This is a genomic window from Streptomyces sp. NPDC058092, assembly GCF_042884935.1.
Lineage (GTDB): Bacteria > Actinomycetota > Actinomycetes > Streptomycetales > Streptomycetaceae > Streptomyces.
This window is the reverse complement of sequence record NZ_JBHVSY010000010.1, coordinates 115,344-230,686: the sequence shown is the minus strand read 5'-3', so window position 1 is coordinate 230,686 and position 115,343 is coordinate 115,344. Positions and strand designations below refer to the sequence as shown.

Here is a 115,343-nt window from a genome sequence, read left to right as displayed (position 1 = left end):
TGCTCGCGGTCGACCGGCATCCCGTACCGCCCGCATATCGCCGCCGTCAGCCGCGCCGACGCCCCGTACATCGCCGCCGTGAAGTCCTGCGGGCGGTCCACGAACCCCTCGTGCTCGATGCCGACACTGCGCTCGTTGTACGACCTGTTCCCCGCGTGGAACGCCACATCCAGCTCACGGATCATCTGCGTCACATGGCCGTCCTTGCGCACCACGTAGTGCGCCGCCGCCCCGTGCCCCGGGTTCTGGAAGACCTTCACCGCGCTTTGGAAGCTGCCCTGGGTGACATGGATGACGACCCGGTCGACCGGATAGTCGGCGGGACGGTCGGCCCGCCGCCAGTTCGCCGCGGAGGCCGATATCCACTCGGCCCGTGCGTAGTCCACCTCGCCCGGCGTGCGGGGCTTGTCCACCCCGGGCAATCGCCACCAGGCGCGCTCCAGCTTCTCCCGCGCCAGCGCGGCCGCGCCCACCGCCGTGACGGCAGTGCCGATCAGCAGCCCGCGCCGGCTGATGCCGTGCCCGGACTTCGCCCCCGCGGAGCCCTTGGCGCCCGCCGTCCCCTTGGTCCCCATGCGATCCACAACGCATATCCGCGAGCGTTCGGTTCCCGGCGCCCCGTACTCTGGTGGAGCTATGACTCAGACTTCCCAGCGCCCCCTCCGCGTACTCGCCGCCATGTCGGGCGGTGTCGACTCCGCCGTCGCCGCGGCCCGCGCCGCCGAGGCGGGGCACGACGTGACCGGTGTGCACCTCGCCCTCTCCGCGAACCCGCAGTCCTTCCGTACCGGAGCGCGCGGCTGTTGCACGATCGAGGACTCCCGCGACGCGCGCCGCGCCGCGGACGTCATCGGCATCCCGTTCTACGTCTGGGACCTGGCGGAACGCTTCCGCGAGGACGTCGTGGACGACTTCATCGCCGAGTACGAGGCGGGGCGCACCCCCAACCCGTGCCTGCGCTGCAACGAGAAGATCAAGTTCGCCGCGCTGCTCGACAAGGCCCTCGCGCTGGGCTTCGACGCCGTGTGCACCGGCCACTACGCCACCGTCGTACTGCGTGAGGACGGCAGCCGCGAGCTGCACCGTGCCTCCGACATGGCCAAGGACCAGTCGTACGTCCTCGGTGTCCTGGACGAGAAGCAGCTCGCCCACGCGATGTTCCCGCTCGGCGACACCCTCACCACCAAGGACGAGATCCGAGCCGAGGCCGAGCGCCGGGGCCTCGCCGTCGCCAAGAAGCCCGACAGCCACGACATCTGCTTCATCGCCGACGGCGACACCCAGGGCTTCCTGGCGAGCCGCCTCGGCGGCAAGGCGGAGGGCGACATCCTCGACGAGTCGGGTACGAAGGTCGGCACCCACGAGGGCGCCTTCGGCTTCACCATCGGCCAGCGCAAGGGCCTGCGCATCGGCCACCCCGCCCCCGACGGCAAGCCGCGCTACGTCCTGGACATCTCCCCGGTGAACAACACGGTGACGGTCGGCCCGGTCGAGTCCCTCGACGTCACCGCGCTCACCGCCATCAGGCCCCGCTGGTGCGGCACGGCCCCGTCCGGCCCCGGCACCTACACCGCCCAGCTCCGCGCCCACGGCGGCGAGACCGAGGTGACGGCCGAACTGGTCGACGGCACCCTCAACGTCACCTTCACCGAGCCGGTACGCGGCGTGGCCCCCGGCCAGGCGGTCGTCCTGTACGACGGCTCCCGCGTGGTCGGCTCGGCGACGATCGCGACGACGGTACGGCGGGAGACGGCGGCGGCCGGCTGATCGCCCCGGCTGAACGGCCTCGGCTGACCGCCGGGGCCGACACTGCCGGGGCGGCCGTCATAGGCCGCTGCTGCGGACCGTCCGCATGTGATGTACGTACGACGGGGTCCGCCTCCCCGTTCCGCCGGAGGCCGACAGATGATCGACGCTGTCCGCTACCTGGTCGACAACGGCATCAAGTGGCGGGTGATGCCTGCGGGCTTCCCCGCCTGGTACCGCGCAGTTCACTGCCCTGCGCGAAATGGGGCTGCTGCGCCACTCAGCTGCCGGGACCCTGCGGATAGGTGTGAACGATGTACGCCCAGCGTGCTGCGCCCACTGCCAGAAAGATCAGTGACGGCGCCAGCCACCAGCGGCTGAGCGTCCGCTGCCGCACGGGGAGCAGGGCGAGCAGGGAGGTGATGACGCCGAGTGTGATCAGCAGCGCTGACGCGAACTCGATACCCGTCAGCGCCTGTTCGTCCCAGGCCGCTTGCGGCTGAGTCGCAAGTGCGCCGTAGGCAACGTAGGCGTTGAGCAAGGTTCGCGAGGATGAGGATCACTCCCCAAGGCCCTCGCAGCAGGCCGGTCACTTCAGGGCGCTCCTCGCATCGTCCAGATTCTTGTCGAAGCCACGGCCGTAGGCCTGGGCGTTGTCATCCTGCCAATAAGGGCCACTGTTATAGCGGGCGGCGAGTTCCTGGCGCTGCTGAGCCAGAAATGCCGTAGTGACCGGTAAGCGCTGGTCAGCGGGTGGCCGAGCTTGGACTGACCAGATCCTCCGTCACGGGCAGGCACTCGGCGAGCAGGTCGACGACGTCGCGCCAGGCTCGCTGCGCGTGCCGTGGGTGGTAGCCGACGCCGGGACGCACGGTGTGGTCGACCGGCGGGTGGTGGAAGGCGTGCAAGGCGCCGCCGTAGACCGCGAGGCGCCAGTCGACGCCCGCGGCCTGCATCTCTGCGGTGAACGCGTCCCGTTGCGCGGGCGGCATGATCGGGTCTTCCGACCCGACCCCGGCCCACACCGGGCAGCGAATGCGCGCCGCCTCGCCCGGTCGGCCCGTGGTCAGTGCGTTGACTGTCCCGATCGCGCGCAGGTTGACGCCGTCGCGCCCGAGTTCCAGCCCGACGGCGCCCCCGGTGCCGTAGCCGATGGCGGCGATCCGGTCGGGGTCGGTCCGCGGTTCGGCGCGCAACACGTCGAGCGCCGCATAGCCGATGCCCCGCATCCGGTCGGGGTCGGCGAGCAGAGGCATGCAACGGGCCAGCATCTCCTCGGGGTCACCCAAATAGCGCCCGCCGTGAAGGTCGAAGGCCAGCGCTACGTATCCCAGCTCGGCGAGAGCATCGGCCCGGCGGCGCTCGACGTTGCTGAGCCCCGTGCCCTCTGGTCCGAGCAGCACCGCGGGCCGGCGGTCGACGCCGGCTGGGAGTGCGAGGTGCCCGATCATCGTCAGACCGTCGGCCGGGTACTTGACCGTGCGCGTTGTAATCGTCGTCATGAGACTGGACTGTAGTGATCGTCGAGCCCGGTCGGGCCGGGGTTCACCGCTGGCAGAACAGCGCGGGTGTCGCGGATCTGGCGGACCTTCGGCCTCAAACCGCACCTGGTGGACACCTTCAAACTGTCCAAGGACCCGCAGTTCATCGAGAAGGTCCGCGACGTCGTCGGCCTGTACCTGGACCCGCCGGAGCGGGCGATCGTGCTGTGCGTGGACGAGAAGTCCCAGATACAGGCAGACTTCTTTGCTTGCTGGCGGAACATCCCCGCGCGGGCGTCCCACGGCAGTGGCTGTCTCTCGTTCAGCCGAAGCCCACCTTGCTGGACTTCAGTCCGAGTACAAGCGCACGGAGTGTGGCCCGGTCCGTCGTGACGATGCGTTCCGGGCTCTCGCTCTCGCGGATCGCGACATCTTCGCCCTCTAGTGCAGCAACTTCGATGCAGTTGTTCCCTCCTGCGTCGGAGAACGATGACTTCAACCAATGCAGGCCGGGCACGTGAGACACCTCTTACAGTTCTCTGACTACTGAGCGGATGAAATCCCTGGACTTCACGGGAGTCAACGCCACCTTCTCGACCATGTCCAGCCTGGTGCGAAAGTTCGCCAGTTGCGTGGGTGAGTCGATGAAGACTGCTCCCGTGGGTGAGTCCAACTGCACTGTGTCCAGATGCTGATTGGGAGCCTCCGCGTACAGGACGGATGAGTCGCCGAGGAGCGGGAAGCCGCCGGCTGCGAACGGGATGACGTGCAGCGTGACATTGGGGCGTTCACTCGCATCCAGCAGGTGCAGCAGCTGAGCGCGCGTGACGCCGAAGCCTCCGATCTGCATCCTGATCGCGGCTTCGTGGATCACGCCGGTGTACGGGATCGAGTGCTCTCCGGTGACCACGGCCTGGCGGGCCAAGCGGTGTGCCACGCGTAGTTCGATTTCGAGGCGCGGCATGGGTGGGACGAAGAGTTCGAAAATTGCGCGTGCGTGGTCCTCGGTATGAAACAGGCCGGGAAGGTGTGCGATCTGGACAGTTCGTAAGCGCACGGCGTAGTGCTCAAGTGCTGATACATCCAGAAAGCCCGGCGGGATCTTGCCCCGGTACTCCTCCCACCAGCCGGACTTCCGCCCACCAGTCAGTCCAGCCAGTGCGTCGATCAGGGACGAATCGTTGCATTCGTAGATGCTGGCGAGTCGGCGCAGGCGCTCTTCGCTGATACCGAAGCGCCCGGCTTCCACATTGGAGATGACCGTGCGGTCAGTGCCCAGAAGGTCGGCCGCTGCAGGGGCGGTCATGCCTGCCCCTTCGCGTAGCCGCCGAAGTTCGATGCCGAATCGGCGTTGAAGGATGGTTGGAGTCTGTCGCGGTGCCATGTGGCCTCTCCTTGGTTCGCGCACAGTGTGCCTATCCAGAGCCCGACGTTCCACCGAGAACAGGAAGTTAACTCTTCGGAGTGACTTGGTAGCACGGTTATGAGTTTCTCTCCTACTCTGTGATGCGTGCCACTCGCGCAGTCGACGGCGGAAGCGCACCGATCCACCCCGCCCATCCGGGAAGGCGGGTCCCGGAGCGGCATTGCCACCGCCACCACGGCAGCAACCACCCATGGCGCACGTCCACTTGTCACCACTCGCACGCACCCCAGGAGGTGCCCGTGAGGGCTGAATCCACCCCCTACGCCCCGTACACCCACCACCCCGCCCCCATCCCGTTCGCCGAACCCTGGCAGTACGAGCTCGCCTTCCCCTGCGACCCGCGCAGCCCCCGCATCGCCCGTGCCACCCTCCGCGCCATCCTCGGTGCCCACGAACTGACCGAACTCAGCTACCGTGCCGAGCTGTTGACGTCTGAGCTGACCACCAATTCCGTGCGGCACACCAAAGGGCCCGCCGCCGTCCGGCTCCAGTGGCGGCACCCCGTGCTCCGGATCAGCGTCTGGGACATGAGCCCTGACCTGCCCAAGCCGTACGCCCCGCCCAGCGACCCTCACGCCGAAGCCGGGCGGGGCATGGCCATCCTCGAACTCGTCGCCGACCGTTGGGGCGGGTGCGCCATAGGGGAGGGGGCGTACGGGCCGGGTGGCAAGACCGTCTGGTTCGAGCTCGCGCTCGGCGTCTGAGCCTGCGGAGACGGCGCAGCCCCGCGCGGCCACGTCCGACCCCTGTACGGGCGTGGCCGAGCGGGGCGGGCTGGGGGCTCAGGAAGCCTGGCGCGCGTACATGTCCCTGCCGAAGAACTCCGCCAGGACCGGGGCCATCGCCTGCGGCGCCAGTTCGCGTGTCTGACCCGTCAGGGTGCGGTGGCGGGCGCGGGGGAGGGTCTCCGCGAGGGCGCGGGTGGACTGGCGGGCGGGGGTGGGGCTGGAGCCGCCGCAGATCACCAGGGTGCGGGCCGTGACGGAGGCGAACCGGGCGGCCGGGATTGCGCCGTTGCCGAGCAGCGCGTCGTCGTACGCGAGGGTGTGGGCCATCGCCACCAGGTCGCTCCACAGCGGGGCGCGGCGCATCCGGGCGATCATGTCGGCCGGTACGCCCGTCACGGAGAGGAACAGCTCGACGGCTCCCGCGCGGTCCCCGGTGGTCAGCAGCCGGTGCAGGCGGGAGGTGCAGCACGCCTTGTACTGCAGGCCCGAGGCGCTCGGCGTGTAGGGCGGTTCGTACACCGCCAGCAGGTCGACGGGAAGCCCCGCGGCCCGGGCTTCCAGGGCCAGTGCCCCGCCGGCCCCGACGCCGAACACCGAGGCCCGGCCGCCCACCGCGGTGACGAGCGCGGCCAGGTCCTCGATCTCGCGTTCCACCGCGTACGGTCCGCTGTCGCCGCTGGAGCCGCGGCCGCGCCTGTCGTACGTGACGACATCGAAGTGCGGCGCGAGGAGGCGCGCCAGGGGGGCCTCGGTCGCCGCCGTGCTCAATGCTCCGCCTACCAGGATCACCGGCGGTCCTTCGCCCCGGCGCCGATACGCGATCAAGGTGCCGTCGCGGGAGTGAGTCTTGTCCATGTGAGGGAGGACTGCGATTCCGTCAAAAAGTTATCGCTGCGGCCGTGAGTTTTTTTGTGGTTCTTCAACTCCGCAGGTCACAGGAGTGCTTGGTGATCAGTCGGAGATGGTCTCGGTGTCGTAGAAGCAGAAGTGGTCCTTGATCGCGGCGACTTCGGGCTTCGGATCGGGATAAGCCCAGACGAGATCGGCCGCGTCCGGCAGCGACCAATAGGAGGCATCGCCCTTGAACGGGCAGTGGGTATGGGTGTCCGAAGCCGTCAGGAGGTCCGTACGGACGTCCTCGGGCGGCAGGTAGTAGCGGGGCGGACAGCCCGTCTCGCGCAGTACGAGCGGGCGCCGGCTCTCGGCGAGCACCTGCCCGTCGCGCACCACACGTACATGCTCGGTGCCGGGTTCGACGGTGATGATGTGGCCTCGTGTGGAAGTCATGTCTGGTTCAGCAGCGTCGCGGGCCGGTTTCTTCCCTTTCCCGCGCCGGTGTCTGCCGGACTTCCACCCGGCCCCCTGGTGTGTCAGTGGTGGCCTTTACGGTGGCTGCATGAACATCTGCGTCTTCCTCTCCGCCGCCGACCTCGACGACCGCTACACCCAGCCCGCCCGCGAATTCGCCGAGCTGCTCGGCCGGGGCGGACACACGCTGGTCTGGGGAGGGTCGGAGAGCGGGCTGATGAAGGTCGTCGCCGACGGGGTGCAGGAAGCGGGCGGTCGGCTGGTCGGGGTGTCGGTCGACTTCCTGGCCGCGAAGGCACGTACCAACGCGGACGAGATGGTGATCGCGCGCGATCTCGCCGAGCGCAAGGCGCTGCTCCTGGAGAAGGCCGACGCGATCGTGATCATGGTGGGCGGTACGGGGACGCTGGACGAGGCGACCGAGATCCTGGAGCTGAAGAAGCACGGCAAGCACGACAAGCCGGTGGTCCTGCTCAACACGGCGGGCTTCTACGACGGGCTGCGCCAGCAGTTCCAGCGCATGGAGGACGAGGGCTTCCTGCCCCTCCCGCTGACCGACCTGGTGTTCTTCGCGAAGGACGGCGTGGGCGCCCTGGCCTACCTGGAGGAGGGGTCCGGTCTGCGGTGACGCGGCGGCGGGGCGCGATCGGCAGGGTGAGATCATGGGGCCATGTCCACTCATGTCATCACCGGCGCAGGCTCCGGCATCGGCGCAGCTGTCACCCGTCGTCTCCTGGAGCGCGGTGACGAGACCGTGCTGCTGGCCCGTGACGCGGGCCGCGCGAAGGAGCTGGCCGAGCTCCACCCCGGCGCCCGTACGCTCGTCGGTGACCTCTCGAACCCGGACCGGCTGTCCTGGGCGTTCGCCCAGCAGGCGATGCCGGAGCGGGTCGACTCGCTGCTGCACATCGCGGGCGTCGTCGAGCTCGGCAAGGTCGGTGACCTCACGCCCAAGGCGTGGCACTTCCAGCTCAACGCCAACCTGGTCGCGCCCGCCGAGCTGACCCGGCTCTTCCTGCCGCAACTGCGGGTCGCCCAGGGCCATGTGCTCTTCGTGAACTCGGGCGCCGGCCTCTCCGCGAGCGCCGAGTGGAGCGCGTACGCCGCGAGCAAGCACGGCCTGAAGGCGCTTGCCGACGCGCTGCGTCACGAGGAGCACGCGAACGGGATCCGCGTGACCTCCGTCTACCCGGGGCGCACCGCCAGTCCCATGCAGGCCAAGGTCCACCAGCAGGAGGGCAAGGAGTACGACGCCTCCCGCTGGATCGACCCGGAGTCGGTGGCCACCACGATCCTGATGGCCCTCGACCTGCCGCGCGACGCCGAGGTCAACGACCTCACGGTGCGACCCGGGCGCTGAGCCTCCCCGGCCCCCGACCGCCGCCGGTCGAAGGGGCCGGGCGCGGCCTTAGGCTTCCCGTGTGAGCGAGAAGAGCAAGTTCAGGGGTTGCCGGGCCACCGGAATCGGTTCCATGCCCGGGGGAGACGCACGGGAGGCGGCGAAGACCGTCACCGGGTCCTTCGGGGACGGCCAGGGCCTGCCGTACCTGGCCGAACTGCCGGCCCGCGGACCCGGCGCGGACATGATCGGGCGGACCATCGGACTGCTCGTCGACCTGTACGGCCATGTCGAGCCCAGCGGCTGGCGGATCAGCGACCGGCCCGGACGGGACACCCGCCGGGCCAGGTCCTGGCTCGGCGAGGACCTCGACGCGCTGGAGGAGTTCACCCAGGGGTACGAGGGACCGCTCAAGGTCCAGGCCGCGGGCCCCTGGACGCTGGCCGCCGCCCTGGAACGGCGCGGCGGCGAGGCCGCGCTCGGCGACCCGGGGGCCTGCCGCGACCTGGCGGGCTCACTGGTGGAGGGGCTCCGGGCCCACCTCGCGGAGGTACGGCGCAGGGTGCCGGGAGCCGAGGTGGTCCTCCAGCTCGACGAACCGTCGCTGACCGGCGTACTGCACGGCCGGATCAGGACGGCGAGCGGCTACCGCACCTACCGGGCCGTGGACCGCCAGATCGTCGAAGGCACCCTGCGCGACGTGCTGGCGGCGGGCGGGGACGGAGCGACGGTCGTTCACACCTGTGCACCCGAGGTGCCGTTCGCGCTGCTGCGCCGGGCCGGTGCCGACGGCATCTCGTTCGACTTCTCGCTGCTCACCGAGCGTGAGGAGGAGGCGATCGGGGAAGCGGTCGAGGGCGGCACCCAGCTCTTCCTCGGGGTGGTGCCGGGCACCGACCCGGCCTCGGGTGATTTGTCGGACCCGGGCGGTAGCGTCATGGGTGTCAGGACGCTGTGGCGCAGGCTGGGGCTGAATCCGGGGACTCTGACGGAGTCCGTGGTGATCACCCCGTCGTGCGGGCTCGCAGGTGCCTCGCCCGCGTATGCGCGCGCCGCGCTCGCCCACTGCGCCCGGGCCGCGAGATCGCTCGCAGACAACCCTGAGTAACGGGGCAACGGGTAACGGGAGGACGAGACGATGGCCGGCGAACAGCAGACGGCATTGCCCGCACAGGCACGGGAGCGGCACGCACTCCTTGCCGAGCAGGTCGAGGAGCACCGCTTCCGGTATTACGTGAAGGACCAGCCGGTCGTGAGCGACGCCGAGTTCGACCGGCTGATGCGTGAGCTGGAGGCCCTGGAGGCGACGTATCCCCAGCTGCGCACACCGGATTCGCCGACGCAGAAGGTCGCGGGGCCGTACCAGACGGAATTCACCTCTGTCGAGCACCGCGAGCGGATGCTCTCGCTGGACAACGCCTTCGACGACCTGGAGTTGGCGGCCTGGGGCGAGCGGATCGCCAAGGACGTCGGCACCACCGGCTACCACTTCCTGTGCGAGCTGAAGGTCGACGGTCTCGCGGTCAACCTCACCTATGAGCACGGACGGCTGACCCGGGCCGCGACCCGCGGCGACGGCCGCACCGGCGAGGACATCACCCCCAATGTCCGTACGATCTCCGAGATCCCGCACCGGCTGAAGGGGGACCGGATCCCGGCGCTGGTCGAGATCCGCGGCGAGGTCTTCTTCCCGATGGAGGCCTTCGAGGAGCTCAACGCCCGGCTCGTCGAGGCCGACGACAAACCGTTCGCCAACCCGCGCAACGCGGCGGCCGGTTCACTGCGGCAGAAGGACCCGAAGGTCACCGCCACCCGCCCGCTGCACATGGTGGTGCACGGCATCGGCGCCCGCGACGGCTTCGACATCGACCGCCTCTCGCACGCCTACGAGCTGCTGCACGAATGGGGCCTGCCCACCGCCAGGCACAACAAGGTGGTGGACTCCCTCGACGGGGTACGGGAGTTCATCGCGTACTTCGGCGAGAACCGGCACTCCGTGGAGCACGAGATCGACGGTGTCGTCGTCAAGCTCGACGAGGTCCCGCTCCAGGGCCGGCTGGGCTCCACCTCGCGCGCCCCGCGCTGGGCGATCGCCTGGAAGTACCCGCCGGAGGAGGTCAACACCACACTGGTGAACATCCGCGTCGGCGTCGGACGCACCGGCCGGGTCACCCCGTACGCCCAGGTCGAGCCGGTCGAGGTGGCGGGCTCCGAGGTCGAGTTCGCCACCCTGCACAACCAGAACGTGGTGAAGGCGAAGGGCGTCCTCATCGGGGACACGGTGGTGCTCCGCAAGGCGGGCGATGTGATCCCGGAGATCCTCGGCCCGGTCGTCGATCTGCGCGACGGCACCGAGCGGGCGTTCGTGATGCCGACGCACTGCCCCGAGTGCGGTACTGAGCTGAAGCCCATGAAGGAGGCCGACGTCGATGTCCGCTGTCCCAACGCGCGTTCCTGCCCCGCGCAGTTGAGGGAGCGCCTCGCCTACCTCGCGGGCCGCAAATGCCTCGACATCGACCACTTCGGCTATGTCGCGGCCGCGGCCCTGACCAAGCCACTGGAGCCCGCCGAGCCTCCGTTGCGCGACGAGGGCGATCTCTTCGGGCTGACCGCCGAGCAGCTGCTGCCGATCCGGGCCTATGTCCTGGACCCGGACAGCGGACTGCCCAAGCGCGATCCGAAGACCGGTGAGGAGAAGACCGCCTGGGTCTTCGCCAACCAGCAGGGCGAGCCGAAGAAGAACGCCCTCGCCATGCTCGACGCCGTCGCCGCGGCCAAGGAAGCCCCGCTCGCCCGGATCCTCACCGGGCTCTCCATCCGTCATGTGGGCCCGATCGCGGCCCAGGAGCTGGCCCGTCAGTTCCGCTCCATCGACCGGATCGACAAGGCGACCGAACAGGAACTGGCCGAGGCCGACGGGGTCGGTCCCGTCATCGCGGCTTCGGTGAAGCAATGGTTCGCCGAGGACTGGCACCTGGAGATCCTGCGCAAGTGGCGGGCGGCCGGGGTCCGGATGGAGGACCAGGGGGCGGGGGAGGAAGTGGGGCCGCGCCCGCTCGAAGGACTCACCGTCGTCGTCACCGGCACGCTGTCCGGCCACACCAGGGACGGCGCGAAAGAGGCGCTCCAGAGCCGGGGGGCCAAGGTGACGGGTTCCGTCTCGAAGAAGACCTCCTTCGTGGTCGTCGGCGACAACCCGGGCTCGAAGTACGACAAGGCGATGCAGCTGAAGGTGCCCGTGCTGGACGAGGACGGCTTCGCCGTGCTGCTCGAACAGGGGCAGGACGCCGCACGCGAGGCGGCCGTCCCGGTCGGAGAACCGGCGGAATAGGACAGATTCGCTTCGGAAAGGACAGGCCCCTTTCGGAGAACGGGCGGAATGGGCAGAACAGGATAGATCAACAGGCGGAACAGGGCAGATTATTGACCGGGAATCGATGGAACGGGACCGGTCGGTGGGTGAACGGTGAACGGGAAGGTGCAGAAAGGATGTAGAGGGACGGACGGGACCAAGGGGCGTCGTCCGGAGGTCGGATTCACCCGATCGGCGCATACCAGATGCTGACGGTCGGTCGGTTCGCATTCGGGCAAGAGCTGTAGAGCGCTGCCCGAAGAGGCCCTCTGCGGCCTACTGTTGAGATGTGCACCTGCCGTGCCGGCCACGGGGTGGGAAAACGGGTCGTGGTGGCATGGAGCCGAACCATCGGGTGACATCGGCACCGCCGGCTGTGAGAGGGACGGAATGAAACCGACCGAGAGCGCCGCACCGGTGTCGCGGCTGCAAGGTTTCGTCGGCCTCACGCCCGGAGTGGGTGCCGTTGTCATGGCGATCGCCGTTGTTCAGCTCGCGACCGGTTTCTACCGGACCGTGAACGAAGGACACGCACTCTTCCCCGACGGCAGGGCCGGCTGGTCCCTCGCCGTCCTCACCGGCATCGTCGTGGGCCATCTCGTCGCGCTCGGGCGCGACCGCTGGTGGGGCGGCACCGGTTCCGGGGCCGCCCTCACCCTTGCCGTGCTGCTGCTCTACGGCTGGGTGCCCGCAGGCCTGGTCAGCCTGGTCGTCGTCGTCCTCGTCGGCATCGCCCGCAGACACCGCTGGCGGCAGGGGCTGCTGCACGGCGCGGTGGACATCCTGGGGATAGGAGCGGCAGCCCTGGTACTCGCCGCGTTCGGCGACGTGCAGACCATCGAATCGCCCGGGCAGCCACTCGACTGGGGCATCGGCGCCGTCCCCGAAGTCCTGCTGGCCGCCTCCACGTATCTGCTGGTCACCCGGGTCCTGCTGTGGTACGCACGGGCACCCCAGGGCGGCGGCCTGCCGACCGTCGCCCGCACCGCCCTGCTGCGCCAGGGCCTCGTCGCGGTCGCCCTGCTCGGCATCGCACCGCTGATCTGCGTCGTCGCGACGACCATGCCCGTACTCCTGCCGCTCTTCGCGGTCCCGCTGATCGCCCTGGACTCCACCCTCTGGATCGCCAGTGCCCGGGCCGAGGAGCAGCTGCGCGACCCCCTGACCGGACTGCCCAACCGGCAGTGGCTGCTGGAACGCACCTGGGCGGCCCTGGAGGACGCCGAGTCCATCGGTGCCAGATCCGCTCTCGTCCTGATCGACCTCGACCGATTCCGTGCGGTCAATGACACTCTCGGTCATCTGGCGGGGGACCGGCTGCTGCTGCAGATAGCGGAACGCCTCAGGCTGGCGCTCCCCCGAGGAGCGGAGGCCGCGCGGCTCGGCGGTGACGAATTCGCCGTGCTCCTGCCGACCGCGGACTCCACCACCAGCGCCCAGCGGGTCGCCCGCCATCTGGTTGCCGAGCTGTCCTCCCCGCTGGACCTGGACGGTCTGACCCTGGTCCTGGAGGCGAGCGCCGGAGTCGCCGTCTACCCGGACCACGCGCTGGACGCCGAAGGGCTGCTCAGGCGCGCGGACGTGGCGATGTACCAGGCCAAGCGCGACCGTACGGGCGTGGAGGTGTACGAGTCGAAGCGCGACAGCAACACCCCGGACCGGCTCGGGCTCCTCGGAGATCTGCGGCGCGCGCTGGACGCCGGCGACGTGGAGCTCCACTACCAGCCGAAGGTCCGCTTCGACGGCCAGGTGGTCGGCCTCGAAGCGCTGGTGCGCTGGGTGCATCCGGAGCGCGGACGGGTCCCCCCGGACGAGTTCATCGCCATCGCCGAGTCGTCCGGCCTGATGCCGCACCTCACGGAGTACGTCCTGGAGACGGCGCTGGCCCAGGTCGCCCGGTGGCGGGCGCAGGGCCTGTTCGTCCCGGTCGCGGTCAACGTCTCCCCGCGCGATGTCCACACCCCCGGATTCGCGGGCGGCGTCGCGGCCCGGCTCGCCCGGCACGGCGTCCCTGCCGGGTCCCTGCAGCTGGAGATAACGGAACACGTACTGCTGGAGGACCCGCAGCGCGCCGCCGACACCCTCGCCGGGCTCACCGGGCACGGCGTGAAGATGTCCCTCGACGACTTCGGTACGGGGTACTCCTCGCTGGTCCACCTGCGCCGGCTGCCGGTCAGCGAGCTGAAGATCGACCGCTCGTTCGTGGCCCGGCTGGCCGTCGACAACGAGGACGCGGAGATCGTCCGCTGCACCATCGACCTGGCCCACTCCCTCGGACTGCTGGTCGTCGCGGAAGGCGTCGAGGACGACGAGACCTGGGAGCGGCTGCGGGATCTGCGGTGCGACGCGGTGCAGGGCTGGCTGGTCGCCGCGGCGATGCCGCCGCAGGAGACGACGGCCTGGCTGCGGGCGCGCGGTGAGCACGGGTGGCGGCGGCCCGCGGAACTGGCGGCAGCGGCGGCAGCGGCGGCCAGTGCGGCTGCTGGTGCGACCGGGGCCGCAGAGCTGGAGCACCGGCCGACGGGCCGCGCGGTGAAGCCGGGCCCGGCGACGGCCTGAGCGACCGGGTGGGGCGGGGCGGGAAGGGGCCGGAGACGCCCGGCGGTGGCTTCGTCCTCGATCTCCCCCATCGCCCGAAGGGCATGGGAGGGGCCCCTCGACGGGCATGAAATGCCCCGCAGGGGGCGCGAGTGAGGCGGGGCTGACCAGGGTGTTCGCCCGGGTGGCGGGAGGGGTCGCGGGCGACACCATAGGATTGGGCCAAAACCACACACCAACCCCTGAGGATCGCTGCATGCCTGGCATCACGCGCGAGGAGGTCGCCCACCTCGCCCGGCTGGCGCGTCTGGAGCTGAAGGGCGAAGAGCTCGATCACTTCGCCGGTCAGCTCGACGACATCATCGGCGCGGTCGCCCGCGTCTCCGAGGTCGCCGACCAAGACGTACCGCCGACCTCCCACCCGCTGCCGCTGACGAACGTCATGCGCGCGGACGAGATCCGTCCGTCGCTCACCCCCGAGCAGGCGCTCTCCGGCGCCCCGGCCCAGGAGCAGCAGCGTTTCAAGGTGCCGCAGATCCTGGGGGAGGACTAACAGCCATGACGGACAACAGCACCATCATCAAGCTCACCGCGGCCGAGATCGCCGCGAAGATCGCGTCGGGCGAGCTCACGGCCGTCGAGGTCACCGAGGCCCACCTGGCCCGGATCGACGCGGTCGACGAGAAGGTCCACGCCTTCCTGCACATCGACCGCGAGGGCGCGCTCGCGCAGGCCCGCGTCGTCGACGCGAAGAAGGCGGCCGGCGAGAAGCTGGGTCCGCTGGCCGGTGTCCCGCTCGCACTGAAGGACATCTTCACCACCGAGGGCATGCCGACCACCGTCGGCTCCAAGATCCTCGAAGGCTGGATCCCGCCGTACGACGCGACCCTCACCAAGAAGCTGAAGGCCGCCGACATCGTCATCCTCGGCAAGACCAACATGGACGAGTTCGCCATGGGGTCCTCCACCGAGAACAGCGCCTACGGCCCGACCGGCAACCCGTGGGACCTCACCCGCATCCCCGGCGGCTCCGGCGGCGGCTCCTCGGCCGCGCTCGCGTCGTACGAGGCCCCGCTCGCCATCGGCACGGACACCGGCGGTTCCATCCGCCAGCCCGCCGCCGTCACCGGCACCGTCGGCGTCAAGCCCACCTACGGCGGCGTCTCCCGCTACGGCATGGTGGCGTTCTCCAGCTCCCTGGACCAGGGCGGGCCCTGCGCCCGCACCGTCCTGGACGCGGCCCTGCTGCACGAGGCGATCGCCGGGCACGACCCGATGGACTCGACGTCCATCGACGCCCCGGTCCCGCCGGTCGTCGAGGCCGCCCGCAACGGCAGCGTCGACGGCATGCGCGTCGGCGTCGTCAAGCAGTTCGCCGGTGAGGGCTACCAGGCCGGGGTCGTCCAGCGCTTCAACGAGTCGGTCGAGCTGCTGAAGTCGCTCGGTGCCACGATCGTCGAACTGGACTGCCCGTCCTTCGACCTGGCCCTGTCGGCGTACTACCTGATCGCGCCGTCCGAGTGCTCCTCCAACCTGGCCCGCTTCGACGCCATGCGGTACGGCCTGCGCGTCGGCGACGACGGCACGAGGTCGGCCGAGGACGTCACCGCCCTCACCCGCGAGGCCGGCTTCGGCGACGAGGTCAAGCGCCGCGTCATCCTCGGTACGTACGCCCTCAGCTCCGGCTACTACGACGCGTACTACGGCTCGGCGCAGAAGGTCCGCACCCTCATCACCCAGGACTTCGAGAAGGCCTTCGAGCAGGTCGACGTCATCGTCTCCCCGACGACGCCCACCACCGCCTTCCCGATCGGCGAGCGCGCCGACGACCCGATGGCGATGTACCTCGCGGACCTGTGCACCATTCCGACCAACCTCGCCGGCAACTCCGCCATGTCGCTGCCCTGCGGCCTGGCCCCGGAGGACGGCCTGCCGGTCGGACTGCAGATCATCGCCCCCGCCATGAAGGACGACCGTCTGTACAAGGTCGGAGCTGCCGTCGAGGCCGCCTTCGTGGAAAAGTGGGGGCACCCGCTGCTGGAGGAGGCTCCGTCACTGTGAGCGCACTGACCAAGGCCAAGGGCTTCAAGAAGTCCAAGACCGGTACGTATCTGTCCATCGGCACCACCGCGTTCGGGGCGCTCGGCGTCATCAAGCAGGCCAGGAAGGCCCGCTACGAGCACGACACGCTCCGACTGATCGACGCCGTTGTCTCCGCCGCCGCCATCGCCACCGGTGTCGCCCTGCTGCTGCGCGAACTCAAGCGCCTCGGCGATGACGACGTACTGCTGGGCTGAGAGGGAAGTTTCACCGTGACTGTCACCGACCTGGTGTCGTACGAGGACGCGCTCGCGTCCTACGACCCCGTCATGGGCCTGGAGGTCCATGTTGAGCTCGGCACCAAGACCAAGATGTTCTGCGGCTGCTCGACCGAGCTCAAGCAGGACGCCAACTCCCAGACCTGCCCGGTCTGTCTCGGCCTGCCCGGCGCACTGCCGGTCGTCAACGAGATCGGCGTCGAGTCCGCCATCAAGATCGGTCTCGCGCTGAACTGCGAGATCGCCGAGTGGTGCCGCTTCGCCCGGAAGAACTACTTCTATCCGGACATGCCGAAGAACTTCCAGACCTCCCAGTACGACGAGCCGATCGCCTACAACGGCTATCTGGACGTCCAGCTGGAGGACGGGGAGATCTTCCGGGTTCAGATCGAGCGCGCCCACATGGAGGAGGACACCGGCAAGTCGACCCACGTCGGCGGCGCCACCGGCCGTATCCAAGGCGCGTCCCACTCCCTGCTCGACTACAACCGGGCCGGCATCCCGCTCATCGAGATCGTCACCAAGCCGATCGAGGGAGCGGGCGCCCGCGCCCCCGAGGTCGCCAAGGCGTACGTTGCCGAGCTCCGCGAGCTCATCAGGGCGCTCGGGGTGTCGGAGGCCCGGATGGAGATGGGCCAGATGCGCTGCGACGTCAACCTGTCGCTGCGCCCCAACGGCACCGAGACGTTCGGTACGCGCTCCGAGACGAAGAACGTGAACTCGCTGCGTTCCGTCGAGCGCGCCGCCCGCTTCGAGATCCAGCGCCACGCCGCGGTGCTGAGCTCGGGCGGCACGATCGTGCAGGAGACCCGGCACTTCCACGAGGAGGACGGCTCGACCACGGCCGGCCGCATCAAGGACAACGCCGAGGACTACCGCTACTTCCCGGAGCCGGACCTGGTTCCCGTCGCTCCGGCCCGTGACCGGGTCGAGGAGCTGCGCAAGGGACTTCCCGAGCTGCCGCGGCTGCGCCGCAAGCGGCTGAAGGAGGACTGGGGCGTCTCCGAGTTCGACATGCAGTCGATCCTCAACGCGGGCGCGGTCGACCTGATCGTCGCCACGACCGAGGCGGGCGCCCCGTCGGACCAGGCCCGCAAGTGGTGGATGGGCGAGCTGGCCCGTCACTCCAACGAGACCGGCACCGCCCTGGACGAGCTGGCGATCACCCCGGCGCAGGTCGCCCGGGTGACCGAGCTCGTCGCCTCCGGCGACCTCAACGACAAGCTGGCGCGCCAGGTCATCGAGGGCGTCCTCGCGGGCGAGGGCGACCCGGACACCGTCGTCGAGAAGCGCGGCCTGAAGGTCGTCTCCGACGAGGGCGCGCTGTCCACGGCCGTGGACGAGGCCATCGCCGCCAACGCGGCCGTCGCGGACAAGATCCGTGGCGGCAAGATTGCAGCGGCGGGTGCGCTCGTCGGCGCGGTCATGAAGGCCACCCGCGGCCAGGCGGACGCGGCCCGGGTCCGTGAGCTGATCCTGGAGAAGCTCGGCGTCGAGGGCTGACCCGCCCCCGTACACCGGGCGGTCGACGCATGTCTCCGAGGGGGCGGTGCACCCATGATGGGGCGCACCGCCCCTTCGCCCGTCCGGAGAGTCGAAGTCCGCTGAACACCGTCACTGCCCAGACCGTCTCCGTCGTGTTCCTGCTCGGCGTACCGGTTCCTGCTCGGCGTACCGGCCTTCGCCGCCGTACGGCCCCGGGGACTGCCGGAGGCGTACGCCGCCGTACCCGGCGGTGGCCGCAGTGGCGGCCGTGCTCGCCCACCTGATCAACAACCTGCCCGCGATCCTCGCCCTGCTCCCGATCGTCGCGACGGCCGGCCCCGGCCCGCTGCTCGCCGCCCTGATCGGCGTGAACGTCGGCCCGAACCTCACCTGCGTCGGCTCGCTCGCCACCCTGCTCAGGCGCCGCATCCTGCACACCCACGGCGCCGCGCCCGACCTCGGCCACTTCACCCGCCTCGGGCTGCTGACCGTACCGGCGACGCCGGTCGTGTCGACGGTGGCGCTGTGGGGTGCGCTGCAACTGATCGGCGTGTGACCCGGTGCGGGGCGCGGTTGGACTTTTCCGGCCGACCTGTTGGACGTTCACCACGGAGCCGTGCGAAATCCTTCCCGGCGCCACCTGACTTGATTAGTTTCCCGGCTGTACCACAGGACTCGGGAGGCTCACTTGACCACGGACATTTCACGGCGAAGGCTCTTCGCGCTCGGCGGCGGTGCGCTCGGCGCCGCAGCGGCGGGGTCGCTGCTGCCGCCGTCACTGCAGGCCGCGATCGCCGCGCAGCCGGCGCCCTCGGCGGGGTCCGGCGGCGGTGACGGGCTCGAAGCCATCAAGCATGTGGTGATCCTGATGCAGGAGAACCGTTCCTTCGATCACTACTTCGGCACACTGCGAGGAGTACGCGGCTTCGGCGACCGCAATGCCGTCGAGCTGCCCTCCGGCAAGCCGGTCTTCGAGCAGCCCGCTCCGCTGGGCACCTCCGTACTGCCGTTCCCGGTGCGGGACGCCGCCGCGACGCAGAAGAAGGACCTCCAGTACATCGGCGCGCTCGACCACTCCTGGAGCGGCGGCGGCAAGGCGTGGGCCGGCGGGTGGATGAACGGCTGGGTGACCGCGAAGACGGCCGCCACCATGGCGTACTACGACCGCCGCGACATCCCGCTGCACTACGAACTGGCCGACACCTTCACGGTCTGCGACGCCTACCACTCCTCCATCCACACCTCCACCAGCCCCAACCGCAACCACCTGTGGAGCGGGAAGACGGGCAACGAGGCGAACGGCAAGCGGGCCGTCGGGAACGACGCGTACAACGAGGGCACGCACCCCGGGTACGACTGGGGCACGTACGCGGAGCGGCTGGAGAAGGCAGGCCGCAGCTGGCGCACGTACACCGAGTGGGAGAACTTCACCGACAACCAGATCGAGTTCTTCGCCACCTTCAAGGCGATCGCCCGCAAGGCACTGGCGAAGACCGGCGGCCATACGTACATGGAGTCGTTCTACTCGGCGGTACGGGGCGCCGACGCCACCCAGCGGGAGCGGCTGTTCGGCCTGCTCGAAGAGGGTGTCGCCACCCTGGACAAGACCGAACGCAGTCTCTTCGAGCGCGCGCTGCGCCGGGTGGAGACCGGAACGCTGGCCGAGGAGTTCGCCAAGGACGTGGCGGCGGGCACGCTGCCCGAGGTCTCCTACCTGGTGCCGTCGGCCGTCGACTCCGAGCACCCGAGCGTCTCCTCGCCGATCCACAGCGCGACGATCGTCTACAAGGTCCTGGACGCGCTCGGCAAGCACCCCGACGTGTGGCGGCACACCGCCGTCCTCATCAATTACGACGAGAACGACGGCTTCTTCGACCACGTGCCGCCGCCGGTCGCGCCGCCCGAGGTGACCGAGGAGCGGTGGGAGGGCAAGCCCACCGGTCTCGGGATACGGGTACCGCTGCTCGTCGTGTCGCCGTGGACCGTGGGCGGCTACGTCTGCTCCGAGGTCTTCGACCACACCTCCGTGATCCGCTTCCTGGAGCGCTGGACCGGCGTGGAGGAACCGAACATCAGCGACTGGCGGCGCACCGTCACCGGCGATCTGACCTCGGCCTTCGACTTCAAGCGCGCGTGGCGCCGGCCCGACGTGGAGCAGCCCGGTACCATCCCGCCGTTCAGCGGACGCTGGGCGCCGAAGCCGCCGCTCGTGCAGCACATGCCCGTACAGGAGCCGGGGGCCCGGCCGGCCCGCGCGCTGCCGTACCAGCCGGACGCCCAGGCGAAGCTGGTGGACGGGGCGGTGCAGGTGGCCCTCACCAATACAGGGCGCTCGTCCGCGCACTTCGCGCTGTATCCGTACGCGGGCGAGTTCCCCGTACCGCAGCACCGGGACGTAAGGGGCACGGCGCAATGGACGGTGCCCCTTACCGGTACGGCGTACCGGTTCACCGTGACGGGGCCGAACGGCTTCCGGCGCGAGTTCGCCGGGCCCGCACAGGACGGCGCCTCGGCCGGGGCCGAGGTCGCCTCACGGGTCGACGCGCGTGAGCGGGATCTGCATCTCACGCTGCGCAACACGGGGCGCACGACGCTCACCTTCACCGTACGGCCGCTCGGATACGTCGAGGAGGCGGATCTGCGGGACTGGACCCGGACGGTCAAGGTCAAGCCGGGACGGAGCCGTACGGTCGTCCACTCGGCGGCAGACGCGCACGGCTGGTACGACCTGGCCGTCACCGTCGACGGGGACGACGTCTTCCGGCGCCGGCTGATGGGGCACATCGAGAACGGCCGGGTGAGCGTCTCCGGCTGATCCGGGTCCGAGCTGCGGGGCGCCGTACGCCGTGCAGAGCGGCACGGCGCCCCCGCCAGGAGCCGTGGTGAGTCCGTGACTCTTTGTGCGTCCAGGACTGGGCCGGGGACTCGGCCGGGGACTCTTTGTGAGCCCGGACCCTTGTGAGTATGGCCACGAAAGGGACAAACGATCACCATTGGCTGCCAGAGTGGCTGTTCTCAGGTCATGCGCTCTTTGCGGGTAATTCATGTGTTGTCCCGCCAAGGAACCACGAACCGGCAGGGAGCACGTCCATTGGCTGCAATTGCCCGCTGGTGCATCAAGCACCGTCTCATCGCCGTACTCATCTGGCTTGTCGCCCTCGGCGGCACGGTCACCGCGGCGGGATTCGCGGGCTCCGCGTACTCCAACAACTACGACGTGCCCGGCACGGAGGCCGGCCGGGCCACCGACCTCCTCAAGAGCGGTTTCACGAACCTGGGCGGTGACACCGACACCATCGTCTGGCACACCAGCGACTCCACCGTGCGGGCCGCCGACGTACGCCAGACGATGACCAGCACCCTGCACGCGGTCGAGGAGCTGCCCGGTGTCGGCGCCGTCACCGGCCCGTACGGGGCGTCCGGCACCGGACAGATCAGCGAGGACGGACACACCGCCTACGCCACGGTCACCTTCGACCAGCAGACCGAGGACATCCCGGCGCAGCAGGTCCAGGCCGTCGTCGACACCGCGAAGGCGGCCGCCGGCGACCACCTCCAGGTGGAACTGGGCGGCTCGGCCATAGCCGTCACCGAAGCGCCGTCCGCCCACTTCAGCGAGGCCATCGGGGTCGTCGTCGCCGCGGTCGTCCTCTTCCTCGCCTTCGGCTCGCTCGCCGCCAGCATGCTGCCCATCGCCACCGCCCTCGTCTCCGTCGGCACGGCCTACGCGGGCATCGTGCTGCTCGGCCATGCGATGACCGTCGCCGACTTCGCCCCCATGCTGGGCATGCTGATAGGGCTCGGCGTCGGCATCGACTACGCCCTGTTCATCGTCACCCGGCACCGCAGCGGACTACGCAGAGGCATGACGGTCACCGAGGCGGCGCAGAACGCCGTCGTGACGACCGGGCGGTCCGTCGTCTTCGCCGGAGCCACCGTCTGTATCGCGCTGCTCGGCATGCTGATCCTGCGGCTCGGATTCCTCAACGGCGTGGCGATCGCCGCCTCGCTCACCGTCGTGCTGACCGTGGCCGCGTCCGTGACCCTGCTGCCCGCCCTGCTGTCCTTCATCGGCATGCGGGCGCTGAGCCGGCGCGAGCGCAGAAGACTCGCCGAGCGCGGGCCGCAGCCCGAACTGCCCACCGGCTTCGCCGCCCGCTGGTCCGCCTTCGTCGAACGCCACCCCAAGCTGCTCGGCGCGTTCGCCGCCGTGGTGATGCTGGTGCTCGCGCTGCCCACGTTCTCCCTGCATCTGGGCACCTCCGACCAGGGCAACAACCCCTCCACGTCGACCACCCGGCAGGCGTACGACCTGCTGGCCGACGGATTCGGGCCCGGCATCAACGGACCGTTGACGATCGCCGCGCAGATCGACGGCGCCGACGACCGGCTCGCGATGGACGGCCTGCCGGCCACCCTGCGGGCCACCGACGGCGTGGCCTCGGCCGGCCCGGTCACGTACAGCAACAACGGCAGTACGGCCTTCGTCACCGTCGTACCGAAGTCGGCACCGCAGGCGCAGGAGACCAGCAAGCTCGTCGAGCGGCTGCGTACGGAAGTCCTCCCGCAGGCCGAGGCGAACACCTCGCTCCAGGCCCATGTGGGCGGGGTGACGGCCGGCTACGACGACTTCGCCCGGGTCATCATCGGCAAGCTCCCGCTCTTCATCGGCGTCGTCATAGGGCTCGGCTGTCTGCTCCTGCTGCTGGCGTTCCGGTCGATCGGCATTCCGCTGAAGGCCGCCGTGATGAATGTGGCCGCCGTCGCCTCCTCGTTCGGAGTCGTCGTCGCGATCTTCCAGTGGGGATGGGGGAGCGAACTGCTGGGGCTGGGCAGCTCCGGGCCCATCGAACCGTTCCTGCCGGTGATCATGGTGTCCGTGCTCTTCGGGCTCTCCATGGACTACCAGGTGTTCCTGGTGGGGCGGATGTACGAGGAGTGGCAGGAGACCGGGGACAACAGACGGGCGGTCCGGGTCGGCCTCGCAGAGACCAGCCGCGTGATCAACTCCGCGGCCGTGATCATGATTTCGGTCTTCCTCGCGTTCGTCCTCAGCGGGGACCGGGTCATCGCGATGTTCGGCATCGCCCTGGCCGCGGCCGTGGCCCTCGACGCGTTCGTCCTCCGTACGCTGCTGGTCCCCGCCCTCATGCACATGCTGGGCGGCGCGAACTGGTGGCTGCCGGACTGGCTGGACCGGCGGCTGCCGCGGATCAGCATCGAGGCTCCCGAGCGCGGGGCGCCGCATGCGAAGATCCCGCAGGCAGCACAACCGATGGAGCCGGTGGAAGGCGCGCGGACAGTGCACGCGGCGGAAGCGGTTCGAGAAGGAGCATGATGTTCGCGATATCCCTGGGTGACGACGGCGCGGAACTGCGTCCACTGGAGATCTGGCAGGCGGCGGAATTCCTCGCCCACGTGGACCGGGCCCGCGAGCTCGTCGACCCCTGGATCCCGTTCGCCTCCTTCGCCACCGACCTGGAGTCGGCGCGCGCCCTGCTCCGGCGGTACGCGGAGAAGCAGGCGGCGGACACGGGACGCCTCTACGGCATCTGGCTGGACGGCACGCTCGTCGGCGGCGTCTTGTTCCGGATCTTCGACGCGGAGTCGGGGAACTGCGAGGTCGGCTGCTGGCTGGAACCGGCGGCGGAGGGGCGCGGACTGATCACCCGGGCGGCGGAGAAGCTGATCGACTGGGCGGTCTACGAGCGCGGCATGCACCGCGTGGAGTGGGACGCCTCCGCCGCGAACACCCGCAGCGTCGCCGTGGCCAAGCGGCTCGGCATGACGCGCGACGGGGTGCTGCGCCAGAACTACCTGTACCGCGGTGAGCGGCACGACTCGGAGATCTGGTCCGTGCTGGCCCCGGAGTGGCGGGCGCGGAAGTCCTGAGGCCGGGGCGGGGGACGGGCCGGGACCGGCTGCGGGCACAGGCGGGGACCGGGCGTTAAGAGGGTTCTCATCTGCTCCGCCTAGCGTGCGGAGCATGAACCCCAGGACCCCCACAAACCCCACCACCCCCACCGACCCCGCCGCTCCGGCTGACAACGAGGGAACGGGCTCCGCCCCCGACGCCGGCGTGAAGGACGGCGGCTTGAAGGACGCCGGTGTGAAGGACGCCGGTGTGAAGGACGCCGGAATCACGGCCTCCGAATCCGAGGCCGCCGAGTCCGCGGACCCCGACTTCGACGACCTCGACTTCGAGGACTCCGGCAAGAAGCCGTCCGGTCTCGGTTCGGCCGCCGCGGCCGTCGCCGCCGCCGGTCTCGGCATCGTCGCGCTCACCGGGTCCTGGACCGGCAAGGTCGCCGCCGAGCGCGAGACCCTGATGGGACAGATCAAGACCTCGTCCGGTGGCACCGCGGCCCAGCAGATCTCCGAGATCTACGGCGACGCCTGGCACTCCACGGCACTGGTCAACGGCCTCTTCGCGCTGCTCGCCCTGCTGGTCGGCATCTTCGCCCTGGTCCGCCCGGCCTTCGGTACGCCTTCCCCGAACCCGCAGCCCGGCTGGGTGCGGGCCGTCGCGACCGCCGGCATCGCACTCGGTGTCCTCGGTGTGGTGCTCTCCGCCGCCATGTACTTCGACCTCATCGTGCCCCTGCCGACCGCGGTCGCCACTCAGTGAGTACGCACCACCCCCCAATTGCCGGTCGGTCTAAGGCATCCGCCGGTGCGGCTCCGACTCCGTATGCGGCGGTGTCCGCACCCGGCTAAGGCTCCTCACTCCGCGAAGATGCGGAACTCGCCCGATGTGACGGCACCCCCTGGGAGACGACAGTGGGGGCACGGCAGAAGCACTGCCGCCCCCCGGCCCCAACGGGCCGTCGTCCTCCGGGAGAAGCACATGTACACGCTCGAACTCCACAAGATGAACGCGACCGAACTGCGCCGCCGGGCCGACCGGGAGCGGCTCGCCCAGGAGATCCTTCGCGCCCGCCGGGCCGCTCGCCGGGCCGCCCGTGATTCCGGGCGAGCCGCCCGTCGTGATTCCGTGAGCAAGGAGGCCGAGGGGCCGGCGAGTACGGACCGGAACCGGTTCGTCCACGCCGCCTAGCAGCCACATGACGCGGCCGAGCGATGCCGGCGACCGGATTACGGGGCCCGCAGTGTCGGACCCGTGTGCGATGCTCGGCGACGTGGAGACCAGGTCCGTCAGTCCCGTATTCGTCGGCCGCGCAGGTGAATTCGCCTCGCTCATCGATGCGCTCACCCGCGCCACCGGCGAGGGCACCGGCCGGGCCGACGGCCCCGGCGGCGAGCCACAGGCGCTGCTCATCGGCGGCGAGGCGGGCGTCGGCAAGACCCGGCTGGTCGAGGAGTTCCTCACGGCGGCGGTGCGCCGCGAGGCCGTCGTCGCCGTCGGCGGCTGCGTCGAGATCGGTGCCGACGGCCTGCCCTACGCCCCGTTCTCCACCGCCCTGCGCGCCCTGCGCCGCACCCTGCCCGACGAGATGGCCGCCGCCTGCGCCGGACAGGAGGGCGAGCTGGCCCGGCTGCTCCCCGAACTCGGCGTGGCCGACCGGGACGCGACCGATGAGCACAGCACCGCCCGCCTCTTCGAACTCACCGCGAGACTCCTGGAGCGCATCTCCGCGCAGCGCACGGTCGTCCTCGTCCTGGAGGACCTGCACTGGGCCGACGCCTCAACCCGCCATCTCCTCGCCTATCTCTTCCGCACCGTGCGCAGCGGCCGCCTCGTCGTGATCGGCACCTACCGCTCCGACGACATCCACCGCCGGCACCCCCTGCGCCCCCTCCTCGCCGAGCTGGACCGGCTCCGTACCGTCCGCCGGATCGAACTCGCCCGCTTCAACCGCGCCGAGGTCCGCCGCCAGCTCACCGGCATCCTCGCCGCCACCCCCGAGGCCGCCCTCGTGGACGAGATCTTCGAACGGTCCGACGGCAACGCCTTCTTCGTCGAGGAACTCGCCTGCAGCCTGGAGAGCGGCGACCACTCCCGGCTCTCCGACTCGCTGCGCGACCTCCTGCTCGTCCGCGTCGAAGCGCTCCCGGAAGACGCCCAGAAGATCGCCCGGATCGTCGCCGAGGGCGGTTCCGCCGTCGAGTACGAGCTGCTGGCCGCGGTCGCCCGGCTCGCCGAGGACGACCTCATCGAGGCACTGCGGGCAGCCGTCGGCGCCAACCTGCTGCTCACCACCCCGGAGGGCAACGGCTACCGCTTTCGGCACTCCCTGGTCCGCGAGGCCGTCAGCGACGATCTGCTGTCCGGCGAGCGCTCCCGGCTCAACCGGCGCTACGCGGAAGCCCTGGAGACCGACCCCACCCTCGTCCGCGCCGGCGAACGCGCCACCCGGCTCGCCAGCTACTGGTACGGCGCACACGACGCCGCCAAGGCCCTGCCCGCCGTCCTGAAGGCCTCGGTCGAGGCTCGCCGCCGCTACGCCTTCTCCGAACAACTCCGCTTGCTGGAACGGGCGATGGAGCTGTGGGACGACGCCCCCGAAGACGTACGCAGCACCCTGCGCCCCATCGACTACGCCGAGAGCTACCCCATCTGCAGCTGCGACCCCGACGCCACCCCGCTGCGCTATCTCGACCTCATGGCCGAGGCCACCGTCGCCGCCCGGTTCGGTGGCGACCGCGAACGGGCCCTGGCCATCGCCAAGAAAGCCATGCGCGTCCTGGAGGGCGAGGACGACCCGCTGCGCGCCGCCTGGTTCTGGGTCCAGCGCTCCCGGCTCATGCAGGACCTCACCCGGGGCAACGGATGGCAGGAACTGGCCAACGCCCAGGAACTCGTCCGCGGACTGCCCCCGTCCGTCGTCCACGCCGACGTCCTGATGAGCGTGGCGGGATGGGGCGCCCTGCACCGCCCCGGCGCCGAGACCCTGCTCGCCGTCGACCGGGCCGTGGAGTACGCCCGGCTCGTCGACGACGAGTACACCGAACTGCACGCCCGGCTCACCCGCGGCTGGCTCACCGCCGACGCCGGGAGCGTCGACGAAGGCATCGCCGAGATGTATGCCGTCCGCGACCGCGCCGATGAGCTGCACCTGGTCGGCATCATGAGCCGGGCCGGTATCAACCTCCCCTCCACCCTCGAATCCATGGGCCGCTCCCTGGAGGCGGTGGCCGCCGCGGACCACGGCATCGAGATCAGCCGCAGCCATGGCATCGCCGACATGGAGGCATGGGTCCGCTGCAACCAGGCCACCTCGCTCTTCTCCCTCGGTCACTGGGACGAGTGCCGGGCGACGGTCGACGCGGCGGCCCGCGCCGCCCGGTCCAGCAAGGCGCAAGGGCTCGTCGCCTCATGCCGTACCGAACTGGCCCTCGCTCAGGGCGACCTGGCCGAGGCCGAAACCCAACTCTCCCTGAGCCGAAGCTGTTTCGGCACCCGGGACCCGCAGCCCCAGCACCTCATCCCCTCCGTACGGCATGCCATGACCCTCGCCGCGCAGCAGGGCAGGCTCGCCGAGGCGCGTGCCGCGTTCGAGGTCCAGTCGGAACAGGGCTTCCCGCCCGGCACCCAGCGGTATGCCCTGCCGCTGCTCCATGCCGCCGCCGCTGCCGAGGCCGACGCCCGGGGCCTGCCCGCCGCCGACGCCGGCCGGCCGGCGATCCTCGCCGCTGTCCGGACCCACCTGAAGCGGCTGCCGATGCTCGTCCCCATCTGGGCCGCCTACGGTCTCCTGGTCGACGCCGAACTGGCCCGGGCCGAAGGTCTCGACACCCCCGACCACTGGTCCCGCGCCGCCACCGCCTTCGCCCCGCTCCACCGCCCGTACGAGCTGGCGCAGATCCGCCACCGCTGGGCCGAGGCCCTCCTCATCGCCTCCGGCGACCGGCCCGCGGCCACCACCCTGCTGCGTGACGCCCACCGCACCGCCGGGCAGCTCGGCGCACGCCCGATGACCGAGACCATCGAGCTGCTGGCCGGCCGCGCCCGCATCACCCTCGCCGCCCCGGACCGGACCCCGGCCCACGGCACCGCCCACGAGATACCGGACGCCGTCACCCTCCCCGCCCAGGAACGCGCCGCCGACGAGGCAGCGGACCGGGAGCAGGCCGAGGACCACCTGCGCGAGGCGGCCGCGGCTGCGGTGGAGTCCTTCCGGCTCACGCGACGCGAACAGGATGTGCACCGACTGGTCGCCGCCGGTCACACCAACCGCCGGATCGCCGAGGAGCTCTACATCTCACCCAAGACCGCGAGCGTGCACGTCTCCAACATCCTCGCCAAGCTCGGCGTTTCCAGCCGCGGCGAGGCGGCCGCCCTGGCCCACCGGCTCCGCCTCTACCCCGCCACCGCCGCCCGGAAAACCTCCTGACAGGGCGGAGCCGCAGGCCTGACCGCCCCGGCGCCCCGTCGAGGCCACCGCCCGGTCAGGCCCGCGGCCCGCTCTCCGGAGCCTCCTCGGTGCCGGCGTCGGGTCCGGCCTGCGGACCGTCCGGCACATCCGGCCCGGGAGCCCTTTCGCGGCTGTCGGCACGAGCGCTGTCGGCACCAGCGCCGCCGGCACGAGCGCTGTCGGCACCAGCGCCGCCGGCACGAGCGCTGTCGGCACCAGCGCCGCCGGCACCGGTCCCGGCACCGCCGTCGCTGTCGGCACCGTCAGCGGGCGCCCTGATGATCACCTTCCCCGATGCCAGGTCCACCGGCCCGCGCCCCGGGTCGCCGACGCCGAGATCCACCCTGGTCAGCTCCAGCCGCTTCTGTTCCTCGGCGGCATGCTTGCGGCCCGGTGCGAAGAGTTCCTCGAAGAAGTTGAACACCGGCCGCACGCCCTTTCACCTGCTGTAGCCGCTACCGCACCTCCAGCACCAGGATCCTGTCGTCTCCCGGCTTCGGGGTGCCACGGGTGTCCGTATTGCTCGTGACGAGCCAGAGCCTGTTGCCGCCCGCGGCGAGCACGGTGCGCAGACGGCCGTACCTACCTTTCAGGAACGCTTGCGGGGCCGCCACCAGTTCCCCGTCGCCCCTGCCGGACAGCGGAATCCGCCAGAGCCGCTCACCGCGCAGGGCCGCCATCCAGACCGAACCCTCGGCAAAGGCGATCCCGCTCGGGGACGCCTCGGACGTCTTCCACTGGGCCACGGGATCGATGAAACCCTTCTTCCCGGCCTTGCCCTCCACCACCGGCCAGCCGTAATTCCCACCCGGCACGATCCGGTTCAGCTCGTCCCAGGTGTCCTGCCCGAATTCGGACGCCCACAGCTGCTTCTGCCCGTCCCAGGCCAGCCCCTGCACATTGCGGTGCCCGTACGAATACACCACGGAGTCGGCCGCCGGATTGCCGTGCAGCGGCTGACCGTCCGGGGTCATCCGCAGGATCTTGCCGGCCAGGGACTTCTTGTCCTGCGCGAGAGCGCCGTCCTCCGTATCCCCGGTGCCCGCGTACAGCATGTGGTCCGGGCCGAACGCGATCCGCCCGCCGTTGTGGATCGAGCCCTTCGGGATGCCCCGCAGAATCGTGTCCGGAGCGCCCAGCAGCCGGCCGGGCGTCGTGCCGTTCTCGTCGTACTGCATGCGCGCGATGCGGTTGTCGGACGCCGTCGTGAAATACGCGTACACCAGATGGTCCGAACCGTACGTGGGGGAGACCGCGATGCCCAGCAGCCCGCCCTCGCCACCGGGCGACACCCCGGGCACGGCGCCCAGCAGGGTCTTCTTCCCGCTCTTCCCGTCGATCCGGGTGATCGTTCCCTTGTCGCGCGAGGAGACCAGCAGATCGCCGCCGGGCAGCTCGGCCAGCCCCCACGGCGAGTCGAGGCCCTCGGTGAGAGTGGAGACCACCCTCACCGAGCCCTTCGCGGGCGGCGGGGAGACCGACGGGGACGGGGAGGCCGACGGACCCGAGGCGGCGGGGACGGGGCGGGACGGCAGGTCGCCGACGCCCGACGCGCTGCCGGAACCGTCCCCGGAGGAACAGCCCGCGGTCAGCAGCAGGCCCGCGGCCAGCGCGGCCACCGACCCGCGTCGTACGCCTCCGCGCCGACGCAGCCCCCGAAACCCCCCACGCCCCGCAGGGCCTCGTACAGATCCGAACCCAACACCGCGCACAGCATCGATCCCTTCGACGGCCACCTGACTACTGTCTCTTACACCGCCGCGCCGCCCCAGGGTTCCCTGTACCCGCCGATTCCCTCGATCGCCGATCCCGAAGCCGGGACCGTCGACCGGGTCGGTGTCAGTCCCACGACCCCCGCGCGGCGGGCAGCCGGGCGATCTCCAGCAGATCCTGCGCGGTCAGCGTCAGCCCGGCCGCTCCCGCGTTCTCCACCACCCACCGCTCCCGCTTGGTCCCCGGCACCGGCACCACATGCGGCCCCTGCCGCAGCACCCAGGCCAGCGCCACCTGCGCCGCGGTCGCCCCGTGCCGCTCGGCGATCCGCCGCAACCCGACGACCACCGGCTGGTTCGCCGCCATCATCTCGGCCGTGAACCGCGGATGCCTGGCCCGCAGGTCCTCCGGCTCGAAGCCCTGCCCCGGGGTCAGCGTGCCCGTCAGATAGCCGTTCCCCAGAGGCATCGCCGCCAGCAGCCCCACACCCCGCGCCGAGCACCACGGAAGCAACGACTGCAGCGCCTCCGGCGACCAGACCGAGAGTTCGGCCTGCACCGCGCTCACCGGGAAGACCTGCTGCACCCGGTCCAGCTGACGGATCGTTTCGTCATACATTCGGGCACCCGGCCTGCGCGAGGCCCGCGCCCCGACCGCACAGAGTCCGAGCGCCCGCACCTTTCCCGCGGTCACCAGCTCCGCCATCGCGCCCCAGGTCTCCTCGACCGGTACTTCGGGATCGGCCCGGTGCAACTGGTACAGATCGATCACATCGGTCTGCAGTCGCCGCAGCGAGGCGTCACAGGCCCGCCGCACATAGCCGGGGCGGCCATCGGCGACGATGTGCTGATCGCCGACCAGCAGCCCGCACTTGGTGGAGACGAAGGCATCGGACCGGCGGCCCTTCAGCGCCCGGCCCACCAGCAGCTCATTGGTGAAGGGGCCGTACATGTCGGCCGTGTCGAGCAGTTGGACGCCCGCGTCGAGCGCGGCGTGCACCGCACGCAACGCACGGTCACCGCGCCGCTGCGACGCGCTGTACGCCCAGCTCATCGGCATGCAGCCGAGACCGACCGCCCCCACGGCGAGCGCCGCCGCACCGAGACTCCTGCGCTCCAACTCCCCCAACCCTTCCGCCCCCGCCACGGGACCGCAACGCACCCCAAAGTAACCTCTGCCGATCACCCTCCCTCGCGCAGCCTCCCGGCGATTAGCCTCCTGACCATGACTTCGACGAAGACTCCCGACGTATGGCTGCCGATTCCCGCCGACGAGATCGATGGGCGCCCCGAAGGCCTCGCCTACCGCTTCTGGGACGGCGGACCGGACTACCCCGCCGATCCGGCCGACTGCGCCTTCTACGTCGTGCCGTACATGAAGGGTCCCGAGGTCTCGGTCCGTCCGCTCGCCGGCATGGCACAGGTCCAGGTCGTGCAGACGCTCTCCGCGGGCATCGACCATGTCGAGCCGGGCCTCGGCCTGTTGCCGGACGGAGTACGGCTGTGCAACGCCAAGGGGGTCCACGAGGCGTCGACGGCGGAACTCGCCCTCGCCCTGATCCTCGCCTCCCTGCGCGGCTTCCCCGGGTTCGTCCACGGGCAGGACAAGGAGGAGTGGCGGTCCGGTTTCTACCCCGCGCTCGCCGACAAGTCCGTGCTGATCGTGGGATACGGCTCGATCGGTGCCGCCATCGAGGACCGGCTCGCGCCCTTCGAGTGCGCGCGGGTGGCGCGCGTCGCGCGCTCTGCGCGGACAACCGCACGCGGCCCCGTACACACACTCGACGACCTGCCCGCACTTCTGCCCGAGGCCGATGTCGTCGTGCTGTCCACCCCGCTGAACCCGTCCACACAAGGGCTGGTGGGCGCGGAGTTCCTCGCCGCGATGCCGGACGGCGCGCTGCTCGTGAACGTCGCACGGGGCGGGGTCGTCGACACCAAGTCGCTGCTGCTCGAACTCGAGTCCGGCCGGCTGCGCGCCGCTCTCGACGTCACCGACCCGGAACCGCTGCCCGCCGGCCATCCCCTCTGGCATGCTCCGAACGTCCTGATCACCCCTCATGTGGGCGGCAGCACCTCGGCGTTCCTGCCGCGCGCCAAGCGTCTGGTGGCCGGGCAGCTGAGCCGGTTCGCCGCGGGGGAGCCGGTGCGGAACGTCGTACGCATAACCGGCTGACCACGCTACGGGGCCGCCCGACTGCGCACCGTACCGGCAACCGTCCTGATCGTCACGGAGAGTAGATAAGCTATGTCCCTCTGTGACTGGTCTGGTGTATCGTCCCGAAAGGGGCGCTGCGCCGAGGAAGGGACGGCGCCGGGGAGGACGCAACACGCGAGGGGGACGGGCGATGCACGGCCGATGGGCGAACGATCCGACACCGCGGGGCAGCCGACGGCGACTCGGGGCAGCTCGGGCTTTCCCGCTCCCCGCCCGCGGAGCGGGCGTCGCGGTCCATGGTGCGTGTGACCGCACGGCAAAGAGGCTTCTTCACACCGGGCGTACGCGGACGGGCCCGACCATGTGGCGAGCGTCGTGGGTGCCGGGCATCGCGGTGGATGCCCCGGCGGGGCGCCGGGTGCGTGCGCACCCGGCGCCGGGTGCGCCACGGTGAGCGCGCCGGCCGGCGCCCTCGGGGCGCTCCTCTCCCGGCGGGCGACCGCCGGCGGCGCGTCCTCGCTGGTGTCGCAGGTCCTGCTCGGCCTCGTCTGCGGGGGTTACGCGGTCGGGGCCGCCCTCGGCTGGGGTTCGAAGGAACTCGCCCTGTTCATGGGGGATTTCGGCCTCAGCGCCGCCGCGCTGGCCGCGGCCGTCTCCTGCTTCCTCTACGGGCGGGCCCGGGGCGACCGGTGCCGGCCCGCCTGGCTGCTGTTCTCGCTCTCCTCGCTCATGGCCGCCGGGGGCAATGCCGTCTGGGGGTGGTACGAGGTCCTGCTCGGGCTCCAGGTGCCCAGCCCCTCCCTCGCCGACGCCTTCTACCTCTGCTTCGCACCGCCCGCCATCGTCGGACTGCTCGTCCTCGCCAAACGCCCCGTTACCCGGGCCGGCTGGGTCTGTCTCGCGCTGGACTCCTGGCTGATCGGCGGATCGCTCCTCACGCTCTCCTGGAGCCTCGCCCTCGCCCACACCGCGCACCTCGTGGACGCGGAAGGCGCGAGCGTGGCCCGCGCGGCCCTCGCGCTGGCCTATCCGCTGCTCGACATCGTGCTGGTCTCCATGGTGCTGGCACTGCACTTCCGGCGGTCCAACGTCAACCGCTCCGCGGTAAACACCGCCATCGCCGCCCTCGCCCTGACGGTCCTGTCCGACGCCCTGTTCACCTCCCCGCTGCTGCGCCAGACCTACCACTCCGGCCAGTTGCTGGACGCGGGCTGGTTCGCCGGTTCCCTGCTCCTCGCGTACGCCCCCTGGGGCGCGACCAACGCACCGGAGCACGCCTTCCCGCCACGGGGCGAGCCACGGCCGACCAGCCGCCCCATCGCAGGATCGCTGGCCGCGCTGACGCCGTATCTCGCCGCCGCCGTCTGCACCCTCGGCATTCTCTACAACGTCATCGAAGGCCGCCGAGTGGACCGCGTCGTGGTCTTCACCGGCTGCACGGTGGTGCTCGCCCTGGTCGTCCGGCAGGGCATCATGCTCGTCGACAACATCGCCCTCACCCAGGAACTGGCGCAGAAGGAGAACCACTTCCGCTCCCTGGTGCAGGGCTCCAGCGACGTCATCATGATCGCCGCCCCCACCGGCGTCCTGCGCTATGTCAGCCCTGCCGCCGCAGGGGTGTACGGGCGCGACGCCGAAGACCTGGTCGGCGCCGAGCTCTCCTCGATCATCCACCCCGACGACCTGGGCCGGGTGGTCCACGAGGTGCGCCGGTTCCTCGCCGTCTCTCCGGCCGAGGAACCCACCACCCGGATCGAGTGCCGGTTCAGATCCGGTGCGGGCGACTGGCTCAATGTCGAATCCACCGTCAACCGCCACCAGGGCGGCCTGATCCTCAACAGCCGCGATGTGACCGAACGGGTGCGACTGCAGGCCCAGTTGCAGCACAACGCCGAGCACGACCCGCTCACCGACCTGCCCAACCGCGCCCTGTTCACCGAGCGGGTCCGCCAGGCCCTCGGCGGCCGCCGCTCCGGTGACCCGGGCACCGCCGTGCTCTTCATCGACCTCGACGGCTTCAAGGCGGTCAACGACCGCCTCGGCCACCAGGCGGGCGACGAGCTCCTCATCCAGGCCGCCCGCCGCCTCCACGAATCCGTACGGGCCGGTGACACCGCCGCCCGCCTCGGCGGTGACGAATTCGCGGCCATCATCCTCGGCGACGGCACCCGCGACCAGTCCGCCCGGGAATGCCAGGTCCACGAGATCGCCGACCGGCTGCGCCTCACGCTCTCCCAGCCGTACCCCATCGGCGCCGGTGAGGTCCGGGTCGCCGCGTCCATCGGGGTCGCCTTCGCCGAGCCCGGCATCACCCCCAGCGACCTCATGCGCAACGCGGACCTCGCCATGTACCGCGCCAAGGCCCGCGGCAAGGACCGCGTCGAGCTGTACGCCCCGCAGATGCAGGCCGAAGTCGTACGCCGCTCCGAGCTGGCGGCCCGGCTGCGCACCGCACTGCGCGACGGCGAGTTCGCCCTGCTCCACCAGCCCGTCGTGCATCTCGCCAGCGGCACCGTCGCCGCCGTCGCCGCCCAGGCCCGCTGGCGCTCCGCCCAGGGCATCCTGTTCACCCCGGCCGAATTCCTCCGCGTCACCGATGACAGCGACCGCACCGCGGAGCTCGGCCGCTGGCTCCTCGAAAAGGCCGTCGAGCAGGCCGCCGACCGGGCCAGGGCCGGCCACCCCGTCTCCGTCGCCGTACGGCTCTCCGCCCGCAGACTCCTCGACAAGGGCATGCCGTTCGGCTCCGTCGAGGCGCTGCTCACCCGCCACAGCCTGCCCTCCGGGGCCCTGATGATCGAGGTCTCCGACAGCGACCCCCGCATCTCCTTCGACGACCTCGAACAGCGTCTCGTAGCCCTGCGGCGGCTCGGCGTCCGCATCGCGCTCGACGGCTTCGGCAGCGGCTACGCCGCGATCAACGCCCTGCGCCGGCTCCCCATCGACGTGCTGAAACTGGACCGCGGTCTCGTCGAGGGCGTCGTGGAATCCGCCCGGCTGCACAAGATCACCAGCGGCCTCCTGCGTATCGCCTGCGACCTCGGCATGCAGTCCGTGGCCGACGGGGTCGACGTACCGGAGCAGGTCCTCGCGCTGCGCGCCATGGGCTGTACGCACGGCCAGGGGATGGCCTTCTCCGGGCCGCTCGACGAGTACCGGCTGCGCCGTGCCCTGGCCCGCGGCGACTTTCCGGTGCCCGACGGCACCGCCGCCCAGCCGGTTCTGACGGGCGGCTCGATCCCCCTCCTCAGCGGCTCACATGCTGAGACTCGCGTCCCGCCCACTTGACACCTCGTGTGCGTCGGAGGGATGGTCAATGCCATGCGCACCCGAATTCTCGTACTTGGAAAGCGCGTCGGCTGAAGCAGAGTCCCTCGTTGAGGCTCTGCAGACCACACCGACGTGCTCCCCTCGCTTGCCTCACGGCACGGGGGGTTTTTTGTTGCACCGGAACCAGGCAAAACGTCGCAAAGTACCCGCAAGACACCCGCAAAAACCCTCAGCTTCGAGAAGAGAATGCCGATGACCGAGCAGGCCACCGGGGCCCACCATCCCCAGCCGCGGGCCCGTAACGGCGGATCGTCCGCCGCCACCGTTGAGCACGTCACGGGCGCGCAGTCCCTCATCCGGTCTCTCGAGGAAGTGGGGGCCGACACGGTATTCGGCATTCCCGGCGGCGCCATCCTTCCGGCGTACGACCCGATGATGGACTCCACCCGGGTCCGACATGTACTGGTCCGGCACGAGCAGGGCGCCGGACACGCCGCCACCGGCTACGCGCAGGCCACCGGCAAGGTCGGCGTCTGCATGGCCACCTCGGGCCCCGGAGCCACCAACCTCGTCACGCCGATCGCCGACGCCCACATGGACTCCGTCCCGCTGGTCGCGATCACCGGCCAGGTCGCCTCCAAGGCGATCGGGACGGACGCATTCCAGGAAGCCGACATCTGCGGCATCACCATGCCGGTGACCAAGCACAACTTCCTGGTCACCAGGGCCGAGGACATCCCGCACACGATCGCCGAGGCCTTCCACATCGCCTCCTCCGGCCGTCCGGGACCCGTCCTCGTCGACATCGCCAAGGACGCCCTCCAGGCGCGGACCACGTTCAGCTGGCCGCCCGTCCTGGACCTGCCCGGCTACCGCCCGGTCACCAAGCCGCACGCCAAGCAGATCCGCGAAGCCGCCAAGCTCCTCATCCAGGCCAAGCGCCCGGTGCTGTATGTCGGCGGCGGCGTCATCAAGGCGGGGGCCACCGCCGAACTGAAGGTCCTCGCAGAGCTCACCGGAGCGCCCGTCACCACCACGCTGATGGCGCTCGGCGCATTCCCCGACAGTCACCCGCTGCACGTCGGAATGCCGGGCATGCACGGTGCGGTCACCGCCGTCACCGCGCTGCAGAAGGCCGACCTGATCGTGGCCCTCGGAGCCCGTTTCGACGACCGTGTCACCGGCAAGCTGGACAGCTTCGCCCCGTACGCCAAGATCGTCCACGCCGACATCGACCCGGCCGAGATCGGCAAGAACCGCGAGGCCGACGTGCCGATCGTGGGCGACGCCCGCGAGGTCCTGGCCGACCTGGTCCAGGCCGTCCAGGCCGAGCACACCGAAGGTCACGTCGGTGACTACGAAGCCTGGTGGAAGGACCTCAACCGCTGGCGCGAGACGTACCCGCTCGGCTACGACCTGCCCGAGGACGGCAGCCTCTCGCCGCAGCAGGTCATCCAGCGCATCGGCGAGCTCGCCCCCGAGGGCACGATCTTCGCGGCGGGCGTCGGCCAGCACCAGATGTGGGCCTCGCACTTCATCCAGTACGAGCAGCCCGCCACCTGGCTGAACTCCGGCGGCGCCGGAACGATGGGGTACGCGGTCCCGGCCGCGATGGGCGCCAAGGCCGGCATGCCGGACCGTACGGTCTGGGCCATCGACGGCGACGGCTGCTTCCAGATGACCAACCAGGAACTCACCACCTGCGCGCTCAACAACATCCCGATCAAGGTCGCCATCATCAACAACGGCGCGCTCGGGATGGTCCGCCAGTGGCAGACCCTGTTCTACAACCAGCGGTACTCCAACACCGTGCTGCACTCCGGTGCCGACACCGAGGGCATCCCGGCGAAGGGCACCCGCGTCCCGGACTTCGTCAAGCTGTCCGAGGCCATGGGCTGCTACGCGATCCGCTGCGAGGACCCGGCCGACCTGGACAAGGTCATCGCGGAGGCCAACTCCGTCAACGACCGCCCCGTCGTGATCGACTTCATCGTCCACGAGGATGCCATGGTGTGGCCGATGGTCGCCGCCGGCACCTCCAACGACGAGGTCATGGCCGCCCGCGGAGTCCGCCCCGACTTCGGCGACAACGAAGACGACTGAGAGACAGAGAGAGACCGACTCCATGTCCACCAAGCACACGCTCTCCGTCCTGGTCGAGAACAAGCCCGGTGTCCTCGCCCGGATCACCGCCCTGTTCTCCCGCCGCGGCTTCAACATCGACTCGCTCGCGGTCGGTACCACCGAACACCCCGACATCTCGCGCATCACCATCGTCGTCAATGTCGAGGACCTGCCTCTTGAGCAGGTGACCAAGCAGCTCAACAAGCTGGTGAACGTCCTGAAGATCGTCGAACTCGAGCCGTCCGCTGCGATCCAGCGCGAGCTCGTCCTGGTGAAGGTCCGCGCCGACAACGAGACCCGCTCCCAGATCGTCGAGATCGTCCAGCTGTTCCGCGCCAAGACCGTGGACGTCTCCCCGGAGGCCGTCACGATCGAGGCGACCGGCGGCGCCGACAAGCTGGAGGCCATGCTCAAGATGCTGGAGCAGTACGGCATCAAGGAGCTGGTCCAGTCCGGCACGATCGCCATAGGGCGCGGCGCGCGCTCGATCACCGACCGTTCGCTGCGCGCCCTCGACCGTACGGCCTAGGCGCCGCCGCCTCGCCGCTCGTATGGCGAGACCCGAAAACGTATCTGACGCACCCCGCCGTACGGTGGGAAGCAACACCTGCACACCAAGGAGAGACCCAGTGGCCGAGCTGTTCTACGACGACGATGCCGACCTGTCCATCATCCAGGGCCGCAAGGTCGCGGTCATCGGCTACGGCAGCCAGGGCCACGCCCACGCGCTGTCGCTGCGTGACTCGGGTGTCGACGTCCGTGTCGGTCTGCACGAGGGCTCCAAGTCCAAGGCGAAGGCCGAGGAGCAGGGCCTGCGCGTGGTGACGCCGTCCGAGGCCGCCGCCGAGGCCGACGTCATCATGATCCTGGTCCCGGACCCGATCCAGGCCCAGGTCTACGAGGAGTCCATCAAGGGCAACCTCAAGGACGGCGACGCGCTGTTCTTCGGTCACGGCCTGAACATCCGCTTCGACTTCATCAAGCCGCCGGCGGGCGTCGACGTCTGCATGGTCGCCCCCAAGGGCCCGGGCCACCTGGTCCGCCGCCAGTACGAGGAGGGCCGCGGCGTTCCGTGCATCGTGGCCGTCGAGCAGGACGCCTCGGGCAACGGCCTGGCGCTCGCCCTGTCGTACGCGAAGGGCATCGGCGGCACCCGCGCCGGCGTCATCAAGACGACCTTCACCGAGGAGACCGAGACCGACCTGTTCGGTGAGCAGGCCGTCCTCTGCGGTGGCACCGCCGCCCTGGTCAAGGCCGGTTTCGAGACCCTGACCGAGGCCGGCTACCAGCCGGAGATCGCGTACTTCGAGTGCCTGCACGAGCTGAAGCTCATCGTGGACCTCATGTACGAGGGCGGCCTGGAGAAGATGCGCTGGTCCATCTCGGAGACCGCCGAGTGGGGCGACTACGTCACCGGCCCGCGGATCATCACGGACGCCACCAAGGCCGAGATGAAGAAGGTCCTCGCGGAGATCCAGGACGGCACCTTCGCCAAGAACTGGATGGCCGAGTACCACAGCGGTCTGCCCAAGTACAACGAGTACAAGAAGGCGGACAGCGACCACCTCCTGGAGACCACCGGCCGTGAGCTGCGCAAGCTCATGAGCTGGGTCAACGACGAGGACGCGTAACACCGACGCCCCGGGGGCGGGTCGTCCGACCCGCCCCCGGGGCGTATCCGCTTCACCGCTGGAAGAGGCGGCGTCGTACGTGTGTACAAGTCGTCCACCCCCATGTGGGTGATCCTTCCATCGCGGCGCAGTATGCGTCCTGGCGCATGACTACACTTCTCCACACATACGCGTCAGGCCCACAGTGTCGTGCGTCTTCCACGCGGCAAGCCCCTCCACCGCCTGCGGCCGTCGGGACGGCCGTCCGCACTGGACCTGTGAGGACTCACGTGAGCTCGAAACCTGTCGTACTCATCGCTGAAGAGCTGTCGCCTGCCACGGTTGACGCCCTGGGCCCGGATTTCGACATCCGGCACTGCAACGGCGCGGACCGCGCCGAGCTCCTTCCCGCGATCGCCGATGTCGACGCCATCCTGGTGCGCTCCGCCACCAAGGTCGACGCCGAGGCCATCGCCGCCGCGAAGAAGCTGAGGGTCGTCGCCCGCGCGGGCGTCGGTCTGGACAATGTCGACGTCTCCGCCGCCACCAAGGCCGGCGTGATGGTCGTCAACGCGCCGACCTCCAACATCGTCACCGCCGCCGAGCTGGCCTGCGGTCTGCTGGTCGCCACCGCGCGCAACATCCCGCAGGCCAACACCGCCCTGAAGAACGGCGAGTGGAAGCGCTCCAAGTACACCGGCGTCGAGCTGAGCGAGAAGATCCTCGGCGTCGTCGGCCTCGGCCGCATCGGCGTCCTGGTCGCGCAGCGCATGTCGGCCTTCGGCATGAAGATCGTCGCGTACGACCCCTATGTGCAGCCCGCGCGCGCCGCCCAGATGGGCGTCAAGCTCCTGTCGCTGGACGAGCTGCTCCAAGTCGCCGACTTCATCACCGTGCACCTGCCCAAGACCCCCGAGACGCTCGGCCTGATCGGTGACGAGGCGCTGCACAAGGTGAAGCCCTCGGTGCGCATCGTCAACGCCGCGCGCGGCGGCATCGTCGACGAGGAGGCGCTCGCCTCCGCCCTCAAGGAGGGCCGGGTCGCCGGTGCCGGTCTCGACGTGTACGCGAAGGAGCCCTGCACGGACTCCCCGCTGTTCGAGTTCGACCAGGTCGTCTGCACCCCGCACCTCGGCGCCTCCACCGACGAGGCCCAGGAGAAGGCCGGCATCGCGGTCGCCAGGTCCGTCCGGCTGGCCCTCGCCGGTGAGCTCGTGCCGGACGCGGTCAACGTCCAGGGCGGTGTGATCGCCGAGGACGTGCGCCCGGGCCTGCCGCTTGCCGAGAAGCTCGGCCGGATCTTCACCGCGCTCGCGGGTGAGGTCGCGGTCCGCCTCGACGTCGAGGTGTACGGCGAGATCACCCAGCACGACGTCAAGGTGCTCGAACTCTCCGCGCTCAAGGGCGTCTTCGAGGACGTCGTCGACGAGACCGTGTCGTACGTGAACGCCCCGCTCTTCGCGCAGGAGCGCGGTGTCGAGGTCCGCCTCACGACCAGCTCCGAGTCGCCGGACCACCGCAACGTGGTCACCGTCCGCGGCACGCTCTCGGGCGGCGAGGAGGTCGCGGTCTCCGGCACACTGGCCGGACCCAAGCACCTCCAGAAGATCGTCGCCGTCGGCGAGTACGACGTGGACCTGGCGCTGGCCGACCACATGGTGGTGCTGCGCTACGAGGACCGCCCCGGTGTCGTCGGCACGGTCGGCCGGATCCTCGGCGAGGCCGGTCTGAACATCGCGGGCATGCAGGTCTCGAGGACGGACGCGGGCGGCGAGGCGCTGGTCGTGCTCACCGTCGACGACGACGTCCCGGCGTCGGTGCTCGCCGAGATCTCCTCGGAGATCGGGGCCGCGTCGGCCCGTACGGTGAACCTGACCGACTGACGGAGGCCCGAGGGCTCCGCGTACCCGGCATCTAGACGTGCGTCTTACACAAACGTCTGCATGCCGGGTACGCTGCTTTCATGGGACATCGTGAGGATCTGCTCGAAGGCGCCAAGCGCTGCCTGCTGGAGAAGGGGTACGCCCGGACGACGGCGCGCGACATCGTGGCCGCCTCCGGGACGAACCTCGCCTCCATCGGCTACCACTACGGCTCCAAGGAAGCCCTGCTCAACCTCGCCTTCCTCAAGGTGACGGAGGAGTGGGGCGATGTGCTCACCGAGCAGCCGGACCAGGCTGTGGACGGCGACGGCGACGGCGGGCCCCGGGCGCCGCTGGACCAGTTCCGCGACACCTGGGAGCGGGTGATCGACAGCTATGAGCAGACCCGGTCCGTCTGGCAGCTCCAGATGGAGGTCGTCTCCCGGATCGACCAGGACCCGGAGCTGCAGAAGGCTCTGGCGGGCCCACAGCGCGAGGGGCGTGACGGGCTCGCCGAGAACATGCTCGGCATCGATCCGGAGACGGACCCGGAGAAGGCGCGGGTGGCCGGGCTGTTCTGCCAGGCACTGCTCGCGGGCGTGATGGTGCAGTGGCTGATGGACAGCGAATCCGCGCCGTCCGCACAGGACCTGACGGACGGTCTGAAGGCGGTGCTGGAGGGGCGGGTGGGCCAGTAGGGCCGGTCGGCGGCGGGGCAGCGGTCGCGGGTGTCGCGGACGCCATGACGCGCTCTCGGTGACGGCACCTCATGGGGCCCACACGGGGCCGATGTTGGGCCCTGAGGCCCATGACGCGCGCAGGGGCCCGACCCTAGAGTGAGTGACTGTCATGGCACTCACCGACGCCGGGGGGCGGGGCGCGTATGTCTGCTACGGGTGGCATACCGGTTCCTGAAGGTCCGGCGCAGGGGGGTGCGGGGCGGCGGGAGCTTCCGCGCCCGCTCCACACGGTGCGAGTGCTGCTCCTCGTGCTGTTCGGCGCGACAGTCCTGGGCGCGCTCGGCTTCTTCGGTTCGGCGCTCGCGGTGGACGCGCTGGGCGCCGAAGTCATCGGCATCCTGCTGTACGCCGCCGCGCCGGGAGTCCTCGGCCTGCTGCTGGCGCGGCACGTACGGACCGGCGGCAAGCGGGTCTGGTGGGGACTGGTCGCCGTCCAGGTGTGGCTGGTCCTCGGCGGCGTGGCCAACATCGGGGACGGGTCGGCACACGGCTTCACCCAGCTGCTGCTCCCGGTCCTGATCCTGGTCTTCCTCACCCGGCGGCAGAGCCGGGCGTGGTTCCTGCTGCCGCCGGGAGAACGGGGCGAGCGGCCGAAGTTCTCGCTTCCGCACATGATCACCTGGCGCCGGGACCGGGGGCAGACGGCCCTGGAGTACCTGGGCCTGGTGCTGATCGTGGTCGCGCTGATCGCGGCCATGGCGCTGAGCGGCCTCGGCGGCCGGATCACCGCGGAGCTCCAGTCGGCGATCTGCTCGCTGAGCGGCTACTCGTGCCCCGCCTCCGGCGACGGCACGGGCCGGGTCGAGGCGGGCCGCGGCCAGGACGGCGGCGCCACGGGCGGGGGAGCCGCTGGCGGAGGCGCCGCGGGCGCGGACGGCGGCACGACGGTCACGGGCGGCACCGGCTCGACGGGCGGTGGTACGAACGGCGGCCCGGCCGGCAGCAGCGGCGGTGACGCGAGCGGCGGGAACACGACCGGCGGGAACGGCAGCGCGAGCGGCGAGAACGCGGCCGGGGGCTCCTCCGGCGGTACGAGCGTGAGCGGCGGCACCGGGGGCCCGGACGACGGCCGTCCGGGCAGCGGGGCCGACACCTACCCCGAGAACGGCGAGGAGCCCGAGGCCGACTACGACGTACCCGCGTCCGGCAAGGACGACAACGGGAACGGCGGCGGCGACAAGGCCCGCGAAGAGGACTGCGGAGGCTGGGGCTTCTTCGGCTGCGCCTGGGACCGTACGACCCAGGTCGTCAAGGGGCTCGCCGTCGACGGGTTCTGGGGCGATGTCACCGGGATCATCGACCTGTTCAAGCCCGAGACGTGGTCCGGCATCGCGGACTACGGCAAGCAACTCGGCGACCAGTGGATGCAGGACTCCCAGGACGCCGGCGACAAGTGGGGCGACGGCGACTACCTCGGCGCGGTCTGGGACTGGGGCAAGGCGTCGGTCAACACCGTGGTGAAGGTCGGCGACGACGTCTTCGTCGGCGACGAGGTCCGCGACCGCTGGAACAACGGCGAGAAGACCCGTGCCGTCACCGATGTCGTCTGGAACATCGGCTCCTTCTTCATCCCCGGCTACGACGTGGCGAAGGTCGTCGGCAAGGTCGGCAAACTCGGCAAGCTGGGCAAGGTCGCGGAGAAGGTGGCGGAGGCCGCCGGAGACGCGGGGGCCGCGGCCCGCCGCGCCCGCAAGGCCGCCGAGCTCGGAGACCTCGACGGAGTCCGCAAGGCCGCCAAGGAGGCCGACGACGCCGCTGACGCGGCGGAGGACGCGGCGCGCCGGACCGGCTGCGTCATCGCTTCCGGGCCGCCCCTGGTGCGTTACGGCGGCAGAACCACGGGAGTCGGCGGCTCCGGCACCGGAGTGCTGGCCTCCGGTGCCGCCGGCCGGGTCGTCCTCGCGGACGGCGGGTGCGACGAGGCGGCCAAGGCCAAGGCAGCGGAGGCGCGCGCCCAGGAACGGGCGGCCCACCTGGAGCAGAAGCGCCTGGAGGAGCCGGAGCGCGCCCGCAAGGCCGAGCTGGAGAAGAAGAAGTACCCGGAGCCGACGCGGAACGACACCTCCGACCCGCGCAACTACAACCCGCCGTCCTGGGGCAAGGACCTCAAGGACCACAAGCTCGGCGACGCGGACCTGGGCGACGGCTACTGGGCGAGCCGCGACCGCAACCCCGCACCCAACTGGAAGAACGAGTCCTGGCTGCGGTACCAGGAGCAGGTCACCGGTACCAACCGGGGCCAGGAGTACGTCGTACCGCACCCCAGGGAGGGCAAGCCGGCCGTGGAGTACGACGGCTGGGACTCGGGCAGGCAGACCTTCCTGGAGGCCAAGAACGGCTACCGCAGCTATCTGTCCCAGACGGAACAGGGCGCGCTCACCAAGTCCGGCAAGGACAAGTTCATCGCCGAGGCGCAGGCCCAGGTGGAGGCGGCCGGCGGCCGGGCGGTGGAGTGGCACTTCTCCGACCCGGACGTGGCCAAGGCGGCCCGCCAGGCGTTCCGGGACGAGCAGCTGCCGATCAAGGTCGTCTACAGCAAGCCGAAGCCGAACGACAGCACCAGGAAACCGGGTGCCTTCGACGAGTAGCGTGCACGCAGCGGCGCCCGGCGGTGCCGGGGCACGCGGACCCGGCAGGATCCGAACGAGAGGCCCTGGGGCCTGTGCGGCGGATCAGGCCCAGGCGCCACGCCCGACGGACGAAGCTCGACGGAGGAAAGTGCATGCGACGTGTAGTGCGGGGCTTCTGGGGCCCCCGTCCGGAGCCGGCCGAAGCGCTCGCCGGACGCTGGAAGCGGACGCTGGACGGGCTCACGGAACTGCTCCCCGAAGCGGCGTCGGCGAGCGGCGCGCCCGGAGCCGGCCCCTGGCGGCACGTCCACGGCTCCGGGCCCGGAACCGACCTGCCGGCGGACGAGGGAGCACTGCTCGGCGCCCTGCGCGTGGTGCAGGCGGCCGAGGACTGGTCCGACCTCACGGGTACCGCGCTGCGGTTGGTCCGCACGGGTGCGCCCGGCTGGCAGACCGAGATCAGCGGACTGGCCGGGGGCGCCCCGGAGTTCCTGCTCCAGTCGCTCGTGGTGAGGCTCCACGCGCCGGACGGGGCCGAGGTCCCGGAGGCCGAACTCCTCGCCGTCCTCGCCCGGGTGTGGGAGCCGGACTTCGGCGACGTGAGCGACGACGACGTGCTCGACGCGCTGGAGGACGACGCGGGGTTCTCCATCGGTGATCCCGTCGTGGGCCGGGTCGGATACCTCTCCCCGGGCCGGGCGGCCCTCGTCCCGGACAGCCTGAAGGCGGCCCGTGAGGAACTGCCCGGCGGCGGCGTGCTCCTGCGCATCGCCGGCCCCGGCGCGAGCGCGGAGGTGGTGACGGCCTACGAACGGCTCCGCGAGGCCGGGGCGCTCGATCCGCTGCCCCGCCCGATGGACCGGGCCGTCCTGTGAGTTCCCGCGCCGGGGAGACCTTCGCCGTGGCCCGCGCGCTGGCCGACATCGAGGAGCTGCTGGCCGGCCCCGTACCGGCGACCGGGCCCACCGCGGCCGAGGGAGATCCGGAGACGGGGGAGTGGACCGCGACCGGCGGCGAGGGCTTCCGCGTCATCCCGCTGTGGGAGGGCGACTCGCTGACCGGGGTGTACGCCCCCGAGTGGAACGACGCCGCGGACGCGGCCGAGGCCCATCTCGCCGCCCTCGTCGGGGAACTGGACCGCAGATGGGGCCCGCACCGTGCGGTGCCGCTGCACCTGCCGATGCTGCGCCGACAGGCGGGTTCCCCCGTCGAGCCGCTGTTCGACGCACTGTTCGGCAAGGATCTCTACGGCGATCTGTCCGTCTGGGGCCCGGTCGGCGGTACGGACCGCTGGGTCGGCGTAAGCGTGGGGCACAGCGACGGCGACGCGCCGCTGGTGCTGGCGGCCCTCGTCAGCACCCGGCCGGTCACCGCGCCGGACGAGCGCTGAGGGCCGCCCCGACGGACTCGGCGCGTGGTCAGAGCCGGGCGCCCTTGAGCGCCATGTGCAGCAGCAGCCGGTCCTCGCCGTCGTTCAGATCGAGGCCGGTGAGCTGCTGGACCCGGGAGAGCCGGTAGTAGAGCGTCTGACGGTGGACGCCGAGCGCGGCGGCCGTCCGGGACGCCTGGCCCGCGCAGTCGAGGAACATCTCGGCGGTGCGGGCCAGATCCTTGTGCGGCGGGGTGAGCAGGGCGCGCACCGCCGCGTCCGCGGCCGCCTCGGCGGGGAGCGCGGTCAGCAGCCGGTACGGGCCGATCGCCGACCACTCGGCGACCGGGCCGAAGCGGGCCTCGGCCGCCGCCGCGCGGGCTGCGGCCGAGGCCTCGTGCCAGGCCGCCGCCAGCTCCGCGAGACCCCGGCGGGGCACCGCGACCCCGGCCGTGGTGCCCCGGCCCGCCGCGGAACGCAGCCGGTCCGCGGCGGTCAGCGCCGGGTCGAGGACATCGGTGGAGCGCAGCCGGACCAGTGCGGCCAGCGAGGCGGCCCCGGCGGCCCCCGGGGCCGGTACCGAGGTCAGTGCCGCCGCCGAGGGCACCGTACGGACCGACGGCGGATCGTCGGTCCACGGGGTCACGCACACCAGCGTGTGCAGCCCCTCCGCGTCCCGGCCCAGCGCCTCGTGCAGCGCGGCCACCGCCATGTCGCGCTGCCAGCCCCGCCCGGCGGTGAGGACCGCACCGAACTCCCGGGACAGGTCCGTGCCGGCCCGTGCCTCGTCGGAGAGCAGCCCCCCGATCCGGGCCGCCACCTCCATCGCCGCGTTCAGCTGCTCGTCGGTCGGCCCGGGGTCCGCGTCGAGCAGCCACACGTAACCGAGCACGACACCTCGATGGCGTACGGGCAGACAGATCCGGCCCCGGAACACCCCGGCCTCCGGGGCGGCCGGAATGCGGACCGGGCCGGTGGCGCGGGCGATGCCGAAGTCCTCGAACCAGGCGCGGACCGCGGGCGTGGAGCGCCTGGTCAGGATCGAGCGGGTGCGGACCGGATCCATCGCCGTGTCGTCGTCGCTGTCGTGGGCGCCGAAGGCGACCAGGCCGAAATCCCGGTTCTCCAGCGTCGCGGGGGCGCCGAGCAGCCCCGAGATCTCGTCGACCAGCTCCTGGTAATCGCCCTTCACCCGGCCATTCTCGCACCGCTTCAGACATATGTCTGAGAACCCGGGAACGGATGCGTGACAGCTGTCGATGGCACACGATCGGAGGGATCCTTAGATTTCACGGTGGTTCTCCGTGCTGTACCGCTTTGTTCCCCCTCTGCCGGTACGGCCTTCGTTCGTACTTTCCGTGGAGGTGCCCCGTGCTGGGTCCCGTGATTCTCGCCGCGTCCCGCAGCGACAAGATGCGCCGTTTCATCTCGGCCGCACCTGGCACCAAGCAGGTCGTCGACCGGTTCATCGCCGGTGAGACCGTCGACCAGGTCGTCCCGATCATCGAGGACGCCGCCGACAAGGGCCTCGAAGTCACCCTCGACGTGGTGGGCGAGGACATCACCACCCCCGAGCAGGCCGCCGCCGCCCGCGACGCGTACCTCGAACTGGTCGACCGCCTCAAGGACCTCGGCCTGGGCACCAAGGCCGAGATGTCCATCAAGCTCTCCATGTTCGGCCAAGCGCTGGACGGCGGCCACGAGCTGGCCCTCGCCAACGTCCGCCCGGTCGTCGAGGCCGCCGCCGCGATCGGCACCACGGTCACGCTGGACGCCGAGGACCACACCACCCTCGACTCGATGTTCGCCATCCACGAGGAGCTGCGGAAGGACTTCCCGCAGACCGGCTGTGTGATCCAGGCGTACCTGTTCCGCACCGAGGACGACGCCCGTCGCCTGGCCGCCGCCGGCAGCCGCGTCCGCATCGTGAAGGGCGCCTACAAGGAGCCCGCCTCCGTCGCTTACCAGGACAAGGCCGAGATCGACAAGGCGTACGTCCGGATCCTGAAGACCCTGATGGAGGGCGAGGGCTACCCGATGATCGGGTCGCACGACCCGCGTCTGATCGCCATCGCCCAGGAACTGGCCCGCAAGGCGGGGCGCAAACTGGACGAGTACGAGTTCCAGATGCTGTACGGCATCCGCAGCGACGAGCACATCCGGCTCGCGGCCGAGGGCCACCGGATGCGCGTCTACACGGCGTACGGCACCGACTGGTACGGATACTTCATGCGCCGCCTCGCGGAGAAGCCGGCGAACCTGTTGTTCTTCGGCCGCTCCATCCTCACCAAGGGCTGACCTGCCCGGCTGACCCTCACCCCCTGACACAAGGAGACAAGGCACTCATGGACGCTGTCACCCAGGTCCCCGCGCCGGTCAACGAGCCGGTCCACTCCTACGCCCCGGGCTCCCCCGAGCGTGCCCGCCTGGAGGCGAAGCTCAAGGAGCTCAGCCAGAACCCGATCGACCTTCCGATGACCATCGGCGGCGAGAAGCGGATGGGCGGCGGCGAGCGCTTCGACGTCGTGCAGCCGCACAACCACAAGGCCGTCATCGGTACGTTCGCGCACGCCACGCAGCAGGACGCGCAGGACGCGATCGACGCCGCGCTCGCCGCCGCCCCGGCCTGGCGCGCGATGTCCTTCGACGACCGCGCCGCGATCATCCTGCGCGCCGCCGAGCTGCTGTCCGGCCCGTGGCGCGAGACGCTGGCCGCGTCCACGATGCTCGGCCAGTCCAAGACCGCCCAGCAGGCCGAGATCGACACCCCCTGTGAGCTCGTCGACTTCTGGCGCTTCAACGTGCACTACGCGCGCCAGATCCTGGCCGAGCAGCCCCCGGCCAACTCGCCGGGCGTGTGGAACCGCATGGACCACCGCCCGCTGGAGGGCTTCGTCTACGCGATCACGCCGTTCAACTTCACGGCCATCGCGGGCAACCTGCCCACCGCCCCCGCCCTCATGGGCAACGTCGTGGTGTGGAAGCCGTCCCCGACGCAGACCCACTCCGCCGTGCTGCTCATGCAGCTCCTGGAAGAGGCCGGTCTGCCCAAGGGTGTCATCAACCTGGTGACGGGCCACGGCATCCCCGTCTCCGAGGTGGCCCTGAACCACCGCGACCTGGCCGGTATCCACTTCACCGGCTCGACCCCCACCTTCCAGCACCTGTGGAAGACGGTCGGCAACAACATCGCCAACTACCGCGCCTACCCGCGGCTCGTCGGCGAGACCGGCGGCAAGGACTTCGTCGTCGCCCACCCGTCTGCCGACCACGCCGTCCTGAAGACCGCGCTGACCCGTGGCTCCTTCGAGTTCCAGGGCCAGAAGTGCTCGGCGTCCTCCCGTGCGTACATCCCGGCCTCCATCTGGAACTCCGGTTTCAAGGAGAAGTTCGCGGCCGAGGTCGACTCCATCACCATGGGTGACGTCACCGACCTGTCGAACTTCATCGGTGCCGTCATCGACGAGCGCTCGTTCGCCAAGAACAAGGCCGCGATCGACCGCGCCGAGGCCGACCCGTCCTGCACGATCATCGCGGGCGGCACGTACGACGACTCGGTGGGCTACTTCGTCCGCCCGACCGTCATCGAGTGCGCGGACCCGGCCAACGAGGTCTTCACGACCGAGTACTTCGGCCCGATCCTCGCCGTGCACGTCTACGAGGACGACGCGTACGACGCGATGCTGGAGCAGATGGAGTCGGTCTCCGACTACGCGCTGACCGGTTCCGTCATCGCGGGCGACCGCGCCGCGGCCGCGTACACGATGGAGAAGCTGCGGTACGCCGCGGGCAACTTCTACATCAACGACAAGTCGACCGGTGCCGTCGTCGGCCAGCAGCCCTTCGGCGGTGGCCGTTCCTCGGGTACGAACGACAAGGCGGGCGCTCCGCAGAACCTCCAGCGCTGGACCCTGACCCGGGCCATCAAGGAGACGCTGGTCCCGCCGACCGACTACACCTACCCCCACCAGGGCTGACCCCCTCCGGGGCGCCGCACACCCCCCGGCGCCCCGCCACGATTCCCGCCTCCCGCCCGGTTCCCCTGCCGGCCGGGAGGCGGTTTCCATTTCCGGGCCCGGCCGGCGCGCCGGACCAGCGGGTCCGGATCTCCACGAGCACCTGGTCGAGCGACTTCCGTACCGACCGGCGCACGTGGCCGGTCGGTGTCGAGCGGACGGCCCGTGGTGCGGGGCTGCCCACGGGCCCGCCCCTCCGGTGCGGTGACCGGGGCGCACGGTGTCAGCCGGGGAGTGCCAGGCGGAAGGTGGTGTGTCCCGGGCGGCTGGTGACGGTAACCGTTCCGCCGTGCGCGGTGATGACGGCGTGGACGATGGCGAGGCCGAGACCGGTGCTTCCGGTACTGCGGGAGCGGGCGTGGTCGGCGCGGACGAAGCGCCCGAAGACCTCTGGCTGGAGCTCTTCGGGGATGCCTGGCCCGTTGTCGCCCACGCCCACGGTGACGCCGGCCTGATCGGCGGTGAGGGTGATGGTCACCTCGGTGCCGGGCGGGGTGTGGGTACGGGCATTGGCGAGGAGGTTGCCGATGGCCTGCTGGAGCCGGTGGGCGTCGCCGGTGACGGTGACCGGGATTTCGGGGAGGTCGAGGAGCCAGCGGTGGCCGGGGCCGGCGGCGCGTGCGTCGTCCGTCGCGTCCAGGATCAGCAGGGTCAGATCGACCGCCTCGTGTCCGAGAGGGCGCCCGGCGTCCAGGCGGGCGAGGAGGAGCAGGTCGTCGACCAGGCAGGTCATGCGCTGTGATTCGCCGTCGATGCGTTCCAGGGCGTGACGGACCGCGCCGGGAACGGGGCCTTCGTGGCGCAGGGCGAGTTCGGCGTGGCCCCGGATGTTGGCGACAGGGGTGCGCAGTTCGTGGCTGGCGTCGGCGGCGAAGTGCCGGAGCCGTTCCTCGCCGGCCTGGCGCCGGGTGAGAGCGTTTTCGATGTGGCCGAGCATGTGGTTGAGGGCGGTGCCGACCTGGCCGACCTCGGTGCGGGGGTCGGTGTCGGGAAGCGGCCCCGGCATGGCGACCTCGCCGCTCGCGAGCGGCAGCCCGGCTACCTCCGCGGCCCGGGCGGTGACCCGCTGGAGCGGGCGCAGGGAGATCCGCACCCACAGGGCCCCGGCGATGCCGGTGACCGCGAGGGCAGCGCCGAACAGCGCGGCTTCGACCGCTTCGAGGCGGTGAACGGTCTCTTCCACCGGGTGCAGGGGCAGCCCGGTGATCAGGGTGTCCTGGTCGTCGCCCCGGACGGCCGCGACGCGGTAGACCCCCAGAGCGGAGAGGCGGATGCCGTGTCCGTGTCCGTCGGCGGGGATCCCCGCCAGGGCGCGGCGGTCCCCGGGGGTGAGGGGGAGGGGGCGGTCGGTCGCGTCGTCGACGACGGCGGCCTGGGTGACGGAGCCGTTCCGGAGGCGGGCGCCGAAGGTCGATTCGGCCTGGCCCCGGGTGTCGGGGCGATTGTCGGCGTCGGGCCTGGCCTCGTGTTCCAGGCTGGCGGCGAACCGGCCGCCGGAGGCGGAGAGCTGCTCGTCCAGGCGCCCCACCAGGAAGCCTCGCAGGGCGAGGGCGGTGGTGATGCCGACGGCGAGGCAGGCGAGGGCGAGCAGGGTGACGAGTCCGGCGGTGAGCTGGCCGCGCAGGGTGCGGGGTGGTGGGCGTCTCATGGGGAATCCGGCTTGAGGACGTAGCCGACGCCGCGCACGGTGTGGATCATCGGGGTGCGTCCCGCGTCGATCTTCTTGCGCAGGTAGCTGATGTAGAGCTCGACGACGTGGGCGCGGCCGCCGAAGTCGTAGGCCCAGACCCGGTCGAGGATCTGGCCCTTGGACAGGACTCTGCGCGGGTTGCGCATGAGGAAGCGCAGGAGTTCGAACTCGGTCCGGGACAGGTCGACGGTGGCCCCGCCGCGGCTGACCTCCCTGGCTTCCTCGTCCATGGTGAGGTTCCCGACGGTGAGCCGGTGTGCCCCCGGCTCGGCGGTCATGCCGGCCCGCCGGAGCAGCCCACGCAGCCGGGCCAGGACTTCTTCCAGGCTGTAGGGCTTGGTGACGTAGTCGTCGCCGCCGGCGGTGATGCCGGCGATGCGGTCCTCGACCGCGTCGCGGGCGGTCAGGAACAGCACGCACACGCTGGGTGCCTCGCGTCTGAGGGCGCGCAGGATCTGCAGGCCGTCGAGGTCGGGCAGCATCCAGTCCAGGACCACCGCGTCGGGCCGGAAATCACGGGCGGTCACGAGCGCGGTCGCGCCGTCGGCCGCGGTGCGGACCTGCCAGCCCTCGCTGGTCATGACTCCGGCCAGGACGTCGGTGACGTCGGGTTCGTCGTCGACGACGAGGACTCGAACGGATCCTCCGCCGGGGCGGTGCAGAAGTGATGTCGTGCGCGGCTCGTCCATGTTCTTCCAGCATCCCCCGGCGTGGGCCGTAGCGGAGCGGGCGGCGTCTGTGAGTTTCCTCCGAGTCGGCGCCGAGGGTGGCCGGCGGGGCGGTTTCAGAAGGTACGCAGAGGTTGGGCTGTGAGGCTGGCCGCCCATCGACGGAGCGAGTCCTGTCCGGAGGAGCCCATGACCACCACGTTCACCAGCACCACGTACGAGAGCCGCGGGACGCGCCACCGGCGTCCGCGCCGCAGCTCTGTGCCGTTCCTGGCGCCGCTGGTGATCTGGACCGGTGCCGCGGGGGTGCCGGCCCTGTGGTGGAGCGACACGACTGCGGTGGTCGGCCCGGCGGGCTGGCTGACCGGGGCGGGGCGCATCACGGGACTGCTGGCCGGGTATGCCTGCGCGGTGCTGCTGGCCCTGATGGCCCGCATCCCGCTCCTGGACCACACCGTCGGAACCGACCGGCTCGCCCGCTGGCACGCCCTGGGCGGCCGCTGCACCATCTCCCTGGCCCTCGCCCACACCCTGCTGATCATCTGGGGCTACTCACTGACCTCCCACACGAACGTGGTCGGCCAGACCTCCACGCTCGTCCTGCACTACCCCGACCTCCTCAAAGGCACGGCCGGCTTCCTGCTGTTCCTGGCCACCGGAGTCCTCTCGGCCCGCGCGGCCCGCCGGAAGCTGAGTTACGAGACCTGGCATTACCTGCACTTTGCCACCTACCTGGCCGTCTTCCTCATCTTCGGACACCAACTCTCCAATGGAGCCGACTTCGTCGGCAACCGCCTCGCCCGGATCGCCTGGTACACGCTGTTCCTCGGCGTCGCCGCGCTGGTCGCCTGGTACCGGTTCGCCGTGCCGCTGCGGTGCGGACTGCGCCACCGTCTGCGCGTGAGCGCCGTGCGCCCCGAGGCACCGGGCGTGGTCTCCGTCCACCTCACCGGTGAACATCTCGACGAGCTGGGGGGCGAGCCGGGGCAGTTCCTGCGCTGGCGCTTCATGGCCCGCGGTCTGTGGTGGACGGCCAATCCGTACTCCCTCTCCGCCCCCGCAGACCCCCGTCATCTGCGCATCACGGTGAAGACCGCCGGTGGCCACAGCGCCGCCCTCGCCCGCCTGGTGCCCGGCACCCGGGTGTGGGCAGAGGGACCGTACGGCGGCTTCACCGCGAACCGCCGCACCTCTCCCAAGGTCCTGCTCCTGGCCGGCGGCGTCGGCATCACCCCCCTGCGCACGCTCTTCGAGACGCTGCCGGGACAGGTGACCCTCGTCTACCGGGCCCGCCGTACCGACGACCTCGCCCTGCGCGGTGAAATCGACGCGATAGCCGCCCACCGGCGGGCCACCGTGCACTACGTCGTCGACGAACCGGCCGACTACTCCTCGCCCCTCACCGCCCGGGGCCTGACCGCGCTGGTGCCGGATCTCGCCACGCACGACGTCTACCTCTGCGGTCCGCCCGGCATGACACAGGCCGCGATCCAGGCCCTGCGCGATGCCGGTGTCCCGGCACGAAGCATCCACCACGAGTCGTTCGCGTTCTGAGGAGAACCGCCATGCGCCGAGCCGTCCTCGCCACCACCGGGATCAGCGCCCTCGTCGTCGCGCTGCTCGCCCTCAAACCGCACCAGTTCCCGGCCCTCGCCGGGGTGGTCCCCCGTTCCCCGACGGACTCCTCCTCCCCGCACACCCCCGCAGGCACCTCGTCGCGCGCATCCACCGGCACCGGCACATTCACCGGCGATGCCGTCGACACTCAATACGGGACCGTGCAGGTCGCCGCCACCCTCTCCAAGGGAAAGATCACTGCCGTCAAGGTTCTCCAGGCCCCGGACCAGAACGGCCGCGACCAGCAGCTCGCCTCCTACGCGCTGCCCCGTCTCACCCAGGAGGCGATCGGCGCCCAGAGCGCGCACATCGACGCCGTATCCGGCGCCAGCTACACCAGCCAGGGCTACATCCAGTCCCTGCAGAGCGCCCTGGACCGGGCTCATGCCTGACACCGCACGCGGACTGCGCCACGTCGAACACGTCATGGGCACCGTCTTCTCCTTCGACATCCGCGACAAGCCCACCCCGGCCATCCACCACGCCCTCGCCGAGGCCGTGCGTCGACTTCACCGGGTCGACGCCGTGTTCTCCACCTACCGGCCCGACAGCCACATCAGCCGCCTCGACCGCGGCGAGATCCACCTGGACGACTGCCCTCCCGAAGTCCACGAAGTACTGTCCCTCTGCGCGCAGGCCGGCCACGTCACCAACGGCTGGTTCAGCATCGCCCCGGCCGGTGTCCTGGACCCCTCGGGACTCGTCAAGGGCTGGGCGACCGAAGCCGCATCCCAACTGCTTTACGAAGCCGGCGCGCACCACACCTGCGTCAACGGCGGAGGCGACCTCCAACTCGGCGGCCGGGCAACCCCCGGCACCCCCTGGCGCATCGGCATCACCCACCCCCTGCGCCCCGGGGAACTGGCCACCGTCATCACCGCCCGCCATGACCTGGCCGTCGCCACCTCGGGCACCGCCGAACGCGGCGCCCACATCCTCGACCCGCGCAGCGGCACACCCACCACCGCGTTCGCCTCCCTCACCGTCATCGGGCCCCGGCTGACCATGACCGACGCCTACACGACCGCGGCGTTCGCCAGGGGCGAGGACGCACAGGACTGGCTGGAAGCACTGGACGGCTACGAGGCGTTCGCCGTCCTGCCCGACGGCCGGACGTGGCAGACGTCAGGATTCAGCCGATATGGATCATGAGGCAGGACATGGATTCATTCCCGTCCGCAGGGAACGGGCGTCTCCCCGTCACGGCCGCGGCCTGCCCACCGACAGGCACCTGCTGCGACGCGCCTCCGGCCGAGGGGCCGTCCACCGCCAGGCTCGGGACCGGGAACCGAGGGCGGGAGGTCGTAAACCTCCGTCTCAGATAGTAGGAAGTCCGAGTAATTGTGGAGACAGACCGGCCGAGCTGTCCTAGCTTTGTAGAAGCCGAACGTCTCGCTAGATCCAGCGACTGGCGGTCGTGAGTGCGCGCCCCCGTGCAGGCAACCCCTGCGGCGCCCGCTCCCCGCCCCTTCCGGCGCCTCGAAATCCCGATCTCGAAATCACGTTTACGATTTTTCGATCTCGAAATCCTCGCGATCTCAAGGAGTCGATCCACCATGGCCGAGACGACTGTCCGCCGCGTCCGTCACACCCACCGCCCGACCGAGTCGGAGCGCCGCAATGCCGCCGCCGCCCTGCAGCGGGCCCTCGACCGCAGGGACAACGGCGGCTCCACGGGCCACTGAGACCAGCTGCTGGGACGAGCCGCCGAGGCCGGCCGCCCGGGTCTCGCCAGGGGCGGCCGGCCTCGGCGGGAGCCCGGCGGGCGCCGCCCGGTCGGCGCTCAGCCGCGGCTGATCTCGAAGTCCATGGAGCAGAACATCCACCCGCCGTCCGACGCCGTCCCACCGAATAGGTGAACGGTGCACGTACAGCTCACCATGTGTCCGGATAGTGGACGTGACGTGTCATGAGGTGGGACGCGCAGTAAGGTGCGGGCATGTCTCGCAGCATCAATCTCGCAGTGATCCCCGGTGACGGTATCGGCCAGGAGGTCGTGGCCCAGGGCCTCAAGGTCCTCAACGCTGTTCTCCCGCAGGATGTGAAGCTGGAGACCAAGGAGTACGACCTCGGCGCCCGGCGCTGGCACCGTACCGGCGAAACCCTCCCGGACGCGGAGCTGGCGGCCCTCAAGGGCCACGACGCCATCCTGCTCGGCGCGATCGGTGACCCCTCCGTGCCGTCCGGCGTCCTGGAGCGCGGGCTCCTGCTGAAGCTGCGGTTCGCCTTCGACCACTTCATCAACCTGCGGCCGTCGAAGCTGTTCCCGAACACCGCGACGCCGCTGGCCGGCCGCCCGGACATCGACTTCGTCGTCGTCCGTGAGGGAACCGAGGGCCCGTACACCGGCAACGGCGGTTCGCTGCGCACCGGTACGCCCGCCGAGGTCGCCACCGAGGTCAGCGTCAACACCGCGTACGGTGTCGAGCGCGTCGTCCGTGACGCCTTCGAGCGGGCCGACGCCCGCCCCCGCAAGAAGCTGACGCTGGTTCACAAGAACAACGTCCTTGTGTACGCGGGCCACTTGTGGAAGAACACGTTCGACAAGGTCGCGACCGAGTACCCCGAGGTCACCACCGACTATCTGCACGTCGACGCCGCGACGATCTTCTTCGTCACCCAGCCGGAGCGCTTCGACGTCATCGTCACCGACAACCTCTTCGGTGACATCCTCACCGACCTCGCCGCTGCCGTGACCGGCGGCATCGGCCTGGCCGCGTCCGGCAACATCAACCCGACGGGCACCTTCCCGTCGATGTTCGAGCCGGTCCACGGCTCTGCCCCCGACATCGCGGGACAGGGCAAGGCCGACCCGACCGCCACGATCCTCTCCGTCGCCCTTCTGCTGCGCCACCTCGGCTACGAGGCCCAGGCCGTGCGCATCGAGGACGCCGTCTCCGCCGACCTCGCGGAGCGCACCGGAGTGACGATCCGTACGACCGATCAGATCGGCGACGCGCTCGCGGTACGCGTAGCGAGCTGACCCGACGACTCCAATTTTCGAAGCCGCCGGGTCGCAACCGCACCCGGCGGCTTCTCCTATGCGGTCCCGGGTGCCACCATCGACCACTGGACCGCATTCGCGTCATTTCGTGCACGGCCACCCGGGAGCGATAATCGAACGGGGCCGTCGCTCGCGGTTTGGACCGACCGGCACATGGAGGGTGGGAGAAGGAGCGGGATCTGGTGCGTGCAGCTGCAAGGCGGAGGATTGAGGCATGGCGGAGCCATGGCGATTGACGACAACGCCGCAGATGTGCGCACCAGACCCCGCGACGCCACCCTCCATGTGTCGGCCGGTCCAAGGCTCGGACGTCCTAGCACCTGCCCGACAGGAGCGGCGTGAGCGCGGTCCAACACACACAACCGGTGAAGGACACGCACACATGACGACGCCCACGATCGAGCTCAAGCCCTCCTCGAACCCGCTGTCCGACGCGGAGCGCGAGGCGATCCTGGTCAAGCCCGGATTCGGCCGCTACTTCACCGATCACATGGTGACGATCCGGTGGACCGAGGGCCGCGGCTGGCACGACGGCCAGCTCGTCCCCTACGGCCCGCTCTCCCTCGACCCCGCGACCACCGTCCTGCACTATGCGCAGGAGATCTTCGAGGGCCTCAAGGCCTACCGCCGCCCCGACGGCAGCGTCGCCACGTTCCGCCCGGAGGCGAACGCCAAGCGTTTCCAGGCCTCGGCGCACCGGCTGGCCATGCCGGAACTGCCCGTCGAGACGTTCATCGAGGCGTGCGACGTGCTGGTCCAGCAGGACAAGGCATGGGTTCCGGCGCACGGCGGCGAGGAGTCGCTCTACCTGCGTCCGTTCATGGTCGCCACCGAGGTCGGCCTCGGCGTGAAGCCCGCCAATGAGTACCTCTTCATCGTCATCGCCTCGCCCGCCGGCGCCTACTTCCCCGGTGGCGTCAAGCCGGTCTCCATCTGGCTCTCCGAGAACCGCGTCCGCGCCGTCCCCGGCGGCATGGGCGACGCCAAGACCGGCGGCAACTACGCCGCGTCCCTCCTCGCCCAGGCCGAGGCCGCGGCGAAGGGCTGCGACCAGGTCGCCTACCTCGACGCGGTCGAGCACAAGTGGGTCGAGGAGCTCGGCGGGATGAACCTGTACTTCGTGTACGGGAACAAGATCGTCACCCCGGCCCTGACCGGCTCCCTGCTCGCCGGTGTCACCCGTGACTCGCTGCTCAAGGTCGCCCGCGACCTCGGCTACGAGTCCGAGGAGGGCCGCGTCTCCATCGACCAGTGGCGCGCCGACACCGAGAACGGCAGCCTCACCGAGGTCTTCGCCTGCGGCACCGCCGCCGTCATCACCCCCGTCGGCACCGTGAAGTCCGCGGGCGGCGAGTGGACCCAGAGCGACGGCGCGCCCGGCGAGGTCACGCTGAAGCTGCGTGAACGCCTGCTGGACATCCAGCGCGGCGTCGCCGAGGACACCCACGGCTGGATGCACCCGCTCGGCTAGCCGACCCCGTCCGTCGTACGCGCGAAGGCCGCGCCCGGTTCCCGCCGGGTGCGGCCTTCGTCGTGTGCCCGGGCCGGTCGGCTCGTTGGAGCGCCGCTCAAAAGTGACGCAGTCGAGCTTCCGCTTTCCGCCGATCCACGGTTAGAGTGCTGCTCTAAACAGGAGGTGTGCGGGCGTGCGACTGACCCCGACGGAACGTGACCGGCTGCTGCTCTTCGGGGCCGCCGAACTGGCCCGGGCCCGTCGCGCCCGGGGGCTGAAGCTCAATGTCCCCGAGGCGACCGCGCTGATCGCGGACACGGTCTGCGAGGCCGCCCGCGACGGGCGCAGGCTCGCCGAGGCCATCGCGGCCGCCCGGTCCGTGCTCGGCCCCGACGATGTGCTGCCCGGGGTCGCCGATGTCGTCACCGAGGTCCACGTGGAGGCCGTCTTCGACGACGGTTCGCGGCTCGCCGTCGTCTCCCGGCCGCTGGGCGGCGGGCTCGGCGACGACGCGCCCGGGGCGGTCGTCCCCGGCCCGGCCACGCCCGAACCGGAGCCGACGGTGCGGCTGACCGTCCGTAACACCGCGACCGTGCCGGTCTCCGTCACCTCGCACTTCCACTTCTTCGAGGCCAACCCGCGGCTCGACTTCGACCGGGCGGCCGCGTACGGGATGCGGCTGTGCGTCCCCGCCGGGTCCTCCGTCCGCTTCGGGCCGGGGGAGTCCGTGGACGTGGGGCTGGTGCCGATCGGTGGTGACCGGATCGCCATCGGGTTCGCCGGTCTGGTCGACGGGCCGCTCGACGCGCCCGGCGCGCGCGAAGAGGCCCTGCGGCGCGCGGCGGCCTGCGGATATCTGGGAGCCGAACGATGAGCATCGATCCGTACGACTACGCCTCCGTGCACGGCCCGCGCGCCGGGGACCGGGTCAGGCTCGGCGACTCCGGGCTGACCGTCCGCGTCGAGTCGGACGCACAGCGGTACGGCGAGGAGTTCCTCGCCGGATTCGGCAAGACCGCCCGCGACGGGCTGCACCTCAAGGCCGCGGCCGTCCGGGACACCTGCGATGTCGTCATCAGCAATGTGCTGGTCATCGACGCTGTGCAGGGCATCCGCAAGGTGTCGATCGGCATCCGCGAGGGCCGGATCGCGGCGATCGGGCGGGCCGGCAACCCGGACACCCTCGATGGCGTCGACGTCGTCGTCGGCACGGGCACCACGATCGTCTCCGGCGAGGGCATGATCGCGACGGCGGGCGCCGTCGACACCCACGTCCATCTGCTCTCGCCGCGGATCATGGAGGCCTCGCTCGCCTCCGGCGTCACCACGATCATCGGCCAGGAATTCGGCCCGGTCTGGGGCGTCGGCGTCAACTCGCCCTGGGCGCTGCGTCACGCCTTCAACGCCTTCGACGCCTGGCCGGTCAACATCGGCTTCCTGGGGCGGGGTTCGTCCTCCCACCAGGCCCCGCTGGTCGAGGCGCTCGCGGAGGGCGGGGCCTGCGGCTTCAAGGTCCACGAGGACATGGGCGCCCACACCCGCGCCCTGGACACCGCCCTGCGCGTCGCCGAGGAGCACGACGTCCAGGTCGCCCTGCACAGCGACGGGCTGAACGAGTGCCTGTCGGTCGAGGACACCCTGCGCGTCCTCGAAGGCCGCACGATCCACGCCTTCCACATCGAGGGCTGCGGCGGCGGACACGTCCCCAACGTCCTGAAGATGGCGGGCGTCGAGAACGTCATCGGCTCGTCCACCAACCCGACGCTGCCCTTCGGCCGGGACGCCGTCGCCGAGCACTACGGGATGATCGTCTCCGTACACGACCTCAAGACGGACCTGCCGGGCGACGCCGCCATGGCCCGCGACCGCATCCGCGCCGCAACGATGGGCGCCGAGGACGTCCTGCACGACCTGGGTGCCATCGGCATCACCTCGTCCGACGCGCAGGGCATGGGACGCGCCGGGGAGACAGTGCGCCGTACCTTCGCGATGGCCGGGAAGATGAAGGCCGAGCTCGGCCCGATGGACGGCGACGGACCCGCGGACGACAACGCCCGGGTGCTGCGCTACATCGCCAAGCTCACCATCAACCCCGCCATCGCGCACGGTCTCGCGCACGAGATCGGCTCCATCGAGACCGGCAAGCTCGCCGACATCGTGCTGTGGCGGCCCGAGTTCTTCGGCGCGAAACCGCAGCTCGTACTGAAGTCCGGCTTCCCGGCGTACGGGGTCACGGGCGACCCGAACGCCGCCACCGACACCTGCGAACCCCTGGTCCTCGGGCCGCAGTTCGGGGCGTACGGAGCCACCGCGGCCGATCTCTCCGTGGCCTTCGTCTCGCAGGCGGCGACTCAGCTCGGCGCGGACCTGATGCCCACGCGCCGGCGCCGCGTCGGGGTGCGCGGCACCCGCGGCATCGGCCCCGGCGACCTCGTCCACAACTCCCGTACCGGAGAAGTCGCCGTGGACGCCCGCAGCGGCCTGGTCACCCTGGACGGCGACCCGTTGCGCTCCGAGCCCGCCGACTCCGTCTCCCTCAACCGCCTCTACTTCCTGTAAGGACCCAGCCGTGACCTTCCACATGCCGCCCGAGTGGGCCCCGCACGAACGCACCTGGATGGCCTGGCCCGGCCCCAACCCCACCTTCGACACCGACGTCGAACTGGACGAGGCCCGCAGCGCCTGGGCCACCGTCGCCCGCGCCGTCCGCCGCTTCGAACCCGTCACGATGGTTGTCGGACCCGGCCAGGAGGACGGTGCCCGCGCCCTCCTGGGCCCGGACATCGAGCTGGCCGTCCGCCCGCTCGACGACGCCTGGATGCGCGACATCGGCCCCACCTTCGTCACCGACGGACGCCAACTGGCCGCCGTCGACTGGACGTTCAACGGCTGGGGAGCCCAGAGCTGGGCCCGCTGGGAGCACGACCAGCACATCGCCCGCTCCGTGGCCGAACTCGCCGCCGTCCCCGCGCACGGCTCCGCCCTCGTCAACGAGGGTGGCGCCATCCACGTCGACGGCGAAGGCACCGTCCTGCTCACCGAGACCGTCCAGCTCGGCGAGGAACGCAATCCCGACTGGACCCGCGAGCAGGTCGAGGCCGAGATCCACGCCCGGCTCGGCACCGAGAAGGCCATCTGGCTGCCCCGCGGACTGGCCGGCGACTACGGCACGTACGGCACCCTCGGCCATGTCGACATCGTCGCCGCCTTCGCCCGGCCCGGCACCGTCGTCGCCCATGTCCAGCCGGACCCGGCGCACCCCGACCACGAGATCACCCGCGAGACGGTCCGCGTCCTGCGCGCCGCCACCGACGCCAGGGGCCGCTCCCTGAACGTCGTGGAGGTCCCCGCGCCCACCGTGCTGAAGGCCGACGGCGAGTGGGTCGACTACTCCTACATCAACCACTACCTCTGCAACGGCGGCGTGATCCTCTGCGCCTTCGACGACCCGCGCGACAAGGAAGCAGCGGCGATCTTCGGCGACCTGTTCCCGGACCGTACGGTGACCCTCGTCGACGCCCGTACGATCTTTGCCGGCGGTGGAGGCATCCACTGCATCACCCAGCAGCAGCCGAAGGTCTGAACCGTGCCCCCCGCTCCACGCCGACGCAACACCGCCCCGCCCCGCGAGGAGCTGCTGGCCGCCGCCATGGCCACCATCGCCGAACGGGGCCTCGACGGCCTCACCATGGCCGGGCTCGGCCGCGAGGTCGGCATGAGCAGCGGACACCTCCTCTACTACTTCCGCACCAAGGACGAGCTGCTGCTCCAGACCCTGGAGTGGAGCGAGGAGAGGCTCGGCGCGGAGCGGCGCACCCTGCTGTCCGGTCGGGCCACGGTCCGCGAACGGCTCGACGCGTACATCGATCTGTACCTCCCCGACGGCCCCTGCGATCCGCACTGGACGCTCTGGCTGGAGGTCTGGAACCGCTCGCGGAACGCGGACGACGACGCACGCGCCCGGCAGGCCGCGATCGAGGGCGCCTGGCACCGCGACCTCGTGGCGCTGCTGGCGGAGGGCGCCTCGCGCGGCGAGTTCCGTACCGTCGACGCCGAACGGTTCGCGACCCGGCTGCGGGCCCTGCTCGACGGGTTCAGCGTCCACGTCGCCGTCGGTATCCCCGGCACGGGCCGCGAGCAAGTCCTCGCCCGGGTCAGGGAGTTCATCGACGACTCGCTCACCGCCCCGGAGCGGCCGGGAACGCCGTGAACCAAACGCACGTAAGTACGCGTGATCGTTGCCCGTTGCGCTCTTGTTGTGCTCCCGGCTGTTCGGGCACGGTGACGGACCATGGGACGAGAGCAGTGGAAGAAAATCTGGGTCGGCTCCGCCGGCAACATGGTCGAGTGGTTCGACTGGTTCGTGTACGCGACCTTCGCGGTCTACTTCGCGGACTCGTTCTTCCCTGAAGGCAACGAGACCGCCAACCTCATGAACACCATGGGGATCTTCGCCGTCGGCTTCTTCATGAGGCCCGTCGGAGGCTGGCTGCTCGGCCGGATCGGTGACCGCAGAGGCCGCAAGGCCGCACTCACCCTCACCGTCACCCTCATGTCGGCCTCCGCGATCCTCATCGCGGTCGCGCCGACGTACGACGTCGCGGGCTACGGCGGCGTCGCCGTCCTGCTGGTGGCCCGGCTCCTCCAGGGCCTCTCCGTCGGCGGCGAGTACGCCGCCAGTGCCACCTACCTGACCGAGGCCTCCGCACCCCACCGGCGCGGCTTCGCCTCCAGCTTCCAGTACGTGTCCATGACCGCCGGACAACTCGTCGGCCTCGGCCTCCAGATCGTCCTGCAGCGCAACATGTCCGACGCCGCCCTGCACAGCTGGGGCTGGCGCATCCCGTTCATCGTCGGCGCGCTCGGCGCCGCGATCGTCTTCTATCTGCGCCGCTCGATGCTGGAGACCGAGGTCTACGCGGAGTCCGGCGCGGCCGAGCAGGAGGACCGCGGCACCCTGAAGGCGCTGTGGCAGCACAAGCGCGAGGCGTTCCTCGTGATGGCGCTGACGATGGGCGGGACCGTCGCGTACTACACGTACACGACCTACCTCACCAAGTTCCTCTCCAGGAGCGCCGGCATGGAGAAGTCCACCGCCTCGCTCGTCAGCTTCTGCGCCCTGTTCGTCTTCATGTGCATCCAGCCGCTGGCCGGAATGCTTTCCGACCGGATCGGCCGCCGCCCGCTGCTGATCACCTTCGCTGTCGGCTCCACCTTCCTGACCGTGCCGATCATGACGATGCTCAAGCACGCCGGTACCTTCTGGCCCGCCTTCGGCCTGGCGCTCCTCGCCCTGGTCGTCGTCACCGGGTACACCTCGATCAACGCCTGTGTGAAGGCCGAACTCTTCCCGACCGGCATCCGCGCCCTGGGCGTCGCCCTCCCGTACGCCATCGCCAACGCGCTCTTCGGCGGCACCGCCGAATACGTGGCGCTCTGGTTCAAGAAGGCAGGCATCGAGTCCGGCTTCTACTGGTACGTGGCGGGGTGCGCCGCGGTCTCCCTGATCGTCTACCTGGCCATGCGCGAGACCCGCGACATCGATCTGGGCCGGGTCGGCGCCGGCAAGCCCGGACAGGAGCGCTCGGAGCCGTCCGGAGCGAGCACCGTCACGCCCGCATCCTGAGACGGCGCACGGCACGGAGGCGGCCCTGTGCAAGACTGCCTCCGTGCCCTCGTTCGTCATGATTATTGGCAACAGGCGCGCCGGTCCGCAGTGACCGTCCCGTACCACCTACGTGCGGCGCGGCCACCGTGCCCCAGACCCGCGCGCAGACCTCTCGCACCCGCGAGGGGTTTTTTCGTTTTCCGGCCCTCACCTCGGCCGGGACGAGGCGCGCGGGATGATGGGGGCAAGTGGAGCCAGATCGTCCGGATCCACTCATCCGACAGGAGTCAGACCAGCATGACCACCAAGGCCAAGGCCACCGACGACAGTTTCCACGTCTTCGACACCACGCTGCGCGACGGGGCCCAGCGTGAAGGCATCAACCTGACGGTCGCGGACAAGCTGACCATTGCCCGGCACCTGGACAACTTCGGCGTGGGCTTCATCGAGGGCGGCTGGCCCGGCGCCAACCCCCGCGACACCGAGTTCTTCGCGCGCGCCCAGCAGGAGATCGTGTTCGAGAACGCCCAGCTGGTCGCCTTCGGCGCGACCCGCCGGGCCGGTGGCAAGGCCGCCGAGGACCCCCAGGTCAAGGCGCTGCTGGAGTCCGGCGCCCCGGTGATCACGCTGGTCGCCAAGTCCCACGACCGCCATGTGGAACTCGCCCTGCGCACCACCCTCGAAGAGAACCTGGAGATGGTCCGCGACACCGTCTCCTTCCTGCGCGAGCAGGGCCGCCGGGTCTTCGTCGACTGCGAGCACTTCTTCGACGGCTACCGCGCCAACCCCGAGTACGCCAAGGCCGTCGTCCGCGCCGCCGCCGACGCCGGCGCCGACGTCGTCATCCTCTGCGACACCAACGGCGGCATGCTCCCCGCGCAGGTCACTGCCGTCGTCTCCACCGTGCTCGCCGACACCGGCGCCCGGCTCGGCATCCACGCCCAGGACGACACCGGTTGCGCCGTCGCCAACACCCTCGCCGCCGTCGACGCGGGCGCCACCCACGTCCAGTGCACCGCCAACGGCTACGGCGAACGGGTCGGCAACGCCAACCTCTTCCCCGTCGTCGCCGCCCTGGAACTCAAGTACGGCAAGACCGTCCTCCCCGACGGCGCGCTCGCCGACATGACCCGCGTCTCCCACGCGATCGCCGAGGTCGTCAATCTGACGCCTTCCACCCACCAGCCCTATGTGGGGGTTTCCGCCTTCGCCCACAAGGCCGGACTGCACGCCTCCGCGATCAAGGTCGACCCGGACCTGTACCAGCACATCGACCCCGCGCTGGTCGGCAACACCATGCGGATGCTGGTCTCCGACATGGCGGGCCGTGCCTCCATCGAGCTCAAGGGCAAGGAGCTCGGCATCGACCTCGGCGGCGACCGCGAACTCGTCGGCCGCGTCGTCGGACGCGTCAAGGAACGCGAACTCAAGGGCTACACGTACGAGGCCGCCGACGCCTCCTTCGAACTGCTGCTGCGCGCCGAGGCCGAGGGCCGGGCGCGCAGCTACTTCCGTACCGAGTCCTGGCGCGCCATCGTCGAGGACCGCCCCGACGGTACGCACGCCAACGAGGCGACCGTGAAGCTCTGGGCCAACGGCGAGCGCATCGTCGCCACCGCCGAGGGCAACGGCCCGGTCAACGCACTCGACCGGGCGCTGCGCGTCGCGCTGGAGCGGATCTACCCGCAGCTCGCCAAGCTGGAACTGGTCGACTACAAGGTCCGCATCCTCGAAGGCCGCACCGGCACCGAGTCCACCACCCGAGTCCTCATCACCACGGGCGACGGCACCGGCGACTGGGCGACGGTCGGCGTCGCGGAGAACGTCATCGCGGCGTCCTGGCAGGCGCTGGAGGACGCGTACACGTACGGGCTGCTGCGCGCCGGGGTCGAGCCCACGGAGTAACGCGGTCGCGGCCGGGCTTCGTCCTCGAGCGCCGGACAGGCGTGGAATCAGGTCTGTCCGACGGCCGAGGGCGGTGCCGGAACACGGCGGGAAACGCTGGGGCGGGTCGGCCCCGGTCCGACGCCGCCCGCGCGCAGGAGCCGGACGTCCGGTCGCACCGGCGACGGCCACTGCGGCTGACTCCTGACGGGAGAGAGCCGACCCAGGTGGATGACCGCGCAGGCGGCACCCACCTGGGTTAGCTTCGATATATGCGGAACAGGTTGTTCCCGACCGTGCTGGCCGGACTGCTGCTGATTCTGTCGGCGTTCGTGCTCGCCGTGGCACCCGCTGCCCCCGCCGCAGTCGGTGCATCGACCGTCAACGATGTCGCGCAGGCGCTGCGCAAGAGCCCGGTGTACGTCGACCCGGCCGCCGCCGCCCAGCTCTCCCCGGGCCAGGCGGCCGCCCTGACGAAGAAGATCAAGGACGCCGACAAGCCCGTGTTCGTGGCCGTACTCCCGCGGACCCCGGCGTTCCCCGAGCAGAACCTGCTCACCACCCTGCGCACGGACACCGGCATCACCGGCGTCTACGCGGTCCGCCTCGGCAACGGATTCAACGCCGGCGCCGACCCGCAGGTGATGTCCACCCGAGCGGTGAGGAACCTGACCGCCGCGGTCAGGACGCCCGGCACGGACACCGACGCCGCGACCCAGCTGAACGCCTTCGTGGACCGGGCCGTCGAACAGGCCCGGGGCAGCGCCCCCGCCTCCTGGGGCGGCTCCTCGGCGGGCAGCGGACCGTCGTCCGCAGTCGGACTGATCACGGTCGCCGCGATCCTGGTGCTGGGCGCCGGTACGGCGTACACGATCGTCCGGCGCAACCGGAAGCGCAAGGAGAACGAGGAGCGGGCCGCGCTCGACAAGCTCCGCCTCGTCGTGGACGAGGACATCACCGCGTACGGCGAAACCCTGGACCGGCTGGACTTCCACCCCGCCGAGCCGGGCGCCGACGACGCCATGCGCGCCGACTACGAGCGGGCACTCGACTCCTACGAAAGCGCGAAAACCCGCATGTCCCGGGCCCGTCACCCGTCCGACGTGCGCGGGGTCACCCAGGCCCTGGAGGACGGCCGCTTCTCCCTCGCGGTCCTGCAGGCCCGCCGCACGGGCGCCGAACCGCCCGTCCGCCGTCCGCCATGCTTCTTCGACCCGCGCCACGGTCCCTCGGTCGCCGACGCCCGGTGGTCCCCGGCCGGCGGCACGGCCCGGGAGGTCCCGGTCTGCGCGGCGGACGAGATCCGGCTGCGCGAGGGCGAGGAACCGCTGAGCCGCACCGTCGACACGGGCGACGGCCGCCGCCGCCCGTACTGGGAGGCGGGCCCGGCGTACGGTCCCTGGGCGGGCGGCTACTTCGGCGGCGGTCTGCTTCCCGGCCTGCTGGCCGGCACGGTGCTCGGCTCGATGCTGTCCTCCCCGGCGTACGCGGACGAGTACGGCGGGGGAGACTTCGGCTCCGGCGGTGACTGGAGCGGCGGCGACTTCTCCGGTTCCGACTTCGACTCGTCCGGCTTCGACGGCGGCGGCTTCGGCGGGGGAGGCGACCTCGGAGGCGGCGGCGGCTTCGACGGGGGCGGATTCTGAGCCGTCGATCAGCGAACTCTCGGGCAGGTGCGATTCATGCTAGACCTGAAGTTATGTCTGGTATCGGCCGATTCCGGGCGGGGCTGCGGCGCACCGTCCGGCGACCACATCGGCACGATGGGGGGCGCTCGGGCCAAGCTCCCCCTGCGCCGCCCGACCGGAAAATGACCCACTGCTCCCCGGGGAGCGAACTGCGCGCGCTGTTCAGCGTGCGCACCCTGGCGGGCCAGGTCTTCTGCCTCGTGCTCGCGCTCGTACTGCTGCTCGTCGCCGCCGCCGCGGTCGCGCTGGTGGTGCAGAGCCGCCGCGACAGCCTGCAGCAGGCCAAGCTGCGCACCCTGAGCGTGGCCCAGGCATTCGCCGACTCGCCGGGGATCGTGGAGGCGCTGGGCACCAAGGACCCCACGGCGATCCTGCAGCCACGCGCGGAGGAGACCCGCAAGGAGGCCCGTGTCGATTCCGTCGTCGTGATGAGCGTCCACGGCATCCGCTACACCCACCCCGACCCCGCGCTGATCGGCAAGCACGTCATCGGCCCGTACAAGGAGGCACTGACCGGTCACGGCTTCACCCGGACTTTCAGCGGCAGCCGGGGGCCCTCGATCACCTCGGTGGTGCCTGTCGACCGGCCCGACGGGAAGGTCGTCGGCGCGGTGTCCGTCGGGCTCACCGACAAGTCGGTGAACATGGTGGCCGACCGGTCCATCCCGCTCAGTGCCGCAGCGGCGGTGGTCGCCGCGGCGATCACCACGGGCGGCGCGGCGCTCGTGAGCAGACGCCTGCGCCGTCAGACACACGGCCTCGGACCCGCAGAGATGACCCGGATGTACGAGCACCACGACGCGGTGCTGCACGCGGTCCGCGAGGGCGTCCTCATCGTCGGGACCGACCACCGGCTGATGCTCGCCAACGACGAGGCCCGCAGACTCCTCGACCTTCCCCCGGACGCGGAGGGCCGCGCGGTCATGGACCTCGGGCTGCCTCCGGCCACCGCGGAGCTGCTCGCCTCCGGCCGGACCACCACCGACGAGGTGCTGCGCAGCGGCAACCGGCTGCTGTCCGTCAGCCTCCGCCCGACGGACACGCGCGGCGCACCGCAGAGCACCGTGGCGACCCTGCGGGACACCACCGAACTCAGCGCGATCACGGGACGGGCGGAACTTGTGCGCGAACGCCTGCTGCTCCTCTACGAGGCCGGTACCCGGATCGGTACCACCCTCGACGTGACCCGGACGGCCCAGGAGCTCGCGGATGTGGCGATCCCCGGATTCGCCGACGTCACCACCGTCGACCTCGCTCCCCCCACCGTCCCCGGGGAGAAACCGGCCACGGAGACCGGAAACTCACTGGACATGCGCCGTACCGCGATCGCCTCCACGGACCCGGACCAGCCCCTGTTCCCGGTCGGACGAGATGTCGGCTTCGTTCCCAACAGGACCGGGGCCATGCGCGTGAACATCGCGGAGGCCGGGCTGGGCATCGAAGTGATCACCGCGCTGGGCTGGCGGCGCTGGTCCACCGAGCGTGCCAGGGACATCCTGGACTACGGATTCCACTCGGTGATCTCCGTACCGCTGCACGCACGCGGTTTCATTCTGGGCCTGGTCAACTTCTGGCGCGCGGGCGACACCGCCCCGTTCGACGCCGACGACGAGTCCTTCGCCGAAGAGCTGGTGGCACGGGCGGCCGTCAGCCTGGACAACGCCCGCCGGTACACACACGAGCACGAAATGGCCGTGACACTGCAGCGCAGCCTGCTGCCCCGCGGCCTGCCAGAACAGAACGCCCTCGATGTGGCCTACCGCTATCTGCCGGCGCGCGCCGAGGTGGGCGGCGACTGGTACGACGTGATCCCGCTGTCGGGCGCCCGCGTGGCGCTGGTCGTCGGTGACGTGGTCGGCCAGGGACTGCACGCCGCCGCCACCATGGGGCGGCTGCGTACCAGCATCCACAACTTCTCCGCGCTGGACCTCGCGCCCGACGAACTCCTCGGACATCTCGACGAACTGGTCAGCCGGATCGACCAGGACGAAGCGGTCGGCGGCGGCGTCGAGATCGCCGGAGCCACCTGCCTGTACGCGATCTACGACGCGGTCTCCGGGAACTGCTCGGTGGCCAGGGCCGGCCATCCCGGGCCGGTTCTGGTCCTCCCCGACGGCACCGTGGAGTTCTCCGAGGTTCCGGTCGGTCAGCCCCTCGGCATCGGCGGCATGCCGTTCGAGGCGGCCGAGATCCACGTACCCGAGGGGAGCCGTCTGGTCCTCTACACGGACGGCCTCGTCGAGCGGCGCGACCAGGACATCGACACCGGACTGGAGCTGCTGCGCGGCTCCCTGGCAGGTCGCGACCGGACACCGGAGGAGACCTGCGACGACGTGCTCGCCGCGATGCTGCCCGGCCAGCCGAGCGACGACGTGGCCCTCCTCGTGGCCCGTACCCGCACGCTCGACCCCGACCAGGTGGCGCGGTGGGCCGTCGCCACCGATCCGGCGGCCGTCGCCGGAGTCCGCAAGAACGTCACCCAGTGGCTCTCCGAACGCGGCCTGGACGAGGAGGCGTTCACCACCGAACTCATCCTGAGCGAGCTGGTCACCAACGCGGTGCGCTACGCCACCGGACCGATCGAGGTCCGCCTGCTCTACGACCGCAACCTGATCTGCGAGGTGTCCGACACCAGCAACACGTCACCGCATCTGCGCTACGCGGCGACGACGGACGAGGGCGGCCGGGGCCTGTTCCTCGTCGCCCAGTTCGCCGAGCGCTGGGGTACCCGCTACACCGAGACGGGCAAGGTGATCTGGTCGGAGCAGACGGTCGGCGAACCGGAGGAGGACGAGGGCGCTTGAAGCGCTGCGCGGAAGGCCGTGGGCGTTGTCGCCCGAAATGCCTGCGGAGAGCCGCCGTGACACGCTGAAACGGGGGGCGGGCCGGTCGCGGCATCGCCGGGGAAAAGCATGCACCGAGAAGCGGACGCGGGCCTGACGACCTGACCCAGGATCCGCTTGTTCCTCTTCGGTTGCATGGACCGCTTTCTCCCCGAAGAATTTGCCGCTTCGGCAAGGAATCTTGCTGATGTTGCGTTCTGTCGCGGACGCTCTCCAGTGAATGGAGGTGCTTCTCATGAGCGACATGAGTGATATCAGCGATATGAACGACACGATCGACGCGGATCAGCGGTACGACGTGGCGGTGATCGGCGGTGGAGCCGCCGGGCTGAGCGGAGCCGTATCGCTGGCCAGGGCGCGTCGATCGGTGCTGGTGATCGACGCGGGCCGGCCGCGCAACGCCCCCGCGTCGCACGTGCACAGCTACCTGGGACGCGAGGGCACACCGCCCTCGGAGCTGCTGGCCGCCGGCCGTGAGGAGGTGACCGGTTACGGGGGCGAGATCGTCGAAGGTGCGGTGGTGGCCGTCGAGCGGCTGTCCGGCGGCGAGGGGTTCCGTGTCGTACGGGAGGACGGGACTGCTGTCGTGGCGCGCCGGCTCCTGGTGGCCACCGGCCTCGTCGACGAACTGCCTCCGGCGCCGGGCGTGGCCGAGCGGTGGGGGCGCGAGGTCCTGCACTGCCCGTACTGCCACGGCTGGGAGGTCGCAACCCGCCCGATCGGTGTCCTCGCCACCAGCCCCCTGGCCGTGCACCAGGCGCTGCTGTGGCGCCAGTGGAGCGAGGACATCACCTTCTTCGTCCACACCGGGCCCGAGCCGACCGAGGAGGAGTACGAGCAACTGGCCGCGCGTGGCATCGCCGTGGTCGACGGAGAAGTGGCCGGTCTCGAGGTGGCGGACGACCGGCTCACCGGGGTGCGACTGGTGGGCGGCCGGGTGATCGAGCGCGAGGCCGTCGTGGTCCAGCCCCGCTTCACCGCCCGCGCGGGCGTCCTCGCGAGCCTGGGCCTGACGGCGGCCGAGCAGGAGATGGGCGGTCAGGTGATCGGCACGTACATCGCCGCCGATCCGACCGGAGCGACGGAGGTCCCCGGCGTCTGGGCGGCCGGCAATGTCACCGACCCCAAGGGGCAGGTCATCGGTGCCGCCAACGCCGGCCTGCGGGCCGCCGCGGCGATCAATGCGGATCTGATCGCCGACGAGACCCGCCGAGCGGTCGCAGCCCGTCGCCGCACGGCCTTCTCGGCGGCGGCGGAGCGCGAAGTCTGCGAGCTGACGTCCGGGGAGCGACGACACGGGCTGTGACCGGCCGGTCCGAAGGGGTCGTACGTCGAGGCGGAGTGGGCCCGGCCCGGCCGGACTGGGGCACCCCACGACGCCGAGCGCCCGCCTTCCGCCCCTGGCGGGGGAGGGGGAAGGCGGGCGCGCTCGGGCAGGGGCGTGAGCTGTAAGGGCGTCAGGCCTGCGGCGCGGCGGCCTTGATGGCGGAGATGTCGAAGTTGAGCTTGACCTTGTCGCTGACCATGACGCCGCCGGTCTCCAGCGCGGCGTTCCAGGTCAGGCCCCAGTCGGAGCGCAGGATGTCCGCGCTGCCCTCGAAGCCGACGCGCTCGTTGCCGTAGACGTCGGTGGCGGAGCCGTTGAACTCCAGGTCGATGGCGAGGGGGCGCGTGACGTCCTTGATGGTGAGGTCGCCGGTGACGCGGTACTGGTCGCCGCCGAGCTGCTCGGCCTGCGTGGAGCGGAACGTCATGAGGGGGAACTTCTCGGCGTCGAAGAAGTCGCCGCTGACCAGGTGGCCGTCGCGGTCGGCGATGCCGGTGTCGACGCTGGCGATCTTGACGTCGATGGAGGCGGCGGAGTTCGCGGGGTTGTGGCCGTCGAGCTTCAGGCTGCCCTCGTGCTCGCCGAAGGAACCACGCACGTTGGTGACCATGGCGTGGCGCACGGTGAAGCCGATGCTGCTGTGCGCCGGGTCGATCGTGTATTCACCGGTGAGGGCGGCCAGGGCCGGGTCCACGGCGGGGGTGGTGGCGGACGGGGCGTTGTTGTTCTTGCGGTTGAACAGAGCCATGGCTCCTCCTCGGGGGACGTGATCGAGTGGCGGTCGAAGTGGTTGTTTAACCTTCAACGAGATTGACTGTAGCGCCATCTATTTCAAAGTTCAACATCAGTGGTGCGGATTGTTGCGAAGGAGGAGGTGTTCGCCGTCTCACCCTCTGGCGACGCGCGTAGAACTCGGGCAGTATTTCCGTGCCCTTACTTGTCATGAGCAGGAGGAGTCCCCCCATGGTGTCCCGTATGACCCTGCGCCCCGTCCTGACCGCCCTCGCCCTCGTCCTCGGCGTCCTCTTCGCCCCCGGCGTCGGCGTCCTCGGCGGCGGTGCCACCCAGGCCCACGCCGACACGAAGCTCACCCACGCCCAGGCCACCGCCCGGTTCAGCTCCTCCGGGATCACCTGGTCGTCCTCCGGCGGCTGTTCCAACCGCAACGTCGCCACCTGCACCTCGTTCGACCAGCTCAACCTGGCCACCGCCCAGGGCGCCCAGACCCTCAAGAGCGCCACGGGCTGCGCGCTGAACATCACCGGCGGCACCGAGACGGGCCACGCCAGCGGTACGTACTCGCACTGGAACGGCTACAAGCTCGACTTCGGCAAGTCCACCTGCCTCACCAACTACGTCCACGGCGTCTTCGCCTACATAGGGCTGCGGGGCGACGGCGCTCCCCAGTACAAGTCGGGTTCCGGCAACATCTACGCGGACGAGGGCAACCACTGGGACGTGACGTACTACAACTGCGGCGGCTGCTGACTTTCGCGCCGCGGGCGTCAGTTCGTGCGGGTGCCCCGTTCGCCGGACGGGGCACCCGCACGGGTGCGCGATCACGTCGGCAACGAGCCGACGGAGAACACTGCTCGGTCCGGGCAACGAGCCGGGTGCCGCTCCCTGGGAAGACGCCTCGCGGCCGGAGACCGCGCGGCTGCCGGTGTGTGAAGTACCGGTCATTCCTCGACCCGAGGCAGGTACCCACATGAGACCCACCCGTGCGGTGCCGGCCGTGGCCGCAGGCGCCCTGGCCCCGGCCCTGCTGCTCTCCACCCCGTCCTTCGCCGCCGCAGCGGCCTCCTCGCCCGCCACCGCGCCGGTCGCGCAGGACGTGGGGACGGGCGACGATGACGCGGTCCTGAGCGTTGAATACGTCGGCAAGCCCGCGAAGCCGAGCGCCATCGGCCTGGTCACGGGATCCAGTCAGACGTGCACGACCAGCGAGTCCGCCCCGGCGATCGCCACTGACCCCACCCCCGCATTGACCGCCACGGCCCAGACGGAATCAGGCGGAGAGTCAGGAGCCAAACTGCGGCTGGTCATGGCTCTGGACAAGAAGGCTGGCACAACCTGGACCAAGGCAATGGGAGACATGCTGGTCCCGTCCAGCCCGGTCGGCGACAACGTCAAGGCCACCGCGTCGCCCTCCACCGCATTGGAAGAGAACGCGCTGTACCGCTACCGGGCCTGGACCCGGTCGTACTACGGTTCCGAATGGCTGTCCGGCCCGTCGAACGCTTCCACATCCGGCTGGTGCTACTTCAAGGTCGACAGCAAGGCACCCAAGCCCCCGACCATCACGTTCAACAAGACCGCCCCGTACACCCCGTGCACGGCGAACGAATGTGCCCCGGGAGGCAAGCCAGGTCAGGCAGGGTCCTTTACCCTCGGCCCGGCAACGGGGGACGTCAATACCGCTTACCGGTACAAGCTGTCCACCGATACCGCATGGTCGTCCTACGTGCCCGGTGCGACGGTGACGATCGCACCGGTGCCTCCGACCTCGGGCACGATGACCCTGCAGGTGGAGGCGAAGGACACCTACGGTCCAGGAGCCGCCAACTCCGTCGAGTTCGTGGTCAAGGAGGGCGACGGGCCGGTCGGACGATGGAACTTCCACGACACGGACGCGGAAGCGGTCGATTCCTCCACCACCGACCCCAAACTCCGGGACAACGCCACCCTGGCAGGCGGCGCCGCCCGAACCGGCCAAGGGCGCCGCGGTGAGATCACGATCACCCCGGCCACGGAGACCGCCCTGGCGGTCAAGGCCACGGACAATGGCCTCAGCCTCAACGGCACCACCGGCTACGCCGCGACCACCGGCCCCGTCATCGACACCCGCGCCTCGTACACGGTGGCCGCGTGGGTCCGCTTGAACGCGGACACACACAACGCCACCGCGGTGGGCCAGAACGGTGTCAACCGCAGTCCGTTCCTGCTGGGCTACGAGCAGAGCACCAAGAAGTGGTCCTTCCGCGAGGTCAACGCCGACGCCCCTGCCGACGGAACCTGGTCTTATCAGCGGGTCACTTCCAAGAATCCCGCCGTTCCTAAGGTATGGACCCATCTGGCGGGCGTGTTCAACGCCACCGACAACACGATCAGCCTCTACGTCAACGGTGACCTTCAGGGCAGCACACCGTTCACCACGCCATGGGCGGCGACCGGACCGCTGCAGATCGGCCGCGTTCACTGGTCGGGCACGTACACGGACTACTTCCCGGGCGTGGTCGATGAAGTGGCGGTGTGGCAGGAGGCGCTGACCGAGGTACAGGTGAAGCAGGAGAGCACGCTGCTCGACGCGTACGGGAAGCCTTCGGCGGAACTCGTCGCCTCATGGAACCCCGGTCAAGCCACTGGCACGTCGCTGGCCAACAGCGCACCGGGTTACGACGGCACCCTGTCTCTCTCCTCGGGCGCCTCGCTGGTCGACGACGAACTGGTACTGGACGGCACTTCGGGTGCCGGGACTACGCCGGGGCTGGTGGTTGATGATGCGGGGGCGTTCACGGTGACGACACAGGCAGTCGTCGACGCTTCCAAGGTCGTGACGAAGCCGGACGGCTACAAGGCCCAGATCCTCGGTCAGCGCACGGCCACTGGATCTTCTTGGAGCCTGTGGTTCGAGAAGACCGGCACCCGGCAGGAGCCCGAGCTCGACGAGAACGACGAACCGGTCCTCGACGAGAACGGCAACCCCGTCAACAAGACAGTTCCGGTCGGCCGCTGGCACTTCGGCCGCCTGACCGCCGACGGCACAGGAGCATCGGTCGTCAGCAAGGAAGACGCCATCCTCGACTCCGAGGTCCGCCTCACGGGTGTCTACAACGCTCAGAAGAAGATTATCCAGCTCTATCTCACCTCCGACCCTCAGAGCGACGACGCCATGGCCTACACCGCACAGATCGGCAGCGGTGAGCTCTCCGTCGGCAAGGGATATCTCGGAGCGTGGGGTAACTACCTGCCCGGACGGATCGGCGACATCCGGATCTGGTCGGGAGCACTGAGCGACGAAGATCAGGTGAGCGACATCGTCGGCACCTGACTCTCACTGCCCCTCACCTGACCGCAAGTAGCGGGGGCCGGCCTTCATGGCGGCCCCCCCGCGAGCCCTCAGCCCCGCTCTGTCACGCCGCCGCCGCTCGTTGCCGGATGACGGTATCTCCTGGAGAGAAGACGTGTCTGTGCCCAGATCCTTCCCCTCATTCCTGAAGTACGGCGGAAGACGCCGCTCGGCATCTGGCGCCCGGAAGCTCCGTGTCTCTGTGATCGGAGCACTGGTCCTGGTCCTGTCCGTACCGGCTGGGCTCACGCCGCTTGCTGCGGCAGCGGACCCACTTGGGCGTCCGGATGTTCCGGCGCCCCGGGTCAGCAAGGTCAAGACGATATCCGCGCTCGGGGCGAAAGAGGCCCGCGACCGGGCGGCCAAGAACAGAGCCACCAACAACAAGCAGGCCGCACAGGCACGCAGTGAGCATGCCGCCCACTGGCCGAAGGCTTCACACAGCACACAGAAGATATCCGGCAAGCCCGGGACAGCCACTGTCTCCCTCACCGCTCCCCGTCCCACGAAGGCCGCAGCACGCAACGGAAAGCCGGCCGCAGCTGCCGCAGGCACCGCCACGGTGAACGTGCTCGACCAGAAGGCAGCCCGCAGCGCGGGCATCACCGGCGTCGTGTTCAGCGCCGCAGCTGAATCCCCCGGCACTGCCGGTATCACCGTCGACTACTCCAGCTTCGCCGATGCTATCGGCGGCAACTGGGGTTCCCGCCTCAGCCTGGTATCCCTGCCCGCCTGCGCGCTCACCAGCCCGCAGAAGGCCAAGTGCCGTACCCAGACGCCCGTCCAGTCCCGAAACGACACCACGCAGCAGACCGTCTCCGCTCAGGTCGCCGTGCCGCAGGCGACCGCGGCCAAGGCCGGACCGTCAGCAGAGGGTGTCTTCGCCGTGACGGCGGCAGCCGCTGCTCCGACATCAGGGTCCGGTGACTACAAGGCGACCCCACTCACTGCCTCCTCCAGCTGGGAAGCCGGCGGCTCGTCCGGGTCGTTCACCTGGTCCTACCCGATTAGTGTGCCGCCGGCAGCAGCAGGCGCCGCCCCGTCGCTCTCACTGTCCTACGACTCGGGCAGCACTGACGGGCGGACCGCGAACACCAACAACCAGGGCACCATGCTCGGTGAGGGCTTCGATCTCACCTCTTCCTACATCGAGCGCAAGTCCGGCTCGTGCGACGACGACGGCCAGACCGACAAGTTCGACCAGTGCTGGAAGTACGAGAACGCTGCTCTTGTCCTCAACGGCAAGGCGACCGAACTCGTCAAGGACGACGCCAAGGGCATCTGGCACCTGAAGAACGACGACGCCTCCCAAGTCACCCACGAGACCGGCGCAGACAACGGCGACGACGGTGACGACATCGCCGATGGCAAGGGTGACGGCAGGGGGGAGTACTGGAAGGTCGTCACCGGTGACGGCACCACCTACACCTTCGGCCTGAACAAACTCTCCGGCGCCGCTACCGAGCGCACCAACTCGGTCTGGACCGCCCCCGTCTTCGGCGACGACTCCGGCGAACCCGGATACTCCTCCGCCACCAGCTTCTCCGGCCGCGCCAAGACTCAGGCATGGCGCTGGAACCTCGACCTCGTCACCGACGTCCACGGCAACGCCTCGACCTACTGGTACAAGGCGGAAACGAACTACTACGCCAAGAACGGCGACAAGACCAAGCTCGCCGCCTACACCCGCGGCGGCTACCTCGACCAGATCAAATACGGTCAGCGCTCCGACACACTGTTCACCGGCAAGCCGTCCGGCACCGTGGAGTTCACCTACAAGGAACGCTGCACTGCCACGGACTGCTCCTCCCTTACCGAGGACACCGCGAAGAACTGGCCCGATGTCCCCTTCGACGCGATCTGCACGGCTGGTGAGACCGACTGTCTGCCGACTGGACCGGCATTCTTCACCCGCAAAATGCTCACCGGTATCGACACGAGTGTCTGGTCCACGGCAGCCGAGCCCGACGCGTACAAGCCGGTCGACAGCTACAGCCTGACCTACCAGTTCCTGGACGGCGCGGACATCGGCAACCCGTCCGACAAAACGCTGACGCTCAAGTCGCTCCAGCGCACCGGGAAGAACGGCGGAAGCATCACCGTGCCGCCGGTGGAGTTCGGCTACCACATGCGGCCCAACCGCGTGGACTCCGACGGCGACAACATCCTTCCGCTGACCCGCCCCCGCATCAACACCGTCACGACGGAGACCGGCGCCATCACCACGGTCACCCTCTCCGACCCGCAGTGCGTCCGGGGCAGCAAGATGCCCAAGGCCGAGGACGACAACAACCTGTCCTGCTACCCCGTGTACTGGCCCGCCAACGGCGGCGACCCGCAACTGGACTGGTTCCACAAGTACAACGTCATCTCCGTCTCCACCTCCGACCCGGCCGGCCAGAACGAGGCCGTGGAGAACTTCTACACCTACGAGAGTCCCGGCTGGCACTACAACGACGACCCCTTCACCCCCGAGGACGAGCGCACCTGGTCCAGCTGGCGCGGCTACCAGAAGGTCACCACCTACACCGGCGACACCACCCACCCCCAGTCCAAGACCGTCCGCCTGTACCTACAGGGCATGCACGGCGACAAACGACTGGACGGCACGACCCGCACCGCTACCGTCCCCGGCATCGACGTGGCAGGCCTGGACGTATCGGATGCCACCGACTACGACCAGTACGCGGGATTCCTCCGCGAGGAACTCACCTACAACGGCACCCAGCCGGTCTCGGTCTCCGTCAACAGTATCTGGAACAAAGTGACCGCCAGTCAGCAGCGGTCCTACGCCAACACCAAGGCCTACTTCCTGCGCACCAGCCGCACCTACGCCTACACCTACCTCCCCGTCAGCAACACCTGGCGCCGTAGCTACACCTCACACACCTACGACAACACCTATGGCATGGTCACCCAGACCGAAGCCATCGGCGACCAGGCCAAGACCGGCGACGAAACCTGCACCCGCGTCTGGTATGCCCGCAACCCCGACAAGGGCCTCACCAGCCTCGTCTCCCGTACCAGGGTGGTGGGCTCCGCCTGCCTGGACTCCGCCGGGGCCGTCATCACCGACGACAAACTGAGTCTCCCCGCGAACTTCAAGACCCGCGGAGACGTGCTCGCCGACACCGCCGTCGTCTACGACGACGCTGCCGCCACCGGCTGGTCCGCCTCACAGACCCCGACCCGCGGCCTCGCCACCTGGACCGGCAGAGTCAAGGCATACCCGGCCGCCATCGGTACCAGTGACCGCACCCCTGCCCTCAACGGCGGCTGGCAGACGGTCACCAAGGCAACGCATGACACCCTCGGGCGCCCGCTCAGCGTCACGGACGCCAAGGGCAACGTCACCACCACGACGTACTACCCCGCCGCGGCCGGCCCGCTCACCTCCACCGTCCTTGCTGCTCCCAAGCTCGCCTCCAACGGCCAGAGTCACAAGACGTACACGTACGTCGACCCGGCACGCGGATCGGTCACCTACATCCTCGACGCCAACGTCAAGAGGACCGAGAACAGCTACGACGCGCTCGGCCGCATCACCGACACCTGGGCACCCAACCGCACCAAGGGCATCGACACCCCGACGGTGAAGTACGCCTACAACTTCGCCCGCGGCAGCCAGCCCTGGACCTCGGTCGCCACCATCAAGGCCGACGGCCAGAGCTACCAGACCAGCTACGCCATCACCGACGCACTCCTGCGCCCGCTCCAGACCCAGACCGTGTCTCCCCTCGGCGGCCGGATCCTGACCGACACCCGCTACGACTCACGCGGCCTCGCCTATGAGACGTACGCCGACATCTACGACAACGCCACCGCCCCGAACGGCGCCTACGCCCGCGCCTCCTACGCCCATACCCCGGCCCTGACCCGGACCCTGTACGACGCAGCGGCACGCCCGACGACCAGCACATTCACCGTCTTCGGCGACGACCGGTGGTCGACCACCACCAGCTACACCGGCGACTCGACCGCCACCACCGCAGTCAAGGGCGGCAACGCCACCCGCACCATCACCGACGCGCTGGGCCGCACCACCGAAACCCGCACCTACGCCGGCACCGCGCCCAACGACACCGCGTACGGCGCCACCACAGGGACCGCCTACACGCGGGTGGTGTACGACTACACCCGCGACGGCAAACAGTCACAGATCACCGGTATCGACGACGCCAAGTGGACCTACATCTACGACCTGTTCGGCCGCCAGACCAGCGCCACCGACCCGGACAAGGGCACATCCACCACCGAGTACACCGACCTCGACCAGGTCGACTTCACCACCGACTCACTCAAGGCCGTCCTCCTGTACGGGTACGACGAGATCGGCCGCAAGACCGACCTGTGGCAGACCGCGAAGACAGACGCCAACAAACTCGCCCACTGGAGCTACGACAGCCTCCTGAAGGGCAAGCCGGACTCCTCCACCCGCTACGTCGGCGGCACCACCGGCAAGGCATACACCAAGCAGATCACTGCCTACGACACCCTCGGCCGCGCCATCAGCACCGATGTCGTGCTGCCGGCCGACGACGCGCTGGTCACCTCCGGCGCGGTTCCGTCCACGATCACTTTCGGCACGGACTACCGGCTCGACGGCAATGTCAACAACACCAAGGAGCCGGGAGTCGGCGGACTCCCCAAGGAGATCGTCGGAGTCAAGTACAACTCCGTCGGCCTGACCACCGAACTCTCCGGAACCAACACCTACCTCCTCGGCGTCACCTACTCCGCCCTCGGCCAGGCCGATCAGCTCACTCTCGGCGGGGGTGCCAAGAACACCTACATCACCAACAAGTACGAGGCAGGCACCGGCCGTCTCACCCGCAGCCACGTCACGGACCAGACCCACCCGTACATGCTGCAGGACCTCAACTTCACCCAGGACGACGCCGGCAACGTCCAGTCCATCCTCGATCCCACCACCCTCGGCGGCACCACCAAGGCCGACAACCAGTGCTTCACCTATGACGCCCACCGCCGCCTGACCGAAGCCTGGACCCCCAAGACCGCCGACTGCGCCACCACCGGCCGCACCACCGCCAATCTCGACGGCGCCGCCCCGTACTGGACCAGCTACACCTACAACGACGCCGGCCAGCGCGGCACCGAAACAGCCCACACGGCCACGGGCGACGCCACCACCACGTACGGATACAAGACCCCGACAGGCCAGCCCCACCCGCTCGTCAAGACCACGGGCGCCAAGGCCGCCACGTACAAGTACGACGAGGCGGGCAACACCACAGGCCGCCCGGGGACCCAAGCCACCCAGACCCTGGACTGGAACACCGAAGGCGAACTCGCTTCCACCACCGAACCAGCAGCCGGCACCAAGCCCGCCCTGGGCACCACCTATCTCTACGACGCCGACGGCGAACTCCTCATCCGCCGAGCAACCGGAGATGGCGACACCGTCCTCTACCTCGGCGCCACCGAAGTACGCCTCACCACCAAGGGCGCAACCAAGACGGTCTCCGGTACCCGCTACTACACCGCCGCGGGCCAGACCATCGCAGTCCGCACCGCAACGGCCGGCACCGCAGGCAGCAAGCTCAGCTTCCTCGCCGCCGACCACCACGGCACCAGCAGCATCGCCACCGACGCCACCACCCAGGACGTCACCAAGCGCTACACCACCCCCTTCGGCGCCCCCCGCGGAACGAAACCCACGACCTGGCCCGACGACAAGGCATTCCTGGGCAAGCCCGCCGACACCACCACGGGGCTCACCCACATCGGCGCTCGCGAATACGACCCCAGCATCGGCCAGTTCATCAGCGTCGACCCCGTCCTGTCCCTCGACCAACACCAATCCCTCAACGGCTACAGCTACGCCAACAACACCCCCGTCACCTCCAGCGACCCCACGGGCCTGTATATCCCGGTAGGCGACTTCGACAACCACGGCTACGACAGCCACAGCAGCCATATAAGCAACAGCAATTTCGGAATCGGTGGCGGTGGCGGTCCCTCAAGCCCTGCTCCAGGGAAGTCCGGAGGTACTCATGGCAGCGGCGGCGGCAGCGGCACGGCCAGCGGAGGCAGTTCCGGTGGCAGCGGGAAAGACTGCGGCTTCTTGTCCAAATGCGGATGGTCGAACGCCTGGGGAGACACCAAAGACTGGATGCAGGACCACAAAGAGATCGTTGTGGCGGCCACTGAAATCGTCACTGGGGGCGCCTGCTATCTCTCGTCCATAGGCAGCGCACCGGCAACCGGTGGCGCCAGCCTCGCCGTGACCGCAGGATGCGGTGCGATCGCGGGGGCCGCAGGCGCTGCGGTAAACAACGCTTTGTCCGAGGACGCAGACCACAGCACCGCCGGCGAAGTCTCAGACATGATCGACGGTGCTGTGTGGGGAGCCGCCAGTGCCGTGGTGACCACTGCCATCGCCGGGAAGGTCCTCGAGAAAATGACGGGGGCATGCCACAGCTTTCTCCCCGGAACCGGAGTACTGCTCGCCGACGGCACCCACAAAGCAATCGAGGACGTGGAAGCCGGCGACACCGTAACAACAACCGACGCCGCCACGGGCAAAAGCGTCAAAAAGAAGGTCATCTCTACTATTACGACAGAAGATGACAAAGAATTCACTGAAGTCACCATCGCCGCGGGCGACGCACTCTCCAGCATCGTAGCCACCGACACCCACCCCTTCTGGGTACCTGAACTCAAACAATGGCTCCGCGCCGGCGACCTCCAAGTCGGACAGTGGCTCAGGACAAGTGCAGGAACGCGCGTCCAGATCATCGCGCTCAGCCATTACGCCAAGCGCCAACGCACCCACGACCTCACCATCCAGGACATCCACGCGTACTATGTGCTGGCGGGATCGACGCCGGTACTCGTTCACAATTGCGGTGGAGCTGTTCCGAGCCACCCGACAACATGCGATTGTGCCAATGGCGGGGTACCGAAGGTACGGAACGGCAAGCTTGCTGGAGATGTCCATCCGAAGACGAGTGTCCCATTCGACACGGATGGATTCCCCGACTTCTCTGCATGGCGCCACCCGCAGGTGTCAGACGTCCGGATTCAGCTCACCGGTAGTCGATCGAAGGACTTCAGGCTAGCCAATCAAGCGGCAGGGCTGCCTTCGACCCCGACCGGCTACACGTGGCATCATCATCAAGACCCCGGGCTTATGCAGCTCATTCAGAGGCAAGTCCATGCCGACACCGGGCATACGGGAGGTTTCTGATGACAGAGCTATTTGAAGACGATGACTACTACACCGGCCCTCCGCTCGACAGTGGCATGATCCGTCGAGCGGAGGAGGACCTCGGTGTGCGTCTGCCCCGTAGCTACGTCGAGGTGCTACTCCTGCGGAACGGAGGAACTCCGCGACACCGCTGCTACCCCACGTCGTTTCCGACGTCCTGGGCTGACGACCATTTCGAGATCAGCGGGATTCGAGGAATCGGCGGAGCCTGGGGAATCGACTCGTCATCCGGTGGGGGAAGCTCCTATTTGATCGCCGAGTGGGAGTATCCGAAAATCGGTGTAGTGATTTGCGATACGCCTTCTGCTGGCCATGACACGGTAATGCTCGACTATTCCGAGTGTGGCCCCGAGGGCGAACCTGCCGTCGCGTACATCGATGAAGACCGCGTCCCTCGGCGGGTAGCGCAGTCGTTTGACGAGTTCCTCACGCGGCTAGTTTCTTGTGGTTCGATTGATTAAGGTGGGGCGCAATTAGACCGTAAAGAACTGGCAGGTCAATCCCTTCGGTCGAATAACCGAAGACCCCCTCCGTAATGCTGTTGCGGAGGGGGTCTTCGGTGTTTTGACGGCAACGGCAACGGCAACGGCAACGGCAACGGCAACGTCAGCGGACGACGGCTGCGTCAGGTGGGTCGTCGGGGCCGTCGTCGGCCGGGCCGAGGGCGTCGTTCAGGGTGTCGATGGCTTGGCGCTGAAGGCGGAGTCGGACGTGGGCGTAGACGCCGATGTGGGCGTGCCCCAGAAGTTCCTTGATTACGACGAGGTCGACTCCTTGTTCTAGTAGGGCTTGGTCAGGTCGGTGTGAGTGCTGGTATGTCGCGGTGGCAGGTGGGGCAGGCGCCGGTCCAGGCTGCGAGCAGTAGCTGCAGTGTCAGCCGGCTCCGTACCGGCCGGCGGTGAGACGGATCTCCTGTACGGCGCCCGGCTGTTCCAGCAGCATCGTCCCGGCTTCGCGTCCTTCGTGGTGGATGCGAAGCCGCGGACCGTCGGCGATCACGCGCAGCTCCGGCCACGGGTGCCGCCACAGCAGGGCGGATCGCTCCCACATCTGCAACACGTTGGTGGTCAGGCGTAGTTGATACTGCGGGCCCTCGTGGGCCGCGGGCGGGGTGTGTTCGGTGAACGGGGGACGGACGGTGTGGGTGGCGACCACCTCTCCCCGGGCTGCAGGACCTCGTCCCGGATGCCGCGCCGACGGCCGATCTGCGCCCCGGCCGAGCCGGCGGGCCCCACCGTCAGCAAGGTCACGGCCACCAGTGCCCACCAGGGCAGGCCGGCCTTGACCCCGAAGGCGAGGACCGCCACCCCCGCAAGAAGTGCCGTCACGGCAGCACCGGACAGCCCCGCGCGCAGGATGCGCCGATCCCGGCCTTCTTCCACGTCCCAGCCCCTTGAGTTCACTACCCTCAGGTCCCCCGAGGGCAGCCCTTCCCCGGCGTCGGCGGCCGGGGCCCCTCAATCAGGCCTTCGGCTGGTTGAAGCGGATGCTGTTGCCGAAGGGGTCGCGGAGACCGCAGTCGGTTCCGTACGGACGGTCGGTGGGTTCCTCGGTGAACTCGACGCCCCGGCCCAGCAGCGTCTCGTACGTCTTGCGGCAGTCGTCCGTGGTGAAGAAGAGCGAGCCTCCCATCGCACCCTTGGTCACTAGTTCCCGGACCTGCTGCGCCGTTTCCTCGGACATCGCCGGTGGGCCCGGCTTCTCCAGCAGGATCTGGCGCTCCGGGTGACCGGGGATGCTGACGGTCAGCCAGCGCATGAAGCCCATGTCGACGTCGGCGTTGACCTCCAGGCCGAGCTTGCCGACGTAGAAGTCGAGGGCCTCGTCCTGGTCGAGGACGTAAATCTGCGAGTGCGTGATGGCGTTGAACATGTGCATCACGCTACTGGGCGGGCCGGACGAAAACTTATCCAAAACTGCTCAGTCGACGGACGGTACGGATGGGTGCGGGCAGTCAGGTGTTCGGCCGCGTCCACGCCATCGTGAAGCACGTCGGTATGTCCGCGGCCGCGGCTTCCTTGCGGTACGTCCTCGGCGACCGGCCGACGATGTCGCGGAACGTGCGGCTGAAGGTTCCCGGGCTGCCGAAGCCGACTTCGAAGCAGATGTCCGTCACACTGCGCCCGGTCTCCCGCAGCAGGAACATCGCACGCTCGACCCGGCGGCGCTGCAGGTAGCGGTGCGGGGTCTCGCCGAACGTGGCCCGGAAGGTGCGGGTGAAGTGCGCCGGGGACACATGGGCGATCCGGGCCAGGGCCGGGACGTCCAGCGGCTGTGCGTAGCCGCGGTCCATCGCATCCCTTGCCCGGAGCATGCGGCGGTTGGTCTCTTCTGCGGCGCGGCTCACGGCGCCATCACACCATGGTTCGGCCGTCCGTGTGACGGGTCACTCTTACTGGCGATACGGCCGCGGCTCGGATGCCTCGAAGAGACCACAGCGGCACCGGCCCTTGAAATGCAGGTACCAGACGCACCTGGCGCGGTGGAGATGTTCGGGTTGACCAGACCGGATGCCTTCCTGTCTCGCGACGGAGAATCGTGCGGCTCTTTGGGAAATCCCACGGGGTAGCCGGCGTCTCCATGATCATGAGGGAACGCGTTGAAGCGCTGAGTGGTACCGGGGTGGCCCTGGCCGGTGGATTCGTAGGGCTGCTGGGATGGGCCGCGGATGCCGAACTCCGGGCGCGCGCCGGATTCGAAGCAGGGCCGGACTGGGGCGTGCTGTACGCGGAGCTTCCGCTGACCGTTCTCGTCGGAGTGGTAGCCGCTTTGTCAGCGTGGTTGCTGCCTCGGCGATGGATGATCAGGCTGTCCGTTGCCGGCTACGCAGGCCGCGTCGCGCTCGTCGCCATAGCGCTGGCCGGATTCTGGCTGGCCGTCCAGGGCTGGTACGCAGGACTGCCCGAGTCAATGCCGGACCGCAAGCCCTAGCCAGATGATCGATTCCAAGGGTTGGTGGTCGTAGTGATCCCGGACTTGCCGGACGGGCGGCGCGGCCTCATAGGCTGAGCCCGCGTCCGCACTGTCTGGAGGAGTAATGACCAGTAGATTCACCGAGTTGGTTGTCGACTGCCACGATCCGGGGCGGCTCGCGGCCTTCTGGTGCGCGGTCCTGGACTTCAAGGTGATCGACCGGAGCGAGGGCAAGGTCGAGATCGGCTCCTGGGTGCCGACCGTTGAGGAGGTCCGGGCCCGCCAGATGCCGCCCACTCTGGTGTTCATCCGGGTGCCCGAGGGCAAGGCCGTGAAGAATCGGCTCCACCTTGATGTCAGCCCGGTCGACGGCAGTACCGACGACGAGGTGGCCAGGCTGCTCGGCCTCGGCGCCGCCAAGGTGGACGTGGGTCAGGGCTCCGGCCGGAGCTGGGTGGTCATGGCAGACCCGGAGGGTAACGAGTTCGACGTCCTGCGCACCCTGGCACCGTCCAACTAACCCGCTTGCCGGACAGGTCGGGGGCGTCGTCGGTTGTCAGACCGCGGCGGTGAGGAAAGCGGCCCAGGCGGCGGGGGGGACGGTGAGGACGGGGCCGTCGGCGACCTTGGAGTCGCGGATGTGCACGGCAGCGGGGTGGGCGGAGACCTCCACGCAGTTGCCGCCCTGGTCGGTGCTGTAGCTCGACTTGCGCCAGTCGTAGGCGACTTCGAGGCAGTCGCCGCCCTCGCTGCCGCTGTAGCTGGACTTGAACCAGTTCAGCACGGTGCCGTGGTCCAGGTGTGCTGCGCGAGTCATGATTCTCCAAGCAGGTCGTCCAAGAGGCGCATGCTCCGCTCAGGAGAGAGCGCCTGAGAACGCAGCATCCCATATTTCTGCTGGAGGACGCTGACCTCGTCGAGATCGTCGATCAGGAAACTGATGCGCTGGCCCTCGATGTAGGCCAGCTGATCGTGATCGGGAGTCTCCAACAGCACCATCGGACCGTCCAGGGCGGCATGCTTCTCGCGGTCTGTCGGCATGATTTGCAGCCCCAGAAAAGGGAGTTCAGCACAGCGCCTCAAGTGGCGGAGTTGCTCGCGATGTACATGACGACCCCCGATGGGTCGATGCAGGATGCTCTCCTCCAGCAGGAAGTTGGCCATCGGCCTCGGCTTGCGCTCGAAGACCTTCTGGCGGTCGAGTCGCGCCGCGACCCGTTCCTCGATCTCCTCTTCCTCCAGCGGTGGATATAGGGAGACGAAGACCGCGCGGGCGTACTCGTAGGTTTGTAGCTGCCCCGGTACTACCTGATTTTGGTACGAGAGCAGCGTCACCGCTTCCTGCTCGTACTCTACGAAGTCCTGGACGAACGCCGGGAATCGCTCCTTCTGCGGCACCTTCGACACCGCGACCTGCAACACCCCCCTCGTGTCGAACAGTTCGTCTAGCTGCGCCGCGAAGTCCGCCTGGAGCGGCCTGCGCCCCTGCTCGATCGACGCGATCGTGTCCTCGCCCACGCAGCACTGATCGGCCAGGGCCGTCTGCGTCATCCGGGCCGCTTTGCGGAACGTGGCCAGTTGCGCACCGATCAGGTGCCAGGACGTGATCCGCTTGTTCCTTTTTGCCGGTTGCATAAATTGCCTCTCCCCGTCACGAACCCCGGATGATCTGTCAGAAGCCGTACAACTGCGTTGTACGACTCGACGCGCTGATCAACGGTAGTGACTTTGTGTGACGTTGGCTGCGTGAACGAAGCAACTCAACTCCCCTACTTCCGCGAGGCGTTCTACCGTCGCGAACGCCGGTCTGCCCCGCTCGTGCGACAGTTCGTGCGTGAGGCTCTCATCGACTGGGCGTGCGACGCCCGCGCCGACGACGTGCTGCTCTGTGTAAGCGAACTCGCCACCAACGCCCTGCGGCACGGCGTACCGCCCGGTCGCGGATTCGGCCTCCATCTCTACCTGGAGCCGGTCGACGGCGTACTGCGGGTAGAGGTCCACGACAGCGGCGACGGGGAGGTGCGCCTCTCCGATTCCCGGGCGGCGCCCGACGCGGAGGGCGGGCGCGGGCTGCTGCTGGTGGCGGCGCTCGCCGACACGTGGGGGGTGGGGGAGCGGAACCCTGGCAAGGTGGTGTGGTGCGAGTTCGAGGTGCGCGGCCGGACCCCGCGCCCGGCGCCGGGTGTACCGCCCTGCTTCGCGAGAGGGGCCCGGGACCCGCAGCATTAGATCAGCGGGGCCTACCGGTTTCGGTCGCGTGTGGGCTATCCCTGGAACGGCGGCCCTCGACGGGGTCGTTTCCGTGGAAGTGGAAGGAGCCCCGCCATGGCTGACTGGTACGTGGACGACCGCTGCACCAACTGCGACGTTGCCCGACAGTTCGCACCCGAGCTGATCGGAGAGGAAGAAGGGACGTCGCGGATCCTGCGGCAGCCGAGCGACGAGGCGGAGACCCGGCGCTTACACGCCGCCGTCTTCGCCTGCCACACCCGCTCGATCCGCCCCGCCTCGGGGCAGCCGGACCCGGTGCTCGACCCGTTTCCGATGGCGCTGGACGACGGCGTACTGGTCTGCGGGCACAACTCCCAGCACACGGCCGGCGCCAACTCCTACCTGCTCCGGCGCCCGTCCGGCACGGTCATGATGATCGACACCCCGCGCTGGAGCCCCGGACTGGCCGAGCGGTACGTGGCGGCGACGGGGCCCGTCACCGATGTGCTGCTCACTCATCGCGATCACGTCGCGCACGGGCGCCGCTACGCCGACCACTTCGGCGCCCGGCTGTGGATTCACGAGGGCGACCTCGACGCGGCGCCGGACGCGGACCAGGTGATCCGGGGGCTCGACCCGGTGGAGATCGGCGAGGGCGTCACCGCCCATCCGCTGCCCGGCCACACCCGGGGCAGCGTGCTCTATCTCGCGGACGGCCGGTACTGCTTCAGCGGCGACAGCTTCTACTGGTCGCGTACGACCGGTGATCTCGAAGTCGCGGAGAGCGTGACCTGGTACTCCATCGAGGAGTTGGCCGCCTCGCTGGCGCGGACGGCGGGGCAGTTGCGGTTCGAGTGGGTGCTGCCCGGCCACGGCGACCGGCAGCGCCGGGACGCCGGCGAGATGTCCCGGCGGCTGCACGCACTGGCGGGACGCACGGCGCTGTTGCGGCCCCGGCCGATCGACTTCACAGCCCTCCGCTGGTGACGTTCCACGTCCGCCGGTGACGCCTGCCGGACCGGCTCCACGCCGTCCGGCAGGCGCTCGGCCGGTGAGGTGAAACCGTGGTCAGCCCATCGCCATGACGGTCGGCTTCTCCGCGGCCATCAGCATGTACGGGGCCTCCGGATCGGCGTTCACCGCTCCGACCCACCGGTTGTAGAACGCGGTACCGGAATTCGCGGTCGAGATTGAGTTGACCTCGAACAAGGCGAATGCCCAGACGTTCGAGCAGATCAGGACGAACTCCTGCGCAGTGACATCACGAAGGGTGGCAGCGGCCGCTTTGGACCAGCGTCGATCGTTCTCGGCGAGGTTCTCGCCGATGAAGGCCCGGAGATCACCGCGTGACGTCTGGTTGCGTTTGAAGACTTGTCGGTTGAACTGCCCTTGGGCGTACTGCGAGTTGAAGGGGTAAGGGACCCACATCCAGCTCCACCCCGGCCCGGTCCCGTTCCACTCGGCTTCCGCATCGGGATAGTCGTGGTTGGAGATCACGGATTGGAAAGACTTACCCGGAGCGTCCAGCTTGAGCATGCTGCCCCCTGAGGTCATCCGTCGGTGAGCCGTGGCAGCGGACGTGCACCGCCCCCACCGCGTGCTCGTCATTCGGCAGCAGGCTACGTGGAGGGTTCGGGGTGAGGGCCGACTTCGGGGAACTTTTCCACCGTTCCTGCACATATCCGTGGCCCAAGGGGCGATCCCAGCCCGTTCGGCGCTCGTTCACTGCTGCCCGCCCTGATGCCGTTCGTCCTGCTGCGGGCCGCCACCCGGCGGGGTCGCCCACCGCCGTACCTGACGAGCGGTCACTGCCCCCGTCCGGCGCTCCGCTTGGACTTACGCAACACGGTTGTTGGACTGGAGCGCCCAGAGAAGCCGCACGTCGTTGACGGTGTCCGGACAGGGGGACTACTCAGAGCACATGTCGCGAAGATTTACTTCGGCGGGCGCTGTCGCCGCCGCCTCAGCCGCCGTCCTGGCGCTGGTGGGGACCGCGCTCCCCGCCACCGCCGCCGCCCCTTCTCCCGCCGCAGTCGAGTCGGCCGTGCCCGCGGACGCCGCCGTCATCCAGTCCGCGCAGCTCTCGGTCGCCGTCGCCGACGACTTCCCACGCGTTCTGGCGTACACCGACAAGGCCAGTGGCAGCCGGCTGCTCGGCAGTACGCAGCCGGTCACCGCCGTCACCCTCAACGGCACCGCGCACCCCGTGAAGCTCAAGGGCGCCCCCGAGGTCACCGCCTCGGCCGCCCGCTACACGCTGACCTTCACCGATCTGCCCGGCATCGAGATCGACGCCTCGCTCTCCGTCTCCGGACGCGCCACCACCTTCAAGGTGACAGCCGTCCGCGACACCGAGGCGTTCCGCGTCGGCACCATCGACATCCCCGGCCACGACCTGGTCTCGGTCGGCTCCACGGACACCGGCGCCGCCACCGCCTTCACGCGGCTGGACAACGACTCGACGAAGACCGCCGACGTCTTCGCCGCGGTCACCCCGGACACCGGCGCCGACAAGGCGCCGGTCGGTGCCTCGTACGCGTTTCTCAACACCGGCTCCCTGGCCGCGGCCGTCGAGTCCAACTCCTCGTACGACAAGCCCTCCGGCGCCACCGGCGGCGACGACGCCCGGTTCTGGCACCAGGCGCGCAAGGCCGACGACGGCAGCGTCCGGGTCGGCGTCTGGTCCGGGCAGTGGACCTACCGCGGCGAGGGCGCGCCGAAGCCGGAGAGCGGGGACGCACTGCCCTGGGCGAAGGTCGTCGTCACCCCCGACGCCAACGGCGACAAGTCGGTCGACTGGCAGGACGGCGCCGTCGCCTTCCGCTCCATCGGCATCACGGCGCCCGGCAGCAAGGACACCCCGGACCGGGTCATCACCCACATCCCGTTCAACTTCGCCAGCCAGGCCACCCACCCCTTCCTGCGCACCCTGGACGACGTCAAACGGATCTCGCTCGCCACCGACGGCCTCGGGCAGCTGGCGCTCCTCAAGGGATACGCCTCCGAGGGCCACGACTCCGCCCACCCCGACTACGGCGGCAACTACAACAAGCGCGCCGGCGGGCTGAAGGACCTCAACGCGCTCCTCAAGGACGGCAAGAAGTGGGGCGCCACCTTCGGCGTCCACGTCAACGCCACCGAGGCGTACCCGGATGCCAAGGCCTTCGACGAGAAGCTCGTCGACAAGACCAGGCCCGGCTGGAACTGGCTCGGCCAGAGCTACTACATCGACCAGCGCCGCGACATCAACAGCGGTGACCTGGCCAAGCGCTTCCAGCAGCTGCGCGACGAGACGGACTCCAACCTCAGCCTGCTCTACATCGACGTCTACTACACGCACGGCTGGATCGCGGACAAGACCCTGCAGTCCGTGCAGAAGCAGGGCTGGAACGTCGCCACCGAGTGGGCCGACAAGTTCGAGCACGGCTCGCTCTGGTCGCACTGGGCCAATGACCTCGACTACGGCGGCGCCACCAACAAGGGCCTCAACTCGAAGATCATCCGGTTCATCCGCAACGACGAGAAGGACGTCTGGAACAACGACCCGGTCCTCGGCCAGACCGCCATCGACGAGTTCGAGGGCTGGACCAACGAGACCGACTGGAACGCCTTCTACGACAACGTCTGGCAGCGCGACCTGCCCGCCAAGTACCTCCAGCAGCAGAAGATCACCCGCTGGAACGGCAATGACATCGCCTTCACCGGCGATGTGCGGGGCACCGTCGAGGACGGCAGGCGGACCTTCTACGACCACGGCCGCAAGGTCCTCAGCGGCACCGACTACCTGCTGCCGTGGGACGGCGGCAAGAAGCTGTACCACTACAGCAAGTCCGGCGGTACGAGCAGCTGGGCGGTGCCGTCGGGCGGCACGTACACCGTCTACAAGCTCACCGACAACGGCCGGGTCAAGACCGGCACCGTCCGCCCGGTGGGCGGGAAGATCACGCTGACCGCCGAGGCCGGTCAGCCCTACGTCCTCTACCCGGACCAGGCACCCGGGGCCGCCGACGCCAAGTGGGGCGAGGGCACCCCGGTCGACGACCCCGGCTTCAACGACAACGGGCTGACCGCCTGGTCGAAGACCGGAACCGTCACCCGCGACACCGACGACCAGGGCCGCAACAGCGCCAGGCTCTCCGGCACCGGCACGGCGGCGCTCGCCCAGAGCATCACCGGCCTCAAGCCCGGCACGCGCTACACCGCGTCCGCGCTCATCGAGGTCCAGCCCGGAAAGACCCGGCACACGACGCTCTCGATCGGCGGGAAGTCCGTCGCCGTGGACCGCTCCACCGCCAAGGACTACGTCGCCGCGTCCGACTGGCACGGCACCTACTTCCAGCGCGCCAGGGTGAACTTCACCGCCCCCGCGAACGGCCGCGCCACGCTCCGCATCGAAGCGGCCGACGGCAGCACGGCGACGGTACGGGCCGATGACGTACGCCTCGTCGCGAACGCTCCGGCCACCCGCGAGAACACCGTCGTGTACGAGGACTTCGAGGACGTCGACCAGGGCTGGGGCCCCTTCCTCAAGGGCGACGCGGGCGGCTCCACCGACCCCCGGACCGTCATCTCCCAGCTGCACGCCCCGTACACCCAGGCCGGCTGGAACGGAAAGCTCATCGACGACGTCATCGGCGGCAAGGAGTCCCTCAAGGCCCACGAGGAGAACACCGGACTCGTCTACCGCACCGCCCCCTGGACCGTGCCGATGACCGACGGCCACCGCTACAAGGTCGAGTACGACTACCAGTCCAGTCACTCCGGCGCCTACGAGTGGGTCGACGGCTACGACCGGATCACCGCCGAGGGCAAGCCCGCCTCCGTCGAGACCCGGACCACCCCCGTCGGACAACAGCGCACCACCGGCCACTTCACCGAGACCGTCACCGCGGGCTGCGGCGACACCTGGACCGGGCTGCGCAAGCGCGGCGACGCACCCGACGGCGCCGACTTCGTCCTCGACGCGTTCACCGTGACCGACCTCGGCCCGGCCCCCGCCGCCGAGCAGGCCGCCTGCGGCACGCTCGGTGTCGACCCGGTCGCCGAGACGCTGGAGCCGGGCACGGCCAACACCGTCAAGGCGAGCTTCACCAACTACGAGGCCACCGCGGCGACCGGTGTCGCGCTGAGCCTGACCGTCCCCGAGGGCTGGCAGGCGGAGCCCGTCGGCGCCGTCACCTTCGACTCGGTCGCGGCGGGCGCGAAGGTCACCGGCAGCTGGCAGGTCACCCCGCCGGTCGACGCCAAGTACCAGACGTACAGCCTGAGCTCCCAGGTGACGTACACGGTCGGCGGCGCGCGGCGCACGCTCGGTGCGCAGACCTCCGTACGGACCCTGCCGCCGCCGCCCACCACGGACAGCTGGGCCAGCGACCTCGACTGGACGGCCGCCGAGAACGGCTGGGGGCCCGTCGAGCGGGACCTCTCCAACGGTGAGCAGGGCAGTGGCGACGGCACCCCGCTGAAGATCGGCGGCACCACCTACACCAAGGGCCTCGGCAGCCACGCCCCGGCGAAGATCCGCTACTACCTGGGCGGCACGTGCACCTCCTTCACCGCCCAGGTGGGCGTGGACGACGTGCAGACCTCGCGCGGCAGCGTGCAGTTCGGCGTCCTGGCCGACGGCACCGAGAAGGTGAAGTCACCGGTCCTGAAGGCGCCCGACAACGCCTGGTCGCTCACGGCCGACATCACCGGCGCCACGTACGTCGACCTGGTCGTGGGCGACGGTGGCGACGGGAACGGAAACGACCACGCGGACTGGGGTGACGCACGCTTCCATTGCGGTGGTTGAGACCACAGGATGCGGGGTGGGTGCGTACCACGAGCACCCACCCCGCACCACTTCTCACCCCTTTCGCGAGGGCGTCCACCCACCCCGCACCCTTTCCGCGCCGGCGTCCACCCCCTGACGAATGGGAGCCTCACATGCCGAACCCGTCCGAAATGTCACGCCGTACTCTGCTCGCCCTCTCGACCGCCACCGCACTGGCGGTCTCCCTCCCCGGCTCCGCGACGGCCGCGACGGCCGTGGCATCCACCGAGGCAGCCACCGGGGCCGGCGCGGGGGCCGACGAATTCGACGCCCTCCGCCTGCGCTGGGCCGACATCGCCCTCGGCACCGGCTTCGACGCGGCCGCCGAACCCTTCGCCTCCCGCCTCGCCGAAACCGGCACGCTCGCACGGGGGTTCCGGGCGACGATGAATCCGGCCGCCGACTCGCTGTGGCCCGGCTTCCTGTACAACCCGCCGTCCGGCATCACCCAGAGCTACAGCCGCCTGTGGACGATGACCCAGGCGTACGCCCAGGCGGGCACCGGATCGACCGGCGACGCCACGCTCCTCGCCGACATCCTCCGCGGCTACGACCACCTCGCCGCGACCGCCTACCACGCCTCCGTCACCCCGTACGGCAACTGGTGGGAGTGGCAGATCGGCAGCCCGCGCCTGCTCATGGACATCACGTCCGTCCTGTACGAGCACCTGGGCGCGGCCCGCGTCGAGGCCGCCTGCGCCGCCGTCGACCACTTCGTCCCCGACTCCGTACTCCGCGACTACAGCGGCACCTCCACCGGCGCCAACCGCGTCGACCTCTGCCGCTCCGTCACCCTGCGCGGCGTCCTCGGCCGGGCGCCCGCGAAGATCGCCCTGGCCAGGGACGCGCTGTCCCCGGTCTTCCCGTACGTCACCGACGGAGACGGCCTGTACGCGGACGGGTCGTTCATCCAGCACACCACCGTCGCCTACTCCGGCACCTACGGCCAGGTCATGCTCGACGGCCTCGGCCGCCTCTTCGCACTGCTCGCCGGATCCACCTGGGCCGTCACCGACCCGGGCCGGCAGATCATCCTGGACAGCGTCGAGCACGCCTACGCGCCGCTGATCTACAACGGTCTGGTCATGGACAGCGTCAACGGCCGTGCCATCAGCCGCGGCTACCTGAAGAACGACGATCTGCGGGTGATGCGCGGCGACCACTTCCACGGGCAGGGCATCATCGCCGGGATCGCCCTCCTCGCCGCAGGCGCCTCCCCGGCCGAGCGCGACCGGTGGCACGGCATGATCAAGGGCTGGATCGCCCGCGACCGGACGAGCCCGATCCTCACCGCCCGCCAGTTCGGCATCGCGGACCTGGCCCGGCTGCACGCCGTCCAGGCCACCGCGGCGCCGGCCGCGCCCGAGCGGGTGGGCCACCACCTCTTCGCCGGCATGGCCCGCGCCGTCCACCGGCGCCCCGGCTGGGCCGCGGGCATCTCCATGGCCTCGGAGCGGATCGCGCACTACGAGTGCGGCAACGGCGAGAATCCGCGCGGCTGGCACACCGGCGCCGGAATGCTCTGCTGGTGGCCCGGCGAGAAGGAGAACGACCAGTACACCGACTGGTTCTGGCCGACCGTCGACCCCTACCGGCTGCCCGGAACGACCGTGTCCACCAAGCGGCTCGCCGACAAGGCGGGTGGCGAATGGGGTGCGCCCAGGCCCGCGGTGAAATGGGTCGGCGGCGCCACGGACGGCGAATTCGGCGCGGTGGGCCAGCACCTCAAGGGCCTCGGCTCGACCCTGGAGGCCCGTAAGTCGTGGTTCTGCGTCGCCGACACGGTCGTCTGCCTCGGCGCCGGCATCACCGGCACCGACCAGGTCCCCGTCGAGACGATCGTCGACAACCGCATGCTCGGCGAGGGCGGCACGCAGCCGCTCACCGTGGAGGCGGGCGCCGGCCCCCGCTGGGCCCACCTGGAGGGTCACGGCGGCTGGGTCCTCCCCGGCGGCGCCGGCCTGCGTACCCTGCGCGAGGACCGCACCGGCGCCTGGTCCGATATCAACACCACCAGCTCCACCGAGCGCCGCACCCGCCGCTACCAGACGCTCTGGCTCGACCACGGCACCGACCCGGTCGACGCCGACTACGTCTACCTGCTGATGCCCGGCGCCTCCCGCCGTACCGTCACCGCCCGCGCCGCCGACCGGCGGTGGCTGACCGTGCTCGCCAACACGGCCGCCGCGCAGGCGGTCGCCGTCCGCTCGCAGGGGGTGACCGCCGCCAACTTCTGGCAGCCGGGCGCGGCCGGTCCGCTCTCCGTCACGGCCGCGGCGAGCGTGCTCGTACGGGAGGGGCGGCGTACGACGACGGTGTGCGTCAGCGGCCCCGACCGGACCGGTGCGCCGGTGGACGTCGTCTGGGAGCGGCCGGTGAGCGCTGTCGTCTCGGCGGACCCCGGCATCGAGGTGCGGTCCACCGGCCGGCGCCTGGTGCTCAGGGTCGAACCGGGGACGGAGGGACGCACCCTGCGGTGTGACGTCCGGTAGACACCGGGTGACCGGAGGTGTCCGGGGACTGGGAGCGGCACCCGTTGCGCGCGTTCCCTCATGCGCTATGGGGAGTTGAAGGCGCACTGGCGGCTCCGGCTGCGTCGCGGCGGGCCGCACGGGCCGGTGTGCGGCGCCGGAGTGCTGCTCACCCAGGACCGGGCGCTGACCTGCGCCCATGTCGTCGGCAAGCCGGACGCCCGGATGGGGGTGCGGTTCGCCGAGAACCCCGGCATCGCCCCGGTCGGGGCACGGGTCGCCGAGGACGGCCGGCTGCCCGGCCTCGGCGCGACCCGTGAGGACATCGCCGAGCCCAGGAGGAGTGGGGCCGCAAGGCCGGGGTATTCTCGCCGGACTCCGCCGTGCACGCCAAGAGCGGGGCGGTCGAGAAGCGGATCAGCGCCCGGCTCACCGACCATCGGGTGCCGCTCTGCCCGGACGCCTCCGACGTCATGCCGGCCGCCGTGCGGGACGCCTTCTACGAGGCCGTGCTGCTGACCATCGCTCACTCCGGTGACCCGGTGCGGGAGCGTCCGGAAGCGATTCAGAAGGTGCAGGACGCCCCAGGACGCCCAACCGGAGGACACCCCGAGGCTGACACACGTGTGCAGCAGACCACAGTGATTCTTTGTCGGACCCGTACAAAGACTCACCTACGGGGGCTGGTACATCGCCTGCATGAGGCCCGACTTCTGTCAGGCTCCACCAGGAAACGGGTCAGGAGACTGTACGGAGTCGACGGCAGGATTTACTTGCCGCGCTTCGTAGGGTCGGTACATGACCGTTGTGGACGAAACCCCGGGCGAGCCGAGCGACACCCGTGGCCGTGTGGCCGAACTGCTGGCACTGCGCGAGCAGGCCCGCCGCGGACCGAGTGACCGGGCGACCGAGGCGCAGCACGCCAAGGGCAAGCTGACGGCGCGTGAGCGCATCGAGCTGCTGGTCGACCCGGGTTCGTTCAAGGAGGTCGAGCAGCTGCGCCGGCACCGGGCGACCGGCTTCGGCCTGGAGGAGAAGAAGCCGTACACCGACGGTGTCATCACCGGCTGGGGCACGGTCGACGGCCGTACCGTCTTCGTCTACGCGCACGACTTCCGGATCTTCGGTGGCGCCCTGGGCGAGGCCCACGCCACCAAGATCCACAAGATCATGGACATGGCCATCTCGGCCGGTGCCCCGCTCGTCTCGCTGAACGACGGCGCGGGCGCCCGTATCCAGGAGGGCGTCAGCGCGCTCGCCGGATACGGCGGCATCTTCCAGCGCAATACCAAGGCCTCCGGCGTCATCCCGCAGATCAGCGTGATGCTCGGCCCGTGCGCGGGCGGCGCGGCCTACAGCCCCGCCCTCACCGACTTCGTGTTCATGGTCCGCGAGACCTCCCAGATGTTCATCACCGGACCGGACGTCGTGAAGGCGGTCACCGGCGAGGAGATCACCCAGAACGGCCTCGGCGGCGCCGATGTGCACGCCGAGACCTCGGGCGTCGCGCACTTCGCGTACGACGACGAGGAGACCTGCATCGCCGAGGTCCGCTACCTGATCGGGATGCTGCCGTCCAACAACCGGGAGAACCCGCCCGCCGTGGCGAGCGACGACCCGGCCGACCGGCGCGGCGACGTCCTGCTGGACCTGGTGCCGGCCGACGGCAACCGCCCGTACGACATGCACAAGGTCATCGAGGAGCTCGTCGACGACGGCGACTACCTGGAGATCCATGAGCGCTGGGCCCGCAACATCATCTGCGCCCTGGCCCGTCTGGACGGCCAGGTCGTCGGCATCGTCGCCAACCAGCCGCAGTCCCTCGCCGGTGTCCTGGACATCGAGGCGTCGGAGAAGGCGGCCCGGTTCGTCCAGATGTGTGATGCATTCAACATTCCCATCATCACTCTTTTGGACGTACCCGGCTTTCTGCCCGGGGTCGATCAGGAGCACGGTGGAATCATTCGGCACGGTGCGAAGCTGCTCTACGCGTACTGCAACGCCACGGTGCCGAGGATCTCGCTGATCCTGCGCAAGGCCTACGGCGGTGCGTACATCGTGATGGACAGCCAGTCCATCGGTGCGGATCTGACGTACGCCTGGCCGACCAACGAGATCGCGGTGATGGGCGCCGAAGGCGCCGCCAACGTCATCTTCCGCCGGCAGATCGCCGACGCCGAGGACCCGGAAGCCATGCGGACCCGCATGGTCAAGGAGTACAAGGCCGAACTGATGCACCCGTACTACGCCGCCGAGCGCGGCCTGGTCGACGACGTCATCGACCCCGCCGAGACCCGCGAGGTGCTGATCGCCTCGCTCGCCATGCTCCGCACCAAGCACGCCGACCTGCCGTCCCGCAAGCACGGCAACCCCCCGCAGTAGTCCGCGGCCCCCGCAGCAACCCTGCCGGACCCGCGAAGACCTGCCGAGAAGACGGAGAAACCGCCCATGAGCACTGCCACCGAGTCCGTGCTGCGCGTCGAGAAGGGTCTTGCCGACCCCGAGGAGCTGGCCGCCATAACCGCGGTCCTGCTCGCCCGCGCAGCCGCCCAGCCCGCCGCGCCCCCCGCCCACCGCGGCCGCAGCACCGCCGGCTGGCGCCGCCTGGAACGCACCCCGGGCTTCCGCGCCCCGCACTCCTGGCAGGGCTGACAGACACCCGCACGCGTGAGGCCCCGCACTCCTCCGGCTGAATTCCGGGAGTGCGGGGCCTCACGCATGCGCGACCTCCGGCCACGCTCTGTCCTCGATCTCCCCCGTAGCCTTGACGACACGGGGGGATCCCCTTGACGGGCTCGATCCACGAGCCCGCCCGGCGGTCGAGGACGGGACGGTTGCCGGACGACCCGGCGAACCCCCTAACGCAACCGCGCCATCAGCGCGTGCTCCACGAGTGTGATCAGCGCACTCTTGGCGTCCGCGCGGTGCCGCGCGTCCGTCGTGAGAATCGGCGTGTCCGGCCCGATCTGGAGGGCTTCGCGGACTTCGTCGGGGGTGTAGGGCTGGTGCCCGTCGAAGCCGTTGAGGGCGATGACGAAGGGGAGCCCGCTGTTCTCGAAGTAGTCGACGGCGGGGAAGCAGTCGGCGAGGCGGCGGGTGTCGACGAGGACGACGGCGCCGATGGCGCCGCGGACCAGGTCGTCCCACATGAACCAGAAGCGGTCCTGTCCGGGCGTACCGAAGAGGTACAGGATCAGGTCCTGGTCCAGGGTGATGCGGCCGAAGTCCATCGCCACCGTCGTGGTGGTCTTGTCCCCGGTGTGCGTCAGATCGTCGATGCCCGCGGACGCGGACGTCATCACGGCTTCGGTGCGCAGCGGATTGATCTCCGAAACGGCACCGACGAACGTGGTCTTACCCACGCCGAAGCCCCCTGCCACCACGATCTTCGCGGAGGTAGTGGAGCGGGCCGCTCCGCCGCTAGAGCTTGCGAAGTCCACTGAGCACCCTTTCGAGCAGTGTCACATCTGGCTGGCCGCCGGCGGACTCGTCGCCGCCGGGCTGATGGATAGCGACGAGTCCGGCCTCTGCCAGGTCGGCTACGAGGATCCGGGCAACGCCGAGCGGGATCGAGAGCAGTGCCGAAATCTCGGCGACCGACTTGATCTCGAAGCACAGCCGGCAGATCCGCTGGTGCTCGGGCAACTGCCCTTGCAGCCGGGACGGATCGGCCGTGGTACTGACCAACGCCTCAATGGCGAGTTGGTAGCGCGGTCGTGTCCGGCCGCCGGTCATGGCGTACGGACGGACCAGCGGATTGTGCGCTGCCGGCGCGGCGGGCTCAGGGGCCTGCCGCGGCTGCACGGGCTGGATGCGGGGCGACTGGGGCGAGTCGAAACGGTGCGGCCGCTGCGGGGGCCACCCGGAGCCCTGCTGGGCACCGTACGGCTGCTGCGGCGGTTGCGGCTGCTGGTAGGGCTGATACGGCTGCTGGGCGCCCTGTCTGCCGGGTGTGGAGGGGAAGTTGAACCGGTTGTCCCCGTGCTCACCCGGTACGTTCTGGCCACCGTTGTACCGGTGTCCGCCTGGGGGTGTTGCCACGATGCCTCCTCCGCCTGCCGGTCCCGATCCCAGTGGGTCCGCGCCACCGCACTTTATGGTGCGGTGGCGCGAAACGCACTGTCTGTCTACTAGTTAAGAAGACTTCCCTGAAGTTCGGCGCGGAGGTCCGGGGTGAGGACGCCGCCCGCGCGGTCGACAAGAAGGGCCATTTCGTACCCGACAAGACCGATATCGGCGTCCGGATGCGCGAGAACGGCCAGTGAAGATCCGTCGGAGATGGACATCAGGAAGAGGAATCCGCGCTCCATCTCCACAACCGTCTGATTCACCGCGCCGCCTTCGAAGATCCGCGAGGCGCCCGCGGTCAGCGAGGTCAGACCGGAGGCGACGGCCGCCAGCTGGTCGGCGCGGTCGCGCGGAAATCCTTCGGACATGGCCAGCAGGAGTCCGTCGGCGGAGACCACCACCGTGTGCGACACCCCGGGGGTGTTGTCCACGAAGTTGGTGATCAACCAGTTGAGATTCTGCGCCGCCTGGCTCATCGGGCTCACACTAACGCTCCTGGTTGTAGGTATTACTTGTGTCCGAACCCGCGTTACGTCCCCGCAGCACGCCCCGCCGCAGGTTGCTCAACCTGCCGCGGACGTCCTCGGGGGCGCGGGAGACCTGAGGGCCGCCCTGCAGGGTCTGCTCCGCCGTACCCTCGACCAGATTGGCCTTGGGCACCCGCCGGGGAAGCCCGGACGAGGTGACCCCGCCCGCCTTCGGCTCCCGGAGCTTCTCGGCCCGCTCCCAGCGCTCGTCGTTCGTCGAGCGCCAGTCGTCGGAGCCGGTCTCGTCCTGCTGTGCGGACGGCGGCTGCGGCGGCAGTTCCTGCTGCTGCGGCGGCAGTTCCTGCTGTGCGGCTGCGGACCGGTTGTTCCCGCGGCCGGTGGGCTGCCAGTGCTGCTGACCGCCCCGGCGCGGCAGACCGGCTTCGGTCAGCTCGTGGCCGGAGTTCGGGGTGGGCCCCGGACGGTCGAAGCCTACGCGTTCCTGCGGCTCGGCGGGGGCGTTCGGGACAGATTCCGCTTCGACCTGCGCAGGCGGCACGTACGCATCCTGATACGCGCCCTGATTCGCCCATTCGTCCTGGTGGGGCTGGGGGGCGAACGGTTCCTCGTACGACGGCTGCACGGTCTCACCGGCCGCATATGCCGCCTCCGCATAGCCGCCTTGCCGGGTGTGGCCGGGCTGCTCGGCGAAGCCCGCGTCACCGGCGTAGGGGGCGTAACCGCCCTCGTACGGAGCCTGCTCGTACTGCTGCGGCTCCTGGGCGTACCCGTTCCCGGCGTACGGATCCTGCGCGAACTGCGGGCGCTCACCCGTCGCCTGCGCCTCCAGCGCGGCCCGGCGCTCCTCACGCATCAGCGAACGGCCCACCGGGTCCAGCTGCGGGGTGTCCGCCGACGGCTGCTCGTAACGCGAGTCGTCGAAGCCGAGCTCCGCCGCCGTGCGCATCTGCGGGGGCGCGGGCTGCTCGAAGCCCTGCTGCTGCGGAATGATCGAGGAGACGGTGAAGTCGTCCTGCGCGGCGGCCGGTTCGCCGCCGCCACCGTGGGTGATGGCGTCCGGCAGCATGACCAGCGAGGTGGTCCCGGCCTGCTCGCCCGAGGGACGCAGCTGGACCCGGATACCGTGCCGGTCGGCGAGCCGGCCGACCACGAAGAGACCCATCCGCTGCGACACCGCGGCGTCCACGGTCGGCGGGTTGGCCAGCTTGTGGTTGATGTCGGCGAAGTCCTCGGCGGTGAGACCGATGCCCTTGTCGTGGATCTCGATCATCACGCGGCTGTCGGGCAGCCGGGTCGCCGTGATCCGCACCTTGGTCTGCGGGGAGGAGAACATGGTGGCGTTCTCCAGCAGCTCGGCCAGCAGATGCACGAGGTCGGTGACGGACTGGCCGTGGATCTCGGTCTCCGGCACCCCGGAGAGCTCCACACGCTCGTACGACTCCACCTCGGAGGCGGCGGCCCGCAACACGTCGACCAGCGGAACCGGCTGGTTCCAGCGGCGACCGGGCTCCTCGCCGGCCAGCACGAGAAGGTTCTCGCCGTTGCGCCGCATCCGGGTGGCCAGGTGGTCCAGCCGGAAGAGGCTCTCCAGCTGGTCCGGGTCGGCCTCGTTGTTCTCCAGGCCGGTGATGAGGGTCAGCTGGCCCTCGATCAGCGACTGGTTGCGACGCGACAGATTGGTGAAGATCGCGTTGACGTTGCCCCGCAGCATGGCCTGCTCGGCCGCCAGCCGGACCGCCTCGCGGTGCACCTGGTCGAAGGCGCGGGCGACCTCGCCGATCTCGTCGCGGCTGTCGATCGGGATCGGCTGGACGCGGGTGTCGATCCGGCCCGGATCGGTCCTGGAGAGCTGGTCGACCAGCATCGGCAGCCGCTGCTCGGCGATCCCGAAGGCGGCGGTACGCAGATGGCGCATCGAGCGGCTCATCTGCCGCGCCATCAGCCCGGCCAGGACGAAGGCGGCCAGCAGGGCGACGATCACGACGGCCGCGTTGATGAAGGCGTCGTTCCTGGCGCTGGACGAGATGTCCGCGGCCTCGGTCACGGCCTTGTCGACGAGCTCGTCCTCGACCGTGGTGTAACCGTCGAACTTGGCGGTGGCGGCGGCCATCCAGGTCTCGGGCGTGATGCCCTTGGCGGCCAGCTTCTGGGGGGACTTCCCTTGCCCGATCTGCTGGGCCATGCCGTCGAAGACCGAGCCGTCGACACTGGGCGGTGTGACGAACGGGACCCCCGCGGCGTCGGCCTGCTCCTTCGCCTTCTTCAGCTTCTTCGCGCCGTCGGCCGACTGCGCGGCCATGACCTGCTTCAGCCGGGCCGCGTCGGCCTCCGTACCGCCGGAGACGAACTCGCCGAGCGCGATCTGCTCCAGGTAGTTGTACGAGCCGAAGGCCTTGACCTGGGCGTCGAACGTGGCGCTCTCCTGGCTCGGACGCACCAGCAGGTGCATACCGATGGAGCGCTGAAGCGATTCTGCAGCCTTGGCGAGCTCGAGCGCGTAGACCGTACGGCCGTAACTGGTGATGTTGCCGGTGCCCAGACCCAGCTCGTTGCAGAACTCCATCAAGGAGTGCTGCACCTGGACATAACCCTCCTCCGTCTTCACCGGGTTCATCGCCTCGGCGTAGGCGGCCTTGCGCAGCTCGGGGAGTTTGGGCTCCTCCAGCCGGAACAGTTGAAGGCGCCGCTCCAGACCCTGCTTCTTGGGCATGTCCTTCACGGCCGTGTCGAACTTGGCCGCGGCGGCGTCGGTGGTCGCCCGGACCTGGCCGATGACGGCGGAGCCCCGCTTGTTCGACAGCAGGGGCTGAGCGGAGAGGTCACGCTCATTGAGGAGTGCCTGGCCGTACGCGGAGGCCGCGCGCACGATCAGCGCGGTCTTCTCGGCCTCCTGCGCCTCCCGCCAGGTGTCGATCGAGCCCTTCACCTGGAAGCCGCCCATGACCAGGCCGACCAGCACCGGGATCAGGAGGATCGCGTTCAGCCGAGTGGGCACCCGCCAGTTGCGCGGGGAAAGCCGGCTTGAGCTGCCCCCGGACTTCGCCGCTCGGGACATATCGGCAGGCGACGCCGCAGCGCGGGGCGGCGGGGTGAAATTGCCCCGCTCCGGCTCCGCCACGGAGCCCTCGTTGCTTCGCCTCACTCGACCAACAACCTCTCGGCGTCGGCACCTACGTTGTGCCGTGTTTCGTTCAGGGCCGTACTACTCGGGAGTTCGTCGAATTCCAGCACGGGGACCGGTCGCGTTCCAAACAGTCGGAACCAGCCATTCCGAGTGGTCCAAGCCTCAGATAAAACGGGCATAAAGAACGAGCCCCGCCAAAAGGCGGGGCTCATGTGAGCGCAGCGATACCGATTGAACGCATCGGGTGTTGAACGCGGGACAATTCTCTGTCGAAACGTTATGAACGCGGGGGCGGATCGTGTCAAAGGACACAGCCCGCCCCCGTTTGGCTACGGTAACTGCCGTATGTCAATACAGACTTGTGCTTACTTCAGCCGTGCCATCAGCGCGTGCTCCACGAGCGTGATCAGGCCGCTCTTGGCGTCTGCCCGGTGCCGCGCGTCCGTCGTGATGATCGGGGTGTCGGGGCCGATCTGGAGGGCTTCGCGGACTTCGTCGGGGGTGTAGGGCTGGTGCCCGTCGAAGCCGTTGAGGGCGATGACGAAGGGGAGCCCGCTGTTCTCGAAGTAGTCGACGGCGGGGAAGCAGTCGGCGAGGCGGCGGGTGTCGACGAGGACGACGGCGCCGATGGCGCCGCGGACCAGGTCGTCCCACATGAACCAGAAGCGGTCCTGTCCGGGGGTACCGAAGAGGTACAGGATCAGGTCCTGGTCCAGGGTGATGCGGCCGAAGTCCATCGCGACGGTCGTCGTCGTCTTGCCGCCGGTGTGCGTCAAGTCGTCGATGCCCGCGGACGCGGACGTCATCACGGCTTCCGTACGCAACGGGTTGATCTCCGAAACGGCACCGACGAACGTGGTCTTACCCACGCCGAAGCCCCCTGCCACCACGATCTTCGCCGAGGTGGTGGCCCGGGCAGCACCGCCACTAGAGCTTGCGAAGTCCACTGAGCACCCTTTCGAGCAGTGTTACATCCGGCGCGCCGCCGGCCTCTCCATTGCCCGGCTGGTGGATGGCCACCATGCCGGCTTCCGCCAGGTCCGCGACAAGAATCCGGGCCACACCGAGCGGCATCGACAGCAGCGCCGAGACCTCGGCCACCGACTTGACCTCACGGCAGAGGTGGCAGATCCGCTGGTGCTCGGGGAGCAGCGTCCCCAGATGCGCGGGGTCGGCCGTGGTGGAGACCAGCGCCTCTATCGCGAGCTGGTAGCGAGGCCGGGTCCGGCCGCCGGTCATGGCATACGGACGGACCAGCGGCTGGTCGCCTTCACCGTCGTACGACGCGTGGTGCAGTGCGCCGTACGGATCGGGTGAGGCGGGTGGCGGGGTCATGAATCCTCCGGGCGTGACAGCAGAGTGTCGGCTTGCCGTCTGAAGGGGCCGGTGGGGGCTCTAAGCGGCCTGACGGGTGAGTGATGAGGGCATTACCTGGGGCAATCGAATCTGTCATCGATCCGCGGCCGCCTAGTGGAGCAGGCTGCCTTGGAGCTCGGCACGGAGGTCCGGGGTGAGGACGGTGCCCGCTCGGTCGACCAGGAGGGCCATCTCGTACCCGACCAGACCGATGTCGGCGTCCGGGTGGGCGAGAACGGCCAGCGAGGAGCCGTCGGAGATGGACATCAGGAAGAGGAACCCGCGCTCCATCTCCACCACCGTCTGACTGACGGCGCCGCCCTCGAAGATCCGCGAGGCGCCCGCGGTCAGCGAGGTCAGACCGGAGGCGACGGCCGCCAGCTGGTCGGCGCGGTCACGGGGGAAACCTTCGGACATGGCCAGCAGGAGTCCGTCGGCGGAGACCACCACCGTGTGCGACACCCCGGGGGTGTTGTCCACGAAGTTGGTGATCAACCAGTTCAGATTCTGCGCGGCCTGACTCATCGGGCTCAACTAACGCTCCTGCGGGTGAGTGGGGCCGAGTGGAAAACTGCCGGTCGACGGGCCGTTGTTGGCCTGCCGTCCCTGCTGGATGCCCCGGCGGAGATTGGTCAACCGCCCGCGCACATCATCGGGCGCACGCGACACCTGAGGACCGGACTGATGGTTCTGCTGTTGGGCGGTGCCCGGAACCAGGTTGGCGCGAGGTACCCGGCGAGGCAGTCCGGAAGTGGTGACTCCGCCCGCCGCGGGCTTCTTGACCCGCTCCGCCTGCCGTACGAGTTCGTCGTTCGGCGAGGGGCGCCAGGAAGGTGTGGTGCCGCTGCCGTCGGCTCCGGTGCGGCGCGGCGCGGGGGCGGGAAGCTCCTGGCCGGGCTGCTGCGGGGCGGACGTGGGGGTCTGCGGCTCGGCCGGCGGCTGCTGGCCGCCCTGCTGCGGGCCGTGGAACCAGTTCGTCTCCAGGGTGTCGTACAGCGGCGTACGACCGTCCCCGGGCCCGGCCGGTGGCAGCGCCTCGGGCTGCGGCTGCGGCGGCAGGACCGGACGGTACTGCCCGTCACCGTGGGGCGCGGCGGGCGGACGCGGGGCACCGAAGTCCCCGTTGTCCCGGTCGCGCTGGCGCGGCACCGGCAGACCCTGGTCCTGCGCGGGCTGCGGCTGGCCGAAGTCGGGGCGGGCGAACTGCGCGGTGCCCGCCGGGTCCAGCGGCGACGGAGCCTGCGGGGCCGGACCGGAGAAGTCCGGGCGGGCGAACTCGGCGGTGGAGCCGGGGCCCTGCCGGTCGTCCATGGCCGGCCGCGGGCTCAGCGGCCGTTGGAACTGGCCGGTGGACTCGGGCTCCTCGTGACCGCGCGGGGCGTCCAGCGGGGTACGCCGCGGGGCGGACGGCTCATCGGCGCCCCAACTGGTGGTCTGCGAGCGCTGCGGCTGCGGATTGCCACCGGGCAGCTCGGCACGCGGACCGCCGACCGGGGGCAGCTGACGACCGGGCTCGACCGGGCCGCCGGACCGCGGGAAGCCACCCTGGCCGGCCGGGTTCTGCCGGGCCCGCTGCGGCTGCGGCGCCCCCCACGGGGCGGGGCCGTCGGCCTGCCCCTGCTGGTCGAAGGGGTCCTGGTCGTTGCGGTTCTGGCCGTTGTGGCTCTGGTCGTTCCGGTCCTGGCGGTTCTGGTCCTGGCGGTTCTGGCCGAACAGGTCGGCCCGTCCCGAGTCCGTACGGCCCGTTCCGTCGCCCTGGCCGCGCGCACCGAGCCGGGCGCCGTTGCCGAAAGCACCGGCGAGGCCGCCGCCCTGACGCTGCGGCTCCTGGCGCGCGTTGTCCTGCGGACCGGAGTCGGCCGGTCCGGTGGACTGGAAGCCGGTGTTCTGCTGACCCGGCTGGTTCTGCTGGTTCTGCGGCCGGCGGGGTCCGTTGTCCCGCGAGGGCAGTGCGGCGCGCGGACCGGAGCCCGCACCGACCTGACCACGCGCGGCGCCCGGACCCGAGGCGAGCCGGCCGGCCGGGGCCGCCGGAGCACCGCCGAGGCCGGGACGGGAACCGTTGCCCTGCCCCGGACCGCCGGCACCGCCGAGCAGTCCGCCGGGGGCGGGCTGCTGCCCCGGCCCCTGCTTGGGGGCCGGCTGCTTGCCGCCGTGCGCCACATCGACGGGCAGCATGACCAGCGCGGTCGTGCCACCGGAGTCCGAGGGCCGCAGCTGGATCCGGATGCCGTGACGCAGGGACAGCCGGCCGACCACGAACAGACCCATGCGGCGGGAGACCGAGACGTCCACGGTGGGCGGCGAGGCGAGCCGCTCGTTGATCGCCGCGAGGTCCTCGGGGGAGAGGCCGATACCCGTGTCGTGGATCTCGACCAGCACCCGCCCGTCGGGCAGCGCGTGACCGGTGACCCGCACCTTCGTCTGCGGCGAGGAGAACGACGTGGCGTTCTCCAGCAGCTCCGCGAGCAGGTGCACGAGGTCGTTGACCACGCGACCGGCGACCTCGGTGGCGGGCACCGCGGACAGTTCGATGCGCTCGTACTGCTCCACCTCGGAGGCGGCGGCCCGGAGCACGTCGACCAGCGGGACGGGGCGGGTCCACCGGCGGCCCGGCTCCTCGCCCGCGAGGACGAGGAGGTTCTCGCCGTTACGGCGCATGCGGGTCGCGAGGTGGTCGAGCTTGAAGAGCGAGGACAGCTGGTCCGGGTCGGCCTCGCGCGACTCCAGTTCGGAGATGAGCGAGAGCTGACGCTGGATGAGGCCCTGGCTGCGGCGCGAGAGGTTGGTGAACATCGCGTTGACGTTGCCCCGCAGAAGGGCCTGCTCGGCGGCGAGGCGGACCGCCTCGCGGTGCACGTCGTCGAAGGCCGCGGCCACCTGGCCGATCTCGTCCCGGGAGTGCACACCGACCGACTCGACCGAGGTGTCGACGTCCTGCGGGTCGGCCTCGGAGAGCTGCTTGACGAGCTCGGGCAGCCGGTCCTGCGCGACGCGCGTAGCGGTGTCCTGCAGCCGCCGCAGCGAACGGATCATCGACCGGGCTACGACGAAGGCACCGACCAGCGAGACACCGAGCACCAGCAGGATGAGCGCACCGCTGATGATCGCTTCGCTCTTCGACTGGTCGCGGAGCTCGCGGGCCTTGCCCTCCATGTCGCTGAGGAGGGTCTCCTCGATGGTCTTCATCGCCTGGATCTTGGTGGAGCTCTGGTCGTACCAGTCCAGGTAGGAGCGCCGCGGGGTGCCGGTCATGCCCGAGGGGGTGTCCAGCACCTTCTTCGCGTAGGTGTTGGCGGCCTTGATCTCCGGGTTGCCGTCGTCCAGCGTGGCGGTCAGCTCTTCGGCGTTGTTGCCGGTGGCCTGGTAGACGGCGGCGAAGGAGCGGCGTGCCGAGGTCTCCTTGCGCAGCGCGGCGCGGCCGAACTGCTTGTCGTTCTGATCGAGGTGCGGCTGCTTGTCGTTGCCGCCGGGCAGGGCCGCGGCGATGATCGCCCGCTGGACCGAGGCGTACTCCTTGGCGGAGGAGAAAGCCGCCAGCGCCCGGGTCCGCTTGATCATCTCCGAGTTGCTGGTCGCCTGCGCCATGTCCTGCGAGAGGCTCAGCAGCGAGGTGATCAGCTGGCTGTACTGGTCGACGGTCTGGAGACTCGGGGTTTTCTTGGCGTATGCCGTCTTGCGGATCTCGCGGATCTCGGTCAGCTGGCTGGCGATCTGCTGGACGCTCGAGTAGATGCCTTCGAGGGCCTCGTCGCCGGAGGGGTCGCCGATCGAGTTGGTGGCGTCGAGGAAGGCCGTCTTCGCCCGTTCGGTCTTCTTGCGGGGCTCGGTGACCTTGAAGTCGTCGGCCTTGACCCCGTTGGACAGCGGACCGGCCGAGCGGTCGCGCTCCTCCTGGAGCGCCTGGGCGAGCGTGGTCGCCTGCTTGGTCATCCTGGTCAGCAGCTGCATGTGATCCAGCTGCTGCATGTCGTTCATGGAGTCGTTGATCCGCAGCCCGCCCAGCGTGGTCGCGGCGACCACGGGAAGGGCGAGCAGGGAAACCAGACGCGTGCTGATGCGCCAGTTGCGAAGAGCTACTCGTGAGCCCGTGTTGACGGGGCCCCGGGGCTTGAGCGACGAGATCGGGTCGGTGCCGGCGGCCGCCGTGGCACCGGGGCCCCGGTCACGGTCGCTGCTGTCGCCGGCCGAGGCCGGTCCGGTGGACTGGGCGTGCTGGGGCGAGGAACCGCGGTCGGTCCCGCCGTGCGGCTCCTGCTCCGCCGCAGCGCTGCCATCCCTCTTGAAACGTCCCTGCACTAGCGTCGCAACCTCTGGACCAGGCGTCCCTCCGCGCGAAGCGGATGGGACGGTGTCGGCGTCGTGGGGCGTTGTACCCGCCCCATGGTGGTCGTGAGTGACCGGCGCTCTTCCCCTTCCCGCCGCCACTCGGCGCTGCGTTGCGCCCCCTGCGCGCCGGCTTGAAACCCGCGGCGGTGCGTGGAATTCCAGCACAGTGCCGGATCTCCAACAAGGGCCTCGTACCCGGCTGTGACCTGGATGACGCGTTGTGATGACTGAGTAACAAGCCGTGGAGCGTGTTCGCGGTCAAAGTGGATCATTACGGGTGAATCGGCGAAGGGTGAAGGGTGTCCCAGTCGACATGATCAGGAGCGGAATGGCTGATTCAGTGATGCAATGTCCGTTTCTTCCGGGGTGGTCGACCGCCCGAAATGAGGTAATTGTCGACTCGTTCGTGAGCAAACTCACATCATGATCGCCGTCTCATCCGGGCTTCCGAAGGGAATTCGATGTTTAGCCTGACGCTTTACAGGGATGGCAAATCCGACAACCGGCGCCCCTCCGAGCGGCGCCCGTACCGACAGGGTCCGAACGGCAGATGAAGACGACGATGATGTTCCGCAACATTGCCAACCCCCGGCGCACCACGCTGGCGCACCTCAAGGACGCCGAAGAGCTGCGGACGCCGGAGCTGCCGGAGCACGCGCTCGACCTGCCCACCCAGACGGCCAACCCCCGCCGCACCATCCTCATGGAAGCCCCGGCAGCGGTCGCAGCCGCGGAGTAGGCAACCTCGGAGTAATGCGCACGTTGTCCCCCCTCACCCGCGTTAGCCTGGAGCGTCAGTCTTCAGCCAGCAAGCAAGTGAGGGGCGACAGCATCCCGTGCGCATCGCCAGGTTCTCCATCGACGGCAATGTCGCCTTCGGCGCCGTCGAGGGCGAGGGGCCCGATGGTCTCGTCCTCGACATCATCAAGGGCATTCCGTACGCCGAGTTCGAGCTCTCCGGCACGAAGGTCCCGCTGAGCAAGGTCCGCCTCCTGCCGCCCGTGCTCCCCAACAAGGTCGTGGCCATCGGCCGCAACTACGCGGAGCACGCCGCGGAACTGGGTAACGAGGTGCCGGACGTACCCGTCGCCTTCTTCAAGCCCACCACCTCGGTGATCGGCTCCGGCGACGCCATCGAGTACCCCTCCTTCTCCAACGAGCTCCACCACGAGGCCGAACTGGCCGTGGTCATCGGCCGCATGTGCCGCGAAGTGCCGCGTGAGCGCGTGAAGGACGTCATCTTCGGCTACACCTGCGCCAACGACGTCACCGCCCGCGATGCCCAGAAGCGCGAGAAGCAGTGGGCCCGGGCCAAGGGCTTCGACACGTCCTGCCCGCTCGGACCCTGGGTGGAGACCGACCTCGACCCCAGCGACCTGACCATCCAGGCCACGGTCAACGGCGAGCAACGCCAGTTGGGCCGTACGAGCGACATGATCCGCTCGATCGAGGATCTGGTCGTCCACATCACGGAAGCCATGACGCTGCTCCCGGGCGATGTGATCCTCACCGGCACTCCCGCAGGGGTCGGACCCCTCCATGTCGGCGACGAGGTCGCCGTCACCATCGAAGGCATCGGCACTCTCACCAACAAGGTGATCAAGCGTGGTTAACGCACCTGTCCGTGTACGTTTCTGCCCCTCCCCGACCGGCAACCCCCACGTGGGCCTGGTCCGCACCGCCCTCTTCAACTGGGCCTTCGCCCGCCACCACGGCGGCACCCTGGTCTTCCGTATCGAGGACACCGACGCCGCGCGCGACTCCGAGGACTCCTACAACCAGCTCCTGGACTCGATGCGCTGGCTCGGCTTCGACTGGGACGAGGGCCCCGAGGTCGGCGGTCCGCACGCCCCGTACCGCCAGTCGCAGCGCATGGACATCTACAAGGACGTCGCCGAGAAGCTCCTCACCGGCGGATACGCGTACCACTGCTACTGCACCACCGAAGAGCTCGACAGCCGCCGCGACACCGCCCGTGCCGCCGGCAAGCCGTCCGGCTACGACGGCCACTGCCGCGACCTCACGGCCGAGCAGATCGCCGCGTACGAGGCCGAGGGCCGCACCTCCATCGTCCGCTTCCGGATGCCCGACGAGGCGCTCACCTTCACCGACCTGGTCCGCGGCGAGCTGACCTTCCAGCCGGAGAACGTGCCGGACTACGGCATCGTCCGCGCCAACGGCGCCCCGCTCTACACGCTGGTCAACCCGGTCGACGACGCGCTGATGGAGATCACCCACGTCCTGCGCGGCGAGGACCTGCTCTCCTCCACCCCGCGCCAGCTCGCCCTCTACAAGGCGCTCATCGAGCTGGGCATCGCCAAGGGCACCCCCGCGTTCGGCCACCTCCCGTACGTCATGGGCGAGGGCAACAAGAAGCTCTCCAAGCGCGACCCGCAGGCCTCGCTCAACCTCTACCGCGAGCGCGGCTTCCTGCCCGAGGGGCTGCTCAACTACCTCTCCCTGCTCGGCTGGTCCATCGCCGAGGACCGCGACATCTTCTCCGTCGAGGAGATGGTGGCCGCGTTCGACATCGAGGACGTCAACGCCAACCCGGCGCGCTTCGACCTGAAGAAGTGCGAGCACATCAACGCCGAGCACCTGCGCATGCTCGACGTGAAGACGTTCACCGAGGCCTGCGGCCCCTGGCTGAAGGCGCCGTACGCCCCGTGGGCCCCGGAGGCCTTCGACGCCGGCCAGTTCGCGGCGATCGCCCCGCACGCCCAGACCCGGGTCACGGTCCTCTCGGACATCACCGCCAACGTCGACTTCCTCTTCCTCGACGAGCCGGCGACGGACGAGGCGTCCTGGGCCAAGGCGATGAAGGAGGGCTCCGACGCCCTGCTCGTCACGGCCCGCGCCAAGCTGGCCGACGCCGAGTGGAACGCGGACGCCCTGAAGAACGCCGTCCTCACCGCGGGCGAGGAGCACGGCCTGAAGCTCGGCAAGGCCCAGGCCCCGGTCCGCGTAGCGGTCACCGGCCGCACGATCGGCCTGCCCCTCTTCGAGTCCCTGGAGATCCTGGGCCGCGAGAAGACCCTGGAGCGCATCGACGCGGCACTGGCCAAGCTGACCGCGTAACGGGTTCGCATCACACGATGGGGTGGCTGCTCGGCCGGAGCAGCCACCCCCTCGGTATTCATTTGTATTCTTGCTTCATGGCTGACACCACGATCAAGATTGACGAAGGTATAAGGGATCGCCTCCGCACCCTGGCGGAGGAACGCGGCATGAGTACGCGAGCGTATGTCGAGCGCGTGGTCGCGGCCACGCCGACGGAGTCGGAGCAGGCTGAGCGAACGGCGCGCGCTGTCGCGTACGTCCGCGCGAATTTCGGTGTGGACCTCTCCGACGAGGATCTGAGTGCCGCGAGGGAATGGCGGGCGGATCTCCTGGCCCGACGGCTGGGTGAGCGTCGTTGATCGTTCTCGACCACACGGCCGTGCTCGCACTCTGCCGAGGACATCGGATGCTTTCCGGGCTCGCGGTGATCGGGACGGACGAACCCGGCCAGCGTGCGCATGTTCCCGCGCTGTGCCTGCTGGCGGCGAGCCTTGAACTGCCCGGTGCCACCGCGCATGTGGGAGCCCTGCCGGCCGTGGAATTCCTGCCCCTGGACTTTGCGGCGGCGGCCGTCGTCGAGCAGGCGGTTTCAGCGGGTGTCGACTGGCGGCACGCGCACGCCGTGTACGCGACGGCATCGGGCGAGCCGGAGAGCCTGGTGCTGACGGCGACTCCCGAGGGGTACATCGGGACGGGGGTGTGGGCGGTCGATATCGGCAAGCCCTGAGTGTCGGGAGTGCTTGTCCGAGGGGTCGGCGGCCGGCGGGCTGCCGACCCCTCGCCGTTTTCGCAAGCATCCCGAGGGGCAGCAGTTCGCATCCTGGAGATGGCGGCCGGTGATGCGAAGTGCACGGGCTGCCTCTTCCGCGTTCTGGAGGACGCGCGGAGTGCTGCTGTTGCTGTTCGTCTGCCGGCCTGCAATGCCCCCCGACAGTGTGGAGGGTTGGCGCGGCCCGAACATCAGGCTGGAGGGCTGAGCTGTGCGCCGGTCGGAGACCACGATCCCGCCACGCCACATACCTCCCGGGCCCTGGTACTGGAACTGGTGCCTCTTCAGTCGCTCCCCGAACTGTTCTCTCAGTGGCGCGTAGGCGTCGTCGCAATGCACGTTCCACGTCGGGCCGTTGAGATAGGCGTGGCAGGTGATCGGGAACAGCAGGGATGACACGACGAGATCCGCGACCTGGAGCAGGGCGTGCGTATCGCTGTGCCCGAACACCGGCGACTCGATGATGCCGCGCAGCCCGTCCCTGCCGGTGCGGTACTTCCGTGTCGTGGCGCAGTGCACATTGGGTGCGTTCTTCACTTTGGTCCGACTGTCGAGGACAATCCTTCCGCGGGAGTGTTCATGAGCGACGGCGGCTCGACCTGATCCGTGCTCTCGACCGCCGTCAGCAGCCCGACGCGAGCCGGGACGCCGGGCCGGACGCAGTTGCCACCGAGGCCGAGATCCGGTGGGCGTTCGCTCATCGACTGCACGAGAACGTCACCGCGATGAACCTGGACCACTTCCTGGCCCGGCCCCACCGCCGAGAGGTGGAGACATACAGCGACTTCACGAACTGGCACCGCATCGACGACGGCGCGGAGGCCCTGATCCATGAGCATCTGCTCGCCCTGCCCAGCGCCCACCAACCGGATGAGACCGAGAGCGCGGTCTGTTCGATCTCGGTGACCTGTACGAAGTCGGCGGCCCCTTCCACGACCGCGCGCCCGGCGGTCCGGACGACCTGTTCACCCCTGAGGAGATCGGCGACCTGAAGATTGTCTTCATCGGTCTGCAGAGAACAGCGAAACCCACCGCACTCGCCGCGTAGGAATCTACTCTGGGCCGCATGACGATCCGCGCGGTCCTCTGGGACATCGACGACACGATCTTCGACTACACGGGTGCCGACCGCGTCGGTATGCGCAGGCATCTCGAACAGGAGGGCCTGCCCGGCGGATACGACTCCGTCGAGCAGGCCCTCGTCGCGTGGCGGGCGATCACCGATGTGCACTGGGCACGGTTCGCCGACGGGGAGACGGACTTCCAGGGCCAGCGCCGGGACCGGGTCCGGGAGTTCCTCGCGCGGGCGCTGGACGACGCCGAGGCCGACGACTGGTTTGCTCGGCACGCGGCCCACTACGAGGCCGCCTGGTCGCTCTTTCCCGATGTGCTTCCCGCCCTGGACCGGCTGGCGGACGGGTTCCGGCACGGGGCGCTGTCGAACTCCAGCATCCACAACCAGGACCGCAAGCTGCGCACGCTCGGCGTGCGGGAGCGGTTCGAGGCCGTGGTGTGCGCCGTGGAGCTGGGCGTCTCCAAGCCCGAGGCCGGCGCCTTCCACGCCGCCTGCGACGCGCTGGCGCTGGAGCCGCAGGAGGTCGCGTACGTGGGGGATGAACCGGACATTGACGCGAGTGGTGCGGTCGCCGCGGGGCTGATGGGGATCTGGCTCGATCGCGGCGGCCGCGGCGGCCGCCCCGAACTCGTCCGGATCAGCGGGCTCGATCAGCTGCCCGGCCTGCTGGAGCCTGCCCGACCCTGATCCGCCGGACAGGCCTGGCGGGCAATACCCGTTTTGGAGCGCCGGACACCTTCGGGTAATGTTCTTCCTGCGCCGCCCGAGCGGGACGGAAGATCCGAACGGGAAGCGCAAACCGAACAAAACCCCTTCAGGGGGTTGCGTTTTGGTGGGCTATGGTGTAATTGGCAACACTACGGTTTCTGGTACCGTCATTCTAGGTTCGAGTCCTGGTAGCCCAGCGCAGAAATGCAAGAGTAGTAACAAGCCCCCGTTGTGTAGCGGCCTAGCACGCTGCCCTCTCACGGCAGTAGCGCCGGTTCGAATCCGGTCGGGGGTACAGATCCTTCCCGCGAGATCATCTGGGTCGCACCCACGCTCTCGATGCAGGATCGCTAGGGCCCCCGTTGTGTAGCGGCCTAGCACGCTGCCCTCTCACGGCAGTAGCGCC

The 115,343-nt window shown here is 69.8% G+C and carries 92 protein-coding genes, 3 tRNA genes and 4 pseudogenes (2 of these 99 cut by a window edge); 68 read left to right on the top strand and 31 right to left on the bottom strand.

The genetic code is table 11. From position 1 onward, the window contains the following. Positions 1-575: the 5' portion of an N-acetylmuramoyl-L-alanine amidase gene (locus ACFVV1_RS19110; protein WP_389990369.1), read on the bottom strand. Its footprint begins 106 nt before the window's first position; the window shows 575 of its 681 coding nt (coding positions 1-575); it begins with the start codon at positions 573-575; the stop codon falls past the left edge of the window. Positions 576-636: 61 nt separating this feature from the next. Between ACFVV1_RS19110 and mnmA the strand changes: the two genes are divergently transcribed. After that, positions 637-1,767 (top strand): tRNA 2-thiouridine(34) synthase MnmA, encoded by a 1,131-nt coding sequence (gene mnmA / locus ACFVV1_RS19105; protein ID WP_389990367.1) that lies wholly within the window; start codon positions 637-639, stop codon positions 1,765-1,767. Positions 1,768-2,026: 259 nt separating this feature from the next. Here mnmA and ACFVV1_RS19100 read toward each other — a convergent pair whose 3' ends face one another. Beyond that, positions 2,027-2,287 carry a hypothetical protein gene (locus tag ACFVV1_RS19100; protein ID WP_389990365.1) on the bottom strand — a complete coding sequence of 87 codons (261 nt, stop codon included), beginning with the start codon at positions 2,285-2,287 and terminating at the stop codon, positions 2,027-2,029. Between the two features lie 205 nt (positions 2,288-2,492). Then, the gene (locus ACFVV1_RS19095) at positions 2,493-3,248 is read right to left on the bottom strand and encodes a dienelactone hydrolase family protein (protein WP_389990363.1); all 756 of its coding nucleotides are present in this window, start codon (positions 3,246-3,248) and stop codon (positions 2,493-2,495) included. A 66-nt stretch (positions 3,249-3,314) separates the two neighbouring features. Here ACFVV1_RS19095 and ACFVV1_RS19090 point away from each other — a divergent pair. Further along, positions 3,315-3,485, top strand: a pseudogene (locus tag ACFVV1_RS19090) (IS630 family transposase); the annotation flags it as partial. Between the two features lie 64 nt (positions 3,486-3,549). On the opposite strand, the gene ACFVV1_RS19085 reads toward ACFVV1_RS19090, so the two are convergent. Together ACFVV1_RS19085 and ACFVV1_RS19080 are read right to left on the bottom strand one after the other, a co-directional pair. Further along, on the bottom strand, positions 3,550-3,744 hold the full coding sequence (locus tag ACFVV1_RS19085; RefSeq protein WP_389990361.1) for a DUF397 domain-containing protein: 195 nt from the start codon (positions 3,742-3,744) through the stop codon (positions 3,550-3,552). A gap of 12 nt (positions 3,745-3,756) precedes the next feature. Further along, the gene (locus tag ACFVV1_RS19080; protein WP_389990359.1) at positions 3,757-4,611 is read right to left on the bottom strand and encodes a helix-turn-helix domain-containing protein; all 855 of its coding nucleotides are present in this window, start codon (positions 4,609-4,611) and stop codon (positions 3,757-3,759) included. Positions 4,612-4,892: 281 nt separating this feature from the next. On the opposite strand from ACFVV1_RS19080, the gene ACFVV1_RS19075 reads away from it, so the two are divergent. After that, positions 4,893-5,357, top strand: coding sequence for an ATP-binding protein (locus ACFVV1_RS19075; RefSeq protein WP_389990357.1), 465 nt, complete (start codon positions 4,893-4,895; stop codon positions 5,355-5,357). Between the two features lie 78 nt (positions 5,358-5,435). Here ACFVV1_RS19075 and ACFVV1_RS19070 read toward each other — a convergent pair whose 3' ends face one another. Continuing rightward, positions 5,436-6,236, bottom strand: coding sequence for an alpha/beta fold hydrolase (locus tag ACFVV1_RS19070; RefSeq protein ID WP_389990355.1), 801 nt, complete (start codon positions 6,234-6,236; stop codon positions 5,436-5,438). A 96-nt stretch (positions 6,237-6,332) separates the two neighbouring features. Then, entirely contained in the window at positions 6,333-6,668 is a 336-nt protein-coding gene (locus ACFVV1_RS19065; RefSeq protein WP_389990353.1) for a DUF427 domain-containing protein, read from the bottom strand. 109 nt (positions 6,669-6,777) lie between these two features. Between ACFVV1_RS19065 and ACFVV1_RS19060 the strand changes: the two genes are divergently transcribed. From ACFVV1_RS19060 to ACFVV1_RS18985, 16 genes and pseudogenes are all read left to right on the top strand, one after another. Beyond that, entirely contained in the window at positions 6,778-7,317 is a 540-nt protein-coding gene (locus ACFVV1_RS19060) for a TIGR00730 family Rossman fold protein (RefSeq protein WP_389990351.1), read from the top strand. Positions 7,318-7,359: 42 nt separating this feature from the next. Continuing rightward, on the top strand, positions 7,360-8,049 hold the full coding sequence (locus tag ACFVV1_RS19055; protein ID WP_389990349.1) for an SDR family oxidoreductase: 690 nt from the start codon (positions 7,360-7,362) through the stop codon (positions 8,047-8,049). A 61-nt stretch (positions 8,050-8,110) separates the two neighbouring features. Then, positions 8,111-9,136, top strand: coding sequence for a methionine synthase (locus ACFVV1_RS19050; RefSeq protein ID WP_389990347.1), 1,026 nt, complete (start codon positions 8,111-8,113; stop codon positions 9,134-9,136). 30 nt (positions 9,137-9,166) lie between these two features. Then, the gene (ligA, locus tag ACFVV1_RS19045; protein ID WP_389990345.1) at positions 9,167-11,359 is read left to right on the top strand and encodes an NAD-dependent DNA ligase LigA; all 2,193 of its coding nucleotides are present in this window, start codon (positions 9,167-9,169) and stop codon (positions 11,357-11,359) included. 492 nt (positions 11,360-11,851) lie between these two features. Continuing rightward, positions 11,852-13,939, top strand: coding sequence for a putative bifunctional diguanylate cyclase/phosphodiesterase (locus ACFVV1_RS19040; RefSeq protein WP_389990493.1), 2,088 nt, complete (start codon positions 11,852-11,854; stop codon positions 13,937-13,939). Positions 13,940-14,174: 235 nt separating this feature from the next. Then, positions 14,175-14,471 (top strand): Asp-tRNA(Asn)/Glu-tRNA(Gln) amidotransferase subunit GatC, encoded by a 297-nt coding sequence (gene gatC, locus ACFVV1_RS19035; RefSeq protein ID WP_384455104.1) that lies wholly within the window; start codon positions 14,175-14,177, stop codon positions 14,469-14,471. 5 nt (positions 14,472-14,476) lie between these two features. Then, a complete protein-coding gene (gene gatA / locus ACFVV1_RS19030; protein WP_389990343.1) occupies positions 14,477-15,979 on the top strand; it encodes an Asp-tRNA(Asn)/Glu-tRNA(Gln) amidotransferase subunit GatA in 1,503 nt (500 codons plus the stop codon). After that, positions 15,976-16,215: a hypothetical protein gene (locus ACFVV1_RS19025; RefSeq protein WP_389990341.1), complete on the top strand. Its 240-nt coding sequence runs from the start codon at positions 15,976-15,978 to the stop codon at positions 16,213-16,215. The genes gatA and ACFVV1_RS19025 overlap by 4 nt, the downstream gene beginning before the upstream one ends. A gap of 15 nt (positions 16,216-16,230) precedes the next feature. Then, entirely contained in the window at positions 16,231-17,739 is a 1,509-nt protein-coding gene (gene gatB, locus ACFVV1_RS19020; protein WP_389990339.1) for an Asp-tRNA(Asn)/Glu-tRNA(Gln) amidotransferase subunit GatB, read from the top strand. A 217-nt stretch (positions 17,740-17,956) separates the two neighbouring features. After that, positions 17,957-18,277 (top strand): annotated as a pseudogene (locus ACFVV1_RS19015) (ArsB/NhaD family transporter); the annotation flags it as partial. A 132-nt stretch (positions 18,278-18,409) separates the two neighbouring features. Then, entirely contained in the window at positions 18,410-20,536 is a 2,127-nt protein-coding gene (locus tag ACFVV1_RS19010; RefSeq protein ID WP_389990337.1) for a phosphocholine-specific phospholipase C, read from the top strand. 276 nt (positions 20,537-20,812) lie between these two features. Further along, entirely contained in the window at positions 20,813-23,059 is a 2,247-nt protein-coding gene (locus ACFVV1_RS19005; protein WP_389990335.1) for an MMPL family transporter, read from the top strand. Continuing rightward, positions 23,059-23,613 (top strand): GNAT family N-acetyltransferase, encoded by a 555-nt coding sequence (locus ACFVV1_RS19000; RefSeq protein ID WP_389990491.1) that lies wholly within the window; start codon positions 23,059-23,061, stop codon positions 23,611-23,613. Before ACFVV1_RS19005 ends, ACFVV1_RS19000 begins: the two co-directional genes overlap by 1 nt. Positions 23,614-23,707: 94 nt before the next feature. Beyond that, the gene (locus tag ACFVV1_RS18995) at positions 23,708-24,349 is read left to right on the top strand and encodes a hypothetical protein (RefSeq protein WP_389990333.1); all 642 of its coding nucleotides are present in this window, start codon (positions 23,708-23,710) and stop codon (positions 24,347-24,349) included. A 219-nt stretch (positions 24,350-24,568) separates the two neighbouring features. Continuing rightward, complete coding sequence (locus ACFVV1_RS18990; RefSeq protein ID WP_389990331.1) at positions 24,569-24,778, top strand: hypothetical protein; 210 nt, start codon at positions 24,569-24,571, stop codon at positions 24,776-24,778. Between the two features lie 70 nt (positions 24,779-24,848). Continuing rightward, a complete protein-coding gene (locus tag ACFVV1_RS18985) occupies positions 24,849-28,016 on the top strand; it encodes an AAA family ATPase (RefSeq protein WP_389990489.1) in 3,168 nt (1,055 codons plus the stop codon). A gap of 55 nt (positions 28,017-28,071) precedes the next feature. Here the strand turns inward: ACFVV1_RS18985 and ACFVV1_RS18980 are convergent, their stop codons facing one another. The 3 genes from ACFVV1_RS18980 to ACFVV1_RS18970 all read right to left on the bottom strand — a co-directional run bounded on the left by ACFVV1_RS18980 (position 28,072) and on the right by ACFVV1_RS18970 (position 30,869). Further along, complete coding sequence (locus ACFVV1_RS18980) at positions 28,072-28,470, bottom strand: DUF6191 domain-containing protein (RefSeq protein ID WP_389990329.1); 399 nt, start codon at positions 28,468-28,470, stop codon at positions 28,072-28,074. A 22-nt stretch (positions 28,471-28,492) separates the two neighbouring features. Next, entirely contained in the window at positions 28,493-29,656 is a 1,164-nt protein-coding gene (locus ACFVV1_RS18975) for a PQQ-dependent sugar dehydrogenase (RefSeq protein WP_389990327.1), read from the bottom strand. Positions 29,657-29,876: 220 nt separating this feature from the next. After that, a complete protein-coding gene (locus tag ACFVV1_RS18970; RefSeq protein WP_389990325.1) occupies positions 29,877-30,869 on the bottom strand; it encodes an aldo/keto reductase in 993 nt (330 codons plus the stop codon). 105 nt (positions 30,870-30,974) lie between these two features. On the opposite strand from ACFVV1_RS18970, the gene ACFVV1_RS18965 reads away from it, so the two are divergent. From ACFVV1_RS18965 to ACFVV1_RS18920, 10 genes are all read left to right on the top strand, one after another. Beyond that, on the top strand, positions 30,975-31,925 hold the full coding sequence (locus ACFVV1_RS18965) for a 2-hydroxyacid dehydrogenase (protein ID WP_389990323.1): 951 nt from the start codon (positions 30,975-30,977) through the stop codon (positions 31,923-31,925). Positions 31,926-32,357: 432 nt separating this feature from the next. After that, a complete protein-coding gene (locus ACFVV1_RS18960) occupies positions 32,358-35,195 on the top strand; it encodes a putative bifunctional diguanylate cyclase/phosphodiesterase (RefSeq protein WP_389990321.1) in 2,838 nt (945 codons plus the stop codon). Positions 35,196-35,423: 228 nt separating this feature from the next. Beyond that, entirely contained in the window at positions 35,424-37,280 is a 1,857-nt protein-coding gene (locus ACFVV1_RS18955) for an acetolactate synthase large subunit (protein ID WP_389990320.1), read from the top strand. Between the two features lie 22 nt (positions 37,281-37,302). After that, positions 37,303-37,830, top strand: coding sequence for an acetolactate synthase small subunit (gene ilvN, locus ACFVV1_RS18950; protein WP_018553223.1), 528 nt, complete (start codon positions 37,303-37,305; stop codon positions 37,828-37,830). 100 nt (positions 37,831-37,930) lie between these two features. Next, positions 37,931-38,932: a ketol-acid reductoisomerase gene (ilvC, locus tag ACFVV1_RS18945; protein WP_389990319.1), complete on the top strand. Its 1,002-nt coding sequence runs from the start codon at positions 37,931-37,933 to the stop codon at positions 38,930-38,932. A 269-nt stretch (positions 38,933-39,201) separates the two neighbouring features. Further along, positions 39,202-40,794, top strand: a complete 1,593-nt coding sequence (gene serA, locus ACFVV1_RS18940) for a phosphoglycerate dehydrogenase (protein ID WP_389990318.1) — start codon at positions 39,202-39,204, stop codon at positions 40,792-40,794. Positions 40,795-40,874: 80 nt separating this feature from the next. Beyond that, a complete protein-coding gene (locus ACFVV1_RS18935; protein WP_389990317.1) occupies positions 40,875-41,471 on the top strand; it encodes a TetR/AcrR family transcriptional regulator in 597 nt (198 codons plus the stop codon). 185 nt (positions 41,472-41,656) lie between these two features. Next, positions 41,657-44,101, top strand: coding sequence for a Tox-REase-5 domain-containing protein (locus ACFVV1_RS18930; protein ID WP_389990316.1), 2,445 nt, complete (start codon positions 41,657-41,659; stop codon positions 44,099-44,101). 134 nt (positions 44,102-44,235) lie between these two features. Further along, positions 44,236-44,958 carry a hypothetical protein gene (locus tag ACFVV1_RS18925; RefSeq protein ID WP_389990315.1) on the top strand — a complete coding sequence of 241 codons (723 nt, stop codon included), beginning with the start codon at positions 44,236-44,238 and terminating at the stop codon, positions 44,956-44,958. Continuing rightward, positions 44,955-45,473 carry a hypothetical protein gene (locus ACFVV1_RS18920; protein ID WP_389990314.1) on the top strand — a complete coding sequence of 173 codons (519 nt, stop codon included), beginning with the start codon at positions 44,955-44,957 and terminating at the stop codon, positions 45,471-45,473. The genes ACFVV1_RS18925 and ACFVV1_RS18920 overlap by 4 nt, the downstream gene beginning before the upstream one ends. 28 nt (positions 45,474-45,501) lie before the next feature. On the opposite strand, the gene ACFVV1_RS18915 is transcribed toward ACFVV1_RS18920, so the two are convergent. Further along, positions 45,502-46,644 (bottom strand): PucR family transcriptional regulator, encoded by a 1,143-nt coding sequence (locus ACFVV1_RS18915; protein WP_389990313.1) that lies wholly within the window; start codon positions 46,642-46,644, stop codon positions 45,502-45,504. A 179-nt stretch (positions 46,645-46,823) separates the two neighbouring features. Here ACFVV1_RS18915 and ACFVV1_RS18910 point away from each other — a divergent pair, with 179 nt between their 5' ends. Both ACFVV1_RS18910 and pruA read left to right on the top strand, forming a co-directional pair. After that, positions 46,824-47,750, top strand: a complete 927-nt coding sequence (locus tag ACFVV1_RS18910) for a proline dehydrogenase family protein (RefSeq protein ID WP_389990312.1) — start codon at positions 46,824-46,826, stop codon at positions 47,748-47,750. Positions 47,751-47,797: 47 nt separating this feature from the next. Beyond that, positions 47,798-49,429 (top strand): L-glutamate gamma-semialdehyde dehydrogenase, encoded by a 1,632-nt coding sequence (gene pruA / locus ACFVV1_RS18905; RefSeq protein WP_389990311.1) that lies wholly within the window; start codon positions 47,798-47,800, stop codon positions 49,427-49,429. Between the two features lie 262 nt (positions 49,430-49,691). Here the strand turns inward: pruA and ACFVV1_RS18900 are convergent, their stop codons facing one another. Beyond that, positions 49,692-51,116, bottom strand: a complete 1,425-nt coding sequence (locus tag ACFVV1_RS18900; RefSeq protein ID WP_389990310.1) for a sensor histidine kinase — start codon at positions 51,114-51,116, stop codon at positions 49,692-49,694. Beyond that, positions 51,113-51,847, bottom strand: a complete 735-nt coding sequence (locus ACFVV1_RS18895) for a response regulator transcription factor (protein WP_389990309.1) — start codon at positions 51,845-51,847, stop codon at positions 51,113-51,115. The genes ACFVV1_RS18900 and ACFVV1_RS18895 overlap by 4 nt, the downstream gene beginning before the upstream one ends. A gap of 168 nt (positions 51,848-52,015) precedes the next feature. Between ACFVV1_RS18895 and ACFVV1_RS18890 the strand changes: the two genes are divergently transcribed. The 15 genes from ACFVV1_RS18890 to ACFVV1_RS18820 all read left to right on the top strand — a co-directional run bounded on the left by ACFVV1_RS18890 (position 52,016) and on the right by ACFVV1_RS18820 (position 71,229). Continuing rightward, entirely contained in the window at positions 52,016-53,380 is a 1,365-nt protein-coding gene (locus ACFVV1_RS18890) for a ferric reductase-like transmembrane domain-containing protein (protein WP_389990308.1), read from the top strand. A gap of 11 nt (positions 53,381-53,391) precedes the next feature. Continuing rightward, a complete protein-coding gene (locus ACFVV1_RS18885) occupies positions 53,392-53,835 on the top strand; it encodes an FMN-binding protein (RefSeq protein ID WP_389990307.1) in 444 nt (147 codons plus the stop codon). Further along, a complete protein-coding gene (locus ACFVV1_RS18880) occupies positions 53,828-54,595 on the top strand; it encodes an FAD:protein FMN transferase (protein WP_389990306.1) in 768 nt (255 codons plus the stop codon). Before ACFVV1_RS18885 ends, ACFVV1_RS18880 begins: the two co-directional genes overlap by 8 nt. 404 nt (positions 54,596-54,999) lie before the next feature. Beyond that, entirely contained in the window at positions 55,000-55,128 is a 129-nt protein-coding gene (locus ACFVV1_RS18875; RefSeq protein ID WP_266748797.1) for a hypothetical protein, read from the top strand. A gap of 254 nt (positions 55,129-55,382) precedes the next feature. Further along, positions 55,383-56,426, top strand: coding sequence for a 3-isopropylmalate dehydrogenase (locus ACFVV1_RS18870; protein WP_389990305.1), 1,044 nt, complete (start codon positions 55,383-55,385; stop codon positions 56,424-56,426). 403 nt (positions 56,427-56,829) lie between these two features. Continuing rightward, the gene (locus tag ACFVV1_RS18865) at positions 56,830-57,918 is read left to right on the top strand and encodes a branched-chain amino acid aminotransferase (protein WP_389990304.1); all 1,089 of its coding nucleotides are present in this window, start codon (positions 56,830-56,832) and stop codon (positions 57,916-57,918) included. A 175-nt stretch (positions 57,919-58,093) separates the two neighbouring features. Further along, positions 58,094-58,774, top strand: a complete 681-nt coding sequence (gene ureA, locus ACFVV1_RS18860; protein WP_389990303.1) for an urease subunit gamma — start codon at positions 58,094-58,096, stop codon at positions 58,772-58,774. Then, complete coding sequence (locus ACFVV1_RS18855) at positions 58,771-60,459, top strand: urease subunit alpha (RefSeq protein ID WP_389990302.1); 1,689 nt, start codon at positions 58,771-58,773, stop codon at positions 60,457-60,459. Before ureA ends, ACFVV1_RS18855 begins: the two co-directional genes overlap by 4 nt. A 22-nt stretch (positions 60,460-60,481) precedes the next feature. Beyond that, entirely contained in the window at positions 60,482-61,483 is a 1,002-nt protein-coding gene (locus tag ACFVV1_RS18850) for an agmatine/peptidylarginine deiminase (RefSeq protein WP_389990487.1), read from the top strand. A gap of 3 nt (positions 61,484-61,486) precedes the next feature. Next, entirely contained in the window at positions 61,487-62,110 is a 624-nt protein-coding gene (locus ACFVV1_RS18845) for a TetR/AcrR family transcriptional regulator (RefSeq protein WP_389990301.1), read from the top strand. A gap of 81 nt (positions 62,111-62,191) precedes the next feature. Beyond that, entirely contained in the window at positions 62,192-63,526 is a 1,335-nt protein-coding gene (locus ACFVV1_RS18840; protein ID WP_389990300.1) for an MFS transporter, read from the top strand. Between the two features lie 279 nt (positions 63,527-63,805). After that, the gene (gene cimA / locus ACFVV1_RS18835) at positions 63,806-65,413 is read left to right on the top strand and encodes a citramalate synthase (RefSeq protein WP_389990299.1); all 1,608 of its coding nucleotides are present in this window, start codon (positions 63,806-63,808) and stop codon (positions 65,411-65,413) included. A gap of 251 nt (positions 65,414-65,664) precedes the next feature. After that, the gene (locus tag ACFVV1_RS18830) at positions 65,665-67,038 is read left to right on the top strand and encodes a hypothetical protein (protein WP_389990298.1); all 1,374 of its coding nucleotides are present in this window, start codon (positions 65,665-65,667) and stop codon (positions 67,036-67,038) included. Positions 67,039-67,202: 164 nt separating this feature from the next. After that, positions 67,203-69,884, top strand: coding sequence for a SpoIIE family protein phosphatase (locus tag ACFVV1_RS18825; protein WP_389990297.1), 2,682 nt, complete (start codon positions 67,203-67,205; stop codon positions 69,882-69,884). A gap of 274 nt (positions 69,885-70,158) precedes the next feature. Further along, a complete protein-coding gene (locus tag ACFVV1_RS18820) occupies positions 70,159-71,229 on the top strand; it encodes an NAD(P)/FAD-dependent oxidoreductase (protein WP_389990296.1) in 1,071 nt (356 codons plus the stop codon). Between the two features lie 151 nt (positions 71,230-71,380). On the opposite strand, the gene ACFVV1_RS18815 is transcribed toward ACFVV1_RS18820, so the two are convergent. Continuing rightward, the gene (locus ACFVV1_RS18815; RefSeq protein ID WP_389990295.1) at positions 71,381-71,998 is read right to left on the bottom strand and encodes a YceI family protein; all 618 of its coding nucleotides are present in this window, start codon (positions 71,996-71,998) and stop codon (positions 71,381-71,383) included. A 215-nt stretch (positions 71,999-72,213) separates the two neighbouring features. Here ACFVV1_RS18815 and ACFVV1_RS18810 point away from each other — a divergent pair, with 215 nt between their 5' ends. The 4 genes from ACFVV1_RS18810 (at position 72,214) to ACFVV1_RS18795 (ending at position 83,011) form a co-directional block, all read left to right on the top strand. Continuing rightward, complete coding sequence (locus ACFVV1_RS18810) at positions 72,214-72,738, top strand: hypothetical protein (RefSeq protein WP_266748826.1); 525 nt, start codon at positions 72,214-72,216, stop codon at positions 72,736-72,738. Between the two features lie 220 nt (positions 72,739-72,958). Then, positions 72,959-75,301: a LamG domain-containing protein gene (locus ACFVV1_RS18805; RefSeq protein ID WP_389990294.1), complete on the top strand. Its 2,343-nt coding sequence runs from the start codon at positions 72,959-72,961 to the stop codon at positions 75,299-75,301. Positions 75,302-75,521: 220 nt separating this feature from the next. Then, on the top strand, positions 75,522-82,529 hold the full coding sequence (locus ACFVV1_RS18800; RefSeq protein ID WP_389990293.1) for an HNH endonuclease: 7,008 nt from the start codon (positions 75,522-75,524) through the stop codon (positions 82,527-82,529). Continuing rightward, a complete protein-coding gene (locus ACFVV1_RS18795; RefSeq protein ID WP_389990292.1) occupies positions 82,529-83,011 on the top strand; it encodes an SMI1/KNR4 family protein in 483 nt (160 codons plus the stop codon). Before ACFVV1_RS18800 ends, ACFVV1_RS18795 begins: the two co-directional genes overlap by 1 nt. A 145-nt stretch (positions 83,012-83,156) precedes the next feature. Here ACFVV1_RS18795 and ACFVV1_RS18790 read toward each other — a convergent pair. The 5 genes and pseudogenes from ACFVV1_RS18790 to ACFVV1_RS18770 form a co-directional block, all read right to left on the bottom strand. After that, positions 83,157-83,339 (bottom strand): annotated as a pseudogene (locus ACFVV1_RS18790) (integrase); the annotation flags it as partial. 84 nt (positions 83,340-83,423) lie between these two features. Next, positions 83,424-83,600 carry a hypothetical protein gene (locus tag ACFVV1_RS18785; protein WP_389990291.1) on the bottom strand — a complete coding sequence of 59 codons (177 nt, stop codon included), beginning with the start codon at positions 83,598-83,600 and terminating at the stop codon, positions 83,424-83,426. A gap of 17 nt (positions 83,601-83,617) precedes the next feature. After that, positions 83,618-83,878 carry a hypothetical protein gene (locus tag ACFVV1_RS18780; protein WP_389990290.1) on the bottom strand — a complete coding sequence of 87 codons (261 nt, stop codon included), beginning with the start codon at positions 83,876-83,878 and terminating at the stop codon, positions 83,618-83,620. Positions 83,879-84,011: 133 nt separating this feature from the next. Continuing rightward, complete coding sequence (locus tag ACFVV1_RS18775; protein WP_389990289.1) at positions 84,012-84,422, bottom strand: VOC family protein; 411 nt, start codon at positions 84,420-84,422, stop codon at positions 84,012-84,014. An 82-nt stretch (positions 84,423-84,504) separates the two neighbouring features. Continuing rightward, complete coding sequence (locus tag ACFVV1_RS18770) at positions 84,505-84,897, bottom strand: helix-turn-helix domain-containing protein (protein WP_389990288.1); 393 nt, start codon at positions 84,895-84,897, stop codon at positions 84,505-84,507. Between the two features lie 239 nt (positions 84,898-85,136). On the opposite strand from ACFVV1_RS18770, the gene ACFVV1_RS18765 reads away from it, so the two are divergent. Next, a complete protein-coding gene (locus ACFVV1_RS18765) occupies positions 85,137-85,481 on the top strand; it encodes a hypothetical protein (protein ID WP_389990287.1) in 345 nt (114 codons plus the stop codon). Positions 85,482-85,587: 106 nt separating this feature from the next. After that, positions 85,588-85,983 (top strand): VOC family protein, encoded by a 396-nt coding sequence (locus ACFVV1_RS18760; protein WP_389990286.1) that lies wholly within the window; start codon positions 85,588-85,590, stop codon positions 85,981-85,983. A 36-nt stretch (positions 85,984-86,019) separates the two neighbouring features. Here ACFVV1_RS18760 and ACFVV1_RS18755 read toward each other — a convergent pair whose 3' ends face one another. Beyond that, positions 86,020-86,280: a DUF397 domain-containing protein gene (locus tag ACFVV1_RS18755; protein WP_389990285.1), complete on the bottom strand. Its 261-nt coding sequence runs from the start codon at positions 86,278-86,280 to the stop codon at positions 86,020-86,022. Further along, positions 86,277-87,098, bottom strand: coding sequence for a helix-turn-helix domain-containing protein (locus ACFVV1_RS18750; RefSeq protein ID WP_389990284.1), 822 nt, complete (start codon positions 87,096-87,098; stop codon positions 86,277-86,279). Before ACFVV1_RS18750 ends, ACFVV1_RS18755 begins: the two co-directional genes overlap by 4 nt. Positions 87,099-87,209: 111 nt before the next feature. Between ACFVV1_RS18750 and ACFVV1_RS18745 the strand changes: the two genes are divergently transcribed. Continuing rightward, entirely contained in the window at positions 87,210-87,692 is a 483-nt protein-coding gene (locus tag ACFVV1_RS18745) for an ATP-binding protein (RefSeq protein WP_389990283.1), read from the top strand. 96 nt (positions 87,693-87,788) lie between these two features. After that, on the top strand, positions 87,789-88,661 hold the full coding sequence (locus ACFVV1_RS18740; RefSeq protein ID WP_389990282.1) for an MBL fold metallo-hydrolase: 873 nt from the start codon (positions 87,789-87,791) through the stop codon (positions 88,659-88,661). An 81-nt stretch (positions 88,662-88,742) separates the two neighbouring features. Here the strand turns inward: ACFVV1_RS18740 and ACFVV1_RS18735 are convergent, their stop codons facing one another. Continuing rightward, complete coding sequence (locus ACFVV1_RS18735; protein ID WP_389990281.1) at positions 88,743-89,210, bottom strand: hypothetical protein; 468 nt, start codon at positions 89,208-89,210, stop codon at positions 88,743-88,745. 385 nt (positions 89,211-89,595) lie between these two features. Between ACFVV1_RS18735 and ACFVV1_RS18730 the strand changes: the two genes are divergently transcribed. The 4 genes from ACFVV1_RS18730 (at position 89,596) to ACFVV1_RS18715 (ending at position 98,612) form a co-directional block, all read left to right on the top strand. Then, the gene (locus tag ACFVV1_RS18730) at positions 89,596-93,468 is read left to right on the top strand and encodes an endo-alpha-N-acetylgalactosaminidase family protein (RefSeq protein WP_389990280.1); all 3,873 of its coding nucleotides are present in this window, start codon (positions 89,596-89,598) and stop codon (positions 93,466-93,468) included. A 134-nt stretch (positions 93,469-93,602) separates the two neighbouring features. Further along, entirely contained in the window at positions 93,603-95,981 is a 2,379-nt protein-coding gene (locus ACFVV1_RS18725) for a polysaccharide lyase 8 family protein (protein ID WP_389990279.1), read from the top strand. Between the two features lie 777 nt (positions 95,982-96,758). After that, a complete protein-coding gene (locus ACFVV1_RS18720) occupies positions 96,759-98,342 on the top strand; it encodes an acyl-CoA carboxylase subunit beta (RefSeq protein WP_389990278.1) in 1,584 nt (527 codons plus the stop codon). A 66-nt stretch (positions 98,343-98,408) separates the two neighbouring features. Continuing rightward, a complete protein-coding gene (locus ACFVV1_RS18715) occupies positions 98,409-98,612 on the top strand; it encodes an acyl-CoA carboxylase subunit epsilon (protein ID WP_389990277.1) in 204 nt (67 codons plus the stop codon). Between the two features lie 206 nt (positions 98,613-98,818). Here ACFVV1_RS18715 and ACFVV1_RS18710 read toward each other — a convergent pair whose 3' ends face one another. The 8 genes from ACFVV1_RS18710 to ACFVV1_RS18675 form a co-directional block, all read right to left on the bottom strand. Further along, the gene (locus ACFVV1_RS18710) at positions 98,819-99,400 is read right to left on the bottom strand and encodes an ATP/GTP-binding protein (protein WP_014048542.1); all 582 of its coding nucleotides are present in this window, start codon (positions 99,398-99,400) and stop codon (positions 98,819-98,821) included. Further along, positions 99,381-100,001, bottom strand: a complete 621-nt coding sequence (locus ACFVV1_RS18705) for a DUF742 domain-containing protein (protein WP_389990276.1) — start codon at positions 99,999-100,001, stop codon at positions 99,381-99,383. The genes ACFVV1_RS18710 and ACFVV1_RS18705 overlap by 20 nt, the downstream gene beginning before the upstream one ends. A gap of 89 nt (positions 100,002-100,090) precedes the next feature. Then, entirely contained in the window at positions 100,091-100,504 is a 414-nt protein-coding gene (locus ACFVV1_RS18700) for a roadblock/LC7 domain-containing protein (RefSeq protein ID WP_073727376.1), read from the bottom strand. A 10-nt stretch (positions 100,505-100,514) separates the two neighbouring features. After that, positions 100,515-103,658, bottom strand: a complete 3,144-nt coding sequence (locus ACFVV1_RS18695; protein WP_389990275.1) for a nitrate- and nitrite sensing domain-containing protein — start codon at positions 103,656-103,658, stop codon at positions 100,515-100,517. Between the two features lie 347 nt (positions 103,659-104,005). Further along, entirely contained in the window at positions 104,006-104,587 is a 582-nt protein-coding gene (locus ACFVV1_RS18690) for an ATP/GTP-binding protein (protein WP_072487286.1), read from the bottom strand. Beyond that, positions 104,568-104,975, bottom strand: a complete 408-nt coding sequence (locus tag ACFVV1_RS18685) for a DUF742 domain-containing protein (protein ID WP_003966010.1) — start codon at positions 104,973-104,975, stop codon at positions 104,568-104,570. Before ACFVV1_RS18685 ends, ACFVV1_RS18690 begins: the two co-directional genes overlap by 20 nt. 132 nt (positions 104,976-105,107) lie before the next feature. Beyond that, a complete protein-coding gene (locus ACFVV1_RS18680) occupies positions 105,108-105,530 on the bottom strand; it encodes a roadblock/LC7 domain-containing protein (protein WP_003966009.1) in 423 nt (140 codons plus the stop codon). Further along, a complete protein-coding gene (locus ACFVV1_RS18675) occupies positions 105,531-109,295 on the bottom strand; it encodes a nitrate- and nitrite sensing domain-containing protein (protein ID WP_389990274.1) in 3,765 nt (1,254 codons plus the stop codon). A 580-nt stretch (positions 109,296-109,875) separates the two neighbouring features. Here ACFVV1_RS18675 and ACFVV1_RS18670 point away from each other — a divergent pair. From ACFVV1_RS18670 to ACFVV1_RS18650, 5 genes are all read left to right on the top strand, one after another. Further along, positions 109,876-110,064, top strand: a complete 189-nt coding sequence (locus ACFVV1_RS18670) for a hypothetical protein (protein WP_389990273.1) — start codon at positions 109,876-109,878, stop codon at positions 110,062-110,064. Positions 110,065-110,161: 97 nt separating this feature from the next. Further along, the gene (locus ACFVV1_RS18665; RefSeq protein ID WP_114246867.1) at positions 110,162-110,938 is read left to right on the top strand and encodes a fumarylacetoacetate hydrolase family protein; all 777 of its coding nucleotides are present in this window, start codon (positions 110,162-110,164) and stop codon (positions 110,936-110,938) included. Continuing rightward, positions 110,931-112,403 carry a glutamate--tRNA ligase gene (gene gltX, locus ACFVV1_RS18660; RefSeq protein WP_389990272.1) on the top strand — a complete coding sequence of 491 codons (1,473 nt, stop codon included), beginning with the start codon at positions 110,931-110,933 and terminating at the stop codon, positions 112,401-112,403. Before ACFVV1_RS18665 ends, gltX begins: the two co-directional genes overlap by 8 nt. 77 nt (positions 112,404-112,480) lie before the next feature. Beyond that, positions 112,481-112,744 carry a hypothetical protein gene (locus ACFVV1_RS18655; RefSeq protein ID WP_389990271.1) on the top strand — a complete coding sequence of 88 codons (264 nt, stop codon included), beginning with the start codon at positions 112,481-112,483 and terminating at the stop codon, positions 112,742-112,744. Between the two features lie 47 nt (positions 112,745-112,791). Then, positions 112,792-113,112: a hypothetical protein gene (locus ACFVV1_RS18650; RefSeq protein WP_389990507.1), complete on the top strand. Its 321-nt coding sequence runs from the start codon at positions 112,792-112,794 to the stop codon at positions 113,110-113,112. A gap of 486 nt (positions 113,113-113,598) precedes the next feature. On the opposite strand, the pseudogene ACFVV1_RS18645 reads toward ACFVV1_RS18650, so the two are convergent. Then, positions 113,599-113,673, bottom strand: a pseudogene (locus ACFVV1_RS18645) (hypothetical protein); the annotation flags it as partial. A 5-nt stretch (positions 113,674-113,678) separates the two neighbouring features. Here ACFVV1_RS18645 and ACFVV1_RS18640 point away from each other — a divergent pair. The 5 genes from ACFVV1_RS18640 to ACFVV1_RS18620 form a co-directional block, all read left to right on the top strand. Next, on the top strand, positions 113,679-114,146 hold the full coding sequence (locus tag ACFVV1_RS18640; protein ID WP_389990270.1) for a hypothetical protein: 468 nt from the start codon (positions 113,679-113,681) through the stop codon (positions 114,144-114,146). A gap of 74 nt (positions 114,147-114,220) precedes the next feature. Then, entirely contained in the window at positions 114,221-114,916 is a 696-nt protein-coding gene (locus ACFVV1_RS18635; RefSeq protein ID WP_389990269.1) for an HAD family hydrolase, read from the top strand. A 146-nt stretch (positions 114,917-115,062) separates the two neighbouring features. Continuing rightward, positions 115,063-115,134: transfer RNA gene (locus ACFVV1_RS18630), tRNA-Gln, on the top strand. 25 nt (positions 115,135-115,159) lie between these two features. Further along, positions 115,160-115,232 (top strand) — tRNA-Glu (locus tag ACFVV1_RS18625). 60 nt (positions 115,233-115,292) lie between these two features. Beyond that, a tRNA-Glu gene (locus tag ACFVV1_RS18620) sits at positions 115,293-115,343 on the top strand (it continues 22 nt past the right edge of the window).

What these genes read in the sequence shown, in the direction of transcription:
- ACFVV1_RS18840 (WP_389990300.1), top strand. Translation starts at nt 62,192, where the DNA reads ATGGGACGAGAGCAGTGGAAGAAAATCTGGGTCGGCTCCGCCGGCAAC.
- ACFVV1_RS18990 (WP_389990331.1), top strand. Translation starts at nt 24,569, where the DNA reads ATGTACACGCTCGAACTCCACAAGATGAACGCGACCGAACTGCGCCGC.
- ACFVV1_RS19070 (WP_389990355.1), bottom strand. Translation starts at nt 6,236, where the DNA reads ATGGACAAGACTCACTCCCGCGACGGCACCTTGATCGCGTATCGGCGC.
- ACFVV1_RS18785 (WP_389990291.1), bottom strand. Translation starts at nt 83,600, where the DNA reads ATGTGGGAGCGATCCGCCCTGCTGTGGCGGCACCCGTGGCCGGAGCTG.
- ACFVV1_RS18935 (WP_389990317.1), top strand. Translation starts at nt 40,875, where the DNA reads ATGGGACATCGTGAGGATCTGCTCGAAGGCGCCAAGCGCTGCCTGCTG.
- gatA (WP_389990343.1), top strand. Translation starts at nt 14,477, where the DNA reads ATGACGGACAACAGCACCATCATCAAGCTCACCGCGGCCGAGATCGCC.
- ACFVV1_RS18775 (WP_389990289.1), bottom strand. Translation starts at nt 84,422, where the DNA reads ATGTTCAACGCCATCACGCACTCGCAGATTTACGTCCTCGACCAGGAC.
- ACFVV1_RS18735 (WP_389990281.1), bottom strand. Translation starts at nt 89,210, where the DNA reads ATGCTCAAGCTGGACGCTCCGGGTAAGTCTTTCCAATCCGTGATCTCC.
- ACFVV1_RS18715 (WP_389990277.1), top strand. Translation starts at nt 98,409, where the DNA reads ATGAGCACTGCCACCGAGTCCGTGCTGCGCGTCGAGAAGGGTCTTGCC.
- cimA (WP_389990299.1), top strand. Translation starts at nt 63,806, where the DNA reads ATGACCACCAAGGCCAAGGCCACCGACGACAGTTTCCACGTCTTCGAC.
- ACFVV1_RS18655 (WP_389990271.1), top strand. Translation starts at nt 112,481, where the DNA reads ATGGCTGACACCACGATCAAGATTGACGAAGGTATAAGGGATCGCCTC.
- ACFVV1_RS18810 (WP_266748826.1), top strand. Translation starts at nt 72,214, where the DNA reads ATGGTGTCCCGTATGACCCTGCGCCCCGTCCTGACCGCCCTCGCCCTC.
- gatC (WP_384455104.1), top strand. Translation starts at nt 14,175, where the DNA reads ATGCCTGGCATCACGCGCGAGGAGGTCGCCCACCTCGCCCGGCTGGCG.
- ACFVV1_RS18870 (WP_389990305.1), top strand. Translation starts at nt 55,383, where the DNA reads ATGTCTCGCAGCATCAATCTCGCAGTGATCCCCGGTGACGGTATCGGC.
- ACFVV1_RS19000 (WP_389990491.1), top strand. Translation starts at nt 23,059, where the DNA reads ATGTTCGCGATATCCCTGGGTGACGACGGCGCGGAACTGCGTCCACTG.
- ACFVV1_RS18825 (WP_389990297.1), top strand. Translation starts at nt 67,203, where the DNA reads ATGACCCACTGCTCCCCGGGGAGCGAACTGCGCGCGCTGTTCAGCGTG.
- ACFVV1_RS18635 (WP_389990269.1), top strand. Translation starts at nt 114,221, where the DNA reads ATGACGATCCGCGCGGTCCTCTGGGACATCGACGACACGATCTTCGAC.
- ACFVV1_RS18955 (WP_389990320.1), top strand. Translation starts at nt 35,424, where the DNA reads ATGCCGATGACCGAGCAGGCCACCGGGGCCCACCATCCCCAGCCGCGG.
- ACFVV1_RS18755 (WP_389990285.1), bottom strand. Translation starts at nt 86,280, where the DNA reads ATGACTCGCGCAGCACACCTGGACCACGGCACCGTGCTGAACTGGTTC.
- ACFVV1_RS18720 (WP_389990278.1), top strand. Translation starts at nt 96,759, where the DNA reads ATGACCGTTGTGGACGAAACCCCGGGCGAGCCGAGCGACACCCGTGGC.
- pruA (WP_389990311.1), top strand. Translation starts at nt 47,798, where the DNA reads ATGGACGCTGTCACCCAGGTCCCCGCGCCGGTCAACGAGCCGGTCCAC.
- ACFVV1_RS18855 (WP_389990302.1), top strand. Translation starts at nt 58,771, where the DNA reads ATGAGCATCGATCCGTACGACTACGCCTCCGTGCACGGCCCGCGCGCC.
- ACFVV1_RS18885 (WP_389990307.1), top strand. Translation starts at nt 53,392, where the DNA reads ATGCGCCGAGCCGTCCTCGCCACCACCGGGATCAGCGCCCTCGTCGTC.
- ACFVV1_RS19065 (WP_389990353.1), bottom strand. Translation starts at nt 6,668, where the DNA reads ATGACTTCCACACGAGGCCACATCATCACCGTCGAACCCGGCACCGAG.
- ACFVV1_RS18925 (WP_389990315.1), top strand. Translation starts at nt 44,236, where the DNA reads ATGCGACGTGTAGTGCGGGGCTTCTGGGGCCCCCGTCCGGAGCCGGCC.
- ACFVV1_RS18890 (WP_389990308.1), top strand. Translation starts at nt 52,016, where the DNA reads ATGACCACCACGTTCACCAGCACCACGTACGAGAGCCGCGGGACGCGC.
- ACFVV1_RS19080 (WP_389990359.1), bottom strand. Translation starts at nt 4,611, where the DNA reads ATGGCACCGCGACAGACTCCAACCATCCTTCAACGCCGATTCGGCATC.
- ACFVV1_RS18985 (WP_389990489.1), top strand. Translation starts at nt 24,849, where the DNA reads ATGCTCGGCGACGTGGAGACCAGGTCCGTCAGTCCCGTATTCGTCGGC.
- ACFVV1_RS18830 (WP_389990298.1), top strand. Translation starts at nt 65,665, where the DNA reads ATGCGGAACAGGTTGTTCCCGACCGTGCTGGCCGGACTGCTGCTGATT.
- ACFVV1_RS18850 (WP_389990487.1), top strand. Translation starts at nt 60,482, where the DNA reads ATGCCGCCCGAGTGGGCCCCGCACGAACGCACCTGGATGGCCTGGCCC.
- ACFVV1_RS18875 (WP_266748797.1), top strand. Translation starts at nt 55,000, where the DNA reads ATGGCCGAGACGACTGTCCGCCGCGTCCGTCACACCCACCGCCCGACC.
- ligA (WP_389990345.1), top strand. Translation starts at nt 9,167, where the DNA reads ATGGCCGGCGAACAGCAGACGGCATTGCCCGCACAGGCACGGGAGCGG.
- ACFVV1_RS18965 (WP_389990323.1), top strand. Translation starts at nt 30,975, where the DNA reads ATGACTTCGACGAAGACTCCCGACGTATGGCTGCCGATTCCCGCCGAC.
- ACFVV1_RS18815 (WP_389990295.1), bottom strand. Translation starts at nt 71,998, where the DNA reads ATGGCTCTGTTCAACCGCAAGAACAACAACGCCCCGTCCGCCACCACC.
- ACFVV1_RS18740 (WP_389990282.1), top strand. Translation starts at nt 87,789, where the DNA reads ATGGCTGACTGGTACGTGGACGACCGCTGCACCAACTGCGACGTTGCC.
- ACFVV1_RS18725 (WP_389990279.1), top strand. Translation starts at nt 93,603, where the DNA reads ATGCCGAACCCGTCCGAAATGTCACGCCGTACTCTGCTCGCCCTCTCG.
- ACFVV1_RS18730 (WP_389990280.1), top strand. Translation starts at nt 89,596, where the DNA reads ATGTCGCGAAGATTTACTTCGGCGGGCGCTGTCGCCGCCGCCTCAGCC.
- mnmA (WP_389990367.1), top strand. Translation starts at nt 637, where the DNA reads ATGACTCAGACTTCCCAGCGCCCCCTCCGCGTACTCGCCGCCATGTCG.
- ACFVV1_RS18995 (WP_389990333.1), top strand. Translation starts at nt 23,708, where the DNA reads ATGAACCCCAGGACCCCCACAAACCCCACCACCCCCACCGACCCCGCC.
- ACFVV1_RS19095 (WP_389990363.1), bottom strand. Translation starts at nt 3,248, where the DNA reads ATGACGACGATTACAACGCGCACGGTCAAGTACCCGGCCGACGGTCTG.
- ACFVV1_RS18880 (WP_389990306.1), top strand. Translation starts at nt 53,828, where the DNA reads ATGCCTGACACCGCACGCGGACTGCGCCACGTCGAACACGTCATGGGC.
- ACFVV1_RS18750 (WP_389990284.1), bottom strand. Translation starts at nt 87,098, where the DNA reads ATGCAACCGGCAAAAAGGAACAAGCGGATCACGTCCTGGCACCTGATC.
- ilvN (WP_018553223.1), top strand. Translation starts at nt 37,303, where the DNA reads ATGTCCACCAAGCACACGCTCTCCGTCCTGGTCGAGAACAAGCCCGGT.
- ACFVV1_RS18685 (WP_003966010.1), bottom strand. Translation starts at nt 104,975, where the DNA reads ATGACCCCGCCACCCGCCTCACCCGATCCGTACGGCGCACTGCACCAC.
- ACFVV1_RS18900 (WP_389990310.1), bottom strand. Translation starts at nt 51,116, where the DNA reads ATGAGACGCCCACCACCCCGCACCCTGCGCGGCCAGCTCACCGCCGGA.
- ACFVV1_RS18795 (WP_389990292.1), top strand. Translation starts at nt 82,529, where the DNA reads ATGACAGAGCTATTTGAAGACGATGACTACTACACCGGCCCTCCGCTC.
- ACFVV1_RS18670 (WP_389990273.1), top strand. Translation starts at nt 109,876, where the DNA reads ATGAAGACGACGATGATGTTCCGCAACATTGCCAACCCCCGGCGCACC.
- ACFVV1_RS19060 (WP_389990351.1), top strand. Translation starts at nt 6,778, where the DNA reads ATGAACATCTGCGTCTTCCTCTCCGCCGCCGACCTCGACGACCGCTAC.
- ACFVV1_RS18650 (WP_389990507.1), top strand. Translation starts at nt 112,792, where the DNA reads ATGCTTTCCGGGCTCGCGGTGATCGGGACGGACGAACCCGGCCAGCGT.
- ACFVV1_RS18895 (WP_389990309.1), bottom strand. Translation starts at nt 51,847, where the DNA reads ATGGACGAGCCGCGCACGACATCACTTCTGCACCGCCCCGGCGGAGGA.
- ACFVV1_RS18930 (WP_389990316.1), top strand. Translation starts at nt 41,657, where the DNA reads ATGTCTGCTACGGGTGGCATACCGGTTCCTGAAGGTCCGGCGCAGGGG.
- ACFVV1_RS18865 (WP_389990304.1), top strand. Translation starts at nt 56,830, where the DNA reads ATGACGACGCCCACGATCGAGCTCAAGCCCTCCTCGAACCCGCTGTCC.
- ACFVV1_RS19055 (WP_389990349.1), top strand. Translation starts at nt 7,360, where the DNA reads ATGTCCACTCATGTCATCACCGGCGCAGGCTCCGGCATCGGCGCAGCT.
- ACFVV1_RS18760 (WP_389990286.1), top strand. Translation starts at nt 85,588, where the DNA reads ATGACCAGTAGATTCACCGAGTTGGTTGTCGACTGCCACGATCCGGGG.
- ACFVV1_RS18805 (WP_389990294.1), top strand. Translation starts at nt 72,959, where the DNA reads ATGAGACCCACCCGTGCGGTGCCGGCCGTGGCCGCAGGCGCCCTGGCC.
- ACFVV1_RS19040 (WP_389990493.1), top strand. Translation starts at nt 11,852, where the DNA reads ATGGCGATCGCCGTTGTTCAGCTCGCGACCGGTTTCTACCGGACCGTG.
- ACFVV1_RS18765 (WP_389990287.1), top strand. Translation starts at nt 85,137, where the DNA reads ATGAGGGAACGCGTTGAAGCGCTGAGTGGTACCGGGGTGGCCCTGGCC.
- ACFVV1_RS18700 (WP_073727376.1), bottom strand. Translation starts at nt 100,504, where the DNA reads ATGAGCCAGGCGGCGCAGAATCTCAACTGGTTGATCACCAACTTCGTG.
- ACFVV1_RS18820 (WP_389990296.1), top strand. Translation starts at nt 70,159, where the DNA reads ATGAGCGACATGAGTGATATCAGCGATATGAACGACACGATCGACGCG.